The organism is Variovorax sp. FG153, from assembly GCF_057809595.1.
On sequence record NZ_JBMDKG010000025.1, the window covers coordinates 1 to 108,111 of the forward strand.

Here is a 108,111-nt window from a genome sequence, read left to right on the forward strand (position 1 = left end):
GAGGCCGCAGGCCGGGGGACATTCGCGGAGGGGAGTACCCCGTCGGCGTGAGCCCACCCCGAACGCAGCACATCAAGAGCCAGGGCGTTCATTTCAGACCCCGAGAAGAACGGCCCCAAACCATGGCGAGCAAGGTGCGAGGAACCAGCGCCACCATCACCAGATGCACCACGACAAAGGCAACCAAAGAAGCCATGCCGAAGAAGTGAATGCGCCGTGCGAACTCGTAGCCACCCAACAGATCGCGCAGCACAGCGAACTGCACCGACTTCCAGAGCACCAGCCCCGACAGCACGATCACCACGATGTCGAGCATCACGAACAGATAGGCCAGCCGCTGCACGTTGTTGTAGCGGCGCGGATCGGCATGCGAGAGCCGGCCCTTGAGCGCCGACAGCGCGTCGTGCCACACACCGGCCGGCGTGACCGGAAAGAACTTGGCCGCCAGCCGTCCGCTCGCGATGTTCAGTGCCAGGTAGACGAAGCCGTTGAACACCAGCAGCCACATCGCCGCGAAGTGCCATTGCAGCGCACCGCCGAGCCAGCCGCCGAGCGTGATCTCGGTCGGGATGCGGAACGGCAGGAAGGGCGCCGCGTCGTAGATGCGCCAGCCGCTCGTCACCAGCACCAGCACCGCCAGCGCATTGAGCCAGTGCGTGATGCGCATCCACAGCGGGTGGATGGGACGGGTGTCCGGGGCGGCGAGGGCGGTGCTGTTCATGGAGCGAATTCTTGGCCGCACCCCCTGGCCGATTCATCACGCAAAGTTCAAAGAATCGTGATAACTCGGGAATCCGTATCGCGGGACAATCGGCGCCATGGACACCCCCAAACGCGTGCTGCTGGTCGAAGACGACGCCCACATCGCCGAATTGCTGCGCATGCACCTGCGCGACGAAGGCTATGCGGTGGTGCATGCGGCCGATGGGCACGCGGGGCTGCGCGAACTGGAGCGCGGCCAGTGGGACGCGCTGGTGCTCGACCTCATGCTGCCCGGCATCGACGGGCTCGAGATCTGCCGCCGCGCACGCGCCATGGCACGTTACACCCCGATCATCATCATCAGCGCGCGCTCGAGCGAGGTGCACCGCATCCTCGGCCTCGAGCTCGGCGCCGACGACTACCTGGCCAAGCCCTTCTCGGTGCTCGAGCTGGTGGCGCGCGTGAAGGCGCTGATCCGCCGCACCGATGCGCTGGCGCGCAATGCGCGGCTGGAGTCGGGCAGCCTCGCGCTCGGCAACCTCGAGATCGAGCCGCTCGCGCGCGAGGTGCGCGTGGACGGCAAGGCCATCGAGCTCACGCCGCGCGAGTTCGACCTGTTGTACTTCTTCGCGCGCCATCCCGGCAAGGTGTTCTCGCGGCTCGACCTGCTCAACCAGGTCTGGGGCTACCAGCATGACGGCTACGAGCACACCGTCAACACCCACATCAACCGGCTGCGCACCAAGGTCGAGGCCGATCCGGCCGCACCGCGTCGCATCCTCACCGTCTGGGGCCGCGGCTACAAGCTCGCGGCCGACGGCCAGGAGGAGGCCGGGTCATGATGGGCTGGGCCACCCTCTCGCGCCGGCTGTCGCTGGTGTTCGCGCTGCTGCTGCTGGTGTGCTGCGGCGCCTCGGCCTGGCTGCAGCTGCGCGCGAACGGACGCCACGAGCAGGAGGTGGTGCAGCGGCTGTCGAGCGGGTTGGCCGCGCACATCGCCCAGAACGCCGAACTGATGCGCCCGGGCGGCCTCGACCCCGAGGCGGTGAAGCGGCTGTTCGACCAGTTGATGGCCGTGAACCCGAGCGTGGAGCTCTACGTGCTCGCGCCCGACGGCCGCATCGCGGCGCAGGCCGCGCCGCCGGGCCACCTCAAGCGCGACCGCGTCGACCTCGCGCCGGTGCGCCGCCTGCTCGCGGGCGAACCGATGCCGATCCTCGGCGAGGATCCGCGCAACCTGCAGGCGGCCAAGGTCTTCAGCGCCGCGCCGCTGCGCATGAACGGCCGCGAGGCGGGCTATGTCTACGTGGTGCTGCAGGGCGAGGACCACGATGCGCTGGCGGCCAACGTGGCGGCCGACAACGTGCTGCGCACCACCCTGTGGTCGATGGCGCTGGTGGCGCTGCTCGGGCTGGTGGCGGGCACGGCCGCGTCCTGGCTCATCACGCGGCCCCTGCGCGAACTCACGGCCGCGGTCCGGCGCTTCGAGACCGAGGGCATCGACGCGCTCGAGGGCCAGGCGCCCACGCTCGAGCGCATCGCGCGCGGCGGCGGCGAGATCGCCTTGCTCGCGCAGGCCTTCGCCCAGATGACGCGGCGCATCGCCGAGCAGTGGCGCGAGCTCACCCTGCAGGACCAGCAGCGGCGCGAGCTGTTCGCCAACGTCTCGCACGACCTGCGCACGCCGCTGACCTCGCTGCACGGCTACCTCGAGACCCTGCGCCTGAAGGCCGGCACGCTCGACGAGGAGGAGCGCCGGCGCTACCTCGACATCGCGCTCGACCAGAGCCGCAAGGTGGGGCGGCTCGCGCAGGAGCTGTTCGAGCTGGCGCGGCTCGAGTACGGCGTGGTCAAGCCCGAGAAGGAGCGCTTCGCGCTGGCCGACCTGGTGCAGGACGTGTTCCAGAAGTTCGAGCTCGCGGCCGAGTCGCGGCAGCAGAAGCTGCGTCCCGACATCGCGCCGGGCCTGCCGGTGGTGTCGGCCGACCTCGGGATGATCGAGCGCGTGCTGACCAACCTGCTCGACAACGCGATCCGCCACACGCCGGCCGGCGGCGAGATCGTGGTGCAGCTGCGGGCGGCCACGGGCGACGAGGGCGCGGGCGTGACGGTGCAGGTCAGCGACACCGGGCCCGGCATTCCGCGCGAGCTGCAGCCCAGCCTGTTCACGCGCCCGGCCTTCACCGGCAGCGTGCGCAGCGACGGCTCGGGCGGCGGCGGGCTGGGGCTGGTGTTCGTGCAGCGCATCCTGCAGCTGCATGGCAGCGACATCCGGCTGGTGCCGCAGGCGGGTCGCGGCGCGGTGTTCCGCTTCCGGCTCTCGGGCGCCTGAGCATCGGGCGCATCGGTGCAAGCGCCGGTTGCGCGCGCGGCGGCCGATGCTACAAGCGGATGCGGGATGCAGGCACGTCGACCTGCACCCGACGATCCACCCAGGAGACACCGCCCATGCCCGACTTCCGCACCGTCGTCATCGACCAGGACCCGCAGCACCCGCGCATCGCGCGCCTCGTGCTCAACCGCCCCGAGAAGCTCAACGCCATCGCCGAGACCACGCCCACCGACATCCGCCACGCGGTGGAATGGGCGCAGGCCGAGGACGAGGTGCACGTGATCGTGGTCGAGGGCGCGGGCCGCGCCTTCTGCGCCGGCTACGACCTCGGCGACTATGCCGAGGGCCACGGGCGCGAGGGGCAGGGCGAGCATCCGTGCCGGCAGGAGAAGACGCCCTGGGACCCGATGCTCGACTACGCCGCGATGAAGCGCAACACCGACGACTTCATGGCGCTGTGGCGCTGCACCAAGCCGACCATCGCCAAGGTGCATGGCTACGCGGTGGCCGGCGGCAGCGACATCGCGCTGTGCTGCGATCTGCTGGCCATGGCCGACGACGCGCGCATCGGCTACATGCCCACGCGCGTGTGGGGCTGCCCGACCACGGCCATGTGGACCTACCGGCTCGGCGCGCTGCGCGCCAAGCAGCTGATGTTCACCGGCGACACCATCGACGGCGCGCAGGCGGCCGACTGGGGCCTGGCCAACTTCGCGGTGCCGGCCGAAGAACTCGAAGCCGCCACGCTGAAGCTGGCGCTGCGCATCGCGGGCGTGCCGCGCTCGCACCTGATGATGCACAAGCTGGTGGTCAACCAGGTCTGGCATTCGATGGGCCTGGAGCAGAGTCAGATGTTCGCCACCGTGTTCGACGGCATCACGCGCCACAACCCCGAGGGCATGTGGTTTCGCCGCCAGGCCGAGGCTGAGGGCTTCAAGAGCGCGGTGCAGTGGCGCGACAGCGGGCGCGACATCCCCGAAGGCGACGAGGCGAGGGCGTTGATCGCCGCGCTCGAGGCGAAGCTGGCCGCGCGCTCCTGAGCGAGGCGCGGGGGCCGTGCATGTCACGGCGCGGACACACGGCCTCGCAATGATCCGACGCCCGCCAAGAACCCATAACAACGCGCGGCGGGTGGCGACGAATCCGTACCAGCCACACAGCGAGAGAGAGGGTCTCCCATGCAGTCATTTCCCCTGGCCAGGATCGCCCTGGCGGTCGGCGCCTGCGCGCTCATGAGCGCTTGCGGTGGAGGAGGCGGCGGCGGCGCCGTCTTCCCTATCCTGCCGCCCGCACCGGCCCCCGCGCCGCCGGCACCGCCGCCGCCGCCCGCGCCGGCCCCCGTGCCCGCCGCGCTCGTGATCGGGCACCGCGGCGAACCCGCCAAGCGCCCCGAGCACACGCTGGCCTCGTACCAGCAGGCCATCGACGACGGCGCCGACTTCATCGAGCCCGACCTCGTGCCGACCAAGGACGGCGAGCTGGTGGCGCGCCACGAAAACGCGATCGCCATCGTCGACGCCAACGGCAACGTGCTCGAGGCCACCACCAACGTGGTCGACGTGCCGAAGTTCGCGAGCCGCAAGACCACCAAGACCATCGACGGCCGCGCTGTCACCGGCTGGTTCACCGAGGACTTCACGCTGGCCGAGCTCAAGGAGCTGCGCGCGCGCGAGCGCATTCCGGCGCAGCGCCCGGCCAACGTGTCGTTCAACGACCAGTTCCAGGTGCCCACGCTCGACGAGGTGATCGAGCTCGCGAAAGCGCAGTCGCAGGCCAAGGGCCGCACCATCGGCATCTATCCCGAGACCAAGCACCCGACCTACTTCCGCTCGATCGGCCTGCCGCTCGAGAACAGGCTGCTCGATACCCTGCAGAAGCACGGCCTGAACAAGGCCGATGCGCCGGTGTTCGTGCAGTCCTTCGAGACCGGCAACCTCAAGGACGTGCGCCTGCGCAGCACGGTGAGGATCGTGCAGCTGATCGGCGGCTCGGGCGCGCCCTACGACCTCGTGGCACTGGGCGACAAGCGCACCTATGCCGATCTCGTGAAACCCGAGGGCCTGGCCGAGATCGCGACCTATGCGCAGGGCATCGGTCCCGACAAGTCGCGCGTGATCCCGGTGGTGGCCGGCAAGCTGGGCACGCCCACCACGCTGGTGAAGGATGCGCACGACAAAAAGCTGTTCGTCCACATCTACACGGTCCGGCCCGAGAACGCCTTCCTGCCCGACAGCCTCAAGAAGGAGCCGAAGGCCGACGGCACCGTGCATGGCGACACGGCGGCGGAGATCAAGGCCTTCCTCGATGCCGGCATCGACGGGCTGTTCGCGGACAGCGCCGCGACCGCGGTGCCGGTGGTGAAGGCCTACAGCGCGCAGAAGCGCTGAAGGTGAAGGGGAACCGCCTGCGGAGGCGGTTCCCGATCCTGGCCGATCAGGGCGGGCAGGGATGGGCCGCCGCCGCGACGGTGCGCGAGGCCACGCTGGTTTCGTCCACCGCGCCCAGGGGGCGAGTGAACTTGCAGCCATAGGCCGGATCGGCCACCGTCGCCGCGGTCACCACGTCGTCGCCCGCGGGCTTCACGCCGTCGCGTTCCCACTTGATCATCGCGTCGAAGGCCTCGACCTGCTCGGCCTGCGTGAAGTCGCAATGGGTGATGCCGCGCACCGCGCGCTGCACCAGCCAGCCGCCGTTGCCCTTGGCCGCCACGCGCTTGTTGTAGATCTGTTCCATGCTGAAGGGCACGTAGAGGTCGCCGAGCGTGTGCAGGGTGACCACCGGGATCTTGAACTCGCCATTGGCCTTGGGAATCCAGCGCAGGCCGTCGCGGCGCAGGCGGTTGGCATCGGGCACGGCGGTGAGCTTGAGCACCGAGTTGTTGAGCGCCGTCGAGCCGGCCGCGTCGCCTTCGATGGTGTAGGTGAAGCGGTTGGTGTCGAGCGTGCTCTTGTTGAGGATGCCGTTCACCGTGCCGTCGCTGCCGAGCACGCCCCACACATAGGCGAAGGAGCCGCCCGACTTGAAGCCCAGGTCGAACATCGGCCGGGGTCCGCCGGTGAGGTTCTCGATCACCGAGGCGTACTTGGTGCCGGTGGGCGTGGTGGTGATGTTGGGGATCGGCGAGACCGTGAAGTCGGTGAACAGCGTGCCCGTGACCTGCGCCGCGATGTCCGACCAGTTCACCGTCGGGTACTTCGGCAGCCCCGCCAGCGCCTGCGCCGTGACCTGCGCGCCCGCGAAGTAGTCGAACAGCTCGGTGTCGCCGACCACGCCGCACATCGGCACCGCGCCGTTGTAGCGCACCTTGTGGTTGGCCGTGGCATAGGCCTCGTCCTCGATCGCCGCGGCCGTGATGTGGCCGCCCATCGAGTGGCCGGTGATGTAGATCTTCGAGGGCGCGGCGAGCTCGCGGCCGTTGGCCTTGGCGATCTTGTTGAACTCCAGCGCCAGCGCGTTGGTGTCCTCCACGCCCACGCGCACGTCGTAGAAGTTCTTGCTGTAGCTCGAGGCGGCCCAGGCATAGCCGTTCTGGATCAGGTAGCGGCGGATCGAGGGATTGCTGACCGCGAGCACGTTGCCTTCGCCGGCATAGCCGTGCGCGTACATCACGAGCTTGCCGTTCCAGTTGGACGGCACCTCCACGCGGTAGGCCGCGCCGCCGAGCACGCCGGCCCAGCGGCTGGTGGTGGCGTTGTCGACCGTGTCGCCGGCCGCGGCCGCGAGCGCTGCGAAGGTGGTGGCCGTGGGGTCGGCCGGTGCGAACGAATTGCGGTCGTCCTGCGCGCGGCGCTCCTCGGGCGCGGGTGCCGGCGGCGGAGGCGGCGGGGCCGGCGGCGCGGGGGCGGGCGCGGGCGGCAGGATCGGGAACACCCCGCCACCGCCGCCTCCACCGCCGCAGGAAGCGGCGGCGATGCTGGCGGCGATGACGATGAGCTTGAGGCGCGCGGAATGCATGGTTCGTTGTCTCCGTTTTTCGAGGGGCGAGGAATGCCGGCCGCCACGGTCGCGGCGTGTGTCCAGGAGGGCTGGCACGACCGTGCTTTTCCGCGGACCGGCGGCGCAGCGTAGAGGCGCCGCCCCTGTGGAAGGTGGGGGCTTTCCCGTAGCCGCTATCGCCTGCGCGACAGCGGGGCCCTCAGTTGCGCCGGCGCGTGACCGTCACCGTGGCCTCGAGGCCCTCGTAGGCCTCGGCCGGGCCATACCAGCTGCCCGCGATCGGCGCGCCCTGGGCCGGGTCGCGCGTCACGCCGACGCGGATCAGCTGGCCGCTGCCCATGAGGTTGTTGGTCGGGTCGAACGCGACCCAGCCCGCGCCCGGCAGCCAGGCCTGCAGCCAGGCGTGCGTGGTGCCGGCGCCGGTCATGGCCTCGCCCTTGGCCTGCACCGTGCTGTCGAGCGCGGCGTCGTAGATGTAGCCCGAGACGAAGCGCGTGGCGATGCCCAGGCGGCGCACCGCCTCCATCATCAGCAGCGCGTAGTCGCGGCAGCTGCCGCTGCCCAGCGCCAGCGTTTCCAGCGGCGTCTGCGTGCCTTCCTCGTCGCGCGCCAGGTACTCGAGGCTCTGGCCGATGTGGGCGTTCATGCGCGTGAGCACCTCGCGCGTGCTGTTGGGCTCGTCGGTGTGCAGGAACTGGTGGGCCCAGCGGATCAGCGTGCCGTCGGGGTCGTCGTGGTGCGGGCGCAGGTAGTGCTCGAGGTCGAGCCGGTCCTGCACCGAATAGGCGAAGGGCAGGAACTCCGCGGCCGGGTCGATCGCGAGCTGGTCCTGCGCGGCCGCGGGCACGGTCTCGATGGTGAACGAGCAGACGATGCGCAGCTCGGTGGCCTCGCCCATCGGCTGCACCAGCGCCACCGAATTGGAATGCGGGTCCTGGATCAGCCGCGTGTGGGCCGCCGGGCTCACCTGCAGGTCGGTGGCCAGCACGCGCAGGTCGTGGCTGTCGCGCGGACGGAACATCACGCGATGCAGCCCGAAGCTGACCGGCTCGTTGTAGCGGTAGATCGTGGTGTGGCGGATGTCGTACTGGGTGCTGGGCATGGGCGCATTGTCTTGCGTTCGGACGCCGCGAACACGCCGGACTGCCGCATAATCCGCCCCCCCTCGGCCTTCGTGGCCGCACCGTTCGCCCATGGAGGACCATGTACGCATCGACTTTCATCTTCGCCACCCGCCAGTTCGACGACGCCTTCCACCGGCTCGACCAGGCGATCGCCGAAGCCGCCCGCGCGCTGCCCGGCTACCTGGGCGAGGAGAGCTGGGAGAACAGCGCCAGCGGGCTGGTGTCTAACGTCTACTACTGGCGCTCGCTCGAGGCGCTGCAGGCGCTGATGACGGATCCCTCGCACCTGCAGGCCAAGGCGGCGCAGGCGAACTGGCTTGATGGCTATCGGGTGGTGATCTCGGAGGTGGTGCGCAGCTACGGGGATGGGCGCATCGACCATCTGCTGCCGGCGCTGGACGCCGTGTAGCGGCCCTCAGGCCCGCGCGGTGCGCCGCGTATCGAGCGCCTTGGCCAGCGCCGCCGGCAGCGGCAACGGCTCGCCATGCCACTGCGCGGCCAGCAGTTCGGCGCACAGCGCGGCGAAGCTGAGCCCGCGCGAGCCGAGCGCCGTGCAGGCCCACAGGCCCTTGTCCTCGGGCGTATCGCCGAGCGGCCCGACCAGCGGCCGGCGGTCGCCCGAGGCGCAGCGCACGCCGACCCAGGCCTGGGCCTCGCCGCGCGCGAAGGCCTGGTCGATCTGTTCGGCGCTGGCAGGATGCAGCCGGGCGGCGCGTTCGCGCACGGCCTCGGCATCGCTGTCGCGCGGCGCCAGGTCATGGCTGTCGCGGTCGAAGGTGGCGCCGGCGAGCCACAGCGGCGCGCCGCCATCGGGCTCGGGCACGCCGGCGATCAGGTGGCCGTCGCCATTCACGGGCGCGGCGGGCAACGCGGCCGCGTCGCTGCGGCCCCAGGCCACCTGGCCGCGCACCGGCTGCAGCGGCAGGCGCGGTGCCAGCAGGCCCGAGCCATGGCCCATCGCGACCACCACGCGGTCGGCCTCGGCCAGCACGGCACCGTCTTCGGCCAGCAGCCGCCAGCCACCGGTGGCCGGATCGCGTTGCAGTCGCTCGACGCGGCAGCCAGCGCGCAACGCGATGCCGGGCTCGCGCAGCCAGGCTTCGACCAGCGCGCGCGGCCGCACCCAGGCGGCACGCGCATGCCACAGCGCGGGCGCGTCGGGCGGCAGGCCCGCGGCCGCGAGCTGCGCGGCGCTCGCGGGCCAGGACTCGTTGGGCCCGTCGGCCTGCCAGCCCGCGGGCACGCGCACATCGCCATCGGGCCGGCGCTCCAGCGTGCCGGTGCCGCGCCAGTCGCGGCCTTCTTCGAGGCGCTGCGCCAGTTCGTTCCAGGTGGCGCGGATGCCGGCGCGCGTGAGCCGCGAGAGCAGGGCGTCGTCGGGCGACACATGCGGCGCGAGCAGCCCCACGGGCAAGCCCGAGGCGCCTTCGGCCGGGCGCGCGGCGGCGTCGAGCACCTCGACCCGCCAGCCGCGCCGCGCGAGGCTGGCCGCCACGGCCGCGCCCGCGAGGCCGGCACCGATCACGGCGCAGCGGCCCGGCGTTGCGACGGTCTCGGGCAGCGGCTCGCGCCGGCGCACGGTCCAGGCCGGCGCGAAGCGCGCGCCCAGGCAGTCGCGCTTGGGCGGCAGGCCCGGGCGGCGTTCGAGCTGGAAGCCGTTCTGCGCCAGCGCATCGCGCACGGCGCGCGCATAGGTCCAGGTGCCGAGCAAGGTGTCCTGGCGCGCGAAGCGCGAGAGCGCCTTCAGCGTCTCGGGCGACCACATCTCGGGATTGCGCTGCGGGCTGAAGCCGTCGAGGTACAGGCTGTCGGCCTCGAAGCGCTGGGCGCGCAGCATGGGCTGCACCTCGCCCACGCAGAGCGTGAGCAGCACCCGGCCGTCGTCGAAGGCCAGCCGGTGGAAGCCCGGCAGCAGGCCGTGCCAGCGCACGGCCAGCTCGCGTGCGAGCGGCGCGAGTTCCTCATAGGCGCCGGCGGCGCGCAGCAGGCTGTCGGCCGCTACCGGCCAGGCCTCGATCGAGACGAAGTGGAGCAGCCGCGGGCGTGCCGGATCGGCGCGCCACGCGGCCCAGGTCGCGAGGAAGTTGAGGCCCAGCCCGAAGCCGGTTTCGAGAATCCGCCACTGCGGCTGGCCGGCCCAGGCGGCCGGCAGGCCACAGCCGCCGAGGAAGACGTGGCGCGACTGCGCGAGCGCGCCGGCCTCCGTGTGATAGATGTCGCCGAAGCGTTCGCTGTGCGGTGTGCCGTCCGCGCGCCAGGCGACCGGTTCGGCCGTCACTGCAGGTGGTTGCGCGGCCTCAGGCCGATGGCGGGACGTAGCCCTGGGCGACGTCGGCGCCCTCGCCGAAGAAGTGCTTCTCCATCTGGCGTGCCAGGTACTGGCGGGCGCGCTGGTCGGCGAGGTTCAGGCGGTTCTCGTTCACCAGCATGGTCTGCTGCTTGAGCCAGGCGGCCCAGGCTTCCTTGCTGACGCTTTCCCAGATGCGCTTGCCGAGTTCGCCGGGGTAGGGGGGAAAGTCGAGGCCTTCGGCTTCCTTGCCGAGCTTGATGCACTGAACCATGCGAGCCATGTCGATTGCCTTTGGGTGGGGGAGCGCGGAACGCGGCTCTTAGTTGATTTAGCTATTTAGAACTGAAAACTTGGTCGTTCCAGTTCCTATATGTCGTATTGAGAATACGCAGCTTCATTGATATGCCATTCGAAGACAACACCATGAGCCTCCGCCGCGACTTTATCAAGCTTTCCCTCGGTGCCGGCGTGGCCGGCGCCATGGCCCTGTCGGCACTGCCGGCGTTCGCCCAGGGCAGCGCCGCCGGTCCGGTGACGCTGCTGAACGTCTCCTACGACCCCACGCGCGAGCTGTACGTGGACTACAACCAGGCCTTCGCCAAGTACTGGAAGGGCAAGACCGGCCAGGACGTGACGATCAAGCAGTCGCACGGCGGCTCGGGCAAGCAGGCCCGCTCGATCATCGACGGCATCGACGCCGACGTGGCCACGCTGGCACTCGGCGGCGACGTCGACGCGCTGGTCACCCACGGCGGCCTGCTCAAGGCCGACTGGCAGAAGCGCCTGCCGCACAACTCGGCGCCCTACACCTCGACCATCGTGTTCCTGGTGAAGAAGGGCAATCCCAAGGGCCTGAAGGACTGGGACGACCTGGTCAAGCCCGGCGTGCAGGTGATCACCCCCAACCCCAAGACCTCGGGCGGCGCGCGCTGGAACTACCTCGCGGCCTGGGAATTCGCCAAGCGCAAGTACGGCGGCGATGCCAAGGCCAAGGAATACATCGGCAACCTGTTCAAGAACGTGCCCGTGCTCGACACCGGCGCGCGCGGCTCGACCATCACCTTCGTCCAGCGCGGCGTGGGCGACGTGCTGCTGGCCTGGGAGAACGAAGCCTTCCTGGCGTTGAAGGAATTCGGCCCCGAGAAGTTCGAGATCGTGGTGCCCTCGATCTCCATCCTGGCCGAGCCCACCGTGGCGGTGGTCGACAAGGTGGTCGACAAGAAGGGCACGCGCGCCGTGGCCGAGGAATACCTGAAGTACCTGTATTCCGACGAAGGCCAGGACATCGCGGGCCGCAACTTCTACCGCCCGACCTCGGACAAGGCGAAGGCCAAGTACGAGAAGCAGTTCCCCAAGCTGACGCTGGTGACCATCGACCAGGCCTTCGGCGGCTGGGCCAAGGCCGACAAGGACCACTTCGCCGACGGCGCCTCGTTCGACCAGATCTACACCGCCAAGCAGAAGTAAGCGCGGCATTCGCCCCGCTGCGACCGACCCCGATGGCGCCCGCTGCGGCGGATGCCAGGGATCGGTTCGCTTCGACCCTTCCGATTCCGCCACCCGAAAGCCTTCCGTGTCCGTTCTCCTGATTGCCGGCAGCCCCTCGGCGCCCTCGCGCTCCACCGCCTTGCTCGACGCGGTGGCCGAGCGCCTGGCGCGGCGCCATGCGCAGATCGATCGGCTCGCGATCCGCGACCTGCCGGCGCAGGCGCTGCTGCTGGCGGACTGGAACCATCCGGCCATCGTGCAGGCCATCGCCCAGGTGACGCGGGCCCGCGCCATCGTGGTGGCCACGCCGGTCTACAAGGCCGCCTACAGCGGCGTGCTCAAGGTCTTCCTCGACCTGCTGGCGCAGAACGCGCTCAAGGGCAAGACGGTGCTGCCGCTGGCCACCGGCGGCAGCCCGCACCACATGCTCGCGCTCGACTACGCGCTGCGGCCCGTGCTGCAGTCGCTGTCGGCGCGCCACATCCTGCCGGGCGTCTACGCGAGCGATTCGCAGATCGCGCTGACGCCCGAGAACGCCTACCAGGTGCACAACGACCTGGCGGAGCGGCTCAACGAGGCCGTCGAGGTGCTGGCCACCGAGGGGCTGAAGCTGCCGGCGACACACGGCTTCGAGCCGGTGCCGTTCTCGCGCGTGCGATGTAGCGTCTGAAGCCGGCCGGCGCACGGCCCGGCCGCCACCACCGCTTCATTCCATTCCCGACCCTTCCGAACGCGGCGCTGTGCGCCGCGCGGGGATGGCTTCGCCTCCAGTTTCGATTCAGTCCAAGGACCACCCCGCATGAACCCCGTTGCCACCGAAGACTCCGTGCTCGACGTGCCGCCGCGCTCGCTCTGGCGCGCATTGCGCGACCTCGCCGTCAGCATCGTCGTGGTCGCCGCGATCGCATTGATCGTGAGCTTCCTGTCCGCCACCTCCGCGCATGCGCAGGGCAAGGCCGGCGCCGCCAGGGAGCTGCGCATCGGCTACCAGAAGTCGGCCAGCCTCTTCGTGCTGCAGAAGGCGCAGGGCTCGCTCGAGAAGCGCCTCGCGCCGCTGGGCGTGGGCGTGAAGTGGGTCGAGTTCCCGGCCGGCCCGCAGCTGCTCGAGGGCCTGAACGTCGGCGCCGTCGACGTCGGCTACGTGGGTGAGGCGCCGCCGATCTTCGCGCAGGCCGCGGGCGCCAAGTTCGTCTACTTCGGCTACGACCCGGCCGCGCCGCGCGCCGAGGCGATCCTGGTCACCAGGGATTCGCCGATCCAGTCGGTGGCCGACCTCAAGGGCAGGAAGGTCGCGCTCAACAAGGGCAGCAACGTGCACTACCTGCTCGTGAAGCAGCTCGAGAAGAACGGCCTGAAGTTCAGCGACATCCAGCCCGTGTACCTGGCACCGGCCGACGGCCGCGCCGCCTTCGAGAGCAGGAACGTCGACGCCTGGGTGATCTGGGATCCGTTCCAGGCCGCGGCCGAGAAGGCCACCGGCGCGCGCGTGCTCGCCGACGGCACGCCGGGCGTGGTCAGCAACTACCAGTACTACCTGGGCGAGCGCGGCTTCGTGAAGAACAACCCGAAGGTGATCGAGGCCCTGTTCGAGGACTCGGTGGCCCAGGGCATCTGGCTCAAGAAGAACCTGCGCCAGGCGGCCGAGCTGATCGCGCCGCTGCAGGGCCTGCCGGTCGACGTGGTCGAGCTCGCGCTGCGCCGCTACGAGTTCAACGTGAAGCCGATCACGCCCGAGGTCGCCGCCGACCAGCAGCGCATCGCCGACACCTTCTACGCGCTCAAGCTGATTCCGAAGCCGATCAAGGTTAGCGACGCCGTCGTCGCGGCCCAGCCCTGAGCACCGGTCCCCTTCATCTTTCGCAAGCCACACCAGCCATGACCACCATCTCCCTCCCGCGCCGCCGCCTGCTGCAGGGCACCGCCGCCGCCATCGCGCTGCCTTCCGCCTTCGGTGCGCTGGCGCAGGCGCCCGCGCGCCAGTTCCGCATCGGCAACCAGAAGGGCCTGCTCAATATCCTCAAGGGCCGCGGCACGCTCGAGAAGCGTCTCGCGCCTTTGGGCGTGAGCCTCAAGTGGACCGAGTTCACGGCCGGCCCGGTGCAGCTCGAGGCGCTGAACGTCGGCTCGATCGACTTCGGCGACGTGGGCGAGGCGCCGCCGATCTTCGCGCAGGCCGCCGGCGCGCCGCTGGCCTACGTGGGTGCCACGGTGCCGCGTCCGCAGTCGGAAGCGGTGCTGGTGCCCAAGGGCTCGGCCATCAAGACGGTGGCCGAACTCAAGGGCAGGAAGATCGCGCTCAACAAGGGCTCGAACGTCCACTACTTCATCGTCAAGCTGTTCGAGAAGCACGGCCTGTCGTATGCCGACCTGAACCTGGTCTACCTGCCGCCGGCCGATGCGCGCGCGGCCTTCGAGAAGGGCTCGATCGACGCCTGGGTGATCTGGGATCCGTTCCTGGCCGCCGCCGAGAAGACGCTCGAGGCGCGCGTGCTGGCCGACGCCACCGGCGTGGTGGGCAACCGCGCCTACTACTTCTCGTCGCTCGACTACGCCGCGAAGAACGCCGACGTGGTGGCGATCGCGATCGAGGAACTCAACAAGATCGACGCCTGGGGCTCGGCCAACCGCGGCGAGCTCGCGACCGAACTGGCCGCGCTGTGGGGCCTGCCCAAGCCGGTGGCCGACCTCACGGTGGCGCGCACCGCCTACGGCACCACGCCGATCACCAAGGCCATCCTCGGCGAGCAGCAGAAGATCGCCGACACCTTCTTCGAGCTCAAGCTGATCCCGAAGAAGATCAACGTGCTCGAAGCCGCCACGGGGATCGCGTGATGCAGATCTTCTGGTTCCTGCCCACGCACGGCGACAGCCGCTACCTCGGCACCAGCGAAGGCGCGCGCCCGGTCGACCTCGACTACCTGCAGCAGATCGCGGGCGCGGCCGATCACCTCGGCTACGAGGGCGTGCTGATCCCGACCGGCCGCTCGTGCGAGGATCCGTGGGTGATCGCCTCGAGCCTGATCGGCGCGACGAAGAAGCTCAAGTTCCTGGTCGCGGTGCGACCCGGCCTGCACCAGCCGAGCCTGGCCGCGCGCATGGCCGCGACCTTCGACCGGCTCTCGAACGGACGCCTGCTGGTGAACCTCGTGACCGGCGGCGACCAGGCCGAGCTCGAGGGCGACGGCGTCTACCTCGACCATGCCGCGCGCTACGAGCAGTCGGCCGAGTTCATCCGCATCTGGCGCGAGATCCTCGCGCGCAGCCACGACGGCCAGGCCTTCGACTACGAAGGCAAGCACCTGAGCGTGAAGGGCGCCAAGCTGCTCTATCCGCCGGTGCAGAAGCCGCATCCGCCGGTGTGGTTCGGCGGCTCGTCGGCCGCGGCCCATGAGCTCGCGGCCGAGCAGGTCGATGCCTATCTCACGTGGGGCGAACCGCCGGCCGAGGTGGCGAAAAAGCTCGCCGACGTGCGCGCGCGCGCCGAGCGCCGGGGCCGCCAGGTGCAGTTCGGCATCCGCCTGCACGTGATCGTGCGCGAGACCGAAGAGGCCGCCTGGAAGGCCGCCGAGGACCTGATCAGCCGCGTCGACGACGAGACCGTGATCCGCGCCCAGGCCGCCTTCGCGCGCATGGACTCCGAAGGCCAGCGCCGCATGGCCGCGCTGCATGCGGGCGGCGCCAGGCGCACGCGCGCCGAACTCGAGATCGCGCCCAACCTCTGGGCCGGCGTGGGGCTGGTGCGCGGCGGTGCCGGCACGGCGCTGGTCGGCGACGCGAAGACCGTGGCCGCGCGCATCGAGGAATACGCCGCGCTCGGGCTCGACCGCTTCATCCTCTCGGGCTACCCGCACCTCGAGGAGGCCTACCGCTTCGCCGAGCTGGTGTTCCCGCTGCTCTCGCGCAAGGCCAAGGCCCGGCTGGCCGGCGGCTCGCTGAGCGGGCCCTTCGGCGAGGTCGTCGCCAACCTCGACGCGCCTTCGCGCCTCGTCTCGCAAAGCTGAAGGACACGCCATGACGGAACAGGTTCAGGAACTGCCGGCGGTCGCGCCGGCCGAGGGCGCGGGCTCCGCGCTGCGTAGCTTCGGCCTCAATGTCGCCAGGCGGCTGGTGCCGTGGCTGGTGCCCGTGGGGCTGATCGTGGTGTGGCAGATCGCCTCGTCGCTGGGCTGGCTCAGCACCCGCGTGCTGCCGGCGCCGGTCGACGTGGTGAAGGCCGCATGGAACCTCACGGTGTCGGGCGAGCTGTGGACGCACGTGAAGGTCAGCGCGGGCCGCGCGCTCGCGGGGCTGGCCATCGGCGGCGGCGCCGGGCTGGCGCTGGGCCTGCTCACGGGCTCGGTGAAGTTCTTCGAGACGCTGCTCGACTCCACCATCCAGATGGTGCGCAACATTCCGGCGCTGGCGCTGATCCCGCTGGTGATCCTGTGGTTCGGCATCGACGAGTCGGCCAAGCTGTTCCTGATCTCGGTGTCGGTGTTCTTCCCGATCTACCTCAACACCTTCCACGGCATCCGCAACGTCGATCCGCAGCTGATCGAGATGGGCCGCACCTACGGCCTCACGCGCTGGCAGCTCTACCGCGAGGTGATCCTGCCGGGCGCGCTGTCCTCGATCCTGGTCGGCCTGCGCTTCTCGCTGGGCCTGATGTGGGTGATCCTGATCGTGGCCGAGACCATCTCGGCCCAGGCCGGCATCGGCTACCTGACGATGAACGCACGCGAGTTCCTGCAGACCGACATCGTGCTGGTGGGCATCCTGCTGTACGCGCTGCTCGGCAAGCTGGCCGACCTGTTCGCGCGCGGCCTCGAACAGTGGTGGTTGCGCTGGCATCCCGGCTACCAGAAGAAGACGACGAAGTGAGGGCAGGGCCATGACGCATACGACCATCTCCCGCCGCCAGGCGATCGCGACGCTGGCCGCTGCCGGCGTGCTCGGCCTGACGGGCACGTCCGGCGCCTTCGCGCAGGGCACGGCCGCGCGGCCCGCCACCGTGCGCCTGGGCTACCAGAAGTCCTCGACGCTGATCGCCGTGCTCAAGGCGCAGGGCGTGCTCGAGAAGCAGCTCGCGCCGCTCAACGCCACCCTGAGCTGGCACGAGTTCACCAGCGGCCTGCCGCTGCTCGAGGCGCTGAACCTCGACAACCTCGACATCAGCGCCGACGTGGCCGACACCGTGCCGGTGTTCGCGCAGGCGGCCGGTGCCGAGCTGACCTTCATCGCGCAGGAAGCGCCGTCGCCCGCGGCGCAGGCGATCCTGGTGCGCGAGGACTCTCCGCTCAGGACCGTGGCCGATCTCAAGGGCAAGAAGGTCGGCTTCGCCAAGGCGGCCGGCGCGCACTACCTGCTGATCGCCGCGCTCGACAAGGCCGGCCTCTCGTTCAAGGACATAGCGCCCGCCTACCTGACGCCGGCCGACGGCCGCGCCGCGTTCGAGAAGGGTGCGATCGACGCCTGGGTGGTGTGGGACCCGTTCCTCGCCGCCGCGCAGCGCCAGTCGAAGGTGCGCGTGCTGGCCGACGGCGCGGGCATCGCGTCCTACCAGCGCTACTACCTCGCGAGCACCAAGTTCGCGAAGGCGCGGCCCGACGTGCTGCGCGTGGTCTATGCCGAGCTCGAGAAGACCGGCAGGTGGGTCAAGCAGAACCCCAGGGAGGCGGCCGCGCTGCTGTCGCCCGTGTGGGGCCTCGACGCCGCCACCATCGAGCAGGCCAACGGTCGCCGCAGCTACGCGGTGCGGCCGGTGGTTCCGGAGGGCCTGACCGAACAACAGCGCATCGCCGACGCCTTCCTGGCCGAGAAGCTGCTGCCCAAGAAAATCAATGCGCTCGACGTGGCGCTGTTCAAGCCTGGAGCCTGAGATGAGTGCCGTCCTCGACCGACCGCAGAACGACGCGCCGCTGGCGATCCCCGGCGGTGTGCGCCTGGAAGTGCGCGGCCTGCACAAGCGCTACGGCGAACGCGAGGTGCTGCGCAACACGCAGCTCGCGATCGAGCCGGGCCAGTTCATCGCCATCGTGGGCCGCAGCGGCTGCGGCAAGAGCACGCTGCTGCGCCTGATCGCCGGCCTCGAGGACGCCTCGTCCGGCGCGCTCTACACCGACGGCAAGCCGGTCGGCGGCCTGCACGACGACACCCGGATCATGTTCCAGGAGGCGCGCCTGCTGCCCTGGCGCCGCGTGCTCGACAACGTGACGCTGGGCCTGTCGAAGGACGCCAGGGCGCGCGGCAAGGAGGTGCTGGCGCAGGTCGGCCTGGCCGACCGCGAGAACGAATGGCCGGCGCGCCTGTCGGGCGGCCAGCGCCAGCGCGTGGCCCTGGCGCGCGCGCTGGTGCACCACCCGCGGCTCTTGCTGCTCGACGAGCCGCTGGGCGCGCTCGACGCGCTCACGCGCATCGAGATGCACCGGCTGATCGAGAACCTGTGGCAGCGCCACCGCTTCACCGCGCTGCTGGTCACGCACGACGTGCAGGAAGCGGTGGCGCTGGCCGACCGCGTGATCCTGATCGAAGACGGGCGCATCGCGCTCGACGAGAACATCGCCCTGGCGCGTCCGCGCTCGCAGGGCGACCCGGCCTTCGCGGCCATCGAAAAACGCATCCTCGACAGGGTGCTGCAAAAGCCCGGGGCAACCGAAGAGGCTGAAAGCGGCACCGAAGCAAGCTGGCTCGGCAAGCCCGCGCACGAACTGCGCTGGGCGATCTGAGCGTTCCTTCCTCCCATCTGAAAGGCTTCGCATGTCGCAACACTGGAAATTCGAGACCCTGTCGGTGCACGCCGGCTATTCGCCCGACCCGACCACGCGCGCCGTGGCGCCGCCGATCTACCAGACGGTGGCCTACGCCTTCGACAGCGCGCAGCACGGCGCCGACCTGTTCGACCTCAAGGTGCCGGGCAACATCTACACCCGCATCAACAACCCGACGCAGGACGTGCTCGAGCAGCGCATCGCCGCGCTCGAGGGCGGCATCGCCGCGCTGGCGCTGGCCTCGGGCCAGGCGGCCGTGACCTACGCGATCCAGACCATCGCGGAAGCCGGCGACAACATCATCAGCAGCACGGCGCTCTACGGCGGCACCTACAACCTGTTCGCCCACACGCTGCCGCAGTTCGGCATCACCACGCGCTTCGCCGACCACCGCGATCCGAAGAGCTTCGAGAAGCTGTTCGACGAGAAGACCAAGGCGGTGTTCGTCGAGTCGCTCGGCAACCCGGCCGGCAACGTGACCGACATCGCGGCCATCGCCGAGATTGCGCACCACCATGGCGTACCGCTGATCGTCGACAACACCGTGCCCTCGCCGTACCTGAGCCGGCCGATCGAGCATGGCGCCGACATCGTGGTGCACTCGCTGACCAAGTACCTCGGCGGCCACGGCACCAGCATCGGCGGCGCGATCGTCGATTCGGGCAAGTTCCCGTGGGCGCAGCACAAGCAGCGCTTCAAGCGCCTCAACGAACCCGACGTGAGCTACCACGGCGTGGTCTACACCGACGCGCTCGGCCCGGCCGCCTACATCGGCCGCGCGCGCGTGGTGCCGCTGCGCAACACCGGCGCCGCGATCTCGCCGTTCAACGCCTTCCTGATCCTGCAGGGCATCGAGACGCTGTCGCTGCGCGTGGAGCGCATCAGCGACAACGCGCTGGCCGTGGCACGGCACCTCAAGGCGAACAAGTCGGTGAAGTGGGTCAACTACGCGGCGCTCGAGGACCATCCCGACCATGCGCTGGCGCGGAAGTACCTGGGCGGCAAGGCCAGCGGCGTGCTGACCTTCGGCATCGAGGGCGGCCGCGAGGCGGGCGCCAAGTTCCTCGACGCGCTGAAGCTGTTCACGCGCCTCGTCAACATCGGCGACGTGCGCTCGCTCGCCACTCATCCGGCCTCGACCACGCACCGCCAGCTCTCGCCCGAGGAACTCGCGCGCGCCGGCGTGAGCGAGGAGACCGTGCGCCTGTCGGTCGGCATCGAGCACATCGACGACCTGCGCGCCGACCTCGACCAGGCGCTGGCCGCGGCCGCTGCCTGAAGCCGCGCGAAAGCAGAACCATGACAACACTGCAATCCATTCCGGACGCCGCGCTCGACCAGCTGTTCCGCAAGGCGCGCACCGTGCATGCCTTCAAGCCGGTGCCCGTGAGCGACGAGACCATCCGCCAGCTCTACGAGCTGCTGAAGTGGGGCCCGACGGCCTACAACGCCCAGCCCGCTCGCTACGTGTTCGTGCGCAGCGAGGAGGCCAAGGCGAAGCTCAAGCCCGCGCTGTCGTCGGGCAACACCGCGCAGACGCTGGCCGCGGGCGTGACCGTGATCGTGGCGCACGACACGCGCTTCTACGATCAGCTGCCGGTGCTGTTCCCGGCCTACGACGCCAAGCCCTTCTTCGAGAAGAGCGCCGAGGCGGCGCAGGCCACGGCGTTTCGCAACAGCAGCCTGCAGGGCGCCTACCTGATCCTCGCGGCGCGCGCGCTCGGCCTCGATGCCGGGCCGCAGTCGGGCTTCAACGCCGAGCTGGTCGACAAGGCCTTCTTCCCCGACGGCCGCTGGCGCGCCAACTTCCTCGTCAACCTCGGCGTGGCCGACCACGCCGGCACCTTCGAGCGCGGGCCGCGGCTCGCGTTCGACGACGTGGCCGAGATCGCCTGAGCGCCACGTCTTCCTTCACCGATCCATCCATCCACACCATCCAACCAAGGGGAACCATCATGTCCATCCAGGCCATCAACGTGCGCAACCAGTTCAAGGGCAAGGTCCGCGAGATCATCCGCGGCGACGTCGTCTCCGAAGTCGATGTCGAGACCGCCTGGGGCATCGTGACCTCGGTCATCACCACGCGCTCGATCGACGAGCTGCAGCTCAAGGTCGGCTCCGACGTCGTCGCGCTGGTGAAGTCGACCGAAGTGTCGATCGCCAAGCTCTGAATCCCCTGGAGTGCGCGTGGCGCATTCCCTCTCGGCCCGGCGCCAGCGATGGCGCCGGGCTTTTTTTCAGTACTTGATCGTGATGCCGGCCTTCACGCCGTTGTTCTGCTTGCCGTCGGACTCGACGCCGGCCGAGAACGAGGTGTTGCCGCCGGTGCTGCCGCCCACCGAGTAGATCGGGCGCGAGCCCGAGGTGTCCATGCCGCCATAGGCCGTGGCGCCGCTCGGGCGCTGCACGCCGATGGTGGCGCCGAGGGTGTCGGCCGATTTCTCGGTGGGCGCGATCTTGGGCGCCACGTAGAGGATGGTGCCGTCGTCGGTCTTCACCGGGAGCTTGGGTTCGTCGGCCCAGGCGAGGGCGGCGGCGGTGCAGCCGGCGGCCAGGGCGAGGGTGGTCGAGAGGAATCTGCGCATGCGTCGGGGGAGGAGGTCGTCGGGGTTCAGGAGGTGGTCCTGCTGGCGCGCCAGGGCAGGCCCGTCAGGATATCGAAGGCGTGCTCGGTCTCGCCGATCCGGATCACGAAGACGTAATCGTTTGTCAGCCCCTGCTGGCGCGCGCCGAGCACCTTGTAACCGGCGCGTCCCGAGGGCACCTCGTAGGTGGGCCCGAACTCGGCGCCCAGCGCGATCAGCTCGCGCGTGGTCCAGGTCTTCAGCAACCGGCCGCCGAGGTAGAAGCCGAACGCGGCCTGCGGGTCCGCGGACGAAGGCTCCAGCTCCCGGTCGAGCCGCATCAGCGCGACCTGGCCCGCGATGGGGCTCCATGCCAGCAGCAGGCGGCCCGGGTTGAACCAGGGATAGCGGTCGACGGCTTCGTCGCCGTTCCTGCGGACCCGGTAGACCGTGGTCGTGCCGGCGTCGCCCGTGTCGGATTCGGGTATGCATCGGGCATAGAAGACACCATCGGGGCCGGCCACGACGTAGGCGATGTTCGACATCGCGCGCGCGGCGAACGCGCCGCCGGGCAGCCCGGCGATGCCCGACAGCAGGGCCAGCGGGGCCAGTGGCCAGAGGGATCTGCGTTGCATGAAGGCACTCCCGAAGCGGTGGGGCGGCGACTCTAGCGCGGGTCGCGCGCGGTGGCTTCAGCTTTCCTTCAGCACCCCGAATGAGGCTTAGAACGCTCGGTTGTTAGGAACCGACTTTTCAGTCGTTTGAGGATCGCGGGCCCGCTCCTACAGTGATGGTCATCGCCACCAGCGGCGCATGCATCCACACAGCAACGCACACCAGGAGCCCGCACACCATGTCCGTGGAAGTTGAAGACCTCGTCCTGCCCGAAGCGCTCGAGAAGGCGCGCGCCCATGCCGCCGAAGCCGGCTGGCCCCATGCCGGCGGCGTGACGCCGCCCGTGGCCTGGCAACTGGTGCAGCAAGGCAAGGCGGTACTGGTCGACGTGCGTTCGGGCGAGGAACGCAAGTTCGTCGGCCACGTGCCCGAGAGCCTGCACGTGGCCTGGGCCACCGGCACCGCGCTCACGCGCAATCCGCGCTTCGTGCGCGAACTCGAGGCCAGGCTCGCGAAGGACGGCGGCAAGGATGCCGTGGTGCTGCTGCTGTGCCGCAGCGGCAAGCGCTCGGCGCTCGCGGCCGAGGCCGCCGCCAAGGCCGGCTTCTCGCAGGTCTACAACGTGCTCGAGGGCTTCGAGGGCGAGATCGACGCGCAGCAGCATCGCGGCGGCGCCGACGGCTGGCGCTTCCATGGCCTGCCGTGGGTGCAGGACTGATTTCTCCCCACGCACGGAAGGAAGAACGGCCCATGGCCCATTTCGAAGTCGTGGAGATCGTTGCCGCGCTGCATGCGGTGCGCAACGAATGGCGCGACCTGCAGCGTCGCTCGCGCGAACCCGGCGCGCGCGAGTTCCCCTCGCGCAACGCACTGGCCCATATCGTGGAATCGCTCAAGGGCGCGCTGTTTCCGATGCGGCTCGGCCCGCACGACCTGCGCCACGAGAGCGAGGATTTCTATGTCGGTCATACGCTCGACGCCGCCTTGCAGGCGCTGCTGTCGCAGGCGCGGCTGGAGCTGCATTTCAACGCGCGCCATGCACCGCGCAGCGCCAGCGAGATCGACGAGGCCGCCACCGCGGCGGTGCGCAGCTTCGCGAACCGCCTGCCCGAGCTGCGCCGGTTGCTCGACAGCGACGTGCTCGCGGCCTACCAGGGCGACCCGGCCGCGCGCAGCGTCGACGAGGTGCTGCTGTGCTATCCGGGCGTGCTCGCGATGATCCATCACCGGCTCGCGCACGAGCTCTACAGCCTCGACCTGCCGCTGCTGGCGCGCATCGTGGCCGAACTCGCGCACGGGCAGACCGGCATCGACATCCATCCGGGCGCGCGCATCGATGCCGGCTTCTTCATCGACCACGGCACCGGTGTCGTGATCGGCGAGACCGCGGTCATCGGCAAGCGCGTGCGGCTCTACCAGGCCGTGACGCTGGGCGCCAAGCGCTTTCCGACCGACACAGAGGGCAACCTGCAGAAGGGCCTGCCGCGCCATCCGGTGGTGGAGGACGACGTCGTGATCTACGCCGGCGCCACCATCCTCGGGCGCGTCACGCTCGGCAAGGGCGCCGTCATCGGCGGCAATGTCTGGATCACCGACGACGTGCCGCCGGGCGCGAGCGTCACGCAGGCCAGCCTGCAGAAGAACAACGCACCGAGGGGGTGAACACACCATGAATGCATTCGTCGAAGATTTCGGAGTGGCCGTGCGGCAGTTGCGCGAGGCCCATGGCTGGTCGCAGGAGCAACTCGCGGAGCGCTCGGACCTCAACCGCTCCTACGTGGGCGAGGTGGAACGCGGCCGCGTGATCCCCTCGATCGTCACCGCGCACAAGCTCGCCACCGCGCTCGAGATCAACATCGTGCACCTGCTGTCGCGCTGCGAGCAGCTCGGCCAGTCGCGCCTGGCACGCCGGATCAACTTGGCGGCTATAGCCTGTTGAGGGGAAACCCTTGGCGCCGGGACACTCCCGCCGTCAGTCGCGTTCGTCCCTTTTCTTCATTCCCACGGCCTTTCGGAGTCGCCGGCACCGCTCGCGGTGACCCGGTGGGCCTGATCACATCGGAGCTTTCTTCATGACCGCAACCGTCGGTGGAACCACCGCGCTCGGCGACAACGCCGCCAGACAGCTGGCCAATGCCACCAAGACCGTTCCCCAGCTCGAGACCATCAGCCCGCGCTGGCTCACGCACCTGCTGCAATGGGTGCCGGTGGAGGCGGGCATCTACCGCGTCAACAAGGTCAGGAACCCCGAGGCCATCAAGGTCACCTGCACCTCGCGCGAGGAAGAGAACCAGCTGCCGCGCACCTTCGTCGACTACGAGGAGAACCCGCGCGAGCACTACCTCAATGCCGTGAGCACCGTGCTCGACGTGCACACCCGCATCTCCGACCTCTACAGCAGCCCGCACGACCAGATCAAGGAACAGCTGCGCCTGACGATCGAGACGATCAAGGAGAACCAGGAGAGCGAGCTCATCAACAACCCCGACTACGGCCTGCTGGCCCAGGTCAGCGAAGAGCAGCGCATCTTCCCGCTGACCGGCGCGCCCACGCCCGACGACCTCGACGAGCTGCTGACCAAGGTCTGGAAGGAGCCGGCCTTCTTCCTCACGCACCCGCTGGCGATCGCCGCCTTCGGCCGCGAAGCCACGCGCCGCGGCACGCCGCCGCCGACCGTGAGCCTGTTCGGCTCGCAGTTCATCACCTGGCGCGGCATTCCGCTGATCCCGTCGAACAAGGTGCCGGTGGCCGACGGCAAGAGCAAGATCCTGCTGCTGCGCGTGGGCGACAAGCGCCAGGGCGTGGTCGGCCTGTTCCAGCCGGGCCTCGCGAGCGAACAGAGCCCGGGCCTGTCGGTGCGCTTCATGGGCATCAACAACCATGCGATCGCGTCGTACCTGATCTCGCTGTACTGCTCGCTTGCGGTGCTGACAACCGATGCGCTGGCGGTGCTCGACGACGTCGAGATCGGCAAGTACCACGACTATCCCGACACCTACAAGTAAGCCGCGGTGAACACTCCCACGACTCCGGGCGAGGCGCCGTTCGATCCGGCGATCCTCGCGCGCATGGCGAGCGCGATGTTCGCGGCGCTGCCGGGCACGCCGCCGGCTTCGCTGCCGGGCGCGCAGTTCCCCGCCAACATCGCGCCGCCGGGTTCGCCGCTCGTGAGCCCGGCCGGCTTCGGGCCCGGCGTGCCGGGCACGCCGATCCCGCAGGGGCAGGTGCCGGGCACCAACCTGCTGCCGGCCTCGCCCACGCAACTGCCTTCGCTCGCGAACCGCGCGCCCGCGCTGCTGCCGCATGCGGTGGCCGGCAACGGCGTGCCCGACACCGTGCTGTCGGTGGCGCCGGCCTTCGAGCCGCGCTCGGGTGGCCACGTGCTCGGCGTGCCGCCGGTGCAGCCCTCGCAGGCCGCATCGAGCGCCGCCTCGCCGTACTACTTCCTCGGCGGCAACCATGGCCAGCCGGCCGGTGCCGGCGGCTTCGCGGTGCACGATCCCTTCGCCGACCTCGCGGCGCTGGCCGTGTCGCGCGAACCCGCCGTGCCGCCGTCGGCACCGCCCGTGCCCGTCAACGGCCGCGACGCGCAGTTCTACTTCGTCGACGCGGTGCGGCTGCCCAGCGGCTTCGTCACGCCGGCCAAGGCCGATCCGCGCGGGCCCGAGGCGGTGCCGCTGGCCGGCAGCGGCCAGCATCCGCCGTTCGACGTCAACGCCGTGCGGCGCGACTTCCCGATCCTGCAGGAGCGCGTGAACGGCAAGCAGCTCGTGTGGTTCGACAACGCGGCCACCACGCACAAGCCGCAGTCGGTGATCGACCGCATCGCCTATTTCTACGCGCACGAGAACTCGAACATCCACCGCGCGGCGCACGAGCTGGCCGCGCGCGCCACCGACGCCTACGAAGGCGCGCGGGAGCGCGTGCGCCGGTTCATCAACGCGCCCGAGGTCGAGGAAGTGATCTTCGTGCGCGGCACCACCGAGGCCATCAACCTGGTGGCCAAGAGCTGGGGCGGCCAGCACGTGGGCGAGGGCGACGAGATCGTCGTCTCGAACCTCGAGCACCACGCCAACATCGTGCCGTGGCAGCAGCTCGCCGCCGCCAAGGGCGCGAAGCTGCGCGTGATCCCGGTCGACGACTCGGGCCAGGTGCTGCTCGACGAGTACCGCAAGCTGCTCAACGACCGTACGAAGATCGTCGCCGTCACGCAGGTCTCGAACGCGCTGGGCACCGTGGTGCCGGTGAAGGAGATCGTCGAGCTGGCGCACCGCGTGGGCGCGAAGGCGCTGGTCGACGGCGCGCAGTCGGTCTCGCACATGCGCGTGGACGTGCAGGACATCGGCGCCGACTTCTTCGTGTTCTCGGGCCACAAGGTGTTCGGCCCCACCGGCATCGGCGTGGTGTGGGGCAGGCGCGAGGTGCTCGAGGACATGCCGCCGTGGCAGGGCGGCGGCAACATGATCGCCGACGTGACCTTCGAGAAGACCGTGTTCCAGCCGATCCCGAACAAGTTCGAAGCCGGCACCGGCAACATCGCCGACGCGGTGGGCCTGGGCGCGGCGATCGACTACGTCAACAAGGTCGGCATCGAGAACATCGCGCGCTACGAGCACGACCTGCTGGTCTACGGCATGGCGCAGCTCGGCGCGATTCCCGGTGTGCGGCTGATCGGCACCGCGGCCGACAAGGCCAGCGTGATGTCCTTCGTGCTCGACGGCTACAGCACCGAGGAGGTCGGCCATGCGCTCAACGAGGAAGGCATCGCGGTGCGCACCGGCCACCATTGCGCACAGCCGATCCTGCGCCGCTTCGGCGTCGAGACCACGGTGCGGCCCTCGCTGGCCTTCTACAACACCTTCGACGAGATCGACCGGCTCGTGGCGTTGGTGCGGCGACTCGCGGGCCAGCGGCGCTCAGGCTAGTTCGACGACCCGAGGTGCAGCCTGAAGAAGGCCAGCACCTCGGCGTTGAAGGCCGCATGGAAGGCCGCGCGGTCGAAGCCCGGGCCGTCGCGGCAGATCTCCGGATTGGCCGCGCGCTGCGCGGCGGAGCAGGGCGCGAGAAAGCCGAAGTGGCCGGCCTTGTCGGCCACGCGCCAGTCCGGGGCCGTCGGCAGGTGGCGCCGCACGGCCGCCACGTTGTCGGGCGTGACGCCATCGCCGCCATAAGCCGAGGCCCAGAGCTGCACCGGCACCTTCAGCTGTTTCAGGCTCTCGGCATCGAACAGCATGCTGAGCGGATCGGCGATCACCGCGGCCCGGATGCGCTCGTCGTGCGCCAGCGGTGCCGCGAGCAATGCGCGAAAGCGCTGCCGCATGGCCGTGCATTCCGGGCCCTGCGGCGCCGCGCTGCAGGGCGAGCCGGGCAGCGGCGGCAGCTTCTCGAAATCGGGCCGCGCGCCGATCAGCACCAGGCCCGTGTAGCCGCCGCGCGAGAAGCCGTAGAAGCCGACCTTGCCGGCCGCGAGCTTCGCATGCGAGGGCCAGCGCGTGAGCATGTGGTCGACCAGGCGGCGGATGTCGGTGGTGCGCGTCGCGAGCGCCACGATGCTGTCCTCGGGGCCGCCGCGGATGCGGAAGTTGTCGTCCGAGTGGTTGATCGCGGCGACGACGAAGCCCGCGTTCGCGAGGGCCTCGGCCGTGTCGTGATGGCCGAGGAAGGAGCCGCCGTAGCCGTGCGACAACACCACCAGCGGCAGCCGGTCGCCCGCGAGCGGGCAGTCGCGCACGCCGGGCAGCGTGGCGCGCTCGAGCTGGATCTGGCCGTCGGGCGCGGCGCAGGGCGTCCACACCGCGCCGCGCAGCGCAGGGCCGTCGGCATCGGCCGGTATCTCGAGGGTGCTGAAGCCGGCAGCCTGGGTGCAGGCCACCCACAGGCCGAGCGCGATCGGAAGAAGGAAGCGAAGAAGGTTCATGGCAGCAGTGAAAGCCGGGATCGGCCGGCGGGACGGATCGGAATCAGCAGGTCGGTGCGCAGCGCTGCCTGCGCGACCTGGCGCGGCGAGTTCAGGTAGTGCTCGAGCGTGGGCCGGTCGTCGGGCTCGTAGCCGCTGCCGGGCAGCCAGCGTGCGTAGAGCGCGTAGACGGCGGCGTTGATGCGCGTGTAGGGCCCGGCGAGCGTGTGCACCGCGTAGAGGCCGCCCGGCAGGTCGAAGGCCTCGATCTCCGCGTCGCCGGCCGGCCAGGGATCGGGCGAGGCCGCCGCCACGTAGTATCGGAAATCCGGCCGCGCCTCGGGGTTGCCGCAGGAGATGCCGAACCAGCCCGACACGCGGCGCGAACCCAGCCGGGCGCGCAGCCGCCGGTGCGTGTGCGGGATGGTGGAGGCCGGCCCGTGGTGGCGCAGCGCATGCACCGGCTGCGCCGGGCGCTCGACGATCCGCACGGCGGGCGGTGCCTCGTCGCTCCGGTTCCGTGCCACGGGCATCGCATCGAGCACCACCGCGTGCATCTGCTGCTGGAATTCGCGCGGCGATTGCCCGGTGAACTGGCCGAAGGCACGCGTGAAGGCCTGCGGGCTCTCGTAGCCCACGGCCAGCGCCACGTCCGTGATGCTCTGGCCGCCGCGCGCCAGCAGCCGCGTGGCCATGGCGAGCCGCACGCGCCGCACCGTGGCGGCCACGGTCTCGCCCGCGATGCTCTGGTAGATGCGGTGGAAGTGGAAGGGCGAGAAATGCGCGAGCGCCGCGAGGTCCTCGAGCCGGTGGTCCGCCATCGGGTCGGCCACGATGGCCGCGACGGCGCGCGCCACGCGTTCGCGGTAGTCGTGTTCGGTGCGGGGTGCGGTCATGCCCCGCAGTGTGCCGCCGGGCGGCGGCCGCCGCTTAGCCGACTTTGCGGAGTCCGCGACGCACAGGCTATGCTTTGCGGTCGTCGACAACGCAGCCCGCCCCTCGCATGTCCCAGTCTCCCGCCCCCGCTTCCGCCTCCCCGGCCACCGATGAATCCTGCGACGTGCTCGTCGTGGGCGGCGGTCCGGCCGGCTCCACCATCGCCGCGCTGCTGGCCCGGCAGGGCCGCAAGGTGGTGCTGCTCGAGAAGGAGCACCATCCGCGCTTCCACATCGGCGAATCGCTGCTGCCGGGCAACGTCGAGTTGTTCGAGAAGCTCGGGGTGCGCGACCAGGTCGAGAAGATCGGCATGCCGAAGTTCGGCATCGAGTTCGTCTCGCCCGATCACGAGCACCGCAGCTACGTCGATTTCGCCGAGGGCTGGGACAAGTCGCTCGACTCGGCCTGGCAGGTGCGCCGCTCCGACCTCGACGAGATCCTGTTCCGCAACGCGGCGGCGCGCGGCGCCGAGGCGCTCGAGGGCTGCAAGGTGCGCGACGTGCGCTTCGATGCCGACGGTGCCACGGTGCGCGCCCAGATGGACGACGGCGAGCGCCGCAGCTGGCGCGCGCGCTTCGTGGTCGATGCGACCGGCCGCGACACCCTGCTGGCCAACCAGTTCCGCTGCAAGCAGAAGAACCCCGAGCACAACAGCACCGCGCTGTTCGGCCATTTCCGCAACGCGAAGCGGCTCGAGGGCCGCAAGGAAGGCAACATCAGCATCTGCTGGTTCCCGCACGGCTGGTTCTGGTTCATTCCGCTGGCCGACGGCACCACCAGCGTGGGCGCGGTCTGCTGGCCCTACTACCTGAAGTCGCGCGACAAGCCGCTCAAGGACTTCTTCTACGACACCATCGCGCTGTGCCCGGTGCTGGTCGAGCGGCTGAAGGACGCCGAGCTGGTCGACGACGCGGTGCATGCCACGGGCAACTTCTCGTATTCGAGCACCCACGCCACCGGCGACCGCTACCTGATGCTCGGCGACGCCTTCACCTTCATCGACCCGATGTTCTCCTCGGGCGTCTACCTCGCGATGCACAGCGCCTTCGACGGCGCCGAGGCCGTGGCCAAGGCGCTCGACCGCCCGATGGAGTACGCGGGCGCGCGCGCCGACTTCGAAGCCATGATGCGCAAGGGCCCGCGCGAGTACTCGTGGTTCATCTACCGCGTGACCAACCCGACCATCCGCGAGATGTTCATGTACCCGGGCAACCCCTTCCGCGTGAAGGAGGGCCTGATGTCGCTGCTGGCCGGCGACATCTACCGCGGCACGCCGTTCTGGGGCGCGCTGCGGATGTTCAAGCTGCTGTACTACTTCATCTCGGCGATGCACCCGCGCCGCACCTGGGCCGGCTGGAAGCGGCACCGCGACAACATCCGGGACATGGGGATGTTGAAGGGGGAGACGATCCTCAAGTCGGATTGACGGGGCGCGCTCGCCTTTGCCATTCAGCGGGGCGGCCCCGTGAATAGCAAGGTGAATAGATAAATCGCGCGACTTCACGCGGGTTTTCGCTGGGGAAACCCGGGAAGCTGAATGGATTCGTGAATAGATACTCGGCGCGCGCCGGCCAACGGCTCAGTTCGCCGCCTGCGCGCGGGCGCGCTGCACCTCGTAGGCCTTGAGGTGCACATAGGCCACGCGCAGCACCGAGGGCACGGCGGGCGCGGGCTGCGGTGCCCGGCTCAGCAGGTCGCCGAGGATGTGGTCGGCCTCGACGGCACCGCCGCGCGCGAGGTCCTTGTACATCGAGGCGGTGATCGGCGAGCCGGCCGCGGTCATGAAGGCGTGGCCGCGCTCGACGGCACCGGGGCGCACCGTGAAGCCGTTGTGCGCGGCGATGGCGGCGCATTCGTCGAACAGGGCCAGCGCCACGTCCTGGCCGCCCGCGGCGACCACGTCGCCGATGGAGCCGCGCATCAGGCTCGTGAGGCCGGCGATCGAGGCGATGAAGACCCACTTCTCCCACATGTCCTGCAGCACGTTGTCGCTGGCCTTGGCCTCGAAGCCGGCACCCTCGAACTGCTGCTGGATCGCCTGGATGCGCGGCGGGATGCCGCCGGCGCGGTCGCCGTAGGTGAGGCCGTGCGAGTCGTTGAGGTGCAGCACCCGGCCTTCGTCGTCGAGCGTGGCCGAGATCAGGCACAGGCCGCCGAGCACGCGCGCCTCGCCGAAACGCTCGACCAGGGCATCGATGTGCTGCATGCCGTTGAGCAGCGGCAGGATCACCGTCTCGGGGCCGACGGCGGGCGCGAACGAGTCCATGGTCGATGCCAGGTCGTAGGCCTTGCTGCCGACCACGACCACGTCGTAGGGGCCGCCGATGTTCTCGGCCGACACGTGGGGCGGCGAGGGAATGTGCAGGTTGCCCTGCGGGCTCTGGATCACGAGGCCGGTGGCCGCGATCTGCGCCGCGCGCCGCGCGCGCAGCAGGAAAGTGACGTCGCGTCCCGCCGCCAGCAGGCGGCCACCGAAATAACCACCGAGTGCGCCGGCACCCACCACCAGAAATCTCATCGCGCTTGCTCCTGAATCAGACAAAGAACCGGCGGCGATGATGCCGAAGATCGCGCGAGGCTGCTCTACGCTCCTGGCTTCTCCAGCAGGCGCTGGCGGGCAAAGGGCGAGAGGTCGAGCGTGCTCGCGCGGCCCAGCACATGATCGGCGATGGCGTCGCCGAGCCCGGCCGAGTGCTTGAAACCATGGCCCGAGCAGGCCGAGACCACCAGCACGCCGGGCAGGCCGTCGAGCGCGTCGATGACGAAGCGGCGGTCGGGCGTCACGGTGTACATGCAGGCGCGGGCCTTGAGCGCGCGGTCCTCGATCTGCGGGAAGCGCCCGGCCACGCGCTCGCGGAACATCGCGGCGCTTTCCTCGGGCCGCACGCTGCGGTCGATGGCGTCGGGCGTGGTGGCCTCCACGTACTGCTCGGTCGCGACCTTGAGCGCGGGCTGCGCGGGGTCGGAGGAGGGAAAGCCGTACATGTAGTCCTCGGGGCCGTCGCCGAACATCCAGATGAAGACCGGGAAGCGGCCGGGCGCGAAGTCGGCGGCGGCCGCGCCGGTGTCGAACCAGTGCATGACCTGGCGGTGCACCGAGAAGTCGCGCTGCCAGTCGGCGCGCGCCTGCCGGCCCAGGAACTCGGGCAGCCAGGCACCGGCCGCGACCACGACGCGCCCGGCCTCGAAGCTCGCTGTTTCGGTGCGCACGCGCACGGTGTCGCCGTTGCCCACGGGCTCGACGGCCAGCACCTTCTCTCCGGTGCGCACCTGCGCGCCCGCGGCGCGCGCCACCGCGAGCTGGGCCTCGATCGCCGCCTCGGGCCGCACGAAGCCGGCCTCGCGCTCGTGATAGCCGATCTCGTCGCCCTGCAGCTGGAACTGCGGGAAGCGCGCGCGGATGCCGGCCGCGTCGAGCACCTCGTGCGCGATGCCGAAACGCTCGGCGCAGGCGATGGTGCGGCGCACGAAGTCGGGCTTGCCGTGGTGCTCGGCCACCCGGCCCTGCGGCGCCAGCACCAGGCCGCCGGTGGTGGTCATCAACGACTTGCCGGTGCGCGCCTCGAGCTCGCGCCAGATGGCGTGCGAGCGCTGCACGAAGGGCACGCACTCGTCGCCTTCGCCGATCGCGAGCCGCGTGATGCGCGAATCGCCATGCGAGGAGCCGAGCTCGTGCGGCGGCGCGAACTGGTCGATGCCGAGCACGCGCGCGCCGCGTTGCGAGAGCTGGTGGAGCGTGGCGGCGCCGAGGGCGCCGAGGCCGATGACGATGACGTCGTGGTGGGAGCTGGAAGTCAAGAGGGCAGCGGTGTCAGACGAGGTTCAGGTCCAGGAAGGCGTCCTTCACCTCGATCGGTTTGGGAATGAGCTTGAGCTGCGCGAACACGTCGGCCAGCCCCTGCTGTTCGCGGGCGATGGCCGGCGTGAGCGCGACCACGCCATATTGACGCCGTTCGGTCGCGAGCGCCAGCACCTTGGGCTCGACCTTGAGCTGCGGCGCCAAGGTGGCCACCACCTCGGCGGGATGGGCCTGGGCCCAGTCGTTGGTCTTGCGCAGCTCGGCGAACACGGTGCGCAGCAGATCGGCATTGGCGCGCGCGAACCCGGGCTGCGCGAAGTGGTAGGTGCGGTTGCCGCTGAGGCCGGTGCCGTCGAACAGCAGGCGCGATTCGGTGGCCTGCTGCGCGCCGGCCAGGAACGGATCCCACAGGCCGATCGCGGCCACGCTGCCCGACTGGTAGGCCGCCACCGTGTCGGAGGCGGTGACGATGTAGACCGGCTCGATGTCCTCGTAGCGCAGGCCGGCGGCCTCGAGCGCACGGATCAGCACGTACTGCGTGTTGTAGCCGCGGCCCGTGACCACCTTCTGGCCCTTGAGGTCGCGCACGGAGCGGATCGGCGAATCGCGTGGCACCAGAAAGCCGACGCCGCCAGGGTAGGGGCTCTCGGCCGCGAGGTAGACCAGGCCCTTGCCGCTGGCCTGCTGGAACACGCCGATGCCGTCGGAGGCATGGCCGAAGTCGATGGCACCGGCGGCCAGCGCTTCCGACAGCTGCGCACCGCCGAGGAACTCGGCCCATTCCACCTTCACGCCCGCGGGCGCGAGCGCCTGTTCGAGCCGGCCCGTGCCCTTGAGGATGTTGAGCGTGTTGAACTTCTGGTAGCCGATGCGCAGCGTCTTGGCGCGGGTCTGGGCGAACAGCGGCGTGGCGGCCGCGATGGCGACGGCGGCCGCGCCGGTACGCAGCATGGCGCGGCGCGAGAGGAGGGAGGTCATGGGTGAATGGCGAGAGCTGAAAGGGCGGCGACTCTACGGCCGGCGAGCGCGGCGCGCGACGAAGCTTTTCGCATTTGCTCATGCGCCGGCCGGTGCGGTCCCCGCGCCATGGGCTTTTTGATAAAAGGTCTTGAACGCTTCGCATAATCGCCAGCGTCATTCGACACTCCGTCACTACGACTCTCTCATTCAAGGAGCTTCATTCATGGCCCAGACCCGGATCGCCGTCATCGTCGGCAGCCTGCGCAAGGACTCGTTCAACCAGAAGCTGGCGCTCGCGCTGGCCAAGCTGGCGCCCGAGGACTTCACCTTCGAGCACGTGCGCATCGACGACCTGCCGCTGTACAACCAGGACGACGACGGCAACCAGGCGGCGTCGGTCAAGCGCCTGAAGACCGAGATCGCGGCGGCCGACGGCCTGCTGTTCGTCACGCCCGAATACAACCGCTCGGTGCCCGGCGTGCTGAAGAACGCGATCGACCATGCCTCGCGCCCCTACGGCCAGAGCGCCTGGGCCGGCAAGCCGGCCGGCGTGGTCGGCATCTCGGTCGGCGCCATCGGTACCGCGCTGGCGCAGCAGCACCTGCGCAACGTGCTGGCCTACCTCGACGTGCCCACGCTCGGCGCGCCCGAGGTGTTCCTGCAGACCAAGGACGACCTGTTCGACGACAAGGGCCACATCGGCAACGAAGGCTCGAAGAAGTTCCTGCAGGGCTGGATGGACAAGTACGTGGGCTGGATCAAGAGCCACAAGGCGGCCTGAGCACGGCCGGCCGGCTGGCTCCTCAATAGAGGATCACCAGCACGGTCTCGCCGCCGAAGGCCTCGTCGCGGGCCACGGCGGCCGTGACCGGCTTGCTGACCGCCTTGCCGTCCTTGGTCCGGGGCGGCAGCGTCGCGTTCAACTGCACATAGCGCACCTGCGCCGGCTCGGTGGCGAACTCGGCCACCGCGCGCAGCGAGGTGGCGCCGGGCGGCGGCGCCACCGCCTGCATCTGCTGGTTCACGCGCTGCGAGAGTTCCTGCAGCGCCTTGAGGTCGCCGCGCGCCGCCGCGGCCTGCAGCTCCTGCTTGATCGAATCCATCGACTTCATCGCCGCCTCCTGCTGCTTGCGGCCGGGCACCTGCGAGCCGTCGAAGCTCTTCTGGCCCTTGGCCACCAGCTGCAGCACCTGCTCGGGCGACAGCCGCGTGGTGAAGACCGCGCGGCCCTCGCGCGCGTCGCTCGCGAACGGGCGCCAGCGCAGCGTGGCCGCGTCCTTCGCGCCGACCGCACCGGCCAGGCCGAGCCGGGTGGCGTCGGGTTGCTCGTCGGGCACCAGCGCGCCGAAGCCGTTGCGCTGGCCGGCGCGCATCCACGGTGCCAGGCCCTTGCGGAAGCGGTCGTCCTGCACCTCGAGCATCTGGCGCGCGATCGCGCGCACGCCGGGCGAGGTGTGGTCGAGCGCGGCCAGCACCGCCTCGCGGTCCTCGGGCGAGCCGATCTTGGCCAGCCGGCGCAGGCCCAGCTCGGCCAGCATCGGGAAGCGGGCGCGCGCGGCGCTGCGCAGCACCTCGCGGTCGATCTCGCCGCGCGACTGCAGCACCTGCAGTTCGCCGTAGAGCGCCAGTTCGAGTTCGGCGCGCAGGCCGGGGCAGGCGGCGTTCCAGCGGCCGTCGACGCACTGGGCCTCGAAGCGCGGCAGCACCTGCTCGGGCGGGATCTCGGTGCGCGGGCCGCCGATCAGCAGCGCGGCGCTCAGCAACAGGGCTTCGTTCATGGCGATGACTCCGGATGTGGGCTCATTGGGTGGCGCGGCGCATCGCGCTGCCCTTGGCCTTGACGTTCTTCGTCAGGGTGACGATCTCCTCGGGCGTCGGCACCACCATGCTGTTGTCGGGCTTGCGCACGTTGGTCGAACCGGCCCACTGGCACTTGCGCGCCAGCGTGGCGATGGCGTCGCGCAGCACGCGCACGCCGGCGTCGTAGGCCTGGGCGTCGCTCTGCACGAACCATTCGACCGACTCGACCGAGTTGTCGCCGGCCTTGTAGGCCGCCGTGCAGGCCTTGATGTGCGTGTTCTCGTGCTCGATGGTGAATTCGGCCAGCGGCTTGCACAGCTTCTGCCGGATCTGCTGCTCGGTCACCGGCCGCGTGGCCGGCGACTGGCCCGGGCGCGGAACGTACTCCACGAGCTGGCAACTGCCGCCGCTGATCACCGTGCCGAAGGAGGGCGCCGCGGCCCCGGCCGCGCCGGCGTCGCCGGCCGGCGGCGCGAGCACGCCGTACAGGTTGCCCTGCATCGCCGTGGTGAGCGCGTTGGTGGCCTGTGTCTGCATCGCCTCGATGCTCAGCGGGTAGTAGGCCTGGGCGATCCAGCTCTGGAACTTGGCGCGCAGGAACTCCTGCTCGAGCATTTCGCGGTACAGCCGCGGCAGGTCCTGGCAGCGGTCGCAGTCGGGCGCGGCCTGGGCGGCGGCGCAGCCGAGCGCGAGCGCCAGCGCGGCCAGCGCGCGCGAGGGGCGTGGAAGCAGCTTCACGGTGAGGGGCTCCTGGAGGGAAGGGAGGGGGGCGGCACTTCGTCGCTGGCCGCCAGCGAGATCGCGAGCGCCAGTGCCTGGGTGCGCGGCGCGTCGGCATCGAGGGCCAGGGCGGTTTCGACACTGCGACGCGCCTCGGCATCGCGGCCCGCGGCGGATTCGGCCAGCGCGCGGTTGTGCCAGGCGCGCGGCGACAGCGGCGCGCGTTCGGTGGCCTCGCGCCAGAGGGTAGGTGGATCGGCCCAGGTGGCGGCGCGCCAGGCGCAGGTGGCCGTGAGCGCGGCCAGCAGGACCAGGCCCGGTACTGCGCGGCCGGGCCGGCGCAGCCAGGCCGCGAGCAGGGCGCCCAGCGCCAGTGCGGGACCGATCCAGGCGGGGTACAGCGGCTTTTCCACGATCCAGTCGAGCCGCGCGATCAGCGTGTGCGTCGGCGCGAGCATGGCCAGCGGCCACAGCAGCGCCAAAGTCGCGAGCGGCCAGCGCCGGCGCAGCGCGAGCGCGGCGAGCAGCAGGCCCGCGAGCGCGAGAGCGCCCGGCAGCATCGCATTCGCCCCGGGCGCCGGGTGCTCGACCGACAACGCCCACGGCCGCAGCCACAGCGCGAGCGACAGCGGCAGCGCGGCGGCATGCCGGGCCAGGGCCTCGAAGGGATCGGCCAGCGCGAGCGAGTAGCCGGCCAGCTCGCGCAGCCGGGGGCCGAAGGTCCAGAGCAACGCGGCGCCGGCGAGCGCGGCGATCGCGGGCCAGGCCACGCGCCGCGCGATGCGGCCGGCCGTGGAGCCGGGCCGGGTCGCTTCCCAGAGCGTCAGCAGCAGCGGATAGACCAGTGCCACTTCCTTGGCCGACACCGCGAGCGCGAAGGCGACGAGCGACAGCGCCTCGAAGACGGCGCGGCGCGCGCGGGCCAGGCCCTCGCGCCAGGCATGTTCATGGGCCAGCAGCGCCAGCACCAGCCCCAGCGTCATCAGTCCGGTCGAGCGCCCGCTTGCGAAGCTCACCACCGCCGCGTGCGCGGGCTGCAGCGCGAACAGCGCGGCGGCCAGGAAGGCCGCCAGCGGATCGGCCAGCCGGCCGAGGGCCAGTCGCCACACGGCCAGCACGGTGGCCGCGTGCAGCGCGAGGTTGGTGGCCAGGAAGCCGGTGCCCTCGAAGCCCCACAACGCATGGTCGGCGACGTAGCTCAGCCGCAGCAGCGGCCGGAAGCCATTGGCCAGCCGCTCGCGCAGGGCCTCGCCGCCGGCCGTGGCCGGGTCGAGCACGATGTTGGGCAGGTCGTCGTACTGGAAGCCGCCGGCCAGCCCGGCGGCCCAGGCGGCGAGGCACAGCGCCAGCAGCGCGACCGCCGCCATGCGCTCGGTCGCGGGAAGAAGAGGGATGCGGGAAGCCGGAAGGCGGGCTGCGGGCATGCGGCGATTCTGTCGAGCGCGCCGCGCGCCAGCCATTGGCCGAAGCGCCTATGTCAGCCGTGATGTCGCCCACGAAAAAGCCGGCGCTTCGGCCGGCTCGTCCCTAGGTGCGCCGCGAACGGCGCGCCGTCATCAGGCCGCGAGGGCCGCGACGCTCTGGTTGGCGGCTTCGGCGGTCGCCGTGCCGATGTCGCCGCGGGCCGAAGCCAGCGCGGCGTTCTTGACCGCATCGCCCATGCCGAGGCCCTCGGCGCGCACGAAGCGCACGTCGGTGATGCCGAAGAAGCCGAAGATCACCTTCAGGTAGCTCTCCTGGTGCTCGGTGGCCTGGCCGCCTTCGGTGGTCGAGTAGATGCCGCCGCGGCTCGAGGCCACGATCACGGTCTTGCCGCCGGCGAGACCGACCGGGCCCTTGTCGGTGTACTTGAAGGTGCGGCCGGCCTGCGCGAGGCGGTCGATCCAGGCCTTGAGCTGGCTCGGAATGGTGAAGTTGTAGAGCGGGGCGCCCACGACCACCACGTCGGCGGCGAGGAACTGGCTCACCAGCTTCTCGGACAGCGCGTTCTCGCGCTGCTGGGCCTCGGTCGGCTGGGCCTGCACGCCGGTCTTGATGCCGAGCGCGTCGGCGCTGAAGTGGGAGGGGGTGTCGACCGCGAGGTCGAGGTACTCGACCGTGGTGTCGGGATGGGCGGCGCGCCAGGCGGCCACGGTTTCGGCCGTCAGCAGGCGCGAGGTGGAGTTGCCGCTGAGGATGCTGGAGTCGATGTGGAGCAGCTTCATGGTGTTGATCGCTTTCTTTCTTTCGATGTCGGCGCTCAAAAGTGGCCGGCGTGGTCAGAATTCTATTTTTGGTGCGAGTGGGTGATAAGTAGGTAAAAATAAGCCACATCGTTTCAAAAACAGGACAGTCAAACCATGCAGGACCTCAACGACATGGTGTTCTTCGCCGAAGTGGCCGAGCGCGGCGGCTTCGCGGCCGCGAGCCGGGCGCTGGGCATTCCGAAGTCGCGGCTGTCGCGGCGCGTGGCCGAGCTCGAGGAGCAGCTCGGCGTGCAGCTGATGCAGCGCAGCACGCGGCGGCTGTCGCTCACGCCGGCCGGCGAGATCTACCTGCGCCACGCGGCCTCGGTGCGCGACGCGGCGCGCGCGGCCTCGGAGGCGGTGGCCCAGGTGCAGACCGAGCCCAGCGGCCTGGTGCGGCTCAGCTGCCCGGTCACGATCTCGCACAGCGGGCTGGCGCAGGTGCTGCCGAGCTTCCTCGAGCGCTATCCGGCGGTGCGCATCGACATGCGGGTGATCAACCGGCCCGTCGACCTGATCGAGGAGGGCATCGACATCGCACTGCGCGTGCGGCCCCAGATCGAGGACAGCGCGACGCTGGTGGCTCGCACCTTCGGCACCAGCCGCGGCGTGCTGGTGGCCACGCCCGAGCTGGTGCGGCGGCTCGGGCCGATCGAGGGGCCGGACGATCTCGCGAAGCTGCCGACCGCGGCGATGTCTGTCAATGGGGAAGGGCGCAGCGAATGGCGGCTCGAGGGGCCCAAGGGCCGGATCCACGTGCATTCCCACACGCCGCGCTACGTGGCCGACGACCTCGCCACGCTGCAGTACGCCGCGCTGGCCGGGGTGGGCGCGACCCTGCTGCCCGACTACATGTGCCGCGCCGACCTCAACGAGGGCCGGCTGACCCGGGTGCTGTGCGACTGGGGACCGGCGCCGGTGATCGCGCACATGGTGTTTCCGGCGCGGCGCGCGCTGGTGCCGGCGGTGCGGCGGCTGATCGACTTCCTGGTCGAGCACCTGGAGCACGGGGCGCACCGCATGTTCTAGGCGGCTTTCAAGGTCCCGGATCGCCTCGTTATGCAAAAAACGTCATAACCAAACAATCAGATATTCGTTTGGCATCCTTGGCGGGGTTCGGACAATCCAGGTCTTCCATTCCATCCGAGGAACGACCATGGCAACCCTCCGTCTCGGCGACACCGCCCCCGATTTCACCCAGGATTCCAGCGAAGGCCCGATCAAATTCCATGAATGGGCCGGCGATTCGTGGGTCGTGTTCTTCTCGCACCCGGCCGACTTCACGCCCGTGTGCACCACCGAACTCGGCAAGACGGCGGCCCTGTCGGGCGAATTCCAGAAGCGCAGCGTGAAGCCGATCGCGCTGAGCGTGGACCCGGCCGACAAGCACAAGGAATGGATCGGCGACATCAACGACACGCAGAACACCACGGTCAACTTCCCGATCGTGGCCGACGCCGACCGCAAGGTGTCGGACCTCTACGACCTGATCCACCCGAACGCCTCGGCCACGGCCACGGTGCGCAGCGTGTTCATCATCGATCCGAAGAAGGCGATCCGCACCATCATCACCTACCCGGCCTCGACCGGCCGCAACTTCGACGAGATCCTGCGCGTCATCGACTCGCTGCAGCTCACCGACAGCCACAAGGTGGCGACGCCCGTGAACTGGAAGGACGGCGACGACGTGGTCATCATCCCGAGCCTGCAGGACCCGGCCGAGATCGCCCAGCGCTTCCCCAAGGGCTACAAGGCGGTGCGCCCCTACCTGCGCCTGACGCCGCAGCCGAACAAGTAAGCCAGCGGAATCGGCCCAGGCCCGTCACCTTCGCATGCAGACCCGCATCGTCATCGTTCCCGGCTGGCGCGACTCCGGCCCCGGCCACTGGCAGAGCCTGTGGCAGGAGCGCATTCCGGGCGCCGCGCGCGTGCAGCAGGACGACTGGGCCTCGCCGCGGCGCGAGGCCTGGGTGTCGACGCTGGCGCGGCTGGTGCTCGCATCGCCGCAGCCGGTGGTGATCGCGGCGCACAGCCTGGGCTGCATCGCCACGGCGCACCTGCCGGCGGAGGCCGCGGCCCGGATCCAGGGCGCGCTGCTGGTGGCCCCGGCCGACCCGGAGCGGCGCGCCGTGCTGTCGGACTTCGCGCCCGTGCCCTATGCGGCGCTGCCGTACCGCAGCATCGTTGTGGCCAGCAGCAACGACCCCTTCTGCCCGATCCGCCTTGCGGGCGCATATTCGCGCGCCTGGGGCAGCGAGTTCGTTCGCATGCAGAATGCGGGCCACATCAACGTCGACTCGGGGCACGGGGAATGGCCGCTCGGCCTGGCCCTGCTCCAGTCGCTGACCGACGAGCCCGCCGCCTGGCCGGCGGGCCGTGATTTTTCAGAAACCTTGGCAACCACATGACTTCCAGAATCAAGACCTTCGCCGCCGTGCTCGCGCTGGCGTCCTCCGCACTCGCCGGCAGCAGCGCCCTGGCCCAGGGCACCGGCCTGCTGAACGCCTCGTACGACGTGGCGCGCGAGTTCTACAAGGACTACAACGCGGCCTTCACGGCGCACTACAAGAAGGCCACCGGCAAGGACGTCAAGATCGACCAGTCGCACGGCGGCTCCAGCGCCCAGGCGCGCGCGGTGGCCGACGGCCTCGATGCCGACGTGGTGACCATGAACACCTCGACCGACATCGACTTCCTGGCCAACGCCGGCGTGGTCGCCAAGGACTGGACCAAGAAATTCCCCGAGAACGCATCGCCGACCACCTCGACCATGCTGTTCCTGGTGCGCAACGGCAATCCCAAGGGCATCAAGGACTGGGACGACCTCGTCAAGCCCGGCATCCAGGTCGTGATCGTCAACCCCAAGACCGGCGGCAACGGCCGCTACGCCTACCTGGCGGCCTGGGGCTACGTCAAGAAGAAGGGCGGCACCGACGCCCAGGCGGCCGAGTTCGTCGGCAAGCTGTTCAAGAACACGCCGGTGCTGGCGCGCGGCGGCCGCGATGCCACCACCGCCTTCCTGCAGCGCAACATCGGCGACGCGCTGATCACCTTCGAATCCGAAGTGGTCTCGATCGACCGCGAATTCGGCACCGGCAAGGTCGACTCGGTCTACCCGTCGATCAGCATCGTGGCCGAGAACCCGGTGGCCGTGGTCGAGCGCACCGTCGCCAAGAAGGGCACCGGCGAACTCGCCAAGGCCTACCTCGACTGGCTGTACTCCGAAGAAGCGCAGGAAATCGCCGCCAAGCACGCGCTGCGCCCGCGTTCGCAGACCGTGCTCAAGAAGTACGCCGCGACCTTCAAGCCGCTGCAGCTGTTCACGGTGCAGGAGCTGTTCGGCAGCCTCGGCGAAGCGCAGAAGGTGCACTTCAACGACGGCGGCCAGTTCGACAAGCTCTACACGCCCGGCGCCCGGTAAATGAGCGGGGCAAGCTCCTCGGCGCTGTCCTCACCGGCAGCGCCGTTTTCGCGTGCGGTCGGCGGCGGTGGCGCCAAGCGCGTGCTGCCCGGCTTCTCGATGACGCTGGGTTTCGCGGTCTTCTACCTCTGCCTGATCGTGCTGATCCCGCTGTCGGCGCTGGTCTTCAAGACCTTCACGCTGAACTGGGACCAGTTCTGGGTCGCCGTGACCGCGCCGCGCGTGCTGGCCTCGTACCGGCTGACCTTCGGCGCCTCGCTGCTCGCGGCGCTGGTGAACCTGGTGTTCGGGCTGCTCGTGGCCTGGGTGCTGGTGCGCTACAAGTTCCCGGGCAAGCGCATCGTCGATGCGCTGGTCGACCTGCCGTTCGCGCTGCCCACGGCCGTGGCCGGCATCTCGCTGACCGCGCTGCTGGCCGGCAACGGCTGGGTCGGGCAGTACCTCGAGCCGCACGGCATCAAGCTCGCGTTCACGCCCGCGGGCGTGGTGATCGCGCTGATCTTCATCGGGCTGCCCTTCGTGGTGCGCACGGTGCAGCCGGTGCTCGAGGACGCCGAGAAGGAACTCGAGGAGGCCGCCACCTCGCTGGGCGCGACGCGGCTGCAGACCTTCACCAAGGTGATCTTCCCCTCGATCGCGCCGGCGCTGCTCACGGGCTTCGCCATGGCCTTCGCGCGCGCGATCGGCGAGTACGGCTCGGTGATCTTCATCGCCGGCAACATGCCGATGATCTCGGAGATCACGCCGCTGATCATCATCGGCAAGCTCGAGCAGTACGACTACGCGGGCGCCACGGCGGTCGCGCTGGTGATGCTGGTGATCTCGTTCCTGCTGCTCTTGGTCATCAACGGCCTGCAGGCATGGCAGCGTCGCCGCGCGGGAGCTTGAGATGAGCGCACCTTCCAAAGTCATCCGCCGTACCCAGGCCGGCACCACCGAAGCCGCCTGGGTCCGCTGGCTGCTGATCGGCCTCGCGCTGGTCTTCATGTTCCTGTTCCTCGTGCTGCCCCTGGCGGCCGTGGCGACCGAGGCGCTGCGCAAGGGCCTCGACGCCTATCTCGAGGCGCTGAAGGAACCCGATGCCTGGAGCGCGATCCGCCTGACCTTGATCACGGCCGCCATCGCGGTGCCGCTGAACCTGGTGTTCGGCGTGGCCGCGGCCTGGGCCATCGCCAAGTTCGAGTTCCGCGGCAAGGCCTTCCTCACCACGCTGATCGACCTGCCGTTCGCGGTGTCGCCGGTGGTGGCGGGCCTGATCTACGTGCTGGTGTTCGGCGCCCAGGGCTGGTTCGGCCCGTGGCTGGCCGCGCACGACATCAAGATCATCTTCGCCGTGCCCGGCATCGTGCTGGCCACCGTGTTCGTGACCTTCCCGTTCATCGCGCGCGAGCTGATCCCGCTGATGCAGGCGCAGGGCACCGACGAGGAACAGGCCGCGATCGTGCTCGGCGCGAACGGCTGGCAGACCTTCTGGCGCGTGACCTTGCCCAACATCAAGTGGGGCCTGCTGTACGGGGTGATCCTGTGCAATGCGCGCGCCATGGGCGAGTTCGGCGCGGTGTCGGTGGTCTCGGGCCACATCCGCGGCCAGACCAACACCATGCCGCTGCACGTGGAAGTGCTCTACAACGAATACCAGTCGGTGGCCGCCTTCGCGGTGGCCTCGCTGCTGGCGATCCTGGCGCTGGTGACGCTGGTGATCAAGTCGGTGATCGAGTGGCGCCACGAGCGCGAGATGAAGGCGATCGCCGAGCTGCCGCCGGAACGGCCGACGGCGGCCTAGGAAGAAAGAATTTCATGAGCATCGAAATCCGCAACATCAGCAAGCAGTTCGGCACCTTCCGGGCCTTGAACGACGTCAACCTGAACGTCGAGTCGGGCGAGCTCGTCGCGCTGCTCGGCCCCTCGGGCTGCGGCAAGACCACGCTGCTGCGCATCATCGCCGGGCTGGAAACGGCCGATGCCGGCAGCATCCTGTTCTCGGGCGAGGACACCACCGACGTGCACGTGCGCGAGCGCCAGGTCGGCTTCGTGTTCCAGCACTACGCGCTGTTCCGCCACATGACCGTGTTCGAGAACGTGGCCTTCGGCCTGCGCGTGAAGCCGCGCAAGGAGCGCCCGAGCGAGGCCCAGATCAAGTCCAAGGTGACCGAGCTGCTCAAGCTCGTGCAGCTCGACTGGCTGGCCGACCGCTATCCGCCGCAGCTCTCGGGCGGCCAGCGCCAGCGCATCGCGCTGGCCCGCGCGCTCGCGGTCGAGCCCAAGGTGCTGCTGCTCGACGAGCCCTTCGGCGCGCTCGACGCCAAGGTACGCAAGGAACTGCGCCGCTGGCTGCGCCGGCTGCACGACGAGCTGCATGTCACCTCGATCTTCGTCACCCACGACCAGGAGGAGGCGCTCGAGGTGGCCGACCGCGTGGTGGTCATCAACAAGGGCCACATCGAGCAGGTCGGCTCGCCGCAGGAGGTCTGGGACCAGCCCGCGAGCCCGTTCGTCTATGGTTTCCTCGGCGACGTGAACCTGTTCCACGGCCGCGCCGACAACGGCTCGGTGCAGCTGGGCGACCTGCGCCTCGATTCGCCCGAGCACAGCGGCGCGCGCGACGCCAAGGCGCTGGCGTACGTTCGTCCGCATGACCTGGATGTGACACGCCACGTGCCGGGCGCGACGAGCGGCATCGTCGCCACGCTGGCGCGCGCGATCGTCGTCGGTCCGATCGCGCGGCTGGAACTTGAACCCGTCGACACGAATCCAGACAATCCGGGCTCCGGAACCATCATCGAGGCGCAACTCCCTGCGCAACAGTTCCGTGACCTGGGCTTGAAGGAAGGCGACACCGTGGTCGCCACGCCGCGCAAGGCCAGGGTGTTCGTAGAAGAGGATTGGGTGTCTCCTTGATCGATTGGTACTTCGGCGCGCCGCGCCGCGCTTACGGCCTGATCTGCCTGGCCTGTGTGCTCATGCTGGCCTTCGGGCTCTACCTGCAGCACGTGGTGGGGCTCGAGCCCTGTCCCATGTGCATCGTCCAGCGTTATGCGCTGGTGCTGGTGGCGCTGTTCACCGGACTGGCCGGGGCCTTCCGCGGCCGCGCGCTGCAGCTCGGCGGCGGCTTCCTGGCGCTGCTGGCCGCCATCGGCGGTGCCTACACGGCCGCCTCGCAGAGCTGGCTGCAGTGGTATCCGCCCGAGGTGGTGTCGTGCGGGCGTGACCTCTACGGCATGATCGAGACCTTCCCGCTCAAGCGGGCGCTGCCGATGATCTTCCGCGGCGGCGGCGACTGCTCGAAGATCGACTGGTCGCTGTTCGGCCTCACACTGGCGAACTGGTCCTTCATCGCCTTCACGGTGCTGACGGTCCTGCTGCTGGTGCTGCTGTTGCGCCGGCGTCCGGCGCGCTGAGCGCGGCATTCGCCGCATCGGCCTCCCAAGGCGGACCGCGGGTCCGCCTTTCGTCTTTGTGGCGCCCGTCACGGTGATGTGGGCGGTGAGGGCGGAGTAACCCCGCGGCGGAACTCCGCCTTTAGGAACGCTTCAGACAGCGGGACTAGGATGACCCCATCCCCCATGCATCGCGACCCGGCCGCAGAGCCCGGCGAATGCATCCCCCGCCCGTTCCACTCCCTTCCCGCTGCATGCCCCAGACTCCGCCCCGGCGTTCGCGCAAGCTCCTCTACGGCATCCTGGCCCTCGTCGTGCTCGGCATCGCGGCCGCGATCGTGCTCACGCCGGCCAAGAAACCCGAATACCTGACGGCGACGGTGCAGCGCGCCGACCTCGAGAACGCGGTGCTGGCCACCGGCGTGCTGCAGGCGCTCAAGCAGGTGGAGGTGGGCGCGCAGGTCACGGGCCAGCTCAAGTCGCTCAAGGTGTCGCTGGGCCAGACCGTGAAGAAGGGCGACTGGCTGGCCGAGATCGATCCCGCGATCTCGCAGAACACGCTGGCGCAGGAACAGGCCCGGCTCGACAACCTGCAGGCCCAGAAGGTGGCGAAGGAAGTGCGCGTCAGGCAGGCGGAGCTGGCCTGGGCGCGCCAGCGCGAGATGCTGGCGCAGGACGCCTCGGCGCGGCAGGACATGGAGAGCGCCGACGCCGAACTGCGCGCGCTGCGCGCCGACGCGGTGTCGCTCGACGCGCAGATCCGCCAGCAGCGCCTGGCCGTGTCCTCGGCCCAGACCAACCTCTCGTACACCCGCATCATCGCGCCCATCGACGGCGACGTGATCTCGATCAAGACGCTCGAGGGCCAGACCGTGGTCGCTTCGTTCCAGGTGCCCACGCTGATGACCCTGGCCGACCTGTCGACGATGACGATCAAGGCCCAGGTGTCCGAAGCCGACGTGGTGCGCGTGCGCGCCGGGCTGCCGGTCTACTTCACCATCCTCGGCGACCCCGACAAGCGCTACCACGGCACCCTGCGCGCGGTGCAGCCCTCGCCCGAGAAGATCAACAACGCGGTGTTCTTCAATGCGCTGTTCGACGTGCCGAACCCCGACCGCACCCTGCGCGTGGACATGACGGCCCAGGTCGCGATCATGCTCGGCGAGGCCAAGCAGGCGCTGACCGTGCCGTTGACCGCGCTCGGCAACCGCGACAAGGAGGGCCGCTACGAGGTGCGCGTGCTCAAGGCCGACCACACGCCCGAGACGCGCAAGGTGCGCACCGGCATCACCAACAACTTCCAGGCCCAGGTGCTCGAGGGGCTGAAGGAGGGCGACCAGGTCATCACCGGCGACGCCTCGGCCGTGGAGCCGCGCGAGGGCGAGGCCAACGGCGGCGAACGCCGCGGCAAGGGCCCATGACGCAGCCGCCACGGCAGGCCCTGCTGTCGCTGCGCGGCATCGGGCGCAGCTTCCCCTCGGGCGAGACGCGGGTGCAGGTGCTCGAGGACGTGAACCTCGACATCGGCCACGGCGAGATGCTCGCGATCGTCGGCGCCTCGGGCTCGGGCAAGTCGACGCTGATGAACATCCTGGGCTGCCTCGACCGGCCCAGCAGCGGCAGCTACACGGTCTCGGGCCACGACGTGGGCACGCTCGACAGCGACGCGCTGGCCGAGCTGCGGCGCGAGCACTTCGGCTTCATCTTCCAGCGCTACCACCTGATGCAGCACCTGACGGCCACCGGCAACGTCGAGGTGCCGGCGGTGTACGCGGGCACCGACGGCGCGGCGCGCGAGGCGAGGGCGCGGCAGCTGCTCGCGCGCCTGGGCCTGGACGACCGCGGCGACCACCGGCCGAGCCAGCTCTCGGGCGGCCAGCAGCAGCGCGTGAGCATCGCGCGCGCGCTGATGAACGGCGGCGAGGTGATCCTGGCCGACGAACCCACGGGCGCGCTCGACAGCCGCAGCGGCCAGGAGGTGATCGCGATCCTGCGCGAGCTGCATGCGCAGGGCCACACCATCATCATCGTGACCCACGACATGCAGGTGGCGAGCTGCACCGAGCGCATCATCGAGATCGCCGACGGCCGCATCGTGGGCGACCGGCCCAACGTGCCGACCGTGGCCGCGCCCGAAGCCACCGGCGCCGCCGAGGCACCGCGGCCCGTGACCCGGCCCGCCACGGGCGGCCGGCTGAGCACCGGCTGGTCGCGCTTCGCCGAGGCCTTCCGCATGGCCTGGCGCTCGATGATGTCGCACCGCATGCGCACCGCGCTCACCATGCTGGGCATCGTGATCGGCATCACCTCGGTGGTCTCGATCGTGGCGATCGGGGAGGGCGCCAAGCGCTTCGTGCTGTCCGACATCCGCGCCATCGGCACCAACACGCTCGACATCTACCCGGGCCGCGACTTCGGCGACGACAAGGCGCAGAGCATCCGCACCCTGGTGCCGGCCGACCTGCAGGCGATCGCGGCGCAGCCCTTCGTCCACAGCGTGACGCCGGCCACCATGCGCAGCCTGCGGCTGCGCTACCGCAGCATCGACATCAACGGCAACGTCAACGGCGTGAGCGACAACTACTTCGCGGTGCGCGACGTGCAGATGGCCAGCGGCATCGCCTTCAACGCCAACGACGTGCGGCACCAGTCGCAGGTGGTGGTGATCGACCAGAACACGCGCCGCAAGCTGTTCCCCGAGGGCGTGGATCCGCTCGGCAAGATCATCCTGGTCGGCAGCCTGCCGTGCACCGTGATCGGCGTGGCGCAGGAGAAGAAGAGCATGTTCGGCGAGAACAAGCAGCTCAACATCTGGCTGCCCTACAGCACGGCGGCGAGCCGGCTGTTCGGCCAGCAGCACTTCGACGGCATCACGGTGCGCATCCGCGACGAGCAGCCGACCAAGGCGGCCGAGGACGGCATCGTGAAGCTGCTGACCCTGCGCCACGGCGGCAAGGACTTCTTCACCTTCAACATGGACAGCATCGTGAAGACGGCCGAGCGCACCAGCCAGTCGCTGACCCTGCTGCTGTCGCTGATCGCGGTGATCTCGCTGGTGGTGGGCGGCATCGGCGTGATGAACATCATGCTGGTGTCGGTGACCGAGCGCACGCGCGAGATCGGCATCCGCATGGCGGTGGGCGCGCGCCAGAGCGACGTGCTGCAGCAGTTCCTGACCGAGGCCGTGCTGGTGTGCCTGGTCGGCGGGCTGATCGGCGTGCTGCTGTCCTATGGCATCAGCTTCCTGTTCTCCCTGTTCGTGAAGCAATGGCAGATGATCTTCTCGCTCGGTGCCGTGCTGTCGGCCTTCTTCTGCGCCTCGCTGATCGGCGTGCTGTTCGGCTACCTGCCGGCGCGCAATGCGGCGCGGCTCGATCCCATCGAGGCACTGGCCCGTGAGTAAGGCGCGCCTGCTCCCCCTGGCCCTGGCGGCCGCGCTGCTCGCGGCCGGCTGCACCGCGTTCCAGCCCGAGCGCCGGCCCGAGAAACCGCTCGCGCTGCCCGCGGCCTGGCAGCAGCCGCAGCCGGGTACGGCCAGCACGGCGGCGGTGTTCCCCGCGAAGTGGTGGTCGGCCTTCGGCGATCCGCGGCTCGACGCGCTGGTCGACCAGGCGCTGCGGGTCAACAACGACCTCGCGGCCGCCGGCATCCGGGTGCAGCGCGCGCAGCTGCAGGCCGGCCTGGCCGACACCAACCTCACGCCCGGCGTGGTCGGGCAGGCTGCCACCAGCCGCGGCTACGACCTCAAGCGCGGCGGCGTCGCGGGCTCGAGCTCGAGTTCGCTCGTGACGCTGAGCTACGAGCTCGACCTCTGGGGCCGGCTCGCGGCGGTGCGCAGCGCGGCCGACTGGGAACTGAAGGCGACCCAGTCCGACCGGCAGGCCGCGGCGCTGGCGCTGGTCGCCACCACCGCCAATCTCTACTGGCAGACCGGCTACCTGAACCAGCGCATCGCGCTGAGCGAGGCCGGCATGGAGGACGCGCGGCGCATCGTGGCGCTGGTGCGCGCGCGCTACGAGGCCGGCGCTGTGTCTGGCCTCGATGTGGCGCAGGCCGGCCAGAACCTCGCGAGCCAGGAGGCGGCGCACACGCAGCTGCTGCAGCAGCGCGTGGAAACGCGCAACGCGCTCGCGATCCTGTTCGATCGTCCGCCCGAGGTGGCGGCCGAGGAGCCCGCGAGCCTGCCCGACGTGGCGCTGCCCGCCATCGAAGCGGGCCTGCCCGCCAGCCTGCTGGGCCGGCGTCCCGACCTGCGCGCGGCCGAGCAGCGGCTGCGCGGCGCGCTCGCCAATGTCGACGCGACGCGCACCGGCTTCTATCCGGCGCTGAGCCTCACGGGCTCGCTCGGCACTTCGAGCACGGCACTGGGCGAGCTGCTGCGCAATCCGGTCGCGACGCTGGGCGCGGGGCTGGCGCTGCCGTTCCTGCAATGGAACACGGCGCGGCTGACGGTGGCGGTGTCGCAGAGCCAGTACGAGGAAGCGGTGGTGGGCTTCCGCCAGGCGCTGTACACGTCGCTGTCGGAAGTGGAGAACGCGTTGTCGTCGCGCACGCAACTGCGCGACGAGAGCGCGAAGCTGGCGGTGGCGCTGGAGCTGGCGCGGCGCGCCGAGCGGCTGTCGGAGGTGCGCTACCGCGCGGGCGCGACCGCGCTGCAGCCGGTGCTCGATGCGAAGGACCGGCGGCGCGCGGCCGAGGTGTCGCTGGCGCAGAACCGGGTCAACCAGCTCAACGCGACCATGACGCTCTACAAGGCGCTCGGTGGCGGGCCGCTGGAGTGATTCGTCAGGGCTGGAACGGCGGCGCGCCGCGCAGCTTGCGCCACAGCAGGCCCGGCAGCCGCAGCACGAACTCGACCATCAGCCGCGTGTGCATCCAGGTCAGCAGCACGTTGTCGCGCCCGTAGCGGAAGTGCGAGACCCCGCCTTCCTCGGCCGTCAGGTACTTGACCGGCGCGTCGATGTTCACCGGCTTCACGCCGCGCCAGGCCAGCCGCACCACGGCCTCGGTGTCGAAGTCGAAGCGGCGCATCCAGGGCTGGCGCTGCATCACCGCGATCAGGTCCTGCACCGGGTAGACGCGAAAGCCGTAGAGCGAATCGCCGACGCCGGCGAACAGCGTCTCGAGCTGGGTCCAGCCGTTGGAGACGCGGCGCCCGCGCACGCGCAGCAGCGGCGCGCTGGCATCGAACACCGGGCGGCCCAGCACCATGGTCTCGGGCCGGGCCAGCGAGGCCTGCATGAAGGCCGGGATCAGCGGGGCCGGGTGCTGGCCGTCGGAATCCATGGTGAGCGCGTGCGTGAAGCCCGCGTCGCGCGCCGCGCGCAGCCCGTGCAGCACCGCCGCGCCCTTGCCCTGGTTCTCGGGCAGCAGCCACACGCGCAGGCCGGGGCGGTCGGCCGCCATCCGCTGCAGCCGCTCGCCGGTGCCGTCGTCGCTGCCGTCGACCACCACCCATACCGGGCTCCATTGCGCGAGCGCCGCCTCGACGGTGGAGAACAGGCGCTCGCCCGTGTTGTAGCTCGGGATCAGGACAAGGTGGGTGCGCGAGGCGTCTGGCATTCGGGAGAGTCGGCGTCGGCGGCGCGCCGTTCGAGCTGGTGGCGGAAATATTGTTCGAGGTCCGATTGCAACACGTCGCTGTCCTGCGTCGGCGCGAAGCGCTGGCCCAGGCGCAGCTTGAACACGATCGGCAGCGGCGGCACGCGCCAGATCGGCCAGCCCTTGCCGAGGTAGGGCGAGTCGGTGTCGATGAACACGGTCTGGATCGGTGCCTGCGCGAGCTTGGCGATCAGCGTGACGCCGGGGCGGAACGGATTGAGCGGCGGCGTGACGGTGCGCGTGCCCTCGGGAAAGATCACCAACTGGCCGCCTTCGCGCAGGTCGGCCACCGCCAGCCGCACCATGGTGCGTGCCGATTCGTTGCTGATGTAGCGTGCCAGCCGCGCGCCCGCGCCCAGGAAGATGTTGTGCAGCAGCTCGGCCTTCATGATGCAGGCGCTGCGCGGCAGCCGCGCCACCAGCAGCAGCGCGTCGAGCATGGTCGGGTGGTTGGCCACGAAGATCACGCCGGGCTCGTCGCGCAGCGCGTCGAGGCAGCTCGCGTCGATGCGCATCATGCCGGTGACCGAGGCCAGGCCCCAGAAGGCGCGGTAGGCGAATGCGATGGTGGCGCGGCCCAGCGCGCGCGCCGGCTTCACCGGCATCACCGGGTAGATCAGCATCGCGAAGGCGTTCCAGACCAGCGAGATCAGGCCGAGGAACAGCAGCAGCGCATAGAGCATCAGCGCAAGCGGGACGGCCGTGAGAATGCGCAGCACGCGGAGGATCATCGGGAAAGGGTGGGGGCTGCCGTTCGAGCGTCAGTCCCGCCGCCGCCCGGGGGCGGTGGCATGGGCTTCGATCTCGACCAGCAGGTCGCCGCGGCAGATGTCGGCCTCGAGGTATACCGCGTCGCGCACCATCGGCGCGTCGGACCCGAGCGCGTCTTCGAGCACGCCGCGCACGGCTTCCAGATCGGCCGGGTGGCGCACGTAGACCACGCTGTCGAGCGCGGCCAGCGAGAAGCGCGCCGATCCCTGCGCGTTGGCGGCATTCACCACGGCCTCGAGGTTGCGCAGCGTCTCGCGGGTCTGCTCGCGCACGTCGCCGCGGTGCACGGTCTCGTGGCCGACGATGCTCGCGGTGCCCGAGATGAACAGCGCGCAGCGGTCGTCGCCGATGTCGGCCAGCGCCGCGCGCGAGAAGGTGGGCGCGCGCGGCCCGTAGGTCGAGGGATAGCGGTAGGCCGAGACCTGGCGCGGGTTCTCGATCGGCAGCGGTGCGCGGCGCCCGGCGAGGAAGCGGACCGACAGTGCGCCGCGGTGGATGCCCAGCGCGCAGGCGGCCGGCGCGCCCTCGAAGGCGGCGCGGCCGGCCTCGAGGAAGGCGTCCTGCCGGCCCAGGTTGAACTGGCGGTAGCGCTCGAGCCCGCCGCCGTCGCCGTTGATCTGCGGCAGGTAGTTCCAGATCCGCAGCGGATGGGCGATGCCGCTCTGGTCGAGCGTGGCGAACAGGTCGCGGTAGGCCCGGTGCGCCAGTTCGGCCAGGCCCTGCTTCTCGACGCTTTCGTCGAGGTCGATCGCGCCGAGCAGCCAGTGCTCGTCGGCGCGCCAGCGTACGAGGCCGGTGCGACCGGTCTGCACGGCCGGCCCTGTGGCATGCCAGACGTCGGCGACGGCGCCGCGTGCCGACAGCACGCTGGCGTCGACCGGCGGCATCCAGTCGATGCGCTCGGGCGTGCCGTAGCCGATGGCGGCGAAGGGTGCCGGCCCGTCGGCGGCCAGCGCGAGGCTGTCCCTGAAGGACAGGCGCTCCACGCGCAGGAAGGAGGAAGAAGAGGGTGTTTCGCCCTGGAAGCGCACGATCAGGAAGCCTTTGCGAGGGGATCGGGGCCTGCCTGTGGGCGGTCCGCCCCGGTCGCGCGGGGCGCGTGGCGGGTGGGCGGCAGCGTCGGATGTCCCGACCCGGCGAAAGGCAATGGCGTCATCGAGGGATTATCTCCAAAAGGTTTGACCGGTCCGCCCGGCCGCGGCGCCGGTCCGTTGTGCGCGCCGGACAGTAAACTCGCAACCTGCTTCGAAAACACAGGACAGCGAGAGAAAAGCCATGGCCGGACACAGCAAATGGGCAAACATTCAGCACCGGAAGGGCCGGCAGGACGAAAAAAGAGGAAAGCTCTGGACCCGCGCCATCCGTGAAATCATGGTGGCGGCTCGGGCCGGCGGCGGCGACCTGAGCGCCAACCCCCGCCTGCGGCTGGCGGTCGAAAAGGCCAAGGCGGTCAATCTGCCGGCCGACACCGTCAAGCGCAACATCGACAAGGCCACGGGCAATCTCGAAGGCGTCAATTACGAAGAGATTCGTTACGAAGGGTACGGCATCGGCGGCGCGGCGATCATCGTCGACACCATGACCGACAACCGCGTGCGCACCGTGGCCGAAGTGCGCCACGCCTTCGCCAAGCACGGCGGCAACATGGGCACCGAGGGCTCGGTGGCCTTCCAGTTCAAGCATTGCGGCCAGTTCGTCTTCGCCCCGGGCACCGATGAAGACAAGGTGATGGAAGTGGCGCTCGAGGCCGGCGCGGAAGACGTCGTGACCGACGACGACGGCGCCATCGAGGTGATCACCGCGCCCGGCGACTTCGAGGCGGTGAAGAACGCGCTCGAGGCGGCGGGCCTCAAGCCCGAGGTGGCCGAGGTCACGATGCGGGCCGAGAACACCGTCGACGTGACCGGCGAGGACGCCGCGAAGATGCAGAAGCTGCTCGACGTGCTCGAGGACCTCGACGACGTGCAGGAGGTCTATCACAACGCCTCGCTGTCCGAATGAGGGCCGGCACCCGGCAACGGCAATGATGGAAAGAACACAGCGTATGAAGGCCCGAGAATGAAGGTACTGGTGATTGGGGGAGGGGGCCGCGAGCACGCCCTGGCATGGCGGCTGGCGCAGGCCGTGCGGGTCAGCCGCATCTACGTGGCGCCCGGCAATGGCGGAACGGTCACCGACCCGCGCTATGACAGCATCGACATCACCGAGCCCGCCGCGCTGCGCGAGTGGGCGATCAAGGAAAAGATCGCGCTGACGGTGGTCGGCCCCGAGGCCCCGCTGGCCGCGGGCGTGGTCGACGAGTTCCGCGCGCACGGCCTGCGCATCTTCGGCCCGACCAAGGCCGCCGCCCAGCTCGAGAGCTCGAAGGCCTTCTCCAAGGCCTTCATGAAGCGCCACAAGATCCCGACGGCCGAGTACGAGGCCTTCACCGACGCCGCCGCGGCCCATGCCTACATCGACGCCAAGGGCGCGCCGATCGTGGTCAAGGCCGACGGATTGGCCGCCGGCAAGGGCGTGGTCGTGGCCATGACCGCGCAGGAAGCGCACGACGCGGTCGACTTCATGCTGGTCGACAACAAGTTCGGCGTGTCGCACAACGAGGGCGGCGCCCGCGTCGTGATCGAGGAGTTTCTGCAGGGCGAGGAAGCCAGCTTCATCGTGCTGTGCGACGGCAAGAACGTGACCGCGCTGGCCACCAGCCAGGACCACAAGCGCCTGCTCGACAACGACGAGGGCCCCAACACCGGCGGCATGGGCGCCTACTCGCCCGCGCCCGTGGTCACGGCCGAGGTGCATGCGCGCGCGATGCGCGAGATCATCCTGCCGACCATCCGCGGCATGGAGAAGGACGGCATCCCCTACACCGGCTTCCTCTACGCCGGCCTGATGATCGATGCGCAGGGCCATCCCAAGACGCTCGAGTTCAACTGCCGCATGGGCGACCCCGAGACCCAGCCGATCATGATGCGGCTGAAGTCCGACCTGTTCGAGGTGTTCTGGCACGCCACCGACGGCACGCTCGACCAGGTCGAGCTGCAGTGGGACCGCCGCGTCGCGCTCGGCGTGGTGATGGCCGCGCATGGCTACCCGCTCTCGCCGCGCAAGGGCGACCGCATCGACGGCATTCCCGCCGAGGCGCCCGATGCCGTGGTGTTCCATGCCGGCACCACCGTGAAGGACGGCGAACTCCAGACCAGCGGCGGCCGCGTGCTCTGCGTGACCGTGCTGGCGGACAGCGTCAAGCTCGCGCAGCAGCGCGCCTACGAGGTGGCGGCGCGGGTGCGCTTCGACGGCGCCCAGTACCGCCGCGACATCGGTTTCCGCGCCGTGCAGGCGCGCGGCCACGGCACCAACGGTTGATGCAGCGGCCACCCTCCGATCCCCAGGCGGTCGGCGACTATCTGCGCGGGCTGCAGCAATCCATCGTCGCCGCGATCGAGGTGGCCGATGGCGGCACCGCGGTGCGCGATGCCTGGCACAAGGCGCCCGACGAGCCGCTGCAGGGCAGCGGGCTCACCTGCATCCTCGAGGGCGGCGAGCTGTTCGAGCGCGCGGGCTGCGGCTTCTCGCAGGTGCGCGGCCCGAAGCTGCCGCCTTCGGCCACGCAGAACCGGCCCGAGCTGGCCGGCGCGCCCTTCGAGGCGATGGGCGTGTCGCTGGTGTTCCATCCGCGCAACCCCTACGTGCCGATCGTCCACATGAACGTGCGCATGCTGGCCGCGCTGCCGGCCGGCGGCGAGCCGGTCTGCTGGTTCGGCGGCGGCATGGACCTCACGCCCTGCTACGGCTTCGCGGAAGACGCGGTGCATTTCCACACCGTCTGCCGCGATGCGCTCGCGCCCTTCGGCGAGGACAAGTACCCGCGCTTCAAGACCTGGTGCGACGAGTATTTCTTCCTCAAGCACCGCAACGAGCAGCGCGGCATCGGCGGCATCTTCTTCGACGACTTCGCCGAGGGCGGGGTCGACAACGGCTTCGCGCTGATCCGCTCGGTGGGCGATGCCTTCCTGCCGGCCTACCTGCCGCTGGTGGAGCGCCGCCGCGGCATGGCCTGGGGCGAGCGCGAGCGCGCGTTCCAGCTCTACCGGCGCGGCCGTTACGTCGAGTTCAACCTCGTGTGGGACCGCGGCACGCACTTCGGGCTGCAGTCGGGCGGCCGCACCGAATCGATCCTGCTGTCGATGCCGCCGCAGGCGAGCTGGGCCTATCGCCGCGAGCCCGAGCCGGGGTCGCCCGAGGCGGCGCTCTACAGCGACTTCATCGTGCGTCGCGCGTGGCTGCCGTGAACGCTTCGAGGAACGCGCCGCGCATCGGCGTGTTCGGCGGCGCCTTCGATCCGCCGCACAACGCCCACGTGGCGCTCGCGCGGGCGGCGCTCGAGCAACTGGGCCTCGCCGCGCTCTACGTGTTCCCGACCGGGCATGCCTGGCACAAGGTGCGCGAACTCACGCCGGCGAAAGACCGCCTCGCGATGGCGCAGCTGGCGTTCGGCGACATCCCGGGCGTGGTCGTCGATTCGCGCGAGATGCTGCGCGACGGCCCCACCTACACCATCGACACCCTGCGCGAACTGCAGCAGGCGCGGCCCGATGCCGAGCTGGTGCTGGTCATGGGCGCCGACCAGGCGCGGGCCCTGCCGAGCTGGCACGGCTGGCAGGATATACTCGCGGTCGCTACTATTTCTGTAGCGTATCGCGCACTATCGACGGCCGACACCGCCCGTTTTGATCCGAATACACTGCCCGGCCTCCCCGCCGGCGCGCGTTTCGAGGCGCTAGAACTGCCTGCCATGGACATCAGCGCCACCGACATCCGGCGGCGTGCGTCGCTGGGCGAGGAGATTTCCTCGCTGGTTCCGCCCACGGTTGCACGCTATATTGACCAACACTTCCTCTATCGCCCTGCCTGATGACCACTGAAGCCGCCGCCAAGAAAGACACCCAGAAACTCCAGCGAGCCATCATCGATGGGCTCGAAGACGTCAAGGCGCAGGACATCCAGGTTTTCGACACCGAGCATCTCTCGCCGCTGTTCGAGCGCGTGATCGTGGCCTCGGGCACCTCGAACCGCCAGACCAAGGCGCTGGCCGCGAGCGTGCGCGACGCGGTGCGCGATGCCGGCTTCGGCAAGCCGCGCGTGGAGGGCGAGGAAAACGGCGAGTGGATCATCGTGGACTGCGGCCAGGCCGTCGCGCACATCATGCAGCCGGCGATCCGCCAGTACTACCACCTCGAGGAAATCTGGGGCGACAAGCCCGTGCGCCTGAAGCTCGGCGCGAGCAAGCCCGCGCGCGCTTCCGAGGACAAGAAGGAAACCAAGCCCGCGGCCGCCAAGGCGCCGACCTCGCTGCGCCGCGCGAGCGCCGCCAAGACCGCGATCCGTGCCGCCGAGCGCGAGGCCAAGGAAGCCAAGGCCGCGCCGAAGAAGGCGGCCGGCAAGACCGCCGCCAAGACCGCCGCGAAAAAGGCACCGGCCAAGAAGGCGCCCGTGGTGGTGGTCGGCAAGCCGGTGGCCAAGAAGGCCGCCGCCAAGAAGACCGTTGCCAAGCCCGCGGCGAAGAAGGCGCCCGCGCGCAAGGCCGCTTCGCGCAGCGCATGAAGCTGCTGGTGGTCGCAGTCGGGCAGCGCATGCCCGACTGGGCACAGACTGCCTGGGACGACTACGCCAAGCGTTTCCCGCCCGAACTCAAGCTCGAACTGCGCGCGGTCAAGACCGAGCCGCGCGGTTCCAAGTCGCTCGAGACCCTCTACGCCGCCGAACGAGAACGCATCGAGGCCGCCATCGCGCGCGGCATGCGCATCGTGGTGCTCGACGAGCGCGGCACCGCGCTGACCACCAAGGCCCTGGCCGCCCGGCTGCAGAGCTGGCAGGGCGAGGGCGACGACGTCGCGTTGGTGATCGGCGGCCCCGACGGGCTCGACCCGGCCTTCAAGGCCGCGGCCCACGAGCGCATCCGCCTGTCCGACCTCACGTTGCCGCATGCGATGGCGCGCGTGCTGCTGGTGGAGCAGCTCTACCGCGCATGGTCGGTCAACGCGGGCCATCCCTACCACCGCGAATGAGCGGCGCGCGAGGGCCTCGCCGCGGCCTCGCATCGACTCCGTCCTTTCTTCCGCACCCCAGGAACGACCGCCGTGCCGACCACCCCGACCTTCCTCTATCTCGCCTCGCAGAGCCCGCGCCGCGCCCAGTTGCTCGGCCAGCTCGGCGTGCGCCATGAACTGCTGCTGGCCGCCGACGACGAGGACGCCGAGGCGCTCGAGACCGTGCTGCCCGGCGAATCGCCCACAGCCTACGTGCAGCGCGTGACCGCGCTCAAGCTCGATGCCGCCGTGGCGCGCCTGCGCCGCCGCGGCCTGGCCGACGCGCCCGTGCTGTGCGCCGACACCACCGTGGCGCTGGGCCGCGCCATCCTCGGCAAGCCCGAGGACGCGCGCGATGCCGAGCGCATGCTCGCGCTGCTGTCGGGCACCACGCACCGCGTGCTGACCGCCGTGGCCCTGCAGCAGGGCCGGCGCCGGCAGGCCGCGCTGAGCGTGTCACGCGTGCGCTTCGCGCCTATGAGCCGCGCGCAGATCCGCCGCTACGTCGAAGGCGGCGAGCCGCTGGGCAAGGCCGGCGCCTATGGCATCCAGGGCGCGGCGGCCGCCTTCGTCGAGCACATCAGCGGCTCCTATTCGGGCATCATGGGCCTCCCCATGTTCGAGACCGCGCAACTGCTGCGGCGCGCCGGTTTCCCCACTTGAGACAACCGAGACAACCGAGAACTCCATGCAAGACATCCTGATCAACTGGTCCCCGCAGGAGACCCGCGTGGCGGTGGTCGAGCACGGCGCGGTGCAGGAGCTGCACGTCGAGCGCACGCTCGAGCGCGGACTGGTCGGCAACATCTACCTGGGCAAGGTCTCGCGCGTGCTGCCGGGCATGCAGTCGGCCTTCATCGACATCGGCCTGGAGCGCACCGCCTTCCTGCACGTGGCCGACATCGTGGCGCCTTTCACGCCGGGCTCGCGGCCCAGCGCCGCGCCGGCCGAACGCGACCACCGCAACGGCGGCGCCATGGTGCCGATCGAGAAGCAGGTGTTCGAAGGCCAGTCGCTGCTGGTGCAGGTCATCAAGGACCCGATCGGCACCAAGGGCGCGCGGCTGTCGACGCAGATCAGCATCGCGGGCCGGCTGCTCGTGTTCCTGCCGCAGGACAACCACATCGGCGTGTCGCAGAAGATCCCGGCCGACCTGCGCGATGCGCTGCGTTCGCGCATGCTCGCGCTGATCGAGGCCGCCGCGGCGGCCGACAGCGGCGGCGTGGTGCCCGAGAACACCGGCGGCTTCATCCTGCGAACCAACGGCGAGGACTCCACCGACGCCGAGCTCGCCGACGACATCGCCTACCTGCGCAAGACCTGGTCGCGCATCCGCGAGGCCTCGACGCGGCTGCCGCCGATGTCGCTGCTGCACCAGGACCTGAGCCTGCTGCAGCGCGTGCTGCGCGACCTCACCACCGAGGACACGCAGACCATCCGCATCGACTCGCGCGAGCAGTTCGAGCTGCTGCTGAAGTTCGGCCTGGAGTTCATGCCCAAGGCGTCCGGCAAGCTGCAGCACTACCGCGGGGAGCGGCCGATCTTCGACCTCTATTCGGTCGACGAGGAGATCGCGCGCGCGCTGGGTCGCCGGGTCGATCTCAAGTCGGGCGGCTACCTCGTGGTCGACCAGACCGAGGCGCTGACCACCATCGACGTGAACACCGGCGGCTTCGTCGGCGCGCGCAACTTCGACGACACCATCTTCAAGACCAACCTCGAGGCGGCGCAGGCCATCGCGCGCCAGCTGCGGCTGCGCAACCTGGGCGGGATCATCATCGTCGACTTCATCGACATGGCGCGCGACGACCACCGCGAGCAGGTGCTCGGCGAGTTCCGCAAGCAGCTCGCGCGCGACCGCGTGAAGACCACGGCCGGCGGCTTCTCGCAGCTCGGCCTGGTCGAGATGACGCGCAAGCGCACGCGCGAATCGCTGGCCCACATGCTGTGCGAGCCCTGCGTGGCCTGCGGCGGCCAGGGCATCGTGAAGACCGCGCGCAGCGTGGCCTACGACGTGATGCGCGAGATCCTGCGCGAAGCGCGGCAGTTCACGCCGCGCGAGTTCCGCATCGTCTCGTCGCCGCAGGTGATCGAGCTGTTCCTCGACGAGGAGAGCCAGCACCTGGCCGGGCTCAGCGACTTCATCGGCAAGCCGATCTCGCTGCAGTCCGAGCCGGCGATCGGGCAGGGGCAGTACGACATCGTGCTGCTCTGAGGCCCTAGTCCTTCAACGCCGCGATTCGCGGCCCTGGCGCATCCCGATGCTGGCGAGCGCCGCCAGCACCAGCAGCACGGCCATCGCGAGCAGGCCGTTGGTCGTGCTGCCCGTGCTCTGCTCGATCCATCCCATCACCGAAGGCCCGATGAAGCCGCCCAGCAGGCCGCAGGTGTTGACCAGCGCCAGCCCGCCCGCGAGCGCCACGCCGGCCAGGCGCGAGGAGGCGAACAGGAAGATCACCGACTGCACCACGAAGAACATCGAGCCCGTGAGGCAGAAGCCCGCGAGCGCGACGGCCGGGCTCGCGAAGGCCGCGATGCACAGCCCCACGGCCATGGCGGCCAGCCCGATCAGCAGCAGCAGGCGCCCGCGTTGCGGCGTGACCGCGAGCCGCGGCAGCGCGATCGCGCCGACCGCGGCGGCGACCCAGGGCAGCGAGTTGAGCGCGCCGATCTGCAGCGGCGTGAGCTTGCCGTAGGTGCCGATGATGCTCGGCAGGAAGAAGATCACCGTGTAGATGCTGATCTGGTGGCAGAAGTAGACGAAGATCGCGAGCCAGATCTGCTTGTCGACCAGGCAGGCGCGCAACGATTCGCCGACCTGGCCATGGGCCGCGTCCTCGGCGCGTTCTGCGGCGAGGCCTTGCTCGATGGCGCGCGCCTGCGCCGGCGTGAGCCAGCTGGCATCGGCAGGCCCGTCGGGCAGCTTGCGCCAGACCACGAAGGCCAGCGCCACGGCCGGCAGGCCCTCGATCACGAACATCCATTGCCAGCCGTGCCAGCCCAGCAGGCCGTCCATCTGCAGCAGCGCGCCGCCGACCGGGCCGCTGAGGATGTTGGCGATGCACACGCCGAGCAGGAAGTAGCCGGTGGCGCGTGCCCGGTCCTTGCGGCCGAACCAGTAGTTCAGGTAGAGCATCACGCCCGGGAACAGGCCGGCCTCGGCCGCGCCGAGCAGCACGCGCATCACGTAGAACGAGGTCTCGCCGGTGACGAAGGCCATGCCGGAAGAGAGCAGGCCCCAGGTGATCATGATGCGCGCGATCCACCAGCGCGCGCCCACGCGGTGCATCACCAGGTTGCTCGGCACCTCGAGCAGTGCGTAGCTCAGGAAGAACAGGCCCGCGCCCAGGCCGTAGGCCGCGGCCGAGATGCCGATGTCGACCGCCATGTGGCTCTTGGCGAGCGCGATGTTCGTGCGGTCGATGAAGCTGATCACGTAGGCCAGCACCAGCAGCGGCATCAGCTTGCGGAAGATCAGCGCATTGAGCGAGGCCTGCTCGTCGGTGGTGGCCGTGTCGGCCGCGGGCCCGAGGCGGGCGCCGGGGATGGAGGTGTGTGCCATCGGTGTCTCTCTCTGAAGTCTTGTTCTGGTGAAGGAATGCAGCGGCGCGCCGTGCGAGACGACGGCGCTGCGGGCGATGGGGATGCGAGGGCTAGAAGTCGACCTTGGCCGCGCCCTTGAGGCCGAGGATCTCGCGCGCCTCGTCGGGTGTCGCGGTGTCGATGTTCAGCGCCTCGAGCACGGCGCGGATGCGCAGCACCTGCTCGGCACTCGAGGCGGCGAGCCGGCCCGGGCCGATCCACAGCGAGTCCTCGAGGCCGACGCGCACGTGCGAGCCCATGGCCGCGCCGATGGTGGCCAGCGGCAGCTGGTTGCGGCCGGTGCCGAGGATCGACCACTGGAAGCGGTCGCCGAACAGGCGCGCCGCGGTGCGGTGCATGTGCATCAGGTCCTCGGGGTCGGCGCCGATGCCGCCGAGGATGCCGAACACCGTCTGCACGAACACCGGCGCGCGCACCAGGCCGCGGTCCATGAAGTGGCGCAGGTTGTTGAGGTGGCTGACGTCGTAGCACTCGAACTCGAAGCGCGTGCCGTTGGCCTCGCCCAGGCGCAGGATGTTCTCGATGTCGGCGAAGGTGTTCTTGAAGATCAGGTTGCGGCTGTTCTCGAGGTGCTCGCGCTCCCAATCGTGCGCGAAGGACTTGAAACGCTCGAGCATGGGGAACAGGCCGAAGTTCATCGAGCCCATGTTGAGCGAGGCCAGCTCGGGCTTGAAGGTGGTGGCCGGGCGCATGCGTTCCTCGACGCTCATGTGCGGGCTGCCGCCGGTGGTGATGTTGATCACGGCATCGGTGGCGGTCTTGATCCTCGAGAGGAAGGGCCGGAACAGGTCCGGGTCCTGCGAGGGGCGGCCGTCCTTCGGGTCGCGCGCATGCAGGTGCAGGATCGCGGCACCGGCGCGCGCCGCCTCGATCGAGGCGGCGGCGATCTCGTCGGCCGTCACCGGCAGGTGCGGCGACATGCTCGGCGTGTGGATCGCGCCGGTGGGGGCGCAGGTGATGATGGCTTTGGTGCGGGTGGCCATGGTCGGGATTCGGGTGAGGTCGGGAAGAGAGGAAGAGGGCGGGTCAGCTCAGCGCCTGGGTGTGGCCGTCGACCACGAGCTCCTGGCCGGTGACGCTGGCGGCCAGGTCGCTGGCGGCGAACAGCACCATGTTCGCGATGTCGGTGGCCGTCACCATGCGGTTGAGCGCGGACTGCGAGGTGTAGATGCGCGTGACCTCCTCGATGGGCTTGCCGAGCGCCTGGGCCTTGGCGGCGATCACGGCGCGGATGCGCGGACCGTCGACCGCGCCCGGCAGGATCGCGTTGACGCGGATGCCGTCGGGGCCGAGTTCGAGCGCGAGCGTCTTGGTGAAGCCGATCACGGCCCATTTCGAGGCCGCGTAGGGCGAGCGGCCCGGCATGCCGAGGTGGCCGGCGGCCGAGGAGAGATTGACGATCGAGGGATGGCGGCCCTGGCGCAGCCGCGGCACCGCGAGCCGGGCGCAGAGGAACTGGCCCGTGATGTTGACGGCCAGCGTGCGGTTCCAGTCGTCGAGCGAGAGGGTTTCGACGCCGCCGGTCGGGCCGGCCACGCCGGCGTTGTTGACCAGCACGTCGAGGCCGCCGAGTTCGCGGTCCGCGGCGTCGAAGAGGCGCGCCACCTGTTCTTCGTTCGAGACATCGGCGAGGCAGCTGCCGACCTCGGGCAGTTCGGTCGACAGCCGGTCCAGGCTCTCGGACTGCACGTCGCAGACGAAGACACGGGCGCCGGCCGCGGCGAAGGCACGCACGATGTCGAGTCCGATGCCGCTGGCGCCGGCGGTGACGAGCACGCGCTGGCCGGCGAGGGAATTGCCGTTCCACATTTCTGAATCGCTCCTTGGGGTGTGACAGGGAATGGTCGGCATCGTAGATCTGTGATCACAGATATCTAATGGGGTATACCCTGAAACGTATACTGCGCCGCATGGAGCTCTCCGATCTCGTCACCCCGCTCAAGCGCCAGACGCTCAGCGCCAACGTCTACGACCAGTTGCGCGATCTCGTGATGAGCGGGCAGATGATGCCGGGCGAGCAGATCTCGCTGCGCAGCGCCGCCGCGGCGCTGGGCGTGAGCGTGATGCCGGTGCGCGAGGCGATGCAGCGGCTGGTGGCCGAGCAGGCGCTCGAGTTGACGCCCAGCCGCACCCTGCGCGTGCCGCGCATGACGGCCGCGCAGTTCAAGGAGATCACGGTGATCCGCACCAACCTCGAGGGGCTGGCGACCGAGGCGGCGGCCGCGGCGGTCGGCACCGTGGCGCTGCGCGAGATCGCCGAGTGCCACGATGCCTTCGTCGCCGAGATGAAGGCCGCGAGTCCCGATGGCTCGAGGCTGGTCACCTTCAACAAGGAATTCCACTTCGCGGTCTATGCCGCGGCCGACATGCCGATGCTGCTGCAGATGATCGAGGCGCTGTGGCTGCGCATCGGGCCGATCCTCAATTACGACCTGCGCGCCGGTTCGCGCCGCGTGGGCGAGAAGGTGGCGGTGGCGCACCACGCGGCGCTGCTCGCGGCGTTGAAGCGGCGCGACGGCGCCAAGGCCCGGGCCGCGCTCGAGGGCGACATCCGCAGCGCGGCCGAGTTCATCCTCTCGGCCGGCGTGCTGGTGGCGGAGGGCGCTTCAAGGCCGCCGTCGCCCGGCGGTCGGGATCAGAGCGTCGGGTCCTGACCCGCGGCGGCGCTGCGCACCGCGTTCGTCTGCAGCCGCGCATAGAGGCCGTCGAGCGCCATCAGCTGCGCGTGCGACCCCTGTTCGGCCACGCGGCCCTGTTCCATCACGATGATGCGGTCGGCATGCTGGATGGTCGACAGGCGGTGCGCCACGATCAGCGTGGTGCGGTTCTGCATCAGGCGCTGCAGGGCGTCCTGCACCAGCCGCTCGGATTCGGTGTCGAGGGCCGAGGTGGCCTCGTCGAGCAGCAGCACCGGCGCATCCTTGTAGAGCGCGCGAGCGATCGCGAGGCGCTGGCGCTGGCCGCCCGAGAGCTGGGTGGCGTTGTGGCCCAGCACGGTGTCGATGCCGTTGGGCAGGCCCTCGACATGGCTGCTGAGGTTGGCGGCCGCGATGCAGGCCAGCACGCGGTCGCGGTCGATCTCGGCATCGGCGCCCAGCGCCACGTTCGCCGCCAGGGTGTCGTTGAGCATCACCACGTCCTGGCTCACCATGGCGAACTGCGAGCGCAGGCTCTTGAGCTCCCATTCCGAGATGTCGTGGCCGTCGAGCAGCACCTGGCCGCCGCTGGGCAGCACGAAGCGCGGCAGCAGGTTCATCAGCGTGGTCTTGCCCGAGCCCGAGGGGCCGACGAAGGCCACGCTCTGGCCCGGCTCGATCACGAGGCTCACGCCGTCGAGGGCGGGGCGCTCGTCGTCGCCGCGGTAGTTCACGCGTGTGTCGCGGAACTCGATGCGACCCTGCGCATGCGCCATGCCGAAGCTGCCCTGCGGCTCGGTCGGTACCTCGTCGACCAGCGCCAGGCCGCGCTCGAGCGCCGCCAGGCCGCGCGTGATCGGGCCGGCCACTTCGGCGAGGCGCCGGATCGGCGCGATCAGCATCAGCATCGCCGTGATGTAGGCGACGAAACCGCCGACCGTGAAGCCCTGCTTGCCGCTCTGCCAGAGCGCGATCATCACGACCACCGACAGCGCCAGCGAGGCCATCATCTGCGTCAGCGGGGTGGTCGCGGCCTGGGCGATGGTGGACTTCACGGCCAGCCGGTTGAGCTTCTGGCTCAACTGCTCGAAGCGCCTGGCCTGGGCCGTCTCGGCGCCATGCAGGCGCACCATGCGGTGGGCGAGCACGTTCTCTTCCACCACGTAGGCCAGCTCGTCGGTGGCCTGCTGGCCCTGCTGCGTCAGCTTGTAGAGGCGCTTGGAGAACACCTTCATGATCCAGGAGATGCTCGGCACCAGGAAGGCCACGATCAGCGTGAGCTTCCAGTTCAGGTAGACCAGGTAGCCCAGCAGCGCCACCAGCGTGAAGCCGTCGCGCGACAGTCCCAGCAGCGCCTGCACCAGCAGCATCGCGCCGGTCTGCACTTCATAGACCACGGTGTTCGACAGCGTGCTGGCCGACTGGCGCGCGAACAGCGCGAGCTCGGCGCCCAGCAGCCGGTCGAACAGCACCTTGCGCAGCCGCTGCATGCCTTCGTTGGCGATGCGCGAGAGCGCGTACTGCGAGATGAACTGGGCGATGCCGCGCACCGCGAACAGCAGCAGCACGGCGGCCGGCACGAACCACAGAGGCATTTCGCCGCGCGTGAAGCCGCGGTCGAGCAGCGGCTTGAGGAGGGCCGCCATCAGCGGCTCGGTGATGGCGGCGAGCATCGCGCCGATCAGCCCCAGCGCCCACCATTGGCGCGAACCGCCGAACCAGGTCATGAGCCGCGCCAGCCGGCGCATCAGGGGAGGGCGTGCGGTCTCGCTGCCGGGGGGTGTCTGCATGGCGGCGGATTCTACGGGGCGGGTCGGAACGCCCTTTCGGCTGCCCGGGGCCGGGTACCAGGGCGCGTTCCTGAAGCATTTTGTGTGTAGGACCCCGCGCCGCATGGAACGTTTTGCCATGGCCCCATCAAAGCAATGTGTACCATGTGGCCCCGTTACAAGGGGAGAAACTTTTTCAACCCGAGATCTCTCCGAAACCGCATGAACAAGCCGTTGCAAGCCCTCTCTCCAACTCCTTCTTCATCGCTTTTGGGTCGCCGCACGGTCATCGCGGCCCTGGCAGCTTCCCCCGTTTTGCCCGCACTCGCCCAGTTCAAGGTCGAGGTGTCGGGCGTGGGGCTGACCCAGTTGCCCATTGCGCTCGTGCCGTTCCGCGGCCAGGATTCCTCGCCGCAGAAGATCTCCGAGATCGTGCAGGCCGACCTCGAGCGCAGCGGCCAGTTCCGCGGCGTCGATGCCTCGGGCCAGGCGCTCGACGAGGGCTCGCGTCCCGATTTCTCCGTCTGGCGCCAGCGCACCGCCGACTCGCTCGTGGTCGGCAGCGTCACGCGCCTGGCCGATGGCCGCTACGACGTGCGCTTCCGTCTCTGGGACGTGGTGCGCGGCCCGAACGGCGGTGACCTCGGTGGCCAGAGCTACATCGTTCCCCAGGGCGACCTGCGGCTCGCCTCGCACCGCATCGCCGACTACGTCTACGAGAAGCTCACGGGCGACAAGGGCATCTTCTCGACCCGCATCGCCTACGTGACCAAGGGCGGCAGCCGCTACTCGCTGTGGGTGGCCGATGCCGACGGCGAGAACGCGCAGGCCGCGCTCGCCAGTCCCGAGCCGATCATCTCGCCGGTCTGGTCGTCCAACGGCCAGCAACTGGCCTACGTGTCCTTCGAATCGCGCAAGCCCGTCGTCTACGTGCACAACGTGGCCAGCGGCCAGCGCAGGCTGGTCGCCAACTTCCGCGGCTCCAACAGCGCGCCGGCCTGGGCGCCCGACGGCAGCACGCTCGCCGTCACGCTGAGTCGCGACGGCGGCTCGCAGCTCTACACCATCCCGGCCAGCGGCGGCGAGCCGCGCCGGCTGACCCAGAGCGCGAGCATCGACACCGAACCGGTCTACTCGGCCGACGGCAGCACCATCTACTTCGTGAGCGACCGCGGCGGCGCACCACAGATCTACAAGATGGGCGCCAATGGCGGCAACCCGACCCGGGTCACCTTCAGCGGTACCTACAACATTTCTCCTTCCGTCAGCGCCGACGGCCGGTGGTTGGCCTACATCTCCCGCGTGGGCGGGGCGTTCAAACTCCACGTGATGGAGTTGGCCAGCGGCAATGTCACCGCCATCACCGACACCTCGGCGGACGAGAGTCCGAGTTTTGCCCCCAATAGCAAGCTGATCGTCTATGCCACGCAACTGCAAGGTCGCGAGGCCCTCATGACGACCACGCTGGACGGAAAAATAAAGGCACGGCTGGCGGGTCAGGCAGGAGACATCAGGGAACCGGACTGGGGTCCGTTTCAAAAGCAATGATTAGGTTTATCTGAGGAGTTCGAAATGTTGAAACGTACGATTTATTCGCTGGCCATCGTGGCGCTGATCGCAGGCTGCTCGTCGGGCACCAAGCTCAACGAAACGCCCGTGACCGACCGCACCGGTACCGCCGGTGGCGCTGGCAACCAGGGCGCTGCCACGGCCGTGGCACCCGTCACGATCGATCCCAACGCCGGCACCGCCCAAGGTCCGATGGGCGTCGAGCGCATCGTGTATTTCGACTACGACAGCTACACGGTCAAGCCCGAGTTTCAGTCGCTGATCGACGGCCATGCCCGTTTCCTCAAGGCCAACCCGCAGCGTCGCATCTCGATCGAAGGCCACACCGACGAGCGCGGCGGCCGCGAGTACAACCTCGCGCTGGGCCAGAAGCGTTCGGAAGCCGTGCGCCGCGCGCTCACGCTGCTGGGCGTGAACGACAGCCAGATCGAAGCCGTGAGCTTCGGCAAGGAAAAGCCCGCCGTGACCGGCGCGGGTGAAGAAGTCTGGGCGCAGAACCGTCGCGCCGAAATCCGCTACACCCGGTGATGCGGCCCGCCCAACGCGCTCTGTGGCGTGGCGCGGCCCTGGCGGCCGCCCTGTTGTGCGCCTCGGCCGGATCGCAGGCCGCGCTGTTCGAGGATGACGAGGCCCGCAAGGCCATCCTCGATCTGCGCCAGCGCGTGGAGGCCGTGCGCCAGCAGACCGATCAGCGCCTGACTGACGAGAACGGCCAGCTGCGGCGCAGCCTGCTCGACCTGCAGACGCAGATCGAGCAGATGCGTGGCGACCTGGCGCGCATGACCGGCCAGAACGAACAGCTCACGCGTGCCGTGAGCGAGCTGCAGTCCAAGCAGACCACCATCGACGACCGGCTCAAGCAGAACGAGCCGTCGAAGGTCACGGTCGATGGTCGCGAGTTCAATGCCGATCCGCGCGAGAAGGCCGACTTCGAAGCCGCGCTCGGCGTGTTCCGCGCCGGCCAGTTCGCGCAGGCCCAGACCGCCTTCGCCGAGTTCGTCAAGCGCTATCCGCAAAGCGGCTACAACGCCTCGGCGCTGTTCTGGCTCGGCAACGCCCAGTACGCCACGCGCAACTACAACGAGGCCATCGCCAACTTCCGTTCGATGCTCTCGCTGGCGCCCGACCATGCCAAGGCCCCCGAGGCCGTGCTGTCGATCGCGAACTGCCAGATCGAGCTCAAGGACACGCGCGCCGCGCGCCGCACGCTGGAAGACCTGACCAAGGCCTATCCGCAGTCGGAAGCCGCGCAGGCCGGCCGCGAGCGTCTCTCGCGACTGCGCTAGTGCCGGCGGAGCCCTCCGCTTGAGCGCTGTTCACGAGCCCGTCTCCACGACCGAACCGGCGACTGCCCCCGAGGCAGCCGCCGGTTTTGTCGCGTCTGGCGACGACGCCATGGCACCCGATTTCGCGCGCCGCTTCGGCGGCCTCGAGCGCCTGTACGGCGTGAGCGGTGCCGCGCGCATCCGCAACGCGCACGTGCTCGTCGTGGGCATCGGCGGCGTCGGTTCGTGGGCCGTCGAGGCGCTGGCGCGCAGCGGGGTGGGGCGCCTGACGCTGATCGATCTCGACCACGTGTCCGAGTCCAACATCAATCGCCAGATCCACGCGCTCGACAGCACCGTCGGACAAGCCAAGGTCGAAGCCATGCGCGAGCGCATCGCGCAGATCAACGCCGAGTGCCGCGTGCTGCCGGTCGACGAGTTCGTCGAGCCCGACAACTGGCCCGCGCTGCTCGAAGCCGCGCAGGCCGCCAACGGTCCCGTGCATGCCGTCATCGACGCCTGCGACCAGGTGAAGGCCAAGCTCGCGATGGCCGCCTGGGCCCGCGGCGTCGCGCGTGGCACCGACTTCATCACCGTCGGTGCGGCGGGCGGCAAGCGGCTCGCGCACAAGGTCGACATCGACGACCTCTCGCAGGTCACGCACGACCCATTGCTCGCGCAGCTGCGGCAACGCCTGCGGAAGTCGCATGGCGCGCCGCGCGAGGGCCGCAAGATCGGCGTCGCCTGTGTGTTCAGCCGCGAGAGCGTGGCCCCGCCCGATGCCTCGTGCGCCATCGAGAGCGGCGATGGTTCGCTCAACTGCCATGGCTATGGGTCGGTGGTCAGCGTGACCGCGACCTTCGGCCAGTGCGCGGCGGGGTGGGTTCTCGATCGGGTGGCTGCGAATACCACGCTATAATCTTTGGCTTTGCCGCGTTTGACAGCGGCGAAGCACCAAGAAAAACAAGAACGAGGAAGTCCCTGCGAGGGGAAGCCGAATTCGGGACGTTAGCTCAGTTGGTAGAGCAGCGGACTTTTAATCCGTTGGTCACTGGTTCGAATCCAGTACGTCCTACCATCCGCTAAGCCGCATGGTTAACAAAGGGCCCGCTATCAAATAGGTAGTAGGCCCTTTTGTTTTTGCGTTCATCTTGTCCGATGTAATGACGGATGTAAGGGGATGTCAGATGTGGCGTCGGTGTTGTGGGCATCCAATCTGCTCGCACAGTTCGCCTGGACCTCGTGCGGGCGCACTGGCCGACGTGGCTGCATGGCCCACAATCACCGCCAACTAGAACTTGGAGGGGACAAATGTTTGAACGTGTTGAGGCAACCCGCTTCGACCGCATGATGAGCAACGGCCGAACCCGACCGATGCTCCTTGTGTGTGACGGACAGAAGGGTGAAGTGGAACTCGTGGCGAAGTTCTCGGAAGGCTGCTCCGTAGGCGGGCTAATCCGCGAGGCCATGACGGCCATGCTGGCGCTCGATCTAGGTCTGCCAGTGCCTCCGCCTTACTTGGTCGAACTCTCCGACGACTTTATCGACACCATTCCCGATTCGACCGTTGCCGCAACCCTGCGCAAGGGCGATCGCTTTGGGTACGGCTCGCAGCGCCTTCCCGATGGGTATGCCGCGTGGATCGAACCGGCCGCCCGGATGTCAGCCGAGCTTGAGCAAGAGGCGCTCGACATCTTCGCGCTCGATTGCTGGCTGACGAATGGTGATCGGCACGTCAAGAACCACAACCTGCTGACCAACGGCAAGGGGTTCGCGATCTTCGACCACGAGCTTGCATTGATGACAGACCTGAACCTGTTCTGGAAGGAGCCATGGCAGGTCAACGCGTTAGATGGCACTCTCCCGCCGCAAGAGCATGTCTTCTTCGGCCATTTGCGGGGCAGGGCTGCGTACCCGATCGATGGCATAAGCGCTCGCCTTGCCGCCCTGACCGACGAGCGGATCAACGATTACGGCGACGCCCTCCCTCCGTCATGGGCGGCTGAAGCTCAGACGGTCGCCACGGCGAGAACCTTTATCATGTCCCTTCGCGACAACCTCGCTCCCGCAGGCATTGAACTGAAGAGGGCTTTGTCATGAGTACGACCGCACGCACGCCTTACAGCTACATCGTATTGCGCTACGTCCACGACATTGGGACGGGTGAGTTCATCAACGTCGGCGTGGTCCTGACGGCGGCTCGTGGCTCGTACATCGGTGCCAAGTTCAAGACCGCATACGGCCGTGTGAAGAAGGCTTTTCCAACCATCGATCCTGATGTGTTCCGAGCCAGAATGCGACGTCTTCAGGCGACATTCGACCAGATTACGGAAGGCACGCTGGATGCGCCGAACTCAAGCGACGGCAAGGAGGCGACCGCGATTGAGCAACTCGTGCACTCGGTCATCCGTGCGGACGACAGCTCGTTGCAATGGTCACCGGTCGGTAGCGGGCTGAGCAAGGACTTGCCGGCTACGCTGACCTTGCTGCATCAGCGCTTCGTCACGAAGTACGACACCGAACTCATCAACGCTCCGCGCAAAGACGATGATGTCTGGAAGCACTTCAGGACTGAGCTTGAGAAGCGCAACGTCCTTTCTCACCTAGAGGAGAAGGTGATTGCTGTCGCCGATGACTCGGTCAAGTTCGAGCATGCATGGAAGAACAGCGCTTGGCATTGCTACGAGCCGCTCTCGTTCGATCTCGCGAGCGATTCTTCGATCAAGGAGAAGGCTCATCGATGGCTCGGTCAGGTGTCGAGCATCAAAGATTCGCGTGAGGATTTTCATGTCTACTTTCTTGTGGGTAAGCCGGCCGACGCCGACTTGAGCGATGCCTACGAAAAGGCGGTCAGCATTCTTCGCAAGGCACCCAGCAGCGAGGTCATTGAAGAAGAGGGCGCGGAGCAATTTTCGGAGTCTGTTGCTAAGGCGATCTCCGAGCACGGGCAGCATCTGATGTGACCATCGCCCCGCCAATCCACGGCCCGCCTTGGCGGGCTTTTTCATGGGCGGCGTCCGCGTACATTTCCTCCTCTCTCAATTCAGGATGTCCCATGACCATCTGCGCTCGTGCCATCGAATTCTTCTCCGGCGAATTTATGCTTGGACGGCGACCGAACGGCGGCGAGATTGTGGTGCTACGCACGATCTGGATCGGCCTCATTCTCATTGTTGCAACGGCTCTGATCCGCGGGCTCCTTGGCGATACATCGTCGTGATCTGCCTATATCGGCTGCGTGCTCGAAGCAGCGAAGAGCATGTTCACGTCTGCGGAAGCGCTGACCATCTTCGGTGCCACCTACGCCGCGCTCTATGCGCGTTTCGCTTCGCAGTGGGGCTACATTGCCAACCTGTACAACCAGATCAAGCAGTCCGAGGTGGATGCGGCCGGCTCTGCCCAGGCGGCGGCGCCCGCAACGTCGATCAGCGGGACAGCAGTATCGCCCTCGCCATCTGACGCTGCGCTTGTTCTCGCCCAGTGGAAGGCGGGGTTCATCGAGGATGCCCTGGCCCTGCACATGGCGTCCAAGCCATCGATCGCTGGGGTGATCGGCGCATGGTTCAAGGACCAGTACGTCAAGGATGCCTTCATGAACTCTACACGCAGGACGCCGCCGAGAAGGTCAAGACGCTGCAGAAGTTCATGGTGCTCCCGTGAGCTTCGCTCATCATTGATGAAAAGATCAGTCGCCTCTTTTCGTTGGGCTGTCTTTTTTTTGACCTCCATCGCCGGTGGATGCGAGACGCCGTCGAACTCCCGTGCCCCACCGTCGCAATGCTGACCATCCACCAAGAGGGTGAGTCGTGCGAGCCGCACAACGGAAGCGGCGAATCCTCGTGTCGAAACGGTCGACGTCCCTGGAAGCGGCATGCTTCCAACGTAAGATTTGGCTTACATAACACGAGGAGAAGTCGATGAATGGAGCGAGGGGTCTTGCGTCGGTCGCGCTTGCCGTGGCTGCGGTGGTGTCCGCATGCGGTGGTGGTGGCGGAGGCGGCGGCGGTGGTGGCCTGGCATTTCCCATCGGCGGCTCGACGCCGACAACTCCTGACTCTCCTTCGACGGAAACGCCCCCTCGCATCGACGACGGCGTGAAACTCAGCTTCGACACCCAGGCGCTGAAGATGGCCTACGAACTGGGGGACGCGAATCCCGGCGGGGTCGTTCTCCATGCGGTTGCCGAGAGCAAGTCGAGCACGACCCTGTTCGTCAAGGCAGCAACGCCCGACGGAACGGTCGATCCGCGTATCGGAAGCGTCGACGTGACCGTCGACGGCATGAAGGCACGCATCGTCGTCAAGCCGAAGGCCGGCCTGGGTCCTGGTGTCTACAAGGGATCGTTCATCGTGCGCGCGTGCGCCGATGCGGATTGCAAGGTGGTCTATGCGGGCTCGCCCTGGACCATCGAGTACACGCTGACGGTGACGCTGCCGTACGCCGCGCTGGATACCAGCGCATACGGCGTTCCGCGCACGGTGGCTTACGACGCCGTGCGCCATGCCATCTATGCGTCCTACCCGACGCCGTTCATAGGCCCGGGTATCAGTGCTGTGGCACGCTTCCGGTTGACGGGGACCGCCTGGTCCAGCTCGACGCTGTCTGTGCCCGGTCTCTACGACGTTGCGCTCGCGACCGACGCCAGCGTGCTGGCGACGACGGATTCCAGCAACCAGGTCAACCTGATCGATCCATCGAGCTTCACCATCAAGAGCACGCATCTCTCTGGCGAAGGCATCGGTTGGCAGGGAGGCATGACGGAAACCGGTATTGCCTTCACCAACGACGGCAAGCTCTGGATGCCCAGCCGTAGCGGCTACGACTGGCATGGGCTCGGCTATTTCGACACGCGCACCCTGCAGTTCGGCAGCTCGACGGCTTGCGAAAGTTGCCACGGTGGGCCCTACTTGGCCGTCTCGGGCGACGGTTCGCGCATGGTGTTGACCCAGTCGGCCAGCATATCGCCGGTTCCACCGGTGCTCTTCATGGATACGTCGGATGGCATCTTCAAGAAAGTGCCCATCGCCGACTTCTTCTTCTATTGGAATACGAGCCTGAGCGCCAACGGCGACCGCTTCGTGAACAGCGGCTACACGGTGTATGACCGGGATTTCGGAACGGTGGGATCGGTCCCCCAGCCGGTCGACGTGACGAAGGCGGTGCAGATCTCGCCCGACGGCCGCCGGCTCTACCAGTTGAGCTACGCGGTCGGTCCGGACGAGTCGGGCGCGGCGGTGATCGACGTCTACGACACGAGCGCCAAGGCCGGCACGCAACTCACGGTGCCGAAGGTAGGCCGGTTCACCCTGGCCGATGCGCCCGGTTGCCTGAGCTCGGACTACCCCTATTTCTGCCTGCACCCCGTCATGCGCGTCACGCCGGACGGCAACAACCTGGTGATCCTCGGCAACCTGAAGCTGATCGTGGCGCCGATCCCTCGAAATCTCAGCGGCCTCGCCACCACGGAGCCTGCCGAGGCACCGACGCCCTGAACAACAGCGCATGCTGCGCAACAGCACGCTCTCGAGCACGGCTTCCTCGCACCCGACCACAAGGCGTAAACAAACAGTGGGCTCGCGGGGCTGGGGAGTTGCCATCGCGATGAGCGTGCTGCAGCGCGCATGCGCAGTGCTGCCTGCGCTGGGCATCGCAAACCACGCGGCAGCGTCCATGGCGGTCTCGATTCCATTGTGGGAGCTCTACGACATCTCCAGTGTCGTCGCAGTCGTCGAGGTGATCGAGGGCCGGACCGTGGTCGCCGGCGGCGAGACCTGCGGTGCCCGGTACAAAGGCCGTGTGATCGAGGGAACGAAGAATGCCACCGCTGGCCAGTTCATTCAGTTCGGGTTCGTGCCGTCTCTGAAGATCGGCTCGATGTACTTCCTTCTTCTCGACGACTACAAGAACATCGAGCTTCAGAAGCTTGGCGATTTTCAGTCGCGCTGCGAGAACGTGCTTCCTGGCCTGGCATCGGTCGGCATATGGCGAGGCGTCATGGAAGTGACGCCAAGCGTCGACGAGCCCCTGCGAAGAGATGCCTGGACGGTCCGACGCAGCAATCACGTGGTCTACCCGTTTGGCACAAGAGGCAAGGTGGTGGACGGAGAGCGGCAGTTGATCTTCACGGACATGGTGAACAGGATGAAGCAGGGCAGCCCGGCATCCCGCTGAATCGGAGCACCAGGGTGCGCAGGCCAGATGCTCGCGTCCGTCACGTTTGTTTTTCCGACCGATCCGGACGCGCGTTAACTCTTCCGCGGCCAGAGCAGCTCCTTCCCCGCCGGCGTCAATTCATAGGAAAACCGCCGCGCAGGCCTCGTCTGAATCAATAGCGACGGCGTATCGACCGGCGCGATCAGCCCTGCCGTCTGCAGCACCTCGAGGTGATGCCCTTCGACCTCGGGCCACGCCCCGGCGCTGACCCGTGCAAGGCAGGCCGTGACGAGCGTCTTGTTCTCGAGCATCGATGACTCCTTTTTTCGCAGGCCAGCGATTCTGTGCCTGCGATGGAGTTCGATCTCTCCTCCGTTGGGAGGAGAGCTTGCACGCGGAGCGGCGCCCGACTATTCGATGAACCGCGCCGCAATGTCCTCGAGCGAAGGCAGATCCATCTGCGTGTGCCCGCCTGGATAAGCCCTCAGGCTCAACTTCAGACCCTTGTAGTTGCGGCTTGCAATCTTGTCGTGCATTGCGGTGATCGTGGGGCCGCCGGTGTTGCTGAGGGCATAGGCGAGCAGCAGCGTGACGGGAACATCGCGCGCGGCGGCGTCGGCATACATCTGCTTCTCGAGCTGCTCCACTTGCGCGGCGACGGGGCCGTTGAAGGGCGCTTCGGAAGAGAAGAAGTACTGGAAGGTTAACTGCCCCGAACCTTCCATGAAGAAAGCGCTCGCGACGAAGATGCCGCCGTTCGACAGGCCCGAGAGCATGCGCCTAGCCGGATTGGCGCGGTAGTTCGATTCCACGTACGGCACGAGTTCGCGCGTGACGAAGTCATGGAACGCCGCGGCGCCCGGCGGCAGGTAGTCGGTGTTGCGGCGCGCGGTCCCGCCGATGCCGACGACAATGGCTTTCTTGCCCCGCTGCTCGAGGATGTCGACGAAATTCTGGAAGCGCGACACACCGAGGTTGAAGCTCGCGTCGCCATCCGTCAGGTACATCGCTGGATAGGTTGAACTCCCGCCCTCGTAGGCGGCGGGCAGGTAGATCTGGATCGGGTAGGTGGCGCCGTTCGCGTTGGACTTCAGCGTGGCATTGATCACCCGGCTGGTGCTGGAGGGCGGCGGGGGCGGCGGTTCATTGGTCACCGGGGGAAGCAGCGGCAGCCCTCCGCCGCCACCGCCTCCACCTCCGCCGCAGGCGGCGAGGCCGAGCGCGAATGCGGCGGCCAGGGTCAGGGTGAATCGGCGGAACATCCGATGAAACTGCATGCTGAATCTCCTCGCGATTGCGGATGCATCGGCATCCTGCTTGTTCTCGCGGATGCGGGATGGCATCGCGCGGCCCATGGCTTGCGCATGGATGGAGAGCGATTGGGTCAGAAGACGTCGTCGAATGGAAGTTACGAAGATCGTCGTATCCAAACGAGACGCGAGCGGTGCGGGCGCACGAAGATCGGGGGATTGGCCGCGCGCTACAGTGGTCGACCTCCGGAACCACAAACCAGGGACGATCCATGACCACCCGACGAAGCCGTCCAACCTGCCTGCTCCTGGCGCTGGCGGCCTGCTGCACGGCCGCATCGGCCGCCACCATGGTCTGCACGCCGGGGCCGGCCGCGGGCAATGCGCCGTTCAACGCGGTGCGCAGGATCGCGATCGACGAGTTCTCGCGCACGGTCAACCTCGACGTGGTGCGCTCGAAGACGCGCGAGACCGAGACCCTGGGCAAGATGCGCGCGGACCTCGTCGGCCTGGACGAGTCGTCGGGCGAGCCGGTCTATGTCTTCAATTCGATTCCGACCTCCGAGGTGGAGACCACCACGCTCTTCAAGCTGTCGAAGGCCGGCGAGTGGCGCCTGACCAGCGCCACGCTGAGCATCGTGGGCAAGGTGCCCATGCTGCGCAGCGTGGATGGCGGCACGGTGTTCAACTGCAAGCGCTCGAGCCTCGGCTGACGAGACGGCGCGTAGGCCGGGCTCAGGGCTGGGTGCGTGCCTTGATGAACTGGCCGCCGCGCACCCGCACGCGCTCGATGGCCGCCTCCAGCGAAGGCTGCCGCATCACGACGAGGTCGCCCTTGGGAATGCCGCGCCAGGTGATCCGGGCCACGCCCGAATAGCTGCCGCGCATCGTCTCCTTGCAGAAGAAGGAGCCGTTCCAGCCATCCTGGAGGTCGACGGAGATGTGCGCTGATTGCATGGAAGGCAAGCGTAGGCACCAGAGGCCTGCGAAGCCAGGAAATAGTACCTTGGTTCTCGTTTTATTGCTACCGGTCTCCGTGGGTGTCGCCGCCACCGCGGGGCGCTTCAGTTGAAGTCGGTCATGAAGTACCAGATCGGCTCCAGCCTCGCGCCGGGCGCGGGCCGGTGCAGGTAGATGTCGTAGACGATGGTGCGGGGCTGCGGCCCCCGCTTGTAGGCGATGCGCACCACGCCCTCGTCGACGCTGGCCGGGTCGGTGCGCTTGAGCCGCACCAGCTTGCCGTCGCCGCGGATCTCGAGCGCATGGTGCTCGAGCGGTGCGACGGTGCCGGTGCCCTTGTCGATGAAGCTCACCCATTCGGCATCCCGCTCCCGTGCCTCCGCGGACGAGAGGTAGATGGCGGGGTAGAGCAGCCGCTGGGCCTTGGCCAGCGCGCCAATGAAGGCTTCACCCTTCCTGTTTCCGATGTCGGCGATCAGCCGGCGATAGACCTCGAGCGCTTCGGCTTCGAGCTTCGCATCGGCCGCATCCAGCGGCACGCTGCGCTCCCAGCCGGCCAGGCTGTAGGGCACCTGGGCCTCGAACTGCACGGTCTGGCTGAAGCCCTGCGGGTCGGTGAACAGCGCCTGCATGCCGTCGCGCAGCGGGGGCAACTCATAGAGCGTGGTGTTGCGCGGCGGCTCGGTCTTGCTGCGCACGACCAGTTCCACCTTCAGGTCGTCCGTGTCGGGCAAGCGCTGCTGGCCGGTGGCGGGCAGCAGGCGGATCGTGAGCTTCTGCGGACCGCTGCGCAGGATCGCCGGATTGAGCGGCATGCCGATCGTGCCGAAGCGCCTGGTGGGAAGGACCGAGATCGGCAGGTCGTTGACGTACACCCGGAACGCCAGCTTCTCGCTCGACACCCTCAGGTCGTAGAGAGGCTGCTGCGCCTGCTTCCTCGACGTGTCTGGATCGGCGGCGGCCTGCGCCGCGGCCGGCGCAACGGCCCGCAGCAGCGCCGCGAGCATCAGGACGGCGGTGGACTTCCTCATTCGGCGATCTCCCTGGAGGTGGACGGCCGGCCATTATGCGAACGGGGCCCGGCGGGCAGGCTTCTTGCACGGCACCAGGGCCGCCCGCACCCCGGGCAACCGCCATGGCGGCTCGCGCCGATTGCCCGTAGATTGGCGCGCACAACAAGCGTCCGATCCCCCACCTGAAATCGCAGGAGTGTCCGTGGAAGCATGGTCGAGCCAGCAACTCTCGCCGCTGTACGGGCGCGAGGTCTTCCGTTCCCGCGCGGCGGACGAAACCCATGCGCGCATCGCCTGCGAGCTGAAGCCGCACCGCAGCGTCTGGCATCGCGGCGACGTCGATGCGATCTTCTGCCGCGCCGAGCTGAGCGCACTCTCGCTGTGCATCCTGCGCTACGGCTGCGACGTGGACATCGAACCCGATGCGCTCGGCAACTTCGTGCTGGTGCAGATGCCGCTGCGCGGCCACGCCGACATCCATCACGCGGGCGGCAGCCTGCAGATCCATCCGGGGCAGGGCGCGGTGATCTCGGCCCACAAGCCGGTGCGGCTGCGCTGGCATGCCGACTGCGAACAGCTGATGCTCAAGATCGAGTTGAGCCGGCTGCAGGAGGTGGCGCGCCATGCCTTCCCGCTGCGCGGCGCCGATGCGGTGGGCGAGATCGACTTCGAGATGCCGTTCCGGCTCGACGACACGGCGGGCACGCAATGGCGCCGCATGGTGGCGAGCCTCGCCTCGTTGCTACCCGCGGCGGGCGACGCCGGCTACGACGCGCGCTGGCTCTCGCATTGCGAGGACAACCTGATGCTCTACCTGCTGTGCCACCGGCCGAACTCGGTGCGCGAGCGGCACGACGAGGCGCGGCATGGCTCGGAGGCCGCGAGCCTGCGCCAGTTGCGGCGCGCCGAGGAGTTCATGCAGGAGCGGCTCGACACGCCGCTGTCGCTCGAGGAGGTGGCGCGCGCCGCCGGCCTCACGCGGCGCGGGCTGGCGCTGCTGTTCCGACGCTACCGCGAGCTCTCGCCCGGCGAGGTGCTGCGCAACATGCGGCTCGACGCCGCGCATGCGCAGCTCGCGCGCCACGACGGCGCCAGCGTGACCGAGGTGGCGCTCAACTGCGGCTTCTCGCACCTGAGCCGCTTCGCGGCCTGCTACCGCGAGCGCTTCGGCCACCTGCCGCGCGAGACCGCGCGGCATTGAGGCACCGGATCAGGACGGCTTCATCGCGCACTGCGCCGCGGTCGTGTCCTGGTAGTTCGTCAGCACGGTGCCGATCACCTTGTTGGCGATGCGGCCGCTGCCGTCCTTGGCGATCACGCGCAGGTAGTAGTTCTGGATCGGGAAGTTGTTGGCGCCATAGCGGAAGTCGCCGCGCACCGACTTGTAGTTGGCGGCCTTGATCGCCTTCAGCAGCGCGGCCTTGTCGGCCACCTTGCCGCCGACGTCGCGCACCGCCGCGTCCATCGCCATCAGCACGTCGTAGGCCTGGCCCGCGTAGAACGAGGGGTTGCGGCCGTTGTTCTGCTGCCGGAACGCGGCCACGAAGCGCTGGTTGGCCGGGTTGTCGAGGTCGAAGGACCAGTGCGCGGTGTTGAACAGCCCGAGCATCGGCTCGCCGACCGCGGGGATCATGTCCTCGTCGGCCGAGAAGGCGGTGGAGATCAGCGCCACGTCCTTCGACAGGCCCGCGCCCACGAACTGCTTGATGAAGGCCACGCCCATCGCGCCCGGCAGGAAGAAGTAGAGCGCATCGGGCTTCGAGGCCCGGATCTGCGCGAGCTCGGCCGAGTAGTCGAGCTGGCCCAGCTTGGTGTAGAGCTCGTCGCCCGTGCCGCCCTTGTAGGTGCGCTTGAAGCCGGTGATGGCGTCCTTGCCGCCCGGGTAGCTGGGCGCGATCAGCGCCACTTTCTTGAAGCCCTTGTCGCCCGCGAACTTGCCGGCCGCCTCGTGGTACGCATCGTTGGGGTACGAGGCGCCGAAGAAATAGGGATTGCAGCGCGCGCCCGAGAGGTCGCTCGGCCCGGTGTTGCTCGACAGGTAGGGCACCTTGGCCGCGAACAGCGGCGGCGCCACGGCCAGCGCCACCGACGAGCCGACCGGCCCGGTGAACAGGTCGATCTTGTCGCGCATCAGCATGCGCTCGACCACCTGGCGCGCGGTCTCGGGGTTGCCCGCGGTGTCGGCCTCGACGAACTCGACCGGCACGCCGCCGAGCTTGCCGCCCAGCTGCTTGATCGCCACCGCGAAGCCGGCCTTCGATTCGGCGCCGCCGACCGCGAAGGGGCCCGACAGGTCCATCGCGAGGCCGACCTTGACGGTCTGCGCATCGGCGTGCGGCGACAGGGCCAGCAGGGTGGAGAAGGCGGCGAGGGCAAGGACCGAGGGGACGGTCGCCATGCGCGGGCGGCTGAGCGGCATCGAGAAACTCCTCTGGCGATGGATACGCCGAACGTGGGTGGGAAGCGGGTGGCCGAAAGAGACCGGGCAAACGGTCGCAGGCCGCAGTCTGGCAGCGCCGCGCGCCGCGGCTATCCGTTTCGTGCAGCGCGGCGTGCTGCACGAAATGGACAGACAGCCGCCACGCGTCGTCTCCAGAATCGCCGCCATCCCGATCCACCCCTTCGAGAGAGACACCCCGATGAGCCACTACATCGACATCCCGGCCGGCGACGGCGCGCAGAGCTTCCGCGGCTACCTGGCCCTGCCGGCCTCGGGCCGCGGCCCCGGCATCGTGCTGTGCCAGGAGATCTTCGGCATCAACGACTACGTGCGCGAGGTGGCCGACCTCTATGCCGAGGAAGGCTATGTGGTGCTCGCGCCCGACCTGTTCTGGCGCATGGAGCCCGGCGTCGAGCTCGGCTACTCGCCCGAGGACTGGCAGCGCGCCTTCGGCTTCTTCCAGCAGTTCGACATCGAGGCCGGCATCGCCGACGTGACCGCGAGCGTGCAGGCGCTGCGCGCGCACCCGGCCTGCACCGGCAAGGTCGGCGCGCTGGGCTTCTGCCTCGGCGGCAAGCTGGCCTACCTCGCGGCCGCGCATTCGGGCGTGGACGCGGCGGTCGGCTACTACGGCGTCGGCATCGAGGGCGCGCTCGAGCTGGTGCCGAAGATCGCGTGCCCGATCGCGCTGCACTTCGCCGAGCTCGACAAGTTCTGCCCGCCCGAGGCGCGCGCCCAGGTGCTCGAGGCCTTCGCGGACCGGCCCGGCGCGCAGATGTACGTCTACCCAGGCGTCGACCATGCCTTCGCGCGCACCGGCGGCGACCACTTCGACAAGCCCTCGACATTGATGGCGCACCAGCGTTCCATGGCGCTGTTCAAGGAGGCGATCGGCCCGGTCTACGACCTGTCGGCGCTGTGGGACAAGCACTGCGAGTACGAGTTCGCCACGCGCGACGTGGTCGCCACCATGGGCACCATGGTCGCCGAGCCCTACGTCAACCACATCCCCACCATGACCGGCGGCGTGGGCGCGAAGGAGCTGTCGCGCTTCTACAAGCACCACTTCATTCCCACCACGCCGCCCGACACCCGGCTCACGCCGATCTCGCGCACCGTGGGCGCCACCCAGATCGTCGACGAGATGCTGTTCTGCTTCACCCACACGGTCGAGATCGACTGGATGCTGCCGGGCATCGCGCCCACGGGCCGGCCGGTGGAGATCCCGCTCGTGGCCATCGTCAAGTTCCGCGGCGACAAGCTCTATCACGAGCACATCTACTGGGACCAGGCCAGCGTACTCGCGCAGATCGGCCTGCTCGATGCAACGGGCCTGCCGGTGGCAGGCGTGGAGACGGCGCGCAAGCTGGTCGACGAGACGCTGCCATCGAACACGCTGATGCCGCGCTGGGCCAAATCGACGGCCCTGACCATCGCCGACCCGGCGCTGCCGCTCGGATGAACGCCGCGCCTTCCATGCTCGAACTGGTGGTGGCCTCGGCCAGCGCGCTCACGCCGGCCATCAAGGCCTTCGTGCTGCGCAGCGCGAACGGCGAGGCGCTGCCGCCGTTCGAACCCGGCGCGCACCTGGGCGTGCAGGTGATGCAACCCAACGGGCAGGCCGGCCAGCGCGCGTACTCGCTGGCACGACCCCATGGCGCGCCGGACCGCTACGAGATCGCCGTGCTGCACGAGCCCGACGGCGCGGGCGGCTCGGCCTGGATGCATGGCCTGGCCGAGGGCGCGCGCGTGCTCGCGCAGGCGCCGCGCAACGATTTCGCGCTGCGCCGGGGCGAGGCCGCGCCGCTGCTGATCGCGGGCGGCATCGGCATCACGCCGCTCTTGTGCATGGCGCGCGCGCTCGCGGCCGAGGGCCAGGCCTTCGAGTTCCACTACGCCACGCGCAGCCCCGAGGCCACCGCCTATCTCGAGGAGGTGCGCGCGCTCGGCGGCCGCGTGGTGCACGACGGCGGCGATCCCGCGCGCGGCCTCGACCTGCGCACGCTGCTGGCCGCGCCGGTGCCCGGGCGCCATCTGCATGTCTGCGGCCCGCGCGGCCTGGTGCAGGCGGTGGTCGACACCGCGCGCGCCCAGGGCTGGGCCGACGACCACGTGCACTTCGAGCTGTTCGCGGGCGCGCTCGCGCAGGCCGGCGACGCGGCCTTCGAGGTGCGCACGCTGCGCTCGGGCCATCTGCTGACGGTGCCGCCGGGCCGGAGCCTGCTCGACGTGCTGATCGCCGCGGGGCTCGACCCGCTCTACGATTGCCGCCAGGGCGACTGCGGCGTGTGCGCCGTCGACGTGGTCGAGGGTGTGCCCGACCACCGCGACCACAACCTGAGCCCGCGCGAGAAAGCCGACGGGCGCACCATCTGCACCTGCGTGTCGCGCGCCAGGACGCCGCAGCTGGTGCTCGACCTCTGATCCCACGATTCCAGGAGACCCATCCATGACCATCGACCTGCAGTCCCTCGTGCAGCCCGACCGCGTCCACAAGCGCGTCTACACCGACCCCGCGATCTTCGAGCTCGAGATGGACCGCGTGTTCGGCCAGGCCTGGCTCTACGTCGGCCACGAGAGCCAGGTGCCCAAGCCCGGCGACTACTTCACCACCCGGCTCGGCCGCGAGCCCGTGGTGATGGTGCGCCACACCGACGGCCAGATCCACGTGATGTTCAACCGCTGCCCGCACAAGGGCGCCAAGATCGTGCCCGACGGCAGCGGCAGCGCCGGCAAGTTCCTGCGCTGCCTCTACCACGGCTGGACCTTCAAGTGCGACGGCAGCCTGCTGTCGGTGCCGCTGCGCAGCGGCTACGAGGACACGGGGCTCGACCTCAAGGACCCGCAGTACGGCGTGCGCAACGTGGCGCGCGTCGCCACGCACCGCGGCTTCGTGTTCGCGAGCCTGTCGAAGGAAGGACCCGGGCTCGAGGAGTTCCTCGGCGGCGTCGCCACCTCGCTCGACAACTTCTGCGACCGCGCGCCCGAGGGCGAGGTCGAGGTGGCCGGCGGCGTGCAGCGCGTGATCCAGCGCAACAACTGGAAGATCTTCTTCGAGAACCTGCACGACACCATCCATGCGGTGGCCACGCACGAGTCGTCGTGGCGCGCGGCCAAGGAGGAGTTCGAGGCCATGCCGGCCGGCACGCAGAAGCCCTTCGAGGTGGTGATCGTCGACGGCAACGGCGAGCCGCTCGAGTTCTGGGAGAAGCTCGAGCTCAAGGGCTACGACAACGGCCACGGCTTCATGGAAGGCATCTTCGTGCCGCCGACCGACCCGGTGAGCCTGGCCTACGTGGCCGCGCTCGAGGCGGCGCAGGGCGCCGAGCGCGCCGACCAGATCCTGCGCGTGAACCGCCACAACACCATCGTCTACCCGAGCTGCTCGCCCCACACCTCGTTCCAGCAGATCCGCGTGATCCGACCGCTGTCGGTCGACCGCACGCTGGTCGAGATCTTCAGCTTCCGGCTCAAGGGCGCGCCCGAGGCCACCTTCCAGCGCACGCTGAAGTACACCAACATCGTCAACTCGCCCTCGTCGAACGTGATGCCCGACGACCTCGAGGCCTACAACCGGGTGCAGGAGGGCCTGGGTTCGGACGGCGGCGACTGGGTCAGCATGCATCGCGCCGTCGGGCGCGACCAGCCGCTGCCCGGCGGGCGCGCCTCCAACGGCAACAGCGAGATGCCGGCGCGCAACATGTTCGGTGCCTGGTCGAAGTACATGGGCGTGGACACCGGGAGCGCCGCATGAACTTCCTCGACTGGAACGAACAGCAGGAGATCGCGCAGTTCCTGCACCATGAGGCGCGGCTGCTCGACGAGCACCGCTGGGACGAATGGCAGCGCCTGTTCACGCCCGACGGCCTGTACTGGGTGCCGCTGGTGCACGGCCAGGCCGACCACCTCAACCATGCCTCGCTGTTCTGCGAGGACGCGCTGCTGCGCTCGATGCGCGCGCGCCGGCTCGAGCAGGCGCGCGCCTATTCGCAGCAGCCGCCCACGCGCACGGTGCACGTGGTGGGCAACATCGGCATCGAGGCGCGTGAGGAGGGCGACCAGGGCGGCCTCACCGTGCGCTCCACCTTCGTGCTGCTCGAATGGCGCAAGACCGAGCAGCGCATGTTCGGCGGCAGCGTGCTGCACACGCTGCGCCGCCACGAGGGCGAGCTGCGCATCCATCTCAAGCGCGTCGAGCTGGTCAACTGTGACGCCGCGCACGAAGCGCTGCAGGTGTTCGTGTGAAGGCCGCGCTGCTCGCGATGCACTACCAGAACGACGTGCTACACGCCGACGGCAAGGTGCGCGTGGGCGTCGCGGCCGACGATCCGGCGCGCCCGCGCCTGATCGCCTCGGCCGGCCGGCTGATCGCGGGGGCGCGCGCCGCCGGCGTGCCGGTGATCTTCGTGCGCATCGCCTTCGCGCCCGGCTACGTCGACTGCCTCGACAACTGCATGCTGTTCCGGCGCGTGGCGCAGAGCGGCGCGGTGCAGGAGGGCAGCTGGGGTGCCGAGTTCTACGACGAGCTCGCGCCGCTGCCCGGCGAGGCCGTGGTCACGCACAAGCGCAACAACCCATTCTGGGCCAGCGGGCTCGAGCAGGCGGTGCGCGCCACCGGCGCCGACCGGCTCTACGTGGCGGGCATCGCGACCAACCACGTGGTCGAGCACGGCGCGCGCCATGCGAGCGACCTGGGCTACGACGTGGCGGTGGTGGCCGATGCCTGCAACACGGCGCAGCCGCATCTGCATGCCGCGAGCCTGGAGAATCTGTCGATGCTCGCGCAGGTGATCGGCGTCGAGGACGCACTCGCCCAGATGGGCCCCTGAACCGATGAAGGACATCTCATGAACATGCAAGGCAAGGTCGCGATCGTCACCGGCGCCGCCGCGATGCTGGGCAGCGCCATCGTGCGCACGCTGGCGCAGGCCGGCGCGCGCGTGGTCGCGGTCGACATCGACGCGGCGCGCGGCCAGGCGCTGGCGGCCGAACTCGGCGCGACCTGCCGCTTCGCCGCCTGCGACATCGCGAACGACGAGGCGCTCGACGCGCTGGTGGCCGACGCGCTGCGCATCGAGGGCCGCATCGACTGCCTGGTCAACAACGCCGTGGTCTACAACGACGGCGGCATGGGCGCGAAGCGCGCCGAATGGCTGGCCGCGCTCGACGTCAACCTGGTCTCGGGCGCGCTGCTCGTGCACAAGGCGACCGAGGCGCTGGCCGCGCAGGGCGGAGCCATCGTCAACATGGGCAGCGTGGGCGGCAAGTTCGGCACGGCCGACCGCGCGCTCTATCCCGCGGCCAAGGCGGCGATCCTGCAGCTCACGCGCAACCAGGCCGCGACCCTGGCGCCGCGGCGCATCCGCGTGAACTCGGTGTCGCCCGGCTGGACCTGGTCGGACGCGCTCTCGCGCATGGCCGGCGGCGACCGCGCCAAGGCCGACCGCATGGCCGCGCCGCTGCATCCGCTGGGCCGCGCGGGCGACGGCGACGACGTGGCGCAGGTGGTGCTGTTCCTGTGCTCGGACGCGGCACGTTTCGTGACCGGCGCCGACATTCCGGTGGACGGCGGTTTCTCGATGCTGGGCCCGGACCAGGGGCGCTCGGCGCGCGACTGGTTCGCGGCCGGCATGCCCTAGTCGAAACGCTTCTCCCACTCCCAGTTCACGGCCGGCAGCGTCTCGACCACCGGCCGCGCGAACAGGTAGCCCTGGAACAGCCGGATGCCGAGCTCGCGCAGCGCCATCGCCTCTTCCATCACCTCCACGCCCTCGGCCACCACGTGGATGCCGAGCTCGCCGCAGGTCGAGACGAAGCCCTTGACCACGGCACGCCGCACGCCGTCGGTGTGGATGTTGCGGATCAGCTCCATGTCGAGCTTCACGATGTGCGGCTTGAGCGCGACGAACAGCTCGAAGCCCGCGAAGCCGGCGCCGAAGTCGTCGATGGCCGAGGAGAAACCGTGCTGCTGGTGCATCTCGAAGGCCCGCACCAGGTGCGGCAGGTCCTCGACGCGCTCCGACTCGGTCACCTCGAAGATCAGCCGCTCCTTCGGGAAGCCGAAGCGCTCGGCGGTCTCGACCGCGCTCTGGAAGCATTCGCCCTGGCGCCCGGCGTCGTTGGGCATCACGTTGAGGCTCAGCCGCGAAGCCATGCGCAGCCCGGCCGCGAGCTCGATCGCCTTGGCGCGGCAGGCGCGGTCGAACTCGACGCGATGGCGCGCATGCACCAGCCCGAGGATGTGTCCGGCGCCTTCGCCGTGGATGCCGCGCACCAGCGCCTCGTGCGCGTAGACCTCGCCCTTGTCGACGTCGACGATCGGCTGGAAGGCCATGGTGAAGGCCGGGCAGCTCGCGGCGAAGTCGGGCACGGCCGAGGCATCGTTGCTGGCCTGGGTGGCCGGCTGCTGGAGGCGGTTGATGGTCAGCGCGCGCGCGGCGCTGCAGTAGCCCGGCGGACGGGCGTTGAAATCGCGGGCCAAAGTCGGTGCCAGGCTGGACACGGATGGCCTTCAGACCCGGGGGCCGTGGATGAAAAGTCGTTGCGGGATGCCCGACATGGTGTTCTCCGGTTCCTGGGCGCGGCCCCGCGGGACCGCATGTCCGCTTTTTCGGCGCGGCGGCGGAAGACTTGAGGAGAAAAAAGGGCCAGCGGGCAAAAAAAGCGCGGCTTCCTCCCAATGGAGGAGGGCCGGCCTAGAAGCCGCCCGCGGCGATCATCCGCAGCAGCGCGCGGTTGACTTCCTCGGCATCGACCGCATGGGTGCGGCGCAGGTTGCGCAGCGCGGTCGGGTTGCTCGATTCGAGCGCGGTCGCGAGCTGCAGCGCGGGCGCATAAGGGCCGTTCTGCGCGATGGTCGCGGCCACGATGCGGTCGGTCAGCGGGATGCGGCCGAAGCTGGTGCGCAGCGGCTCGCCCATCACCAGGTCGAGCTGCGAGAACAGGCCGCACAGATAGACCTCGCGCTTGAGGTCGTCCTCGATGCCGGCGTCCATCAGCTGCGCGACCAGGTGGCCGCGCATCGCCATCGAGGTGTTGAGCGGGCGCAGGTTGCCGTCCTCGCTGGCGGTCGGCAACTGCTGCGACAGCCAGGTGCTCAGGCGCTGGAAGCCGATCATCATGAAGCCGTGGCGCAGCGAGGCCACGCGGTTCGGCAGGCCCAGGCCCGGCGAGTTCAGGTAGAGCATGAGCGCGTAGACCAGCGCGGCCTCGCGGCTCACGAGCTGGTCGATGCGCTCGAGCGATTCCTCGGCGTCGATCGCGTTCATCACGCGCACGATGGCGCGCCGCGTCGGCGGCAGCGGCTGGCCGCCGTAGCCGTGCAGCACGTCCTCGCTGGGCCAGCCGGCCACGGCCCAGGCGTTCTGCTGGTCGAGCGCATGCTCGGCCAGCGCGCGGCTGGCCACGCCGTCGATCAGCGCATCGGGGCGCACCGGGCTGCTTTCGCCGGGATGCGTCATGCCGCGGTCGAACACCGTGGTGTCGCGCTCCACCTGCGCCAGGCGCAGCGCGTCCATCGCGTCTTCCGGAGCCAGCCGCAGCAGCCGGCGCTCGAACCAGGGCGCGGCCTCGGCGTCGGGGATCTGAGTCGGCACGCCGCTCGCGACCATGCGCACGCCGCGGCGGGCGGCGGCGCGCACCGCGGGGCGCAGGCCGGCGTCCTGCATCCAGCCGAGCGGAATCTCGAGCATCGGCCCGGCTGCCTCGGCGTTGCTCGCGATGTCGCGCAGGAACTCGGGCGTCTGGATCGACAGCAGCAGGGTCGGCGAATCGGCGTTCCAGGTCTCGGCCAGCGTGCGCAGCAGGTGGCGCCCGTCGATGCGTTGGCGGTCCTCGTGGACGAAGAGCTGGACACCCGCGAGCGCGCGCGGACGGTTCCAGAACGGGCGGTAGCCGAAGGTCAGGCTGCCGAGTACCGATTGAGACATGAAGACGAGAAGGAGAGAAGGAACGAAAGGGCGGTCACGCCACGTCAGCCGATGAAGTTGAACAGCGAGAGTTTCTGGATTTCGGCATAGGAGCCGAGGGCCGCGGAGTAGGCGGTCTGCTGGGTCTTGAAGTCGGACAGCGCCTGGATCGTGTCGAGGTCCTCGGCGCGCGAGCGGTCGGCCTCGAGCTGCAGGCTGCGCGAGGACTGGCGGTCGGAGATGCTGTCGACCTGGTTCAGCAGGTCGCCCGCGCGGCCGCGCGAGGCCGACAGCCGCGCGCTCGCGGCGTCGATCTGCACCAGCGACTGCGCCACGTTCTGCGCCAGCTGGCCGCTGCTGTTGCCGCCGTCCTTCACGCCCGCGATCGCCTGATCGAGCACGCCGAACAGGCTGGTCTTGCCGCTGGGCGCGACGGTCAGTGCATTGCCGTCGGCCGGCACGCCGCTGGCCGTGAGCGAGATCCCGGCGAACTCGATCGCCTGGCCCGCGGTGTAGGGCTGGCCCGACTTGAGCGTGGCCTGCGTGGTGGTGTCGATCACGTCGTAGGTGGTCACGCCGTTGGCGACGTTGAACGCGACGCGGTAGCCGTGGCCGGTCAGCGCCGAGGGGTCGACCACCTTGCCCGCGTCGCTGTAGACGTTGCGCGTGCCGGCTTCCTGGCCCACGGTGAACACGCCGTTGCCGGTGGGCACGTCCATCCAGGTGGCGTAGCCGTCGAGCATCGAGGGGATGGCGGTGTCGCTGGCGGCGCCGGCCTGGCCCGCGATGCCGTCGAAGCGCACGCCGCTGCCGTTGTCGACGAAGGGCGCCGCGGTGCTGCCCAGGCCGCCGAACAGCGACTGGCCGTTGCTGTCCTGCGCATTGGCATAGCCGAGCAGCTGGCCGCGCAGCGTGGTCAGGCGCTGCGCGATCGTGGCGCGGTCGGCCGCCGACAGCGTGGCATTGCCGGCGTTCACCACCAGCGTGCGGAACTCGGCCATGGCCGCGGTCGCGCTGCCCAGGGTCGACTCGGCCGTCGAGACCGCGTTGCGCTGCAGCTCCAGCGCACGCTGGTCGGTGCTGACGCGCGCCATGCGCGTGATGGCGCGCTCGGCCTGCGCGGCGCCGGTCGGGTCGTCGCTGGGGCGCAGCACCTTCTTGCTGGCGCTGAGCTGCTCCTGCAGCTTCGAGAGCTGGGACTGGCGCGTGGTGAGCTGGCGCACCGCGTTGTCGTAGGTGGTGGCACTGGCGAGGCGGGTGGCTGTCATGGTTCTTCCTGTCTCCCGGGTCAGTTCATGTTCTGCAGCAGCGAGTCGAAGATGCTCTGCGCGATCTGGATCATCTTGGACGAGGCCTGGTAGGCCTGCTGGTACTGCAGCAGCTTGGCGGCTTCCTCGTCGAGGTTCACGCCGGCCTGGCTGGTGCGGTCGGTCTCGAGCGAGGTGGCGATCGAGCCCGAGATCTCGGCCGCGTACTGCGCGCTCTGCGAACGCACGCCGACCTGCGCCATCAGCGCGGCATAGCCGTCGGTCATGGGGGCGCCGTCGAACACCGTCTTGTCGCGCAGGGCCAGCAGCGCCTGCGCATTGCCGGCGTTGCTGCCGCCGTAGGCGGTGGTGGCGGCCTGGACGGTGATGGTGTCGCCGGCCTTGGGCGTGCCCGACAGCACGATGGTCCAGCCGTTGTAGCTGATCGGCTGGCCCGCCACGTAGGGCACGCTGGTCGGGTTGCCGGTGCCGTTGCCCGACACGTCGAAGCCGCCCGCGCCGTTGAAGGTCAGCGTGACCGGCTGGCTGAGGTTGGCATTGGCCGAGGTCGCGGCCAGGCTGCCGACCGCCATGCCGCCGGTGTTGCCGGTGCCCACGCGCGCCTCGACCGGGCTGCCCGCGGCCAGCCCGCGCGCCGAGCGCAGCACGGTCGCCATGTCGCCGGCGGCCGAGGCATAGGGCTTGAGCACGAAGCTGTCGCCCTCGGCCGCGTTGCCCGACTTCAGGTCGAGCTTGAGGCCGTCGATCTCGATCGGCATCGGGCCCGTGAAACTGGTGGTCTTGCCGTCCGACAGCCGCTGCACCTCGATGCTGCCGCCCGCGCCGAACTTGAGCTGGTAGCTCGAGGCCGAGAGCGCCGAGGTGTTCGATACCGTGGCGCCGATCACCGCGTTGCCCGTGTTGCTCGCGGCGCCCATGGCATCGGGGATCGCGATCGGCTTGAAGAAGTCGCCGCCGGGGTTGCCGTCGAGGTCCACGCCGAGCCGGTGCTGGGCATTGATCTCGGTCGTCAGGGTGAGCGCCATGCGGCCCAGGCCGTCGCGCGCCTCGGCCAGGTCGCTGTTCTGGAAGCGCAGCAGGCCCGCGACCGCGCCGCCGCCGAGCGTGGCCTCGTCGATGGTGGTCGACAAGCCGCTGCGCATCAGCGTCAGCTTGCTCTGGTTGGCGTCGTCGGTGCTCATCGCGACCTGCGCCGCCTTGTTGCCCAGCACCAGCGCCTGGCTGCCCACGAACACGCTGAGCGAGCCGTCGTCGGCCTGCACGGTGGTGGTCTGCACCTGCTGGTTGAGCTCGCGCAGCAGCTGGTCGCGCTGGTCGAGCAGGTCGTTCGGGCTCTGGCCGCCGCCGCTGGCGCGCGCGATCTGCTCGTTGAGCGTGGCCAGCCGCGCGGCCAGGCCGTTGATGCTGCGCACCGCGTCGCCGAGCTGCGAATTCACGCCCTTCTGCAGGTCGTCGAGCCGGGTCTGGGCGTCGCGCATGCGCGCGGCCATCTCGTCGGCGCGCGTGATCACCACGTTGCGCGCCGTCACGTCGGTCGGCGTGCTCGCGATGTCGGAGAAGGCGTTGAGCAGGTCCGACACGGCCGCGCCCAGGCCGGTCTTGCCGCCCTTGAAGATGTCCTCGAGCGAGGACAGGCGTGCCGCGCGCGTCTCGTCCATGGCCTGCACCGACTGCGCGGCCGCAGCCTGGCGCGTGAGGAACTCGTTGTGGGCGCGCTCGATGGTCGTGACCTCGACGCCCTTGCCGATGTAGCCGCTGCCGGTGTATTGGCCCGCGACCTGGCCCATCACGGCGGTCTGGCGCGAGTAGCCGACGGTGCTGGCGTTGGCGATGTTGTGGCCGGTGGTCGACAGCGCGACCTGGTTCGCGAGCAGGGCGCGGGCGCCGACGTTGAGCAGACTCATGGCGGGATCTTTCTCGGGGACAGGCCTGTGCGCTTCAAGTGCGCTGGATCTTCAGCGTGGTGTGGATCGCACGGCTGAGCTTGGCCGCGTAGGCCGGGTCGGTGGCATAGCCGGCGCGGTGCAGCTCGCTCGCGTAGGCGCTGACCGAGCTCACGCTGGCGCGCGCCTTCTCGTAGCGCGGCGAGTTGCCGATCAGGCGCGCGTAGTCGCGGAACGACGCCTCGTAGGAGTCGTAGGCGCGAAAGCGCGCCGTCACCTTGCGTGGCTCGCCGCCGATGTATTCGGTGGTGGTCACGGCCACGGTGGGGCCGGTCCAGCTGCCGCCGGCCTTGATGCCGAACAGGTTGTGGGAGGGGGTGCCGTCGCGGTGGCGGATCTCGCTGCGGCCCCAGCCGGTCTCGTGGCCGGCCTGGCCGATCATGAAGCTGGCGGGAATGCCGGTCTCGCGCGACACGCGCTCGGCCGCGTCGTCGTGCTGCTCGACGAAGCTGCGCTGGTTGGCGGCCGGCTTGATGCGCGCGGCCTCGGCGCCCAGAGCGATGGTCGGGGCCTTGGCGGCGCCGCTCATCTGCTGCGTGAGCTGGCGCGTGATCGCGTCGGTGAGGCCGCCGGGCAGGCCCGAGAGCTGCACCGCGAACTGCTGGTCGAGCAGGTCGGTGCCGAGCTTCTCGCCGTCGCTGTCGAGCAGGCCCGATTTCATGGTGGCCTCGCGCATGCTCTTGATCAGCTCGCGCATGAACAGCGACTCGAACTGCTTGGCCGCCTCGCGCACCGCCTTCGGGTCGTTGCCGTTGGCCGCGAGCTTGAGCGCGTCGAGCGAGCGCGCGTCGGCCGCCAGCCCCTGGCCGGTGGAAGGCGACATGGACATCGCGGACAGCGAGGTCTGCATCGACATCAGATCACCTCGAGTTCCGCGTTGAGCGCGCCCGAGGCCTTGATGGCCTGCAGGATCGCGAGCAGGTCCTGCGGCGTGGCGCCCAGCGAATTGAGGGCGCGCACCACGTCGGCCAGCAGCGGCGCGGCCGGCACCTGGATCATGGTGCCCGGCTCCTGCTTGATCTGGATCGAGGCCTGCTCGGCCACCACGGTGCGTCCGCCCGACAGCGGCGCGGGCTGGCTGATCACCGGCGCCGAGCTGATCGTGACCGACAGGTTGCCGTGCGCGATGGCGCAGGGGCCCAGCGTCACGGCCTGGTTCAGCACGATCGAGCCGGTGCGCGCATTGATCACCACCTTGGCCGCGGGCGTGCTGGCCTCGAGCGTGAGCTCCTCGAGCTCGGCGATGAAGTTCACGCGCGCATTGGCGTCGGTGGGCGCGCGCACCTGCACCGTGCGCCCGTCCATGGCACGCGCGGTGCCGGTGCCGAGCTTGCGGTCGATGGCCTGGGCCACGCGGCGCGCGGTCTGGAAGTCGACCGCGTTGAGGTCGAGGTTCACGCTGTCGCCGTCGAGCAGCGGCGAGGGCACGCTGCGTTCCACCTGGGCGCCGTTGGGCACCCGGCCCGCGCTCAGGTGGTTGATCTGCACCTTGCTGCCCGCGGCCGCGGCGCCGGCGCCGCCGACCACCATGTTGCCTTGCGCGAGCGCGTAGATCTCGCCGTCGGCGCCGCGCAGCGGCGTGGCGACCAGCGTGCCGCCCTTGAGCGACTTGGCATTGCCCATCGAGGAGACGTTGACGTCGAGCTGCTGGCCCGGCTGCGCGAAGGCCGGCAGCTGCGCCGTGACGATCACCGCCGCCACGTTCTTCAATTGCAGCTGCGAGGCGCGGTTGTCGGGCAGCGTGATGCCCAGCTGCTGCAGGTAGTTGGCCACGCTCTGCGTGGTGTAGGGCATCTGCGTGGTCTGGTCGCCGGTGCCGTCGAGCCCGACCACCAGGCCGTAGCCCGTGAGCTGGTTGCTGCGCACGCCCTGCACGGCGGCGACTTCCTTGATGCGCAGCGCATGCGCCTTTTGCGCGGGACCGAGCGCGAGCAGCAGCATGCCGGCCACGCCGAAGGAGAAGGCGGCGAGCCGGCGGCGCAGGCGGTGCTTCGGTGAAAGGGACATGGCGTCGTTCATCCTCAGAACGGCAGCACGCTCATGAAGAAGCGGCCCAGCCAGGGCATGACCTGCGATTCCTGCTGCGCGCCGCGGCCGCGCGACTCGATGCGCACGTTCGCCACCTGCGTCGACAGCACGTTGCTGCCGGCCTGGATCGAGCGCGGATCGATGGTGCCCGAGAAGCGCAGCACGTCCACGTTCTGGTTCACGCCGATCTGCTTCTCGCCGGTCACCACCAGGTGGCCGTTGGGCTGCACGTCGATCACCGTCGCGGTGATCGAGCCCTGGAAGGTGTTGGCGCTCTCGGTGCCGCCCTTGCCCGCGAAGTTGTGGGCCGACTCGGCATTGGCGCCGGCGCGGCCGAAGGAGTTGGCGGCGAAGAAGGGCAGGGCCGAGATGCCGGTGTCGATGCTGCTGGTCTTGCCGATGGTCGAGGTCGACTTCTGGCTCGCGCTCACGTTCTCGACGATCGAGATCGTCACCGTGTCGCCGATCATGCGCGCGCGCCGGTCCTCGAACAGCGGCCGGTAGCTCGCGGTGCGGAACAGGCTGCCCGTGGCCTGGCGCGGCACGGCCGCCATCGGCGAGGCGCTCACGGGCGGCGGTGCGGTCGAGGGCATCTCGACCTGCGGCGTGTTGGCCAGCGTGGTGCAGCCGCCGGCCACGACGAGGGCGAGGGCGGCGAAGGCCGCGCGAAACAGTGGAAGTCTCACAGCTGCCCCAGCTTCTGCAGCATCTGGTCGCTGGTCTGGATGGCCTTCGAGTTCATCTCGTAGGCGCGCTGCGTCTGGATCATCGAGACCAGCTCCTGCACCACGTTCACGTTCGAGGTCTCGAGGAAGCCCTGCATCACCGTGCCCAGGCCGTTGGTGCCCGCGGTGCCGCCGTTGGGCTGGCCCGAGGCGGCGGTCTCGGCATAGAGGTTCTCGCCCAGCGGCTCGAGGCCGGCCGGATTGATGAAGTTGACGATCGCCAGCGAGCCGATGTTCTGCGGCGTGGCATTGCCCGACAGCGTGGCCGAGACCGTGCCGTCGCTCGAGATGCTGACGCTGGTCGCGGTGGCGGGCACCGTGATGCCGTTGGCCACCGGCAGGCCCGAGGAGGTGACCAGCCGGCCCTGCGCATCGACCTGGAACGAGCCGTCGCGCGTGTAGCCGATGGTACCGTCGGGCTGCGTGACCTGGAAGAAGCCGTTCCCCTTGATCGCGAGGTCGAACTGGTTGTTGGTCTGCTGCATGCTGCCCTGCGAGAACGAGCGGCTGGTGGCGACCGTGCGCACGCCCAGGCCCAGCTGCAGGCCGGTGGGCAGCTGCGACTGCTCGGTGCTGTTGGCGCCGACCTGGCGCAGGTTCTGGTACATCAGGTCCTCGAACACCGCGTTGGCGCGCTTGTAGCCCGTGGTCGAGACGTTGGCGAGGTTGTGCGAAATCACGTCCAGCTGGGTCTGCTGGGCTTCCATGCCGGTCTTGGAGATCCAGAGCGAATTGATCATGGCGAGGGTCTTTCTCTTGCGATGGGCATCAGCCCTGGACGTTGAGCAGCTGCGCGGCCGACTTGTCGGAGTCCTGCGCGGACTGCAGCAGGCGCAGCTGGCTGTCGAACTGGCGCGCGGCGGCGATCATTCCGACCATGGTCTCGATCGGGTTCACGTTCGAGCCCTCGAGCGCGCCGGTCTCCACGCGCGCGGTGGCGTCCGAGGGCAGCGGCTCCTGCGAGGCGGTGCGGAACAGGCCGTCCTCGCCGCGGCGCAGCGGGTCGTCGGCCGTGGGCGTGGCCAGCTTGAGGCGGCCCAGGGTGGAGGAGGGCTGGTCGCCGGTCTTGGCGCTGACCGTGCCGTCGCTGCCCACCGACAGCTCCGAGCCCGGCGGCACGTCGATCGGCGCGCCGCCGTCGGACAGCAGCGGCAGGCCCGAACTGGTCATCAGCGTGCCTTCGGGCGAGACCTGGAAGGCGCCGGCGCGGGTGTAGGCCTCGGTGCCGTCGAGGCCCTGCACCGCGAACCAGCTGCGGCCCTGCGCCACCATGTCGAGCGCGCGGCCGGTGCGCTGGATCGCGCCGGGCTTGTCGTCGTGGCCCGAGGTGGCTTCCATCGCGAACACGCGCGTGGTGGCGCCGTCGCCGCGCAGCGGCACGGCGCGGAAGGTGGAGAGCTCGGCGCGAAAGCCCTGGGTCGAGGCGTTCGCCAGGTTGTTGGCGAGCACGCCCTGGCGCTGCGCCGCGGCGCTCGCGCCGCTCATGGCGGTATAGATCAGGCGGTCCATCGCGCGTCGCTTCCGGTGCGTTCGGTCAGCGCAGGTTGATCAGCGTGGACATGACCTGGTCCTGCGTCTTGATGGTCTGCGCGTTGGCCTGGTAGGCGCGCTGCGTGCTCATCATGTTGACCAGCTCGGCCGTGAGGTCGACGTTCGATTCCTCCAGCGCGCCCGAGCGCAGCTGGCCGAAGGTGCCTTCGCCGGGCGCGCCGCGCACCGGCTGGCCCGAGGACGCGGTCTCGACCCAGTAGCCCGAGCCGCTGGGCGCCAGGCCCTGGGCGTTGCGGAAGCTCACCAGCGCGACCTGGCCCGCGGCCTGGGTCTGGCCGTTCGAGTAGGTGGCGGTGATGACGCCGGTGTCCTCGATCTTGATGCCGGTGAGCTGGCCGGCGGTGTAGCCGTCCTGCGTGAGGTCGGACACCGCGAAGCGCGCGTTGACCTGGGTCATCCGGCTCAGGTCCAGCGAGGCGGTGAAGGTGCGCGTCGGGTCGTTGGGCGAGGACAGCGTGAGCGGAGGCACCGTCGAGGTGGTGGTGTTCAGGCTGCCGTCGGCGTTGAAGTTGAGCTGGAACGGCGTGGAGGCCGCGGGGTCGCTGCCGTTCACGCTGGTGTAGACGTTCCAGCTGTTGTTGGCGGTCTTCTGGAAGTACAGGCCGACCGGCACCTCGAGGCCCTGCGCGTCGTAGGCGGTCAGCGAGGTGCCGTAGGTACGGATCGGCGTCGGCGGCGTGGCGGTGGAAGCCACCACGGCGCTGGCGTCGAGCGTGATCTCGGCCGCCATCTTGGTGGTCTGCTTGGCGGGGATGGGCGCGCCGGTGGGCAGCTTCAGCGGGATCGCGTCGTAGCTCTGGCGCACGCCGTTGGCGTCGGTGGCATAGCCCATCACCTGCGCGCCGCTGTTGGTGATGATGTTGCCTTCCTTGTCCTGCTTGAAGTTGCCGGCGCGGGTGTAGGCGGTGGTGCCGTCGGGGGCCCTGACCTGGAAGAAGCCGCCGCCGTTGATCGCCACGTCGAGGTCGTTGCCGGTGATCGACAGCGAGCCCTGCGAGAACTGCTGCGAGACATCGGCCACGCCCACGCCCAGGCCCACGTTGGTGCCGCCGATGGCGCCGGCCGAGCTGGCATAGATCTCGGCGAACTCGGCGCGCGAGGACTTCATGCCGGTGGTGCCCGCGTTGGCGATGTTGTGGCCGATCACGTCGAGGCTGCGGCTGGCGGCGTTGAGACCCGAGAGTGCCTGTTGAAAGCTCATGGAGTGGCTCCTGTGTGCTGGATGGAAGGGATGTCTGTCAGAGAACGGCGTGCAGGTTGGCGTAGGGCGTCTTGCCCGCGGTCAGCAGCGTGAGCGAGAGGCCGCCGCTGGCATCGCTGCCCACGGCCACCACCTTGTCGCGCATCAGCGCGACCGCGTCGACCTTGTCGCTGCCGTTGGTGGCGATCACCTTGAACTGCAGCGGCGTGTCGGCCGGGTACGTGGAGGAGTCGAGCGTGAAGCCGTGCTGGCCCGCGTCGAGTTCGCCGAGCGAGACGGTGTCGATGACCTGGCCGCCGGCGGTGGTGACCTGGATCTTCACGCTGGTGGCCTTGGCCGGCAGCTCGATCGCGCCCACCGCGGTCTTGGCCGTGGTGTCGAAGGCCAGCTGGTTGCCCTCGGTCAGCACGCCGCGGCCCACCAGGTTGCCGGCCTGCAGCACCTGCATGGCCGACATCTGGGTGTTCATGTTCTTCATCGTGTCGTTGAGCTGCTGGATGCCCGTGACCGTGTTGATCTGCGCGATCTGCGAGGTCATCTGCGCGTTGTCCATCGGATTCATCGGATCCTGGTTCGCGAGCTGGGCGACCAGCAGCTTGAGGAAGCGGTCCTGCGCCTCGGCGGTGCCGCTGGCGGAGATCGACTTGCTGTCCGCGCTCGAGCTCGGCACGTAGGTGGTGCCGGTGAGGCTGGAGGTGGCGGCGGTGGAGGTCATGCGCGGGCGTCCGGAAGAAGGGTGTGCGGTGGGGTGGCGCTCACTGGCCGATCTGCAGCGTCTTGAGCAGCAGATTCTTGGCCGTGTTCATCACCTCGACGTTGTTCTGGTAGGAGCGCGAGGCCGAGATCATGTTGACCATCTCCTCCACCGCGTTCACGTTCGAATGGGTCACGTAGCCCTGGGCGTCGGCCATCGGGTTGGCGGGCTCGTGCACCTTGCGCCCGGGCGTCTGGTTCTCGGTCACCGAGTCCACGCGCACGCCGGCGCCGGTCTCGCCGTCGAGCGCCACGGTCTGGAACACCACCTGGCGCGCCTTGTAGGGCTGGCCGTCGGGGCCGGCCACCGCGTCGGCATTGGCCAGGTTGCTGGCCACCACGTTCAGGCGCTGCGACTGCGCGCTGACCGCGCTGCCGGAGATGCCGAAGATCGAGAACATCGACATGGCTTATTGCCCCTGGATGGCCGCGAGCAGCGTCTTGCCCTGGCCGTTGATGAAGCGCAGCGTGGCTTCGTAGCGCACCGCGTTGTCAGCGAAGGCCGCGCGCTCGCGGTCGAGGTCGACGCTGTTGCCGTCGAGCGAGGGCTGGGTCTGGACCGCGTAGCCGCCGCTCGCGCCGCTGCCACCGGTTCCGCCGCCCGAAGTCAGCGGGATGTGGCGTGCGTCGGTGCGGCCGTCGCCGGCGGTACCGGCGCGCGGCGTGCCGCCGCCCGTGGCCTCGCGCATCGCGTCGGCGAAGCTGAAGTCGCGCGCCGCGTAGCCGGGCGTGTCGGCGTTGGCGATGTTGCTCGCGATGTCGCGCTGGCGGTCGGCACGCAGCACCAGCGCTTTCGCCTGGAAATCCAGTGAGTTCGTCAGTTTGTCGAGCATGGGCCAGGGTCCTCGCGAAGGGGGTGGGCGTGAGCGCCCGTGCGGAAATTGTGGGAGCCGCGCCGATTTCGGAAGCGCGGATGAAAGGCGGCTTTTTCGGCCTTATCGCGGCTTTGGGGTCGGGGCGCACTGCCTACAGTGCGGGTCGCGGTGCGCCGGGCCGAGGCGCGCGCGTTCCGCATTTCCGTTGCCGCACACCCCCCGGAGGAGCCCATGGCCATCCCCGCATTCCCTCTCGCCGCCGGCGCGCTGCTGCTCGCCGCCTGCACAGCCTTCAGCGCCTTCGCCCAGCAGGCGCCGTCCGAAGGCGCCGAGGCCGGCGAGGCCTTCGCCGCCAGCACGCGCCAGTGGCTCGACGATGCCGTGGCCCAGGCCCAGTCGGCCAATCCCGCGCCGCTGCGCATGGAGGTCGCCATCGGCGCGCTCGACAACCGTCTGCGCCTGGCGCCCTGCAGCCGCGTCGAACCCTACATTCCCACCGGCCTGCGCCTGTGGGGCCGCACCCGGCTCGGGCTGCGCTGCGTCGAGGGTGGCGCGCGCTGGAACGTGTTCCTGCCGGTCACCATCAAGGCCTTCGGGCCGGCCTGGGTGCTGCGCGACAACGTGCTGCCCGGCACCGTGCTGAGCGCGGCCGACGCGGTCGAGGCCGAGGCCGACTGGGCCGCCGATCCCTCGCCCGTGATGGCCGACGCCACCCAGTGGGTGGGGCAGGTCGCCTCGCGTTCCCTGCAGGCCGGCCAGCCGCTGCGCCAGTCGATGGTGAAGCCGGCCCAGGCCTTCGCCGCCGGCACCCAGGTGCGCGTGGTGGCCCAGGGCCAGGGCTTCGAGATCGCCACCGAGGCCCAGGCGCTGACGCCGGGCGTGGTCGGCCAGATGGTGCGCATCCGCATGGAGAATGGCCGCATCACCACCGGCGTGGTGCAGGATCCGCGCACCGTGCGCCTCTCGATGTGACCGGCGCGGCGCAAAAAACTTCGAAAAAGTCCTCAAGTCCGTCGAACGGCGGTCGAAATCCTGGGGACGAAGCCCCCGCCCGGGGCCAGGAGCCGCCATGAAGATCAACCCGTTGCAAGATCCCGCCGTCGCGGCCGCCACCGGCGTGGCCGCGGCCGCGAAGACCGGCCGGGGCGCCACGCCCGCGGTGGCCGATGCGGGCGACGCCACCGGCACGCCGGTCAGCGTGTCGGCCTCGGCCCGCACGCTGGAGGCCGCCGCCACGGCCGGCAACGGCATCGACGAGGCGAAGGTGGCCGCGGTGCGCGCCGCCATCGCCGACGGCAGCTTCAAGGTCGATTCCGGCGCCATCGCCGACAAGCTCCTGGCCAACGCCCAGGAATTCCTGAGCCGCGCAAGGAACTGATGCCATGCCCGATACCCGTGCTTCCGCCGAGATGCTGCTGAGCGAAGTCGAGGACCAGCTCGACCGGGTCGATGCCGGCCTGCGCTGCGCCGAACCCTCGGACCTGCTGCAGGCCAGCGGCGAGCTGCGCCGCTGCGCCACCGGTTTCGCGCGCGCCCTCGAGGCCGCGCTGTCGGCCGAGGCGCTCGACGCCGAATTCCGCCGCCGCGTCGAGGCCGTGGCCCAGCGGCTGTCGAACCAGCGCGACAGCGTCGCGCGCCGCACCGTCATCGTCGACCGCAGCCTGGCCTCGCTGCTGGGGCCGCGCCCCGATGCCACCTACACCATGCCCGGCGAGCGCAGGATGTTCGCGGGCCTGCGTTCGGCCCACGTGCCGGCGCACTGACCGCGACGGCTACGAAGGCTTCGGCGCGCGCTCGAAGCGGTAGAACAGGTTGGGTTCCGACAGCAGGTAGAGCCGCCCGTCGGGCCCGACCGCCACGCCCTCGGGCTGCGGCACCTTGCGCTGCAGGCCGCCGAAGCCGCGCCACAGCGGCAGCATGCTGACCGGGCGCCCATCGCTCGCGTACTCCACCACCAGTGCCGACTCGTCGCTCAGCAGCAGCAGGTGGCCGGTCGCATCGTGCAGCGTGACCGAGGACAGGTCGCTCATGAACAGCGAGCCCGCGCGCGAGGACTTCCATTCGCTGATGTCGATGTTGAAGCCGCTCGCGGAGGGCGCGTCGGGATCGAGCCCGGTGATCACCAGCACGCGCATCGGCAGCTTCTCGCGCACCACGTACAGGCGCTTGTGCACGCCGTCCCAGGAGATGCCCTCGAAGCTGCTGTTGTGCAGCCGGTCGATGCCGATGCCCAGGCTCGGTCGGCCGGCCACCGACACACGCTGCGTGTCGCGCCCGATCCGCACCCAGTACATGCGGTGGCTGTCCTCGTCGGAGATCACGTAGCTGTCGCCCTGCACGTAGGTGATGCCCTCCGGATCCTTCACCCCCTCGAGCCCGATCACGCGCAGCAGCCGGCCCTCGGTGTCGAGCTCGGCGATCTGCGGCGGGCGGTTGATGACCGTGAAGAGGGTGCCGGTCTCGGTGTTGAAGGTCAGGCCCGAGGCATTGCGCGTCAGGCCCTGGATCGGCAAGCCCTCGACCGCCACGCGGTAGTCCGGCAGCCACAGCGCATTGTTCGCCCATTGCGCCGCGCCCAGCGTGGTGCTGAGCCAGTAGTAGCCGAGCGCGGGCACCTTGAAGTACCAGCCGAAGGCCACGCCGAATGCGAGCACGATGGCCAGGAACAGGGTCTTGCGGGATCTGGCTCGGGTCATGCGGGCGGAGTCTAGCGTTCAGACCACCGAGAGAAGCCAGTCGAGCAACTGGCGCTGCCGGCCCGCGGCCGGCTTCTGCGGCGACAGCAGGAAATAGCCCGAGCCGTCCGCGACGAAGCCCAGCGGCGCCGCCAGCACGCCGCTTTCGAGGTCGTCGCAAACCAGGTGCCAGGGCCCGATCGCCACGCCGAGCCCGGCGACCGCCGCCTGCAGGCTGAAATAGAAATGCTCGAAGACCTGTTCCCTGCCGCCGGCGCCGGCCGAGGCGCCCCGCAACCGGGTCCACGAGGGCCAGGCCTGCGGCCGCGTGCGCGTGTGCAGGCGCACCGCGTCGCTCCGCAGCGAGGGGCCCGCGCCGGCGGTGTCGAAGAAGGCGTCGACCCGGCCCGGGCTGCACACCGGGCCGATCTTCTCCTCGAACAGCGGCTGCGCGTGCACGCTCGCGGGCCATGCGAAATCGTTGCGCCGGATCGCGAGGTCGATGCCGTCGTCGAAGGAGAACGGCCCGCCACCCGCCACGAGATGCACCGCGGCCTCGGGATGGCGCGCCTGGAAATCGGGCCAGCGCGGGATCAGCCAGCGCATCAGCAAGGTCGGCTCGCACGAGAGCACGAGCGGCGTCTCGCGCGCCGAGTGCCGCAGCTCGCGCGTGGCCTCCTCGATCAGGCCGAAGCCCTCGTTCACCGCGCGCTGGAGCCGGCGCCCGGCCTCGGTGAGAAAGACACCGCGGTTGCGCCGCTCGAACAAGGCCAGGCCCAGGTCGTCCTCGAGCATGCGCACGGCGCGGCTGACCGCGCCATGGGTCAGATGCAGGCTGTCGGCCGCCTGGCTGAAGTTCTGGGTCCGGGCCGCGGCCGCGAAGCAGCGCAGTGCCATCAGCGAGGGCAGGCGCGAGGAATTCTGTTGTGAGCCAGGCTCACCGTTGGTGTCAGCAATCATCGTTTGTCCTGGGGCGGGTCTCTGCATAGATTAGAGCGTCCGGCCCCGCCATCCACCCGATCCCCATGATGCAGGAACTGTCAGCTGAACTCACCCAGCCCGCGCCGCCCGAGCGCTTCGCGCTGACGATGGGCGATCCCTCGGGCATCGGCCCCGAGATCGTGGCCCGTACCTTGTTGAACGCCGAATGGGCCCGGCGCTGCGTGCTGGTCGGCGATCCGCGCGTGATGCGCCAGGCCTTCGAGGCCCTGGATGCCGGCGCGAGGCTGCGCGTGGCGGCGTCGATAGACGACATGGCGCACTCGCCCGGCACGGTCAACCTGCTGGCCGCGTCGCGGCTCGAGGCGCTGCCGCCCGTGGGCGCCGTGCATGCGGCCAGTGGCCGGGCCGCTTTCGACGCGGTCGAGGCCGCGATCGATCTCGCGCAGGCGGGCCGCGTCGCGGGCATCGTCACCGCGCCGATCCACAAGGAAGCGCTGGCCGCCGCCGGCCTGCGCTATCCGGGCCACACCGAGATCCTGGCCGAGCGCACCGGCTGCAGGGTCGCGATGATGCTGGCCAACGACGAACTGCGCACCGTGCTCGTGACGGTCCATTGCGCGCTGCGCGAGGCCATCGAGCGCGCCGACTTCGCGGCGCAGATGTCGGCGATCCGGCTCGCGCACCGGGGCGCCCGGGCCTTCGGCATCGCGGCGCCGCGCATCGCGGTGGCCGGGCTCAATCCGCATGCGGGCGAGGGCGGTCTGTTCGGCGACGAGGAGCAACGCACCATCGCGCCCGCGATCGCCGCCGCGCGGCGCGAGGGCATCGACGCCAGCGGACCCTGGCCCGGCGACACGGTGTTCATGCAGGCGCGCCAGGGCCGCTTCGACGTGGTGGTGGCGCAGTACCACGACCAGGGGTTGATCCCGGTCAAGTACCTCGGGCTCGACAAGGGCGTGAACATCACGCTCGGCCTGCCTTTCGTTCGCACCAGCCCCGACCACGGCACCGCCTTCGACATCGCGGGGCGCGGCATCGCCGACGCCGCCAGCCTCGAGGCCGCGCTCGACATGGCCGCGCGCCTGGCGGCTGCCCACCGAACCACGAGAAAGACCGGACCATGAGCGGCTTCGAATTCATCTTCATGCTCACGCGCCACGACCGCACCGTGGCCGACGCGGCACGGCACCTGGCGACGGCGCTCGCGGCCGGCGTGCGCCACATCGGCTTCAAGGACATCGGGCTGCCGATGGCCGAGCTCGAGGGCCTGCACAGAAGCATCCGCGACCACGGCGCCTCGAGCTACCTCGAGGTCGTCTCGCTCGACCGCGACAGCGAGATCGCCTCGGTCGAGATGGCGTGCCGGCTCGGCGTCGACCACCTGCTCGGAGGCACGCACGTCGACGACGTGCTGCCGCTGCTCGAGGGCACGGGCACCCGCTACTACCCGTTCGCGGGCCGGGTCTCGGGGCATCCGAGCGTGCTCGGCGGCTCGATCGAGGAAATCGTGGCCAGCGCCCGCGCGATCGCGAGCCGGCCCGGCGTGGCGGGGCTGGACCTGCTGGCCTACCGCGCCGCGCTCGACGTGCCGCGGCTGATGCGCGCGGTGTGCGCGGCCGCGGGCAAGCCGGTGATCGTGGCGGGCTCGATCGACACACCCGAACGCATCGCGGCGATCCGCGCCAGCGGTGCCGCGGGTTTCACGGTGGGCACGGCGGCGCTCGACGGGTGCTTTCCGGCACCCGGCCGAAGCCTCGAAAGCCAGCTCGCGGCGATCCTCGGCGCGCGATGAAAAAGCACCGCGGCTCGGTGCGGTGCGAGCGTCAGTGCGAGCGCATCTTCGCGCGCAGCCGCGCGATCGACTGGCTGTGCAACTGCGAGACGCGCGACTCGGTCACGCCGAGCACGGCCGCGATCTCCTTGAGGTTCATGTCCTGCTCGTAGTACATCCCCATGATGTGGCGCTCGCGCTCGGGCAGGCTGTCGATGGCGCCCACCAGCGCGTGGCGCAGCCGCTGGTCCTTGAGCAGGCTCATCGGGTCGGCGTCGGCATCGGCCAGGTGGCGGTCGAGGAAGCCCGACTCGCCCTCGGCGTCGGTGCCGCCACCCATGTCCTCCAGGTACACGAGCTGGGTGCCGCGCACGCGGCCCAGCAGGCTCTGGTAGTCGGCCAGCGGCATCTCGAGCGCCTCGGCGATCTCGGACTCGGCGGGCGCGCGGCCCAGCTTCTGCTCGAGCGCGCGCACGGCCTGCTCGATCTGTTTCTGGCTCTTGCGCGAGCCGCGCGAGAGCCAGTCGCCGTCGCGCAGCTCGTCGAGCATGGCGCCGCGGATGCGCTGCGTGGCGAAGGTCTCGAACTGCACGCCCTGGCTGGCCTCGAAGCGCGACAGCGCATCGGCCAGGCCGATCATGCCGACCTGGATCAGGTCGTCGAGCTCGACGTTGGGCGGCAGCTTGGCGATCATGTGATGCGCCAGCCGGCGCACCAGCGGCACGTGCTGCCGGATCAGCGCATCGCGGTCGAGCCGGCCCTTGGGCGTGTACATCTGGGAGAGCGGGGAAGCGGCCTGCATGTCGTGTCGTGGGGCGGAACGCTCCTCAGAGTTCGCCCGCGCCGGGCGAGAAGAACAGTTCAAGGTCGGCCGGCTGCGGATCGAAGGGCGAGCGCTGCGCCGCGCGCATCGAGTCGCGCACCAGCTCGGCGGCCAGCGCCGGCTTCCAGTCCTGCGAGGCGCGCGGGCCATGGGCCACGCCGCGCAGCACCAGCTGGTGGCGGATCAGCGTGTCGAGCGCCGGGCCCAGCTTCACGGCCTCGTCGGTCTTGCTCAGCACGGCCTGGCGCGCGCCGCCGATCTTGAAGCTGGCGGCCATCTCGTCGAGCGTGTCGCCGTGCGCGCCGGCGTTGAGCACCATCAGGCGCGACACGCCGGGCAGGTCGAGCAGGTCCAGCAGGTCGCGCCGGCGCGGATCGCGCGGCGCCAGGCCTGCGGTGTCGATCAGCACCATGCGCTTGCCGTGGAACAGCGCGAGCAGCTCCTGCAGCGCGGCGCGGTCGTGCGCGAGATGCGCCACCACGCCCATGGCGCGGCCGTGGGCGCGCAGCTGCTCGTGCGCGCCCGCGCGGTGCATGTCGAGCGTGATCAGGCCGACGCTGGCCGGGCCGTGCAGCCGCACGCACTGGGCCGCGATCTTGGCGGCGGTGGTGGTCTTGCCGACGCCGGTGGCACCGACCAGCGCGTAGACGCCGCCTTCCTCGGCCAGCGTGGGTGCGGCGGGGTCGAGGCCGAGCATGGTCTCGAGCGCGCCCATCATGCGGCGCACCGCGCCGGCCGCGTCGTTGTCGAGCGCGATCGATTCGAGCACGCTGCGCGCGAGCGCGGGCGAGTAGCCGGCGCGCAGCAGCTTGAGCATCAGGTTCGAATGCACCGGGTTCTGCCGCGCCGGGCCGAGCCAGGCGAGGGCGTTGAAGCGGCTCTCCATCAGCGTGCGCATGGCCTGCAGTTCGGCCATCAGCGCCTGCTGCGTTTCGCTCGCGGTGTCGGTCACGGGGGCGGGCGCGGCGACGGGAGCGGGGCGTGGCGTTTCGGTGGCGGCGGGTGCGGCGGTGGGCGCGAAGGCCGCGCGGACCGGCGCTGCCGAGGGCGTGGCGGGCACGGGCGCCGGCGATGCGGCCTCCTGCTGGCGCCGCAGCATGCGTTCGCGCACATAGTCCTGGAACGACAGCGTGCTCATGCCGAGCTCGGCCACGTCGGCCTCGACGATGGCGCGCGATTCGGCGCTCGCGAGCGGGACCGGTGCCGGTGCCGGCGCGGCGGGTTGCGGTTGCGCGATGGCGGGCGCGGGCACCGGCTTCGGCGGCGTCCACGCGGGCGCCGACAGCGTGCCCTGCGTGCCCTGCAGGATCGCGCGGCCGGCTTCGAGCGCGCTGAGGCTGTCCTCGGCCGCGGCCACCACTTCCACGCCGTCGTCGAGCTGGCGGTTCGAGAGGATCAGCGTGCCGTCGCCGAAGACATTGCGCGCCAGCGCCATCGCTTCGCGGGCGGTCGGTGCGGTGAAACGTTGGATGTTCATGCGGAGGCTCCTCGCAGGATCGGGCCGATGCGGATCGTGTGGGTTTCAGGGATTTCGCTGTGGCCGAGCACCTGCATGCGCGGCGCGGCGCGGCGCACCATGCGCGCGATGGCGTTGCGGATCGCGTCGGGCACCAGCAGGCAGGCCGGCACGCCTTGCTCTTCCTGCTTGAGCGCCACCTCGGCGGCGGTGCGCGTGAAGATCTCGACCACGCCCGGATCGAGCGCGGGCGCCTGGGCATTGCCCAGCGCCTGCATCAGCAGGCGCTCGAAGGCCGGCTCGATGGCGATCACGTCGAGCTCCTTCACCGGGCCGTAGATCTGCTGCACGATGGCCGGCGCCAGCGCCACGCGCACGCGGCGCGCGAGTTCGGCCGGGTCGGTGGTGCTGCCGGCATGCTCGGCCAGCGTCTCGACGATGGTGCGGATGTCGCGGATGTGCACCGACTCTTCCAGCAGCAGTTGCAGCACCTTCTGGAACGTGGACAGCGGCACCAGCTTGGGCACGACTTCCTCGATCAGCTTGGGCGCCAGTTTGTTCACGTGTTCGACCAGTTGTTGGGTTTCGGTGCGGCTCAGCAGGCGCGCCGCCTGCACCTGCATCAAATGTGACAGGTGGGTGGCCATCACGGTCTCCGAATCAACGACGGTGAAACCGCTCATTTGCGCGGCTTCCCGCTGCCGTTCCTCGATCCAGTGCGCCGGCAGGCCGAAGGCCGGATCGGTGGTGGGCGTGCCGATCAGCGGGGTGGTGATGCCGCCCGGATTGATCGCCAGGTACATGCCCGGATGCGCCTCGCCCTCGGCCACCACCACCCCGCGCAGGGTGACGCGGTAGCTGCTGGGCTTGAGCTCGAGGTTGTCGCGCACGTGCACCGCGGGCGGCAGGAAGCCCACCTCCTGCGCGAACTTGCGGCGCACGCCCTTGATGCGCGTGAGCAGGTCGCCCTGGCGGCTCTTGTCGACCAGCGCGATCAGGCGGTAGCCGAGTTCCAGGCCCAGCAGATCCACCGGCTGCAGGTCGTCCCAGCTGGCCTCGGCATCGGGCGCGGGCGGTGCCGGCGGCGCGGGCGCGGCCGGCGGCGGGCGGCGCGACAGGCGCCAGGCGCCCCAGCCCAGCAGCGAGGCGATCGAGAGGAACACCACGTGCGGCATGCCCGGGATCACGCCCAGCAGGCCCAGGATGCCGGCCGTGAGGCCCAGCACGCGCGGCGAGGTCAGCAGCTGGTCGACGATCTGGCGGCCCACGTCGTCCTCGCGGCCCACGCGCGAGATCACCATCGCCGCGGCGACCGATATCAGCAGGCCCGGCACCTGTGCCACCAGCGCGTCGCCGACTGCGAGCAGCACGTAGGTGTCGGCCGCCTTGCCGGCCGACAGGCCGTGCTGCAGCACGCCGATGGCGAAGCCGCCGACGATGCTGATCACCAGGATCAGGATGCCGGCGATCGCATCGCCGCGCACGAACTTGGAGGCGCCGTCCATCGAGCCGAAGAAGTTGGCTTCCTCGGCCACCTCGGCGCGGCGGCGGCGAGCTTCCTTCTCATCGATCACGCCGGCGTTGAGGTCGGCGTCGACCGCCATCTGCTTGCCGGGCATGGCGTCGAGCGTGAAGCGCGCCGACACCTCGGCGATGCGCTCGGCGCCCTTGGTCACCACCACGAAGTTGATCACCACCAGGATCGCGAACACGATCAGGCCGACCGCGAAGTTGCCGCCGATCAGGAAGTGGCCGAAGGATTCGATCACCGCGCCCGCGGCGCCCGGGCCGGTGTGGCCCTCGAGCAGCACCACGCGCGTGGAGGCCACGTTGAGCGACAGCCGCATCAGCGTGGTCAGCAGCAGCACCGAGGGAAAGGCCGCGAAGTCCAGCGGGCGCACCATGTAGGCCGCCACCATCATCACCATCAGCGCGACCGCGATGTTGAGCGTGAAGAAGCCGTCGAGCAGCCAGGGCGGGATCGGCAGCACCATCAGCGCGAGGATGGCCACCACCAGCAGCGGCGCGGCCGCGCGCTGGAACATGCCGCCGCGCTCGCCGAGCCACTGGCGCAGGGCGAGCGGGTTCATGGGCGCACTCCGGCGACGGGTTCGGCGGCTGCCGTTGCAGGCAGCTTGCGGTGCGGGTCGAGCTCGGGCGCCACGTAGGGATCGGGCACGCCCTGCGGCATCGGGCCCTCGCCGCGCAG

The 108,111-nt window shown here is 69.6% G+C and carries 113 protein-coding genes and 1 tRNA gene (1 of these 114 only partly in view); 67 read left to right on the forward strand and 47 right to left on the reverse strand.

The annotated features are described in order from the left end of the window. Positions 1 to 88: 88 nt before the first annotated feature. Positions 89 to 721 (reverse strand): cytochrome b/b6 domain-containing protein, encoded by a 633-nt coding sequence (locus ACODT0_RS24315; protein WP_489042503.1) that lies wholly within the window; start codon positions 719 to 721, stop codon positions 89 to 91. 97 nt (positions 722 to 818) lie between these two features. Here ACODT0_RS24315 and ACODT0_RS24320 point away from each other — a divergent pair, with 97 nt between their 5' ends. From ACODT0_RS24320 to ACODT0_RS24335, 4 genes are all read left to right on the forward strand, one after another. Then, the gene (locus ACODT0_RS24320) at positions 819 to 1,544 is read left to right on the forward strand and encodes a response regulator transcription factor (RefSeq protein WP_057596730.1); all 726 of its coding nucleotides are present in this window, start codon (positions 819 to 821) and stop codon (positions 1,542 to 1,544) included. Continuing rightward, entirely contained in the window at positions 1,541 to 3,034 is a 1,494-nt protein-coding gene (locus ACODT0_RS24325) for an ATP-binding protein (RefSeq protein ID WP_489042504.1), read from the forward strand. The genes ACODT0_RS24320 and ACODT0_RS24325 overlap by 4 nt, the downstream gene beginning before the upstream one ends. Before the next feature lie 116 nt (positions 3,035 to 3,150). Next, on the forward strand, positions 3,151 to 4,074 hold the full coding sequence (locus ACODT0_RS24330; protein ID WP_489042505.1) for a crotonase/enoyl-CoA hydratase family protein: 924 nt from the start codon (positions 3,151 to 3,153) through the stop codon (positions 4,072 to 4,074). 138 nt (positions 4,075 to 4,212) lie between these two features. Then, positions 4,213 to 5,421 (forward strand): glycerophosphodiester phosphodiesterase, encoded by a 1,209-nt coding sequence (locus ACODT0_RS24335; protein ID WP_296740053.1) that lies wholly within the window; start codon positions 4,213 to 4,215, stop codon positions 5,419 to 5,421. 46 nt (positions 5,422 to 5,467) lie between these two features. Here the strand turns inward: ACODT0_RS24335 and ACODT0_RS24340 are convergent, their stop codons facing one another. Beyond that, complete coding sequence (locus ACODT0_RS24340) at positions 5,468 to 6,988, reverse strand: alpha/beta hydrolase family protein (RefSeq protein ID WP_489042506.1); 1,521 nt, start codon at positions 6,986 to 6,988, stop codon at positions 5,468 to 5,470. 181 nt (positions 6,989 to 7,169) lie between these two features. Beyond that, positions 7,170 to 8,072 carry a transglutaminase family protein gene (locus ACODT0_RS24345; RefSeq protein ID WP_057593395.1) on the reverse strand — a complete coding sequence of 301 codons (903 nt, stop codon included), beginning with the start codon at positions 8,070 to 8,072 and terminating at the stop codon, positions 7,170 to 7,172. A 101-nt stretch (positions 8,073 to 8,173) separates the two neighbouring features. Between ACODT0_RS24345 and ACODT0_RS24350 the strand changes: the two genes are divergently transcribed. Then, positions 8,174 to 8,503 (forward strand): antibiotic biosynthesis monooxygenase family protein, encoded by a 330-nt coding sequence (locus tag ACODT0_RS24350; protein ID WP_489042507.1) that lies wholly within the window; start codon positions 8,174 to 8,176, stop codon positions 8,501 to 8,503. 6 nt (positions 8,504 to 8,509) lie between these two features. On the opposite strand, the gene mnmC is transcribed toward ACODT0_RS24350, so the two are convergent. Further along, on the reverse strand, positions 8,510 to 10,372 hold the full coding sequence (mnmC, locus tag ACODT0_RS24355) for a bifunctional tRNA (5-methylaminomethyl-2-thiouridine)(34)-methyltransferase MnmC2/FAD-dependent 5-carboxymethylaminomethyl-2-thiouridine(34) oxidoreductase MnmC1 (RefSeq protein ID WP_489042508.1): 1,863 nt from the start codon (positions 10,370 to 10,372) through the stop codon (positions 8,510 to 8,512). 19 nt (positions 10,373 to 10,391) lie between these two features. Next, positions 10,392 to 10,664 (reverse strand): oxidative damage protection protein, encoded by a 273-nt coding sequence (locus ACODT0_RS24360; protein WP_057593392.1) that lies wholly within the window; start codon positions 10,662 to 10,664, stop codon positions 10,392 to 10,394. 143 nt (positions 10,665 to 10,807) lie between these two features. Here ACODT0_RS24360 and ACODT0_RS24365 point away from each other — a divergent pair, with 143 nt between their 5' ends. The 11 genes from ACODT0_RS24365 (at position 10,808) to ACODT0_RS24415 (ending at position 20,789) form a co-directional block, all read left to right on the forward strand. Continuing rightward, positions 10,808 to 11,851 carry a sulfate ABC transporter substrate-binding protein gene (locus tag ACODT0_RS24365; RefSeq protein WP_057593402.1) on the forward strand — a complete coding sequence of 348 codons (1,044 nt, stop codon included), beginning with the start codon at positions 10,808 to 10,810 and terminating at the stop codon, positions 11,849 to 11,851. 106 nt (positions 11,852 to 11,957) lie between these two features. Then, positions 11,958 to 12,542 (forward strand): NADPH-dependent FMN reductase, encoded by a 585-nt coding sequence (gene ssuE, locus ACODT0_RS24370; RefSeq protein ID WP_057593391.1) that lies wholly within the window; start codon positions 11,958 to 11,960, stop codon positions 12,540 to 12,542. 129 nt (positions 12,543 to 12,671) lie between these two features. Continuing rightward, positions 12,672 to 13,709: a sulfonate ABC transporter substrate-binding protein gene (locus ACODT0_RS24375; RefSeq protein ID WP_431512676.1), complete on the forward strand. Its 1,038-nt coding sequence runs from the start codon at positions 12,672 to 12,674 to the stop codon at positions 13,707 to 13,709. Between the two features lie 38 nt (positions 13,710 to 13,747). After that, entirely contained in the window at positions 13,748 to 14,704 is a 957-nt protein-coding gene (locus ACODT0_RS24380; protein ID WP_489042509.1) for a sulfonate ABC transporter substrate-binding protein, read from the forward strand. Beyond that, positions 14,704 to 15,873 (forward strand): FMNH2-dependent alkanesulfonate monooxygenase, encoded by a 1,170-nt coding sequence (gene ssuD / locus ACODT0_RS24385; protein ID WP_422097163.1) that lies wholly within the window; start codon positions 14,704 to 14,706, stop codon positions 15,871 to 15,873. Before ACODT0_RS24380 ends, ssuD begins: the two co-directional genes overlap by 1 nt. A 10-nt stretch (positions 15,874 to 15,883) precedes the next feature. Then, positions 15,884 to 16,732: an aliphatic sulfonate ABC transporter permease SsuC gene (gene ssuC, locus ACODT0_RS24390; protein ID WP_489042510.1), complete on the forward strand. Its 849-nt coding sequence runs from the start codon at positions 15,884 to 15,886 to the stop codon at positions 16,730 to 16,732. A 10-nt stretch (positions 16,733 to 16,742) separates the two neighbouring features. Beyond that, positions 16,743 to 17,729, forward strand: a complete 987-nt coding sequence (locus ACODT0_RS24395) for an aliphatic sulfonate ABC transporter substrate-binding protein (protein ID WP_489042511.1) — start codon at positions 16,743 to 16,745, stop codon at positions 17,727 to 17,729. A 1-nt stretch (position 17,730) separates the two neighbouring features. Next, positions 17,731 to 18,576: an ATP-binding cassette domain-containing protein gene (locus ACODT0_RS24400; RefSeq protein ID WP_489042512.1), complete on the forward strand. Its 846-nt coding sequence runs from the start codon at positions 17,731 to 17,733 to the stop codon at positions 18,574 to 18,576. A gap of 31 nt (positions 18,577 to 18,607) precedes the next feature. Beyond that, on the forward strand, positions 18,608 to 19,897 hold the full coding sequence (locus ACODT0_RS24405) for an O-acetylhomoserine aminocarboxypropyltransferase/cysteine synthase family protein (protein ID WP_057593385.1): 1,290 nt from the start codon (positions 18,608 to 18,610) through the stop codon (positions 19,895 to 19,897). Positions 19,898 to 19,917: 20 nt separating this feature from the next. Next, entirely contained in the window at positions 19,918 to 20,514 is a 597-nt protein-coding gene (locus tag ACODT0_RS24410; RefSeq protein WP_093341537.1) for a malonic semialdehyde reductase, read from the forward strand. Positions 20,515 to 20,573: 59 nt separating this feature from the next. Next, positions 20,574 to 20,789: a TOBE domain-containing protein gene (locus ACODT0_RS24415; protein WP_042579699.1), complete on the forward strand. Its 216-nt coding sequence runs from the start codon at positions 20,574 to 20,576 to the stop codon at positions 20,787 to 20,789. A 66-nt stretch (positions 20,790 to 20,855) separates the two neighbouring features. Here the strand turns inward: ACODT0_RS24415 and ACODT0_RS24420 are convergent, their stop codons facing one another. Next, entirely contained in the window at positions 20,856 to 21,203 is a 348-nt protein-coding gene (locus tag ACODT0_RS24420; RefSeq protein ID WP_057593383.1) for a hypothetical protein, read from the reverse strand. Between the two features lie 26 nt (positions 21,204 to 21,229). Next, positions 21,230 to 21,817, reverse strand: coding sequence for a hypothetical protein (locus ACODT0_RS24425; protein ID WP_489042513.1), 588 nt, complete (start codon positions 21,815 to 21,817; stop codon positions 21,230 to 21,232). A 218-nt stretch (positions 21,818 to 22,035) separates the two neighbouring features. Here ACODT0_RS24425 and ACODT0_RS24430 point away from each other — a divergent pair, with 218 nt between their 5' ends. From ACODT0_RS24430 to ACODT0_RS24450, 5 genes are all read left to right on the forward strand, one after another. Beyond that, the gene (locus ACODT0_RS24430) at positions 22,036 to 22,515 is read left to right on the forward strand and encodes a rhodanese-like domain-containing protein (RefSeq protein WP_413763656.1); all 480 of its coding nucleotides are present in this window, start codon (positions 22,036 to 22,038) and stop codon (positions 22,513 to 22,515) included. 32 nt (positions 22,516 to 22,547) lie between these two features. Continuing rightward, on the forward strand, positions 22,548 to 23,459 hold the full coding sequence (epsC, locus tag ACODT0_RS24435; RefSeq protein WP_489042514.1) for a serine O-acetyltransferase EpsC: 912 nt from the start codon (positions 22,548 to 22,550) through the stop codon (positions 23,457 to 23,459). Between the two features lie 7 nt (positions 23,460 to 23,466). Beyond that, positions 23,467 to 23,736, forward strand: coding sequence for a helix-turn-helix domain-containing protein (locus ACODT0_RS24440; protein ID WP_057593379.1), 270 nt, complete (start codon positions 23,467 to 23,469; stop codon positions 23,734 to 23,736). A 133-nt stretch (positions 23,737 to 23,869) separates the two neighbouring features. Next, entirely contained in the window at positions 23,870 to 24,802 is a 933-nt protein-coding gene (locus ACODT0_RS24445) for a family 2A encapsulin nanocompartment shell protein (RefSeq protein WP_489042515.1), read from the forward strand. A gap of 63 nt (positions 24,803 to 24,865) precedes the next feature. Further along, positions 24,866 to 26,722 (forward strand): family 2A encapsulin nanocompartment cargo protein cysteine desulfurase, encoded by a 1,857-nt coding sequence (locus ACODT0_RS24450; RefSeq protein WP_489042555.1) that lies wholly within the window; start codon positions 24,866 to 24,868, stop codon positions 26,720 to 26,722. On the opposite strand, the gene ACODT0_RS24455 is transcribed toward ACODT0_RS24450, so the two are convergent. Continuing rightward, positions 26,719 to 27,714: an alpha/beta hydrolase family protein gene (locus ACODT0_RS24455; protein ID WP_489042516.1), complete on the reverse strand. Its 996-nt coding sequence runs from the start codon at positions 27,712 to 27,714 to the stop codon at positions 26,719 to 26,721. The genes ACODT0_RS24450 and ACODT0_RS24455 overlap by 4 nt on opposite strands. Beyond that, positions 27,711 to 28,589 carry an AraC family transcriptional regulator gene (locus ACODT0_RS24460; RefSeq protein WP_489042517.1) on the reverse strand — a complete coding sequence of 293 codons (879 nt, stop codon included), beginning with the start codon at positions 28,587 to 28,589 and terminating at the stop codon, positions 27,711 to 27,713. Before ACODT0_RS24460 ends, ACODT0_RS24455 begins: the two co-directional genes overlap by 4 nt. Before the next feature lie 107 nt (positions 28,590 to 28,696). Between ACODT0_RS24460 and ACODT0_RS24465 the strand changes: the two genes are divergently transcribed. Beyond that, entirely contained in the window at positions 28,697 to 30,055 is a 1,359-nt protein-coding gene (locus tag ACODT0_RS24465; RefSeq protein ID WP_057593375.1) for an NAD(P)/FAD-dependent oxidoreductase, read from the forward strand. Positions 30,056 to 30,208: 153 nt separating this feature from the next. Here the strand turns inward: ACODT0_RS24465 and ACODT0_RS24470 are convergent, their stop codons facing one another. The 3 genes from ACODT0_RS24470 to ACODT0_RS24480 all read right to left on the reverse strand — a co-directional run bounded on the left by ACODT0_RS24470 (position 30,209) and on the right by ACODT0_RS24480 (position 33,406). After that, entirely contained in the window at positions 30,209 to 31,147 is a 939-nt protein-coding gene (locus ACODT0_RS24470; RefSeq protein ID WP_261205917.1) for a ketopantoate reductase family protein, read from the reverse strand. A gap of 65 nt (positions 31,148 to 31,212) precedes the next feature. Beyond that, positions 31,213 to 32,427 (reverse strand): N-methyl-L-tryptophan oxidase, encoded by a 1,215-nt coding sequence (solA, locus tag ACODT0_RS24475; protein WP_489042518.1) that lies wholly within the window; start codon positions 32,425 to 32,427, stop codon positions 31,213 to 31,215. 13 nt (positions 32,428 to 32,440) lie between these two features. Further along, positions 32,441 to 33,406 (reverse strand): aliphatic sulfonate ABC transporter substrate-binding protein, encoded by a 966-nt coding sequence (locus tag ACODT0_RS24480; protein WP_479672422.1) that lies wholly within the window; start codon positions 33,404 to 33,406, stop codon positions 32,441 to 32,443. 205 nt (positions 33,407 to 33,611) lie between these two features. Between ACODT0_RS24480 and ACODT0_RS24485 the strand changes: the two genes are divergently transcribed. Beyond that, the gene (locus ACODT0_RS24485; RefSeq protein ID WP_057593371.1) at positions 33,612 to 34,169 is read left to right on the forward strand and encodes an NADPH-dependent FMN reductase; all 558 of its coding nucleotides are present in this window, start codon (positions 33,612 to 33,614) and stop codon (positions 34,167 to 34,169) included. Between the two features lie 22 nt (positions 34,170 to 34,191). Here ACODT0_RS24485 and ACODT0_RS24490 read toward each other — a convergent pair whose 3' ends face one another. The 4 genes from ACODT0_RS24490 to ACODT0_RS24505 all read right to left on the reverse strand — a co-directional run bounded on the left by ACODT0_RS24490 (position 34,192) and on the right by ACODT0_RS24505 (position 38,112). Then, complete coding sequence (locus ACODT0_RS24490) at positions 34,192 to 35,166, reverse strand: hypothetical protein (RefSeq protein WP_413763650.1); 975 nt, start codon at positions 35,164 to 35,166, stop codon at positions 34,192 to 34,194. 22 nt (positions 35,167 to 35,188) lie between these two features. Beyond that, positions 35,189 to 35,926 (reverse strand): hypothetical protein, encoded by a 738-nt coding sequence (locus ACODT0_RS24495; protein ID WP_489042519.1) that lies wholly within the window; start codon positions 35,924 to 35,926, stop codon positions 35,189 to 35,191. Next, complete coding sequence (locus ACODT0_RS24500) at positions 35,923 to 37,332, reverse strand: hypothetical protein (RefSeq protein ID WP_489042520.1); 1,410 nt, start codon at positions 37,330 to 37,332, stop codon at positions 35,923 to 35,925. Before ACODT0_RS24500 ends, ACODT0_RS24495 begins: the two co-directional genes overlap by 4 nt. Positions 37,333 to 37,464: 132 nt before the next feature. Beyond that, complete coding sequence (locus ACODT0_RS24505) at positions 37,465 to 38,112, reverse strand: FMN-dependent NADH-azoreductase (RefSeq protein WP_057593400.1); 648 nt, start codon at positions 38,110 to 38,112, stop codon at positions 37,465 to 37,467. Between the two features lie 135 nt (positions 38,113 to 38,247). On the opposite strand from ACODT0_RS24505, the gene ACODT0_RS24510 reads away from it, so the two are divergent. The 11 genes from ACODT0_RS24510 to ACODT0_RS24560 all read left to right on the forward strand — a co-directional run bounded on the left by ACODT0_RS24510 (position 38,248) and on the right by ACODT0_RS24560 (position 49,712). Beyond that, a complete protein-coding gene (locus tag ACODT0_RS24510) occupies positions 38,248 to 39,162 on the forward strand; it encodes a LysR family transcriptional regulator (protein ID WP_057593367.1) in 915 nt (304 codons plus the stop codon). A gap of 127 nt (positions 39,163 to 39,289) precedes the next feature. After that, on the forward strand, positions 39,290 to 39,931 hold the full coding sequence (locus ACODT0_RS24515; RefSeq protein WP_489042521.1) for a peroxiredoxin: 642 nt from the start codon (positions 39,290 to 39,292) through the stop codon (positions 39,929 to 39,931). A gap of 34 nt (positions 39,932 to 39,965) precedes the next feature. Beyond that, positions 39,966 to 40,541, forward strand: coding sequence for an RBBP9/YdeN family alpha/beta hydrolase (locus ACODT0_RS24520; RefSeq protein ID WP_057593365.1), 576 nt, complete (start codon positions 39,966 to 39,968; stop codon positions 40,539 to 40,541). Continuing rightward, positions 40,538 to 41,554, forward strand: a complete 1,017-nt coding sequence (locus ACODT0_RS24525) for a sulfate ABC transporter substrate-binding protein (RefSeq protein WP_057593364.1) — start codon at positions 40,538 to 40,540, stop codon at positions 41,552 to 41,554. Before ACODT0_RS24520 ends, ACODT0_RS24525 begins: the two co-directional genes overlap by 4 nt. Continuing rightward, positions 41,555 to 42,442 carry a sulfate ABC transporter permease subunit CysT gene (gene cysT, locus ACODT0_RS24530; protein ID WP_057593363.1) on the forward strand — a complete coding sequence of 296 codons (888 nt, stop codon included), beginning with the start codon at positions 41,555 to 41,557 and terminating at the stop codon, positions 42,440 to 42,442. A gap of 1 nt (position 42,443) precedes the next feature. Further along, positions 42,444 to 43,337, forward strand: a complete 894-nt coding sequence (gene cysW, locus ACODT0_RS24535) for a sulfate ABC transporter permease subunit CysW (RefSeq protein WP_057593362.1) — start codon at positions 42,444 to 42,446, stop codon at positions 43,335 to 43,337. A gap of 14 nt (positions 43,338 to 43,351) precedes the next feature. Then, positions 43,352 to 44,452 carry a sulfate/molybdate ABC transporter ATP-binding protein gene (locus ACODT0_RS24540; protein WP_057593361.1) on the forward strand — a complete coding sequence of 367 codons (1,101 nt, stop codon included), beginning with the start codon at positions 43,352 to 43,354 and terminating at the stop codon, positions 44,450 to 44,452. After that, positions 44,449 to 44,952 carry a disulfide bond formation protein B gene (locus ACODT0_RS24545; protein WP_489042522.1) on the forward strand — a complete coding sequence of 168 codons (504 nt, stop codon included), beginning with the start codon at positions 44,449 to 44,451 and terminating at the stop codon, positions 44,950 to 44,952. The genes ACODT0_RS24540 and ACODT0_RS24545 overlap by 4 nt, the downstream gene beginning before the upstream one ends. A gap of 233 nt (positions 44,953 to 45,185) precedes the next feature. Beyond that, positions 45,186 to 46,352 carry a macrolide transporter subunit MacA gene (gene macA / locus ACODT0_RS24550; protein WP_057593359.1) on the forward strand — a complete coding sequence of 389 codons (1,167 nt, stop codon included), beginning with the start codon at positions 45,186 to 45,188 and terminating at the stop codon, positions 46,350 to 46,352. Next, positions 46,349 to 48,334: a macrolide ABC transporter ATP-binding protein/permease MacB gene (gene macB / locus ACODT0_RS24555; RefSeq protein WP_489042523.1), complete on the forward strand. Its 1,986-nt coding sequence runs from the start codon at positions 46,349 to 46,351 to the stop codon at positions 48,332 to 48,334. The genes macA and macB overlap by 4 nt, the downstream gene beginning before the upstream one ends. After that, positions 48,291 to 49,712 (forward strand): efflux transporter outer membrane subunit, encoded by a 1,422-nt coding sequence (locus ACODT0_RS24560; protein ID WP_489042524.1) that lies wholly within the window; start codon positions 48,291 to 48,293, stop codon positions 49,710 to 49,712. Before macB ends, ACODT0_RS24560 begins: the two co-directional genes overlap by 44 nt. A gap of 4 nt (positions 49,713 to 49,716) precedes the next feature. Here the strand turns inward: ACODT0_RS24560 and ACODT0_RS24565 are convergent, their stop codons facing one another. From ACODT0_RS24565 to ACODT0_RS24575, 3 genes are read right to left on the reverse strand one after another with little or no spacing between them, the layout of a single operon-like run. Continuing rightward, a complete protein-coding gene (locus tag ACODT0_RS24565; protein WP_057593356.1) occupies positions 49,717 to 50,493 on the reverse strand; it encodes a glycosyltransferase family 2 protein in 777 nt (258 codons plus the stop codon). Next, a complete protein-coding gene (locus tag ACODT0_RS24570) occupies positions 50,460 to 51,263 on the reverse strand; it encodes a lysophospholipid acyltransferase family protein (RefSeq protein WP_261205903.1) in 804 nt (267 codons plus the stop codon). The genes ACODT0_RS24565 and ACODT0_RS24570 overlap by 34 nt, the downstream gene beginning before the upstream one ends. 30 nt (positions 51,264 to 51,293) lie before the next feature. Next, positions 51,294 to 52,334 carry a chorismate transformation FkbO/Hyg5 family protein gene (locus tag ACODT0_RS24575; protein WP_489042525.1) on the reverse strand — a complete coding sequence of 347 codons (1,041 nt, stop codon included), beginning with the start codon at positions 52,332 to 52,334 and terminating at the stop codon, positions 51,294 to 51,296. 244 nt (positions 52,335 to 52,578) lie between these two features. Here ACODT0_RS24575 and ACODT0_RS24580 point away from each other — a divergent pair, with 244 nt between their 5' ends. From ACODT0_RS24580 to rng, 8 genes are all read left to right on the forward strand, one after another. Continuing rightward, entirely contained in the window at positions 52,579 to 53,304 is a 726-nt protein-coding gene (locus ACODT0_RS24580) for a YebC/PmpR family DNA-binding transcriptional regulator (RefSeq protein WP_057593353.1), read from the forward strand. A gap of 57 nt (positions 53,305 to 53,361) precedes the next feature. Next, the gene (gene purD, locus ACODT0_RS24585; RefSeq protein WP_489042526.1) at positions 53,362 to 54,663 is read left to right on the forward strand and encodes a phosphoribosylamine--glycine ligase; all 1,302 of its coding nucleotides are present in this window, start codon (positions 53,362 to 53,364) and stop codon (positions 54,661 to 54,663) included. After that, positions 54,663 to 55,589, forward strand: coding sequence for an oxygen-dependent coproporphyrinogen oxidase (gene hemF / locus ACODT0_RS24590; protein WP_057593398.1), 927 nt, complete (start codon positions 54,663 to 54,665; stop codon positions 55,587 to 55,589). Before purD ends, hemF begins: the two co-directional genes overlap by 1 nt. Beyond that, positions 55,586 to 56,212, forward strand: coding sequence for a nicotinate (nicotinamide) nucleotide adenylyltransferase (gene nadD, locus ACODT0_RS24595; RefSeq protein WP_261205897.1), 627 nt, complete (start codon positions 55,586 to 55,588; stop codon positions 56,210 to 56,212). Before hemF ends, nadD begins: the two co-directional genes overlap by 4 nt. Next, a complete protein-coding gene (gene rsfS, locus ACODT0_RS24600; protein ID WP_489042527.1) occupies positions 56,212 to 56,901 on the forward strand; it encodes a ribosome silencing factor in 690 nt (229 codons plus the stop codon). Before nadD ends, rsfS begins: the two co-directional genes overlap by 1 nt. Further along, positions 56,898 to 57,365, forward strand: coding sequence for a 23S rRNA (pseudouridine(1915)-N(3))-methyltransferase RlmH (gene rlmH, locus ACODT0_RS24605; RefSeq protein ID WP_057593347.1), 468 nt, complete (start codon positions 56,898 to 56,900; stop codon positions 57,363 to 57,365). The genes rsfS and rlmH overlap by 4 nt, the downstream gene beginning before the upstream one ends. A gap of 72 nt (positions 57,366 to 57,437) precedes the next feature. Beyond that, entirely contained in the window at positions 57,438 to 58,049 is a 612-nt protein-coding gene (locus ACODT0_RS24610) for a Maf family protein (protein WP_489042528.1), read from the forward strand. Positions 58,050 to 58,074: 25 nt separating this feature from the next. Next, positions 58,075 to 59,601 (forward strand): ribonuclease G, encoded by a 1,527-nt coding sequence (rng, locus tag ACODT0_RS24615; RefSeq protein ID WP_261205894.1) that lies wholly within the window; start codon positions 58,075 to 58,077, stop codon positions 59,599 to 59,601. A gap of 12 nt (positions 59,602 to 59,613) precedes the next feature. Here rng and ACODT0_RS24620 read toward each other — a convergent pair whose 3' ends face one another. From ACODT0_RS24620 to ACODT0_RS24630, 3 genes are all read right to left on the reverse strand, one after another. After that, a complete protein-coding gene (locus ACODT0_RS24620) occupies positions 59,614 to 60,948 on the reverse strand; it encodes an MFS transporter (RefSeq protein WP_489042529.1) in 1,335 nt (444 codons plus the stop codon). Between the two features lie 91 nt (positions 60,949 to 61,039). Beyond that, the gene (gene kce / locus ACODT0_RS24625) at positions 61,040 to 61,972 is read right to left on the reverse strand and encodes a 3,5-dioxohexanoate:acetyl-CoA acetone transferase (RefSeq protein ID WP_489042530.1); all 933 of its coding nucleotides are present in this window, start codon (positions 61,970 to 61,972) and stop codon (positions 61,040 to 61,042) included. A gap of 43 nt (positions 61,973 to 62,015) precedes the next feature. Next, on the reverse strand, positions 62,016 to 62,798 hold the full coding sequence (locus ACODT0_RS24630) for an SDR family oxidoreductase (protein WP_489042531.1): 783 nt from the start codon (positions 62,796 to 62,798) through the stop codon (positions 62,016 to 62,018). A gap of 101 nt (positions 62,799 to 62,899) precedes the next feature. On the opposite strand from ACODT0_RS24630, the gene ACODT0_RS24635 reads away from it, so the two are divergent. Next, on the forward strand, positions 62,900 to 63,643 hold the full coding sequence (locus ACODT0_RS24635) for a GntR family transcriptional regulator (RefSeq protein WP_082322118.1): 744 nt from the start codon (positions 62,900 to 62,902) through the stop codon (positions 63,641 to 63,643). Here ACODT0_RS24635 and msbA read toward each other — a convergent pair. After that, entirely contained in the window at positions 63,625 to 65,415 is a 1,791-nt protein-coding gene (gene msbA / locus ACODT0_RS24640; RefSeq protein ID WP_489042532.1) for a lipid A export permease/ATP-binding protein MsbA, read from the reverse strand. The genes ACODT0_RS24635 and msbA overlap by 19 nt on opposite strands. A 201-nt stretch (positions 65,416 to 65,616) precedes the next feature. Between msbA and tolB the strand changes: the two genes are divergently transcribed. The 11 genes from tolB to ACODT0_RS24695 all read left to right on the forward strand — a co-directional run bounded on the left by tolB (position 65,617) and on the right by ACODT0_RS24695 (position 74,399). After that, positions 65,617 to 66,942 carry a Tol-Pal system beta propeller repeat protein TolB gene (gene tolB / locus ACODT0_RS24645; protein WP_172705446.1) on the forward strand — a complete coding sequence of 442 codons (1,326 nt, stop codon included), beginning with the start codon at positions 65,617 to 65,619 and terminating at the stop codon, positions 66,940 to 66,942. Positions 66,943 to 66,966: 24 nt separating this feature from the next. After that, complete coding sequence (gene pal / locus ACODT0_RS24650) at positions 66,967 to 67,491, forward strand: peptidoglycan-associated lipoprotein Pal (RefSeq protein WP_057597625.1); 525 nt, start codon at positions 66,967 to 66,969, stop codon at positions 67,489 to 67,491. Further along, a complete protein-coding gene (gene ybgF / locus ACODT0_RS24655) occupies positions 67,491 to 68,249 on the forward strand; it encodes a tol-pal system protein YbgF (protein WP_057597624.1) in 759 nt (252 codons plus the stop codon). The genes pal and ybgF overlap by 1 nt, the downstream gene beginning before the upstream one ends. Before the next feature lie 109 nt (positions 68,250 to 68,358). Continuing rightward, positions 68,359 to 69,147, forward strand: a complete 789-nt coding sequence (locus ACODT0_RS24660; protein WP_489042533.1) for a tRNA threonylcarbamoyladenosine dehydratase — start codon at positions 68,359 to 68,361, stop codon at positions 69,145 to 69,147. 83 nt (positions 69,148 to 69,230) lie between these two features. Then, positions 69,231 to 69,306, forward strand: a tRNA-Lys gene (locus ACODT0_RS24665). A gap of 233 nt (positions 69,307 to 69,539) precedes the next feature. After that, on the forward strand, positions 69,540 to 70,328 hold the full coding sequence (locus ACODT0_RS24670; RefSeq protein WP_489042534.1) for a HipA family kinase: 789 nt from the start codon (positions 69,540 to 69,542) through the stop codon (positions 70,326 to 70,328). Continuing rightward, on the forward strand, positions 70,325 to 71,191 hold the full coding sequence (locus tag ACODT0_RS24675; protein WP_489042535.1) for a DUF3037 domain-containing protein: 867 nt from the start codon (positions 70,325 to 70,327) through the stop codon (positions 71,189 to 71,191). The genes ACODT0_RS24670 and ACODT0_RS24675 overlap by 4 nt, the downstream gene beginning before the upstream one ends. A 92-nt stretch (positions 71,192 to 71,283) precedes the next feature. Then, positions 71,284 to 71,448 carry a hypothetical protein gene (locus tag ACODT0_RS24680; protein ID WP_489042536.1) on the forward strand — a complete coding sequence of 55 codons (165 nt, stop codon included), beginning with the start codon at positions 71,284 to 71,286 and terminating at the stop codon, positions 71,446 to 71,448. A 39-nt stretch (positions 71,449 to 71,487) separates the two neighbouring features. Then, positions 71,488 to 72,012: a hypothetical protein gene (locus tag ACODT0_RS24685; RefSeq protein ID WP_489042537.1), complete on the forward strand. Its 525-nt coding sequence runs from the start codon at positions 71,488 to 71,490 to the stop codon at positions 72,010 to 72,012. A 133-nt stretch (positions 72,013 to 72,145) separates the two neighbouring features. Then, positions 72,146 to 73,720: an NHL repeat-containing protein gene (locus ACODT0_RS24690; RefSeq protein WP_489042538.1), complete on the forward strand. Its 1,575-nt coding sequence runs from the start codon at positions 72,146 to 72,148 to the stop codon at positions 73,718 to 73,720. A 10-nt stretch (positions 73,721 to 73,730) separates the two neighbouring features. Beyond that, positions 73,731 to 74,399, forward strand: a complete 669-nt coding sequence (locus ACODT0_RS24695; RefSeq protein ID WP_489042539.1) for a hypothetical protein — start codon at positions 73,731 to 73,733, stop codon at positions 74,397 to 74,399. 74 nt (positions 74,400 to 74,473) lie between these two features. Here ACODT0_RS24695 and ACODT0_RS24700 read toward each other — a convergent pair whose 3' ends face one another. After that, entirely contained in the window at positions 74,474 to 74,692 is a 219-nt protein-coding gene (locus ACODT0_RS24700) for a hypothetical protein (protein WP_489042540.1), read from the reverse strand. 99 nt (positions 74,693 to 74,791) lie between these two features. After that, entirely contained in the window at positions 74,792 to 75,811 is a 1,020-nt protein-coding gene (locus tag ACODT0_RS24705; RefSeq protein WP_489042541.1) for an alpha/beta hydrolase, read from the reverse strand. 92 nt (positions 75,812 to 75,903) lie between these two features. On the opposite strand from ACODT0_RS24705, the gene ACODT0_RS24710 reads away from it, so the two are divergent. Further along, complete coding sequence (locus tag ACODT0_RS24710) at positions 75,904 to 76,344, forward strand: hypothetical protein (protein WP_057595335.1); 441 nt, start codon at positions 75,904 to 75,906, stop codon at positions 76,342 to 76,344. Positions 76,345 to 76,366: 22 nt separating this feature from the next. On the opposite strand, the gene ACODT0_RS24715 is transcribed toward ACODT0_RS24710, so the two are convergent. Together ACODT0_RS24715 and ACODT0_RS24720 are read right to left on the reverse strand one after the other, a co-directional pair. Further along, the gene (locus tag ACODT0_RS24715; RefSeq protein ID WP_057595336.1) at positions 76,367 to 76,588 is read right to left on the reverse strand and encodes a hypothetical protein; all 222 of its coding nucleotides are present in this window, start codon (positions 76,586 to 76,588) and stop codon (positions 76,367 to 76,369) included. A 107-nt stretch (positions 76,589 to 76,695) separates the two neighbouring features. Continuing rightward, positions 76,696 to 77,622 (reverse strand): hypothetical protein, encoded by a 927-nt coding sequence (locus tag ACODT0_RS24720; protein ID WP_489042542.1) that lies wholly within the window; start codon positions 77,620 to 77,622, stop codon positions 76,696 to 76,698. Between the two features lie 184 nt (positions 77,623 to 77,806). Here ACODT0_RS24720 and ACODT0_RS24725 point away from each other — a divergent pair, with 184 nt between their 5' ends. Next, positions 77,807 to 78,805 carry an AraC family transcriptional regulator gene (locus ACODT0_RS24725; protein WP_296734579.1) on the forward strand — a complete coding sequence of 333 codons (999 nt, stop codon included), beginning with the start codon at positions 77,807 to 77,809 and terminating at the stop codon, positions 78,803 to 78,805. A 9-nt stretch (positions 78,806 to 78,814) separates the two neighbouring features. Here the strand turns inward: ACODT0_RS24725 and ACODT0_RS24730 are convergent, their stop codons facing one another. Next, entirely contained in the window at positions 78,815 to 80,023 is a 1,209-nt protein-coding gene (locus ACODT0_RS24730) for an ABC transporter substrate-binding protein (RefSeq protein ID WP_082321542.1), read from the reverse strand. Positions 80,024 to 80,243: 220 nt separating this feature from the next. Here ACODT0_RS24730 and ACODT0_RS24735 point away from each other — a divergent pair, with 220 nt between their 5' ends. From ACODT0_RS24735 to ACODT0_RS24760, 6 genes are read left to right on the forward strand one after another with little or no spacing between them, the layout of a single operon-like run. Continuing rightward, complete coding sequence (locus tag ACODT0_RS24735) at positions 80,244 to 81,506, forward strand: dienelactone hydrolase family protein (protein ID WP_422097134.1); 1,263 nt, start codon at positions 80,244 to 80,246, stop codon at positions 81,504 to 81,506. Next, positions 81,503 to 82,468, forward strand: a complete 966-nt coding sequence (locus tag ACODT0_RS24740) for a PDR/VanB family oxidoreductase (RefSeq protein ID WP_489042543.1) — start codon at positions 81,503 to 81,505, stop codon at positions 82,466 to 82,468. Before ACODT0_RS24735 ends, ACODT0_RS24740 begins: the two co-directional genes overlap by 4 nt. Positions 82,469 to 82,493: 25 nt before the next feature. Continuing rightward, on the forward strand, positions 82,494 to 83,798 hold the full coding sequence (locus tag ACODT0_RS24745; protein ID WP_489042544.1) for an aromatic ring-hydroxylating dioxygenase subunit alpha: 1,305 nt from the start codon (positions 82,494 to 82,496) through the stop codon (positions 83,796 to 83,798). Then, positions 83,795 to 84,289, forward strand: a complete 495-nt coding sequence (locus ACODT0_RS24750) for an aromatic-ring-hydroxylating dioxygenase subunit beta (RefSeq protein WP_489042545.1) — start codon at positions 83,795 to 83,797, stop codon at positions 84,287 to 84,289. Before ACODT0_RS24745 ends, ACODT0_RS24750 begins: the two co-directional genes overlap by 4 nt. Then, positions 84,286 to 84,873 carry a cysteine hydrolase family protein gene (locus ACODT0_RS24755; protein ID WP_489042546.1) on the forward strand — a complete coding sequence of 196 codons (588 nt, stop codon included), beginning with the start codon at positions 84,286 to 84,288 and terminating at the stop codon, positions 84,871 to 84,873. The genes ACODT0_RS24750 and ACODT0_RS24755 overlap by 4 nt, the downstream gene beginning before the upstream one ends. Before the next feature lie 18 nt (positions 84,874 to 84,891). Next, positions 84,892 to 85,683 carry an SDR family oxidoreductase gene (locus ACODT0_RS24760; protein WP_422097131.1) on the forward strand — a complete coding sequence of 264 codons (792 nt, stop codon included), beginning with the start codon at positions 84,892 to 84,894 and terminating at the stop codon, positions 85,681 to 85,683. Here the strand turns inward: ACODT0_RS24760 and ACODT0_RS24765 are convergent. From ACODT0_RS24765 to flgB, 13 genes are all read right to left on the reverse strand, one after another. Continuing rightward, positions 85,680 to 86,546: an EAL domain-containing protein gene (locus ACODT0_RS24765; protein ID WP_261205880.1), complete on the reverse strand. Its 867-nt coding sequence runs from the start codon at positions 86,544 to 86,546 to the stop codon at positions 85,680 to 85,682. The genes ACODT0_RS24760 and ACODT0_RS24765 overlap by 4 nt on opposite strands. A gap of 193 nt (positions 86,547 to 86,739) precedes the next feature. Continuing rightward, positions 86,740 to 87,972 carry an HDOD domain-containing protein gene (locus ACODT0_RS24770; RefSeq protein WP_057595344.1) on the reverse strand — a complete coding sequence of 411 codons (1,233 nt, stop codon included), beginning with the start codon at positions 87,970 to 87,972 and terminating at the stop codon, positions 86,740 to 86,742. A 44-nt stretch (positions 87,973 to 88,016) separates the two neighbouring features. Beyond that, a complete protein-coding gene (gene flgL / locus ACODT0_RS24775) occupies positions 88,017 to 89,219 on the reverse strand; it encodes a flagellar hook-associated protein FlgL (RefSeq protein WP_489042547.1) in 1,203 nt (400 codons plus the stop codon). Positions 89,220 to 89,239: 20 nt separating this feature from the next. Further along, complete coding sequence (gene flgK / locus ACODT0_RS24780) at positions 89,240 to 91,123, reverse strand: flagellar hook-associated protein FlgK (RefSeq protein WP_489042548.1); 1,884 nt, start codon at positions 91,121 to 91,123, stop codon at positions 89,240 to 89,242. Between the two features lie 34 nt (positions 91,124 to 91,157). Then, a complete protein-coding gene (gene flgJ / locus ACODT0_RS24785; protein WP_489042556.1) occupies positions 91,158 to 92,012 on the reverse strand; it encodes a flagellar assembly peptidoglycan hydrolase FlgJ in 855 nt (284 codons plus the stop codon). A gap of 5 nt (positions 92,013 to 92,017) precedes the next feature. After that, the gene (locus ACODT0_RS24790; RefSeq protein ID WP_057595366.1) at positions 92,018 to 93,169 is read right to left on the reverse strand and encodes a flagellar basal body P-ring protein FlgI; all 1,152 of its coding nucleotides are present in this window, start codon (positions 93,167 to 93,169) and stop codon (positions 92,018 to 92,020) included. 14 nt (positions 93,170 to 93,183) lie between these two features. After that, on the reverse strand, positions 93,184 to 93,876 hold the full coding sequence (locus ACODT0_RS24795; protein WP_057595347.1) for a flagellar basal body L-ring protein FlgH: 693 nt from the start codon (positions 93,874 to 93,876) through the stop codon (positions 93,184 to 93,186). Continuing rightward, positions 93,873 to 94,655, reverse strand: a complete 783-nt coding sequence (gene flgG, locus ACODT0_RS24800) for a flagellar basal-body rod protein FlgG (protein ID WP_057595348.1) — start codon at positions 94,653 to 94,655, stop codon at positions 93,873 to 93,875. Before flgG ends, ACODT0_RS24795 begins: the two co-directional genes overlap by 4 nt. 28 nt (positions 94,656 to 94,683) lie before the next feature. Then, a complete protein-coding gene (flgF, locus tag ACODT0_RS24805) occupies positions 94,684 to 95,424 on the reverse strand; it encodes a flagellar basal-body rod protein FlgF (protein WP_057595349.1) in 741 nt (246 codons plus the stop codon). Between the two features lie 25 nt (positions 95,425 to 95,449). After that, complete coding sequence (flgE, locus tag ACODT0_RS24810) at positions 95,450 to 96,667, reverse strand: flagellar hook protein FlgE (protein WP_057595350.1); 1,218 nt, start codon at positions 96,665 to 96,667, stop codon at positions 95,450 to 95,452. Positions 96,668 to 96,704: 37 nt separating this feature from the next. Further along, positions 96,705 to 97,382 carry a flagellar hook assembly protein FlgD gene (locus ACODT0_RS24815; RefSeq protein ID WP_057595351.1) on the reverse strand — a complete coding sequence of 226 codons (678 nt, stop codon included), beginning with the start codon at positions 97,380 to 97,382 and terminating at the stop codon, positions 96,705 to 96,707. 40 nt (positions 97,383 to 97,422) lie between these two features. Further along, positions 97,423 to 97,827 (reverse strand): flagellar basal body rod protein FlgC, encoded by a 405-nt coding sequence (gene flgC, locus ACODT0_RS24820; protein ID WP_057595352.1) that lies wholly within the window; start codon positions 97,825 to 97,827, stop codon positions 97,423 to 97,425. A gap of 3 nt (positions 97,828 to 97,830) precedes the next feature. Next, entirely contained in the window at positions 97,831 to 98,253 is a 423-nt protein-coding gene (gene flgB, locus ACODT0_RS24825; RefSeq protein ID WP_057595353.1) for a flagellar basal body rod protein FlgB, read from the reverse strand. A gap of 213 nt (positions 98,254 to 98,466) precedes the next feature. Here flgB and flgA point away from each other — a divergent pair, with 213 nt between their 5' ends. The 3 genes from flgA (at position 98,467) to ACODT0_RS24840 (ending at position 99,998) form a co-directional block, all read left to right on the forward strand. Beyond that, positions 98,467 to 99,207, forward strand: a complete 741-nt coding sequence (gene flgA / locus ACODT0_RS24830; RefSeq protein ID WP_057595354.1) for a flagellar basal body P-ring formation chaperone FlgA — start codon at positions 98,467 to 98,469, stop codon at positions 99,205 to 99,207. A 97-nt stretch (positions 99,208 to 99,304) separates the two neighbouring features. After that, a complete protein-coding gene (gene flgM, locus ACODT0_RS24835) occupies positions 99,305 to 99,613 on the forward strand; it encodes a flagellar biosynthesis anti-sigma factor FlgM (protein WP_057595355.1) in 309 nt (102 codons plus the stop codon). A gap of 4 nt (positions 99,614 to 99,617) precedes the next feature. Continuing rightward, positions 99,618 to 99,998 carry a hypothetical protein gene (locus tag ACODT0_RS24840; RefSeq protein ID WP_057595356.1) on the forward strand — a complete coding sequence of 127 codons (381 nt, stop codon included), beginning with the start codon at positions 99,618 to 99,620 and terminating at the stop codon, positions 99,996 to 99,998. 9 nt (positions 99,999 to 100,007) lie between these two features. Here the strand turns inward: ACODT0_RS24840 and ACODT0_RS24845 are convergent, their stop codons facing one another. Beyond that, entirely contained in the window at positions 100,008 to 100,931 is a 924-nt protein-coding gene (locus ACODT0_RS24845) for an SdiA-regulated domain-containing protein (protein ID WP_489042549.1), read from the reverse strand. Between the two features lie 18 nt (positions 100,932 to 100,949). Beyond that, positions 100,950 to 101,870, reverse strand: a complete 921-nt coding sequence (locus tag ACODT0_RS24850) for a LysR family transcriptional regulator (protein ID WP_489042550.1) — start codon at positions 101,868 to 101,870, stop codon at positions 100,950 to 100,952. Positions 101,871 to 101,938: 68 nt separating this feature from the next. Between ACODT0_RS24850 and pdxA the strand changes: the two genes are divergently transcribed. Both pdxA and ACODT0_RS24860 read left to right on the forward strand, forming a co-directional pair. Next, positions 101,939 to 102,976, forward strand: coding sequence for a 4-hydroxythreonine-4-phosphate dehydrogenase PdxA (pdxA, locus tag ACODT0_RS24855; protein WP_489042557.1), 1,038 nt, complete (start codon positions 101,939 to 101,941; stop codon positions 102,974 to 102,976). Then, positions 102,973 to 103,644, forward strand: a complete 672-nt coding sequence (locus ACODT0_RS24860) for a 4-hydroxythreonine-4-phosphate dehydrogenase (RefSeq protein WP_489042551.1) — start codon at positions 102,973 to 102,975, stop codon at positions 103,642 to 103,644. Before pdxA ends, ACODT0_RS24860 begins: the two co-directional genes overlap by 4 nt. Before the next feature lie 31 nt (positions 103,645 to 103,675). On the opposite strand, the gene ACODT0_RS24865 is transcribed toward ACODT0_RS24860, so the two are convergent. The 4 genes in view from ACODT0_RS24865 to ACODT0_RS24880 are tightly spaced (at most 52 nt apart) and all read right to left on the reverse strand, a layout consistent with a single transcriptional unit that may run on beyond the window. Further along, positions 103,676 to 104,398 carry an RNA polymerase sigma factor FliA gene (locus ACODT0_RS24865; RefSeq protein WP_489042558.1) on the reverse strand — a complete coding sequence of 241 codons (723 nt, stop codon included), beginning with the start codon at positions 104,396 to 104,398 and terminating at the stop codon, positions 103,676 to 103,678. A gap of 52 nt (positions 104,399 to 104,450) precedes the next feature. Then, complete coding sequence (gene flhF / locus ACODT0_RS24870; protein WP_489042552.1) at positions 104,451 to 105,923, reverse strand: flagellar biosynthesis GTPase FlhF; 1,473 nt, start codon at positions 105,921 to 105,923, stop codon at positions 104,451 to 104,453. Beyond that, positions 105,920 to 107,992, reverse strand: a complete 2,073-nt coding sequence (gene flhA, locus ACODT0_RS24875) for a flagellar biosynthesis protein FlhA (protein WP_082321543.1) — start codon at positions 107,990 to 107,992, stop codon at positions 105,920 to 105,922. Before flhA ends, flhF begins: the two co-directional genes overlap by 4 nt. Next, a protein-coding gene (locus ACODT0_RS24880) for an EscU/YscU/HrcU family type III secretion system export apparatus switch protein (RefSeq protein ID WP_489042553.1) crosses the window boundary here: on the reverse strand, positions 107,989 to 108,111 show its 3' portion. 1,056 nt of this gene lie beyond the right edge of the window; the window shows 123 of its 1,179 coding nt (coding positions 1,057–1,179); the start codon falls outside the window, past its right edge — the gene reads right to left on this strand; it ends in the stop codon at positions 107,989 to 107,991. The genes flhA and ACODT0_RS24880 overlap by 4 nt, the downstream gene beginning before the upstream one ends.

What these genes read in the sequence shown, in the direction of transcription:
- ACODT0_RS24315 (WP_489042503.1), bottom strand. Translation starts at nt 721, where the DNA reads ATGAACAGCACCGCCCTCGCCGCCCCGGACACCCGTCCCATCCACCCG.
- ACODT0_RS24320 (WP_057596730.1), top strand. Translation starts at nt 819, where the DNA reads ATGGACACCCCCAAACGCGTGCTGCTGGTCGAAGACGACGCCCACATC.
- ACODT0_RS24325 (WP_489042504.1), top strand. Translation starts at nt 1,541, where the DNA reads ATGATGGGCTGGGCCACCCTCTCGCGCCGGCTGTCGCTGGTGTTCGCG.
- ACODT0_RS24330 (WP_489042505.1), top strand. Translation starts at nt 3,151, where the DNA reads ATGCCCGACTTCCGCACCGTCGTCATCGACCAGGACCCGCAGCACCCG.
- ACODT0_RS24335 (WP_296740053.1), top strand. Translation starts at nt 4,213, where the DNA reads ATGCAGTCATTTCCCCTGGCCAGGATCGCCCTGGCGGTCGGCGCCTGC.
- ACODT0_RS24340 (WP_489042506.1), bottom strand. Translation starts at nt 6,988, where the DNA reads ATGCATTCCGCGCGCCTCAAGCTCATCGTCATCGCCGCCAGCATCGCC.
- ACODT0_RS24345 (WP_057593395.1), bottom strand. Translation starts at nt 8,072, where the DNA reads ATGCCCAGCACCCAGTACGACATCCGCCACACCACGATCTACCGCTAC.
- ACODT0_RS24350 (WP_489042507.1), top strand. Translation starts at nt 8,174, where the DNA reads ATGTACGCATCGACTTTCATCTTCGCCACCCGCCAGTTCGACGACGCC.
- ACODT0_RS24360 (WP_057593392.1), bottom strand. Translation starts at nt 10,664, where the DNA reads ATGGCTCGCATGGTTCAGTGCATCAAGCTCGGCAAGGAAGCCGAAGGC.
- ACODT0_RS24365 (WP_057593402.1), top strand. Translation starts at nt 10,808, where the DNA reads ATGAGCCTCCGCCGCGACTTTATCAAGCTTTCCCTCGGTGCCGGCGTG.
- ACODT0_RS24375 (WP_431512676.1), top strand. Translation starts at nt 12,672, where the DNA reads ATGAACCCCGTTGCCACCGAAGACTCCGTGCTCGACGTGCCGCCGCGC.
- ACODT0_RS24380 (WP_489042509.1), top strand. Translation starts at nt 13,748, where the DNA reads ATGACCACCATCTCCCTCCCGCGCCGCCGCCTGCTGCAGGGCACCGCC.
- ssuD (WP_422097163.1), top strand. Translation starts at nt 14,704, where the DNA reads ATGCAGATCTTCTGGTTCCTGCCCACGCACGGCGACAGCCGCTACCTC.
- ssuC (WP_489042510.1), top strand. Translation starts at nt 15,884, where the DNA reads ATGACGGAACAGGTTCAGGAACTGCCGGCGGTCGCGCCGGCCGAGGGC.
- ACODT0_RS24395 (WP_489042511.1), top strand. Translation starts at nt 16,743, where the DNA reads ATGACGCATACGACCATCTCCCGCCGCCAGGCGATCGCGACGCTGGCC.
- ACODT0_RS24400 (WP_489042512.1), top strand. Translation starts at nt 17,731, where the DNA reads ATGAGTGCCGTCCTCGACCGACCGCAGAACGACGCGCCGCTGGCGATC.
- ACODT0_RS24405 (WP_057593385.1), top strand. Translation starts at nt 18,608, where the DNA reads ATGTCGCAACACTGGAAATTCGAGACCCTGTCGGTGCACGCCGGCTAT.
- ACODT0_RS24410 (WP_093341537.1), top strand. Translation starts at nt 19,918, where the DNA reads ATGACAACACTGCAATCCATTCCGGACGCCGCGCTCGACCAGCTGTTC.
- ACODT0_RS24415 (WP_042579699.1), top strand. Translation starts at nt 20,574, where the DNA reads ATGTCCATCCAGGCCATCAACGTGCGCAACCAGTTCAAGGGCAAGGTC.
- ACODT0_RS24420 (WP_057593383.1), bottom strand. Translation starts at nt 21,203, where the DNA reads ATGCGCAGATTCCTCTCGACCACCCTCGCCCTGGCCGCCGGCTGCACC.
- ACODT0_RS24425 (WP_489042513.1), bottom strand. Translation starts at nt 21,817, where the DNA reads ATGCAACGCAGATCCCTCTGGCCACTGGCCCCGCTGGCCCTGCTGTCG.
- ACODT0_RS24430 (WP_413763656.1), top strand. Translation starts at nt 22,036, where the DNA reads ATGTCCGTGGAAGTTGAAGACCTCGTCCTGCCCGAAGCGCTCGAGAAG.
- epsC (WP_489042514.1), top strand. Translation starts at nt 22,548, where the DNA reads ATGGCCCATTTCGAAGTCGTGGAGATCGTTGCCGCGCTGCATGCGGTG.
- ACODT0_RS24440 (WP_057593379.1), top strand. Translation starts at nt 23,467, where the DNA reads ATGAATGCATTCGTCGAAGATTTCGGAGTGGCCGTGCGGCAGTTGCGC.
- ACODT0_RS24445 (WP_489042515.1), top strand. Translation starts at nt 23,870, where the DNA reads ATGACCGCAACCGTCGGTGGAACCACCGCGCTCGGCGACAACGCCGCC.
- ACODT0_RS24450 (WP_489042555.1), top strand. Translation starts at nt 24,866, where the DNA reads ATGGCGAGCGCGATGTTCGCGGCGCTGCCGGGCACGCCGCCGGCTTCG.
- ACODT0_RS24455 (WP_489042516.1), bottom strand. Translation starts at nt 27,714, where the DNA reads ATGAACCTTCTTCGCTTCCTTCTTCCGATCGCGCTCGGCCTGTGGGTG.
- ACODT0_RS24460 (WP_489042517.1), bottom strand. Translation starts at nt 28,589, where the DNA reads ATGACCGCACCCCGCACCGAACACGACTACCGCGAACGCGTGGCGCGC.
- ACODT0_RS24465 (WP_057593375.1), top strand. Translation starts at nt 28,697, where the DNA reads ATGTCCCAGTCTCCCGCCCCCGCTTCCGCCTCCCCGGCCACCGATGAA.
- ACODT0_RS24470 (WP_261205917.1), bottom strand. Translation starts at nt 31,147, where the DNA reads ATGAGATTTCTGGTGGTGGGTGCCGGCGCACTCGGTGGTTATTTCGGT.
- ACODT0_RS24480 (WP_479672422.1), bottom strand. Translation starts at nt 33,406, where the DNA reads ATGACCTCCCTCCTCTCGCGCCGCGCCATGCTGCGTACCGGCGCGGCC.
- ACODT0_RS24485 (WP_057593371.1), top strand. Translation starts at nt 33,612, where the DNA reads ATGGCCCAGACCCGGATCGCCGTCATCGTCGGCAGCCTGCGCAAGGAC.
- ACODT0_RS24490 (WP_413763650.1), bottom strand. Translation starts at nt 35,166, where the DNA reads ATGAACGAAGCCCTGTTGCTGAGCGCCGCGCTGCTGATCGGCGGCCCG.
- ACODT0_RS24500 (WP_489042520.1), bottom strand. Translation starts at nt 37,332, where the DNA reads ATGCCCGCAGCCCGCCTTCCGGCTTCCCGCATCCCTCTTCTTCCCGCG.
- ACODT0_RS24505 (WP_057593400.1), bottom strand. Translation starts at nt 38,112, where the DNA reads ATGAAGCTGCTCCACATCGACTCCAGCATCCTCAGCGGCAACTCCACC.
- ACODT0_RS24510 (WP_057593367.1), top strand. Translation starts at nt 38,248, where the DNA reads ATGCAGGACCTCAACGACATGGTGTTCTTCGCCGAAGTGGCCGAGCGC.
- ACODT0_RS24515 (WP_489042521.1), top strand. Translation starts at nt 39,290, where the DNA reads ATGGCAACCCTCCGTCTCGGCGACACCGCCCCCGATTTCACCCAGGAT.
- ACODT0_RS24520 (WP_057593365.1), top strand. Translation starts at nt 39,966, where the DNA reads ATGCAGACCCGCATCGTCATCGTTCCCGGCTGGCGCGACTCCGGCCCC.
- ACODT0_RS24525 (WP_057593364.1), top strand. Translation starts at nt 40,538, where the DNA reads ATGACTTCCAGAATCAAGACCTTCGCCGCCGTGCTCGCGCTGGCGTCC.
- cysT (WP_057593363.1), top strand. Translation starts at nt 41,555, where the DNA reads ATGAGCGGGGCAAGCTCCTCGGCGCTGTCCTCACCGGCAGCGCCGTTT.
- cysW (WP_057593362.1), top strand. Translation starts at nt 42,444, where the DNA reads ATGAGCGCACCTTCCAAAGTCATCCGCCGTACCCAGGCCGGCACCACC.
- ACODT0_RS24540 (WP_057593361.1), top strand. Translation starts at nt 43,352, where the DNA reads ATGAGCATCGAAATCCGCAACATCAGCAAGCAGTTCGGCACCTTCCGG.
- macA (WP_057593359.1), top strand. Translation starts at nt 45,186, where the DNA reads ATGCCCCAGACTCCGCCCCGGCGTTCGCGCAAGCTCCTCTACGGCATC.
- macB (WP_489042523.1), top strand. Translation starts at nt 46,349, where the DNA reads ATGACGCAGCCGCCACGGCAGGCCCTGCTGTCGCTGCGCGGCATCGGG.
- ACODT0_RS24560 (WP_489042524.1), top strand. Translation starts at nt 48,291, where the DNA reads ATGCGGCGCGGCTCGATCCCATCGAGGCACTGGCCCGTGAGTAAGGCG.
- ACODT0_RS24565 (WP_057593356.1), bottom strand. Translation starts at nt 50,493, where the DNA reads ATGCCAGACGCCTCGCGCACCCACCTTGTCCTGATCCCGAGCTACAAC.
- ACODT0_RS24570 (WP_261205903.1), bottom strand. Translation starts at nt 51,263, where the DNA reads ATGATCCTCCGCGTGCTGCGCATTCTCACGGCCGTCCCGCTTGCGCTG.
- ACODT0_RS24580 (WP_057593353.1), top strand. Translation starts at nt 52,579, where the DNA reads ATGGCCGGACACAGCAAATGGGCAAACATTCAGCACCGGAAGGGCCGG.
- purD (WP_489042526.1), top strand. Translation starts at nt 53,362, where the DNA reads ATGAAGGTACTGGTGATTGGGGGAGGGGGCCGCGAGCACGCCCTGGCA.
- hemF (WP_057593398.1), top strand. Translation starts at nt 54,663, where the DNA reads ATGCAGCGGCCACCCTCCGATCCCCAGGCGGTCGGCGACTATCTGCGC.
- rsfS (WP_489042527.1), top strand. Translation starts at nt 56,212, where the DNA reads ATGACCACTGAAGCCGCCGCCAAGAAAGACACCCAGAAACTCCAGCGA.
- rlmH (WP_057593347.1), top strand. Translation starts at nt 56,898, where the DNA reads ATGAAGCTGCTGGTGGTCGCAGTCGGGCAGCGCATGCCCGACTGGGCA.
- rng (WP_261205894.1), top strand. Translation starts at nt 58,075, where the DNA reads ATGCAAGACATCCTGATCAACTGGTCCCCGCAGGAGACCCGCGTGGCG.
- ACODT0_RS24620 (WP_489042529.1), bottom strand. Translation starts at nt 60,948, where the DNA reads ATGGCACACACCTCCATCCCCGGCGCCCGCCTCGGGCCCGCGGCCGAC.
- kce (WP_489042530.1), bottom strand. Translation starts at nt 61,972, where the DNA reads ATGGCCACCCGCACCAAAGCCATCATCACCTGCGCCCCCACCGGCGCG.
- ACODT0_RS24630 (WP_489042531.1), bottom strand. Translation starts at nt 62,798, where the DNA reads ATGTGGAACGGCAATTCCCTCGCCGGCCAGCGCGTGCTCGTCACCGCC.
- ACODT0_RS24635 (WP_082322118.1), top strand. Translation starts at nt 62,900, where the DNA reads ATGGAGCTCTCCGATCTCGTCACCCCGCTCAAGCGCCAGACGCTCAGC.
- msbA (WP_489042532.1), bottom strand. Translation starts at nt 65,415, where the DNA reads ATGCAGACACCCCCCGGCAGCGAGACCGCACGCCCTCCCCTGATGCGC.
- tolB (WP_172705446.1), top strand. Translation starts at nt 65,617, where the DNA reads ATGAACAAGCCGTTGCAAGCCCTCTCTCCAACTCCTTCTTCATCGCTT.
- pal (WP_057597625.1), top strand. Translation starts at nt 66,967, where the DNA reads ATGTTGAAACGTACGATTTATTCGCTGGCCATCGTGGCGCTGATCGCA.
- ybgF (WP_057597624.1), top strand. Translation starts at nt 67,491, where the DNA reads ATGCGGCCCGCCCAACGCGCTCTGTGGCGTGGCGCGGCCCTGGCGGCC.
- ACODT0_RS24660 (WP_489042533.1), top strand. Translation starts at nt 68,359, where the DNA reads ATGGCACCCGATTTCGCGCGCCGCTTCGGCGGCCTCGAGCGCCTGTAC.
- ACODT0_RS24670 (WP_489042534.1), top strand. Translation starts at nt 69,540, where the DNA reads ATGTTTGAACGTGTTGAGGCAACCCGCTTCGACCGCATGATGAGCAAC.
- ACODT0_RS24675 (WP_489042535.1), top strand. Translation starts at nt 70,325, where the DNA reads ATGAGTACGACCGCACGCACGCCTTACAGCTACATCGTATTGCGCTAC.
- ACODT0_RS24680 (WP_489042536.1), top strand. Translation starts at nt 71,284, where the DNA reads ATGACCATCTGCGCTCGTGCCATCGAATTCTTCTCCGGCGAATTTATG.
- ACODT0_RS24685 (WP_489042537.1), top strand. Translation starts at nt 71,488, where the DNA reads ATGTTCACGTCTGCGGAAGCGCTGACCATCTTCGGTGCCACCTACGCC.
- ACODT0_RS24690 (WP_489042538.1), top strand. Translation starts at nt 72,146, where the DNA reads ATGAATGGAGCGAGGGGTCTTGCGTCGGTCGCGCTTGCCGTGGCTGCG.
- ACODT0_RS24695 (WP_489042539.1), top strand. Translation starts at nt 73,731, where the DNA reads ATGCTGCGCAACAGCACGCTCTCGAGCACGGCTTCCTCGCACCCGACC.
- ACODT0_RS24700 (WP_489042540.1), bottom strand. Translation starts at nt 74,692, where the DNA reads ATGCTCGAGAACAAGACGCTCGTCACGGCCTGCCTTGCACGGGTCAGC.
- ACODT0_RS24710 (WP_057595335.1), top strand. Translation starts at nt 75,904, where the DNA reads ATGACCACCCGACGAAGCCGTCCAACCTGCCTGCTCCTGGCGCTGGCG.
- ACODT0_RS24715 (WP_057595336.1), bottom strand. Translation starts at nt 76,588, where the DNA reads ATGCAATCAGCGCACATCTCCGTCGACCTCCAGGATGGCTGGAACGGC.
- ACODT0_RS24720 (WP_489042542.1), bottom strand. Translation starts at nt 77,622, where the DNA reads ATGAGGAAGTCCACCGCCGTCCTGATGCTCGCGGCGCTGCTGCGGGCC.
- ACODT0_RS24730 (WP_082321542.1), bottom strand. Translation starts at nt 80,023, where the DNA reads ATGCCGCTCAGCCGCCCGCGCATGGCGACCGTCCCCTCGGTCCTTGCC.
- ACODT0_RS24735 (WP_422097134.1), top strand. Translation starts at nt 80,244, where the DNA reads ATGAGCCACTACATCGACATCCCGGCCGGCGACGGCGCGCAGAGCTTC.
- ACODT0_RS24740 (WP_489042543.1), top strand. Translation starts at nt 81,503, where the DNA reads ATGAACGCCGCGCCTTCCATGCTCGAACTGGTGGTGGCCTCGGCCAGC.
- ACODT0_RS24745 (WP_489042544.1), top strand. Translation starts at nt 82,494, where the DNA reads ATGACCATCGACCTGCAGTCCCTCGTGCAGCCCGACCGCGTCCACAAG.
- ACODT0_RS24750 (WP_489042545.1), top strand. Translation starts at nt 83,795, where the DNA reads ATGAACTTCCTCGACTGGAACGAACAGCAGGAGATCGCGCAGTTCCTG.
- ACODT0_RS24760 (WP_422097131.1), top strand. Translation starts at nt 84,892, where the DNA reads ATGAACATGCAAGGCAAGGTCGCGATCGTCACCGGCGCCGCCGCGATG.
- ACODT0_RS24770 (WP_057595344.1), bottom strand. Translation starts at nt 87,972, where the DNA reads ATGTCTCAATCGGTACTCGGCAGCCTGACCTTCGGCTACCGCCCGTTC.
- flgL (WP_489042547.1), bottom strand. Translation starts at nt 89,219, where the DNA reads ATGACAGCCACCCGCCTCGCCAGTGCCACCACCTACGACAACGCGGTG.
- flgK (WP_489042548.1), bottom strand. Translation starts at nt 91,123, where the DNA reads ATGAGTCTGCTCAACGTCGGCGCCCGCGCCCTGCTCGCGAACCAGGTC.
- flgJ (WP_489042556.1), bottom strand. Translation starts at nt 92,012, where the DNA reads ATGCAGACCTCGCTGTCCGCGATGTCCATGTCGCCTTCCACCGGCCAG.
- ACODT0_RS24790 (WP_057595366.1), bottom strand. Translation starts at nt 93,169, where the DNA reads ATGTCCCTTTCACCGAAGCACCGCCTGCGCCGCCGGCTCGCCGCCTTC.
- flgG (WP_057595348.1), bottom strand. Translation starts at nt 94,655, where the DNA reads ATGATCAATTCGCTCTGGATCTCCAAGACCGGCATGGAAGCCCAGCAG.
- flgF (WP_057595349.1), bottom strand. Translation starts at nt 95,424, where the DNA reads ATGGACCGCCTGATCTATACCGCCATGAGCGGCGCGAGCGCCGCGGCG.
- flgE (WP_057595350.1), bottom strand. Translation starts at nt 96,667, where the DNA reads ATGAGCTTTCAACAGGCACTCTCGGGTCTCAACGCCGCCAGCCGCAGC.
- ACODT0_RS24815 (WP_057595351.1), bottom strand. Translation starts at nt 97,382, where the DNA reads ATGACCTCCACCGCCGCCACCTCCAGCCTCACCGGCACCACCTACGTG.
- flgC (WP_057595352.1), bottom strand. Translation starts at nt 97,827, where the DNA reads ATGTCGATGTTCTCGATCTTCGGCATCTCCGGCAGCGCGGTCAGCGCG.
- flgB (WP_057595353.1), bottom strand. Translation starts at nt 98,253, where the DNA reads ATGCTCGACAAACTGACGAACTCACTGGATTTCCAGGCGAAAGCGCTG.
- flgA (WP_057595354.1), top strand. Translation starts at nt 98,467, where the DNA reads ATGGCCATCCCCGCATTCCCTCTCGCCGCCGGCGCGCTGCTGCTCGCC.
- flgM (WP_057595355.1), top strand. Translation starts at nt 99,305, where the DNA reads ATGAAGATCAACCCGTTGCAAGATCCCGCCGTCGCGGCCGCCACCGGC.
- ACODT0_RS24840 (WP_057595356.1), top strand. Translation starts at nt 99,618, where the DNA reads ATGCCCGATACCCGTGCTTCCGCCGAGATGCTGCTGAGCGAAGTCGAG.
- ACODT0_RS24845 (WP_489042549.1), bottom strand. Translation starts at nt 100,931, where the DNA reads ATGACCCGAGCCAGATCCCGCAAGACCCTGTTCCTGGCCATCGTGCTC.
- ACODT0_RS24850 (WP_489042550.1), bottom strand. Translation starts at nt 101,870, where the DNA reads ATGATTGCTGACACCAACGGTGAGCCTGGCTCACAACAGAATTCCTCG.
- pdxA (WP_489042557.1), top strand. Translation starts at nt 101,939, where the DNA reads ATGCAGGAACTGTCAGCTGAACTCACCCAGCCCGCGCCGCCCGAGCGC.
- ACODT0_RS24860 (WP_489042551.1), top strand. Translation starts at nt 102,973, where the DNA reads ATGAGCGGCTTCGAATTCATCTTCATGCTCACGCGCCACGACCGCACC.
- ACODT0_RS24865 (WP_489042558.1), bottom strand. Translation starts at nt 104,398, where the DNA reads ATGTACACGCCCAAGGGCCGGCTCGACCGCGATGCGCTGATCCGGCAG.
- flhF (WP_489042552.1), bottom strand. Translation starts at nt 105,923, where the DNA reads ATGAACATCCAACGTTTCACCGCACCGACCGCCCGCGAAGCGATGGCG.
- flhA (WP_082321543.1), bottom strand. Translation starts at nt 107,992, where the DNA reads ATGAACCCGCTCGCCCTGCGCCAGTGGCTCGGCGAGCGCGGCGGCATG.